The 115,343-nt window shown below is 66.7% G+C and carries 89 protein-coding genes, 1 pseudogene, 1 riboswitch and 1 other annotated feature (1 of these 92 running past the window's edge); of the genes and pseudogenes, 52 read left to right on the forward strand and 38 right to left on the reverse strand.

The genetic code is table 11. The features are described from left to right. Positions 1-220: 220 nt before the first annotated feature. From B4A39_RS03605 to B4A39_RS03615, 3 genes and pseudogenes are all read right to left on the reverse strand, one after another. A pseudogene (locus B4A39_RS03605) lies at positions 221-442 on the reverse strand (LysR family transcriptional regulator); the annotation flags it as partial. Between the two features lie 101 nt (positions 443-543). Further along, a complete protein-coding gene (locus tag B4A39_RS03610) occupies positions 544-921 on the reverse strand; it encodes a MerC domain-containing protein (RefSeq protein WP_292033349.1) in 378 nt (125 codons plus the stop codon). Positions 922-1,179: 258 nt separating this feature from the next. Continuing rightward, complete coding sequence (locus B4A39_RS03615) at positions 1,180-3,246, reverse strand: TonB-dependent receptor domain-containing protein (protein ID WP_292033351.1); 2,067 nt, start codon at positions 3,244-3,246, stop codon at positions 1,180-1,182. A 79-nt stretch (positions 3,247-3,325) separates the two neighbouring features. Here B4A39_RS03615 and B4A39_RS16425 point away from each other — a divergent pair, with 79 nt between their 5' ends. The 6 genes from B4A39_RS16425 to B4A39_RS03640 all read left to right on the forward strand — a co-directional run bounded on the left by B4A39_RS16425 (position 3,326) and on the right by B4A39_RS03640 (position 8,425). Continuing rightward, on the forward strand, positions 3,326-3,607 hold the full coding sequence (locus B4A39_RS16425) for a helix-turn-helix transcriptional regulator (protein ID WP_409449559.1): 282 nt from the start codon (positions 3,326-3,328) through the stop codon (positions 3,605-3,607). Beyond that, positions 3,604-4,353: a hypothetical protein gene (locus B4A39_RS03620; RefSeq protein WP_292033352.1), complete on the forward strand. Its 750-nt coding sequence runs from the start codon at positions 3,604-3,606 to the stop codon at positions 4,351-4,353. Before B4A39_RS16425 ends, B4A39_RS03620 begins: the two co-directional genes overlap by 4 nt. Before the next feature lie 348 nt (positions 4,354-4,701). After that, positions 4,702-4,917: riboswitch (cobalamin riboswitch) on the forward strand. A gap of 108 nt (positions 4,918-5,025) precedes the next feature. Beyond that, positions 5,026-6,012: a DUF1852 domain-containing protein gene (locus tag B4A39_RS03625; protein ID WP_292033355.1), complete on the forward strand. Its 987-nt coding sequence runs from the start codon at positions 5,026-5,028 to the stop codon at positions 6,010-6,012. 28 nt (positions 6,013-6,040) lie between these two features. Beyond that, on the forward strand, positions 6,041-7,069 hold the full coding sequence (locus B4A39_RS03630) for a methionine synthase (RefSeq protein WP_292033358.1): 1,029 nt from the start codon (positions 6,041-6,043) through the stop codon (positions 7,067-7,069). A 4-nt stretch (positions 7,070-7,073) separates the two neighbouring features. Further along, positions 7,074-7,892 (forward strand): bile acid:sodium symporter family protein, encoded by an 819-nt coding sequence (locus tag B4A39_RS03635; protein ID WP_292033361.1) that lies wholly within the window; start codon positions 7,074-7,076, stop codon positions 7,890-7,892. A 26-nt stretch (positions 7,893-7,918) separates the two neighbouring features. Further along, positions 7,919-8,425 (forward strand): flavin reductase family protein, encoded by a 507-nt coding sequence (locus B4A39_RS03640; RefSeq protein WP_292033363.1) that lies wholly within the window; start codon positions 7,919-7,921, stop codon positions 8,423-8,425. A gap of 203 nt (positions 8,426-8,628) precedes the next feature. Here the strand turns inward: B4A39_RS03640 and B4A39_RS03645 are convergent, their stop codons facing one another. Beyond that, complete coding sequence (locus B4A39_RS03645; RefSeq protein ID WP_292033366.1) at positions 8,629-10,704, reverse strand: TonB-dependent siderophore receptor; 2,076 nt, start codon at positions 10,702-10,704, stop codon at positions 8,629-8,631. Between the two features lie 280 nt (positions 10,705-10,984). On the opposite strand from B4A39_RS03645, the gene B4A39_RS03650 reads away from it, so the two are divergent. From B4A39_RS03650 to B4A39_RS03695, 10 genes are all read left to right on the forward strand, one after another. Further along, positions 10,985-11,071: a potassium-transporting ATPase subunit F gene (locus tag B4A39_RS03650; RefSeq protein WP_225910496.1), complete on the forward strand. Its 87-nt coding sequence runs from the start codon at positions 10,985-10,987 to the stop codon at positions 11,069-11,071. Positions 11,072-11,087: 16 nt separating this feature from the next. After that, on the forward strand, positions 11,088-12,800 hold the full coding sequence (kdpA, locus tag B4A39_RS03655; protein WP_292033369.1) for a potassium-transporting ATPase subunit KdpA: 1,713 nt from the start codon (positions 11,088-11,090) through the stop codon (positions 12,798-12,800). Between the two features lie 12 nt (positions 12,801-12,812). Then, positions 12,813-14,876, forward strand: a complete 2,064-nt coding sequence (gene kdpB / locus B4A39_RS03660) for a potassium-transporting ATPase subunit KdpB (RefSeq protein WP_292033371.1) — start codon at positions 12,813-12,815, stop codon at positions 14,874-14,876. A 31-nt stretch (positions 14,877-14,907) separates the two neighbouring features. Continuing rightward, positions 14,908-15,663, forward strand: a complete 756-nt coding sequence (locus B4A39_RS03665; RefSeq protein WP_292033373.1) for a TorF family putative porin — start codon at positions 14,908-14,910, stop codon at positions 15,661-15,663. Then, positions 15,663-16,247, forward strand: a complete 585-nt coding sequence (gene kdpC / locus B4A39_RS03670; protein WP_292033375.1) for a potassium-transporting ATPase subunit KdpC — start codon at positions 15,663-15,665, stop codon at positions 16,245-16,247. The genes B4A39_RS03665 and kdpC overlap by 1 nt, the downstream gene beginning before the upstream one ends. After that, positions 16,247-18,916, forward strand: coding sequence for a sensor histidine kinase (locus tag B4A39_RS03675; RefSeq protein ID WP_292033377.1), 2,670 nt, complete (start codon positions 16,247-16,249; stop codon positions 18,914-18,916). The genes kdpC and B4A39_RS03675 overlap by 1 nt, the downstream gene beginning before the upstream one ends. A gap of 9 nt (positions 18,917-18,925) precedes the next feature. Next, positions 18,926-19,615 (forward strand): response regulator, encoded by a 690-nt coding sequence (locus B4A39_RS03680; RefSeq protein ID WP_292033379.1) that lies wholly within the window; start codon positions 18,926-18,928, stop codon positions 19,613-19,615. Positions 19,616-19,757: 142 nt separating this feature from the next. After that, the gene (locus B4A39_RS03685) at positions 19,758-20,006 is read left to right on the forward strand and encodes a hypothetical protein (protein ID WP_292033380.1); all 249 of its coding nucleotides are present in this window, start codon (positions 19,758-19,760) and stop codon (positions 20,004-20,006) included. 346 nt (positions 20,007-20,352) lie between these two features. After that, the gene (locus B4A39_RS03690; protein WP_292033382.1) at positions 20,353-21,750 is read left to right on the forward strand and encodes a glycoside hydrolase family 3 N-terminal domain-containing protein; all 1,398 of its coding nucleotides are present in this window, start codon (positions 20,353-20,355) and stop codon (positions 21,748-21,750) included. Beyond that, positions 21,707-22,882 (forward strand): glycoside hydrolase family 3 C-terminal domain-containing protein, encoded by a 1,176-nt coding sequence (locus B4A39_RS03695; protein WP_292033384.1) that lies wholly within the window; start codon positions 21,707-21,709, stop codon positions 22,880-22,882. Before B4A39_RS03690 ends, B4A39_RS03695 begins: the two co-directional genes overlap by 44 nt. Positions 22,883-22,922: 40 nt before the next feature. Here B4A39_RS03695 and B4A39_RS03700 read toward each other — a convergent pair whose 3' ends face one another. Beyond that, on the reverse strand, positions 22,923-24,401 hold the full coding sequence (locus B4A39_RS03700; protein WP_312217481.1) for a SulP family inorganic anion transporter: 1,479 nt from the start codon (positions 24,399-24,401) through the stop codon (positions 22,923-22,925). Positions 24,402-24,443: 42 nt separating this feature from the next. After that, positions 24,444-24,508 (reverse strand) — a sequence feature (sul1 is cis-regulatory element that is thought to sense ions involved in sulfur or methionine metabolism; They are found in Alphaproteobacteria). Positions 24,509-24,594: 86 nt separating this feature from the next. Continuing rightward, positions 24,595-25,707: a winged helix-turn-helix domain-containing protein gene (locus tag B4A39_RS03705; protein ID WP_292033388.1), complete on the reverse strand. Its 1,113-nt coding sequence runs from the start codon at positions 25,705-25,707 to the stop codon at positions 24,595-24,597. 88 nt (positions 25,708-25,795) lie between these two features. Between B4A39_RS03705 and B4A39_RS03710 the strand changes: the two genes are divergently transcribed. Next, on the forward strand, positions 25,796-26,365 hold the full coding sequence (locus tag B4A39_RS03710) for a hypothetical protein (RefSeq protein ID WP_292033390.1): 570 nt from the start codon (positions 25,796-25,798) through the stop codon (positions 26,363-26,365). Here the strand turns inward: B4A39_RS03710 and B4A39_RS03715 are convergent. Both B4A39_RS03715 and B4A39_RS03720 read right to left on the reverse strand, forming a co-directional pair. Next, complete coding sequence (locus tag B4A39_RS03715; protein WP_292033392.1) at positions 26,362-26,667, reverse strand: energy transducer TonB family protein; 306 nt, start codon at positions 26,665-26,667, stop codon at positions 26,362-26,364. The genes B4A39_RS03710 and B4A39_RS03715 overlap by 4 nt on opposite strands. Before the next feature lie 57 nt (positions 26,668-26,724). After that, positions 26,725-28,785 carry an AsmA family protein gene (locus B4A39_RS03720; protein WP_292033394.1) on the reverse strand — a complete coding sequence of 687 codons (2,061 nt, stop codon included), beginning with the start codon at positions 28,783-28,785 and terminating at the stop codon, positions 26,725-26,727. A gap of 317 nt (positions 28,786-29,102) precedes the next feature. On the opposite strand from B4A39_RS03720, the gene B4A39_RS03725 reads away from it, so the two are divergent. Further along, the gene (locus B4A39_RS03725) at positions 29,103-29,693 is read left to right on the forward strand and encodes a biliverdin-producing heme oxygenase (RefSeq protein WP_292033396.1); all 591 of its coding nucleotides are present in this window, start codon (positions 29,103-29,105) and stop codon (positions 29,691-29,693) included. Between the two features lie 18 nt (positions 29,694-29,711). On the opposite strand, the gene B4A39_RS16405 is transcribed toward B4A39_RS03725, so the two are convergent. From B4A39_RS16405 to B4A39_RS03745, 3 genes are all read right to left on the reverse strand, one after another. Next, the gene (locus B4A39_RS16405) at positions 29,712-33,164 is read right to left on the reverse strand and encodes a GAF domain-containing protein (protein ID WP_312217477.1); all 3,453 of its coding nucleotides are present in this window, start codon (positions 33,162-33,164) and stop codon (positions 29,712-29,714) included. 135 nt (positions 33,165-33,299) lie between these two features. Beyond that, positions 33,300-35,882 (reverse strand): HWE histidine kinase domain-containing protein, encoded by a 2,583-nt coding sequence (locus B4A39_RS03740; RefSeq protein ID WP_292033399.1) that lies wholly within the window; start codon positions 35,880-35,882, stop codon positions 33,300-33,302. A gap of 204 nt (positions 35,883-36,086) precedes the next feature. Beyond that, complete coding sequence (locus tag B4A39_RS03745; protein ID WP_292033400.1) at positions 36,087-37,286, reverse strand: DUF6880 family protein; 1,200 nt, start codon at positions 37,284-37,286, stop codon at positions 36,087-36,089. Between the two features lie 129 nt (positions 37,287-37,415). Here B4A39_RS03745 and B4A39_RS03750 point away from each other — a divergent pair, with 129 nt between their 5' ends. Next, entirely contained in the window at positions 37,416-37,652 is a 237-nt protein-coding gene (locus tag B4A39_RS03750; protein ID WP_292033402.1) for a hypothetical protein, read from the forward strand. Positions 37,653-37,712: 60 nt separating this feature from the next. On the opposite strand, the gene B4A39_RS03755 is transcribed toward B4A39_RS03750, so the two are convergent. After that, entirely contained in the window at positions 37,713-39,317 is a 1,605-nt protein-coding gene (locus tag B4A39_RS03755; protein WP_292033404.1) for a M20/M25/M40 family metallo-hydrolase, read from the reverse strand. 145 nt (positions 39,318-39,462) lie between these two features. On the opposite strand from B4A39_RS03755, the gene B4A39_RS03760 reads away from it, so the two are divergent. Further along, entirely contained in the window at positions 39,463-40,938 is a 1,476-nt protein-coding gene (locus tag B4A39_RS03760; RefSeq protein ID WP_292033407.1) for a cobyric acid synthase, read from the forward strand. 90 nt (positions 40,939-41,028) lie between these two features. Here B4A39_RS03760 and B4A39_RS03765 read toward each other — a convergent pair whose 3' ends face one another. Then, positions 41,029-43,887: a TonB-dependent receptor gene (locus tag B4A39_RS03765; RefSeq protein ID WP_292033409.1), complete on the reverse strand. Its 2,859-nt coding sequence runs from the start codon at positions 43,885-43,887 to the stop codon at positions 41,029-41,031. A gap of 347 nt (positions 43,888-44,234) precedes the next feature. Here B4A39_RS03765 and uxaC point away from each other — a divergent pair, with 347 nt between their 5' ends. Genes uxaC through B4A39_RS03780 form a run of 3 tightly spaced genes read left to right on the forward strand, consistent with a single transcriptional unit; the run spans position 44,235 to position 48,619 of the window. Then, positions 44,235-45,650, forward strand: a complete 1,416-nt coding sequence (uxaC, locus tag B4A39_RS03770; RefSeq protein ID WP_292033411.1) for a glucuronate isomerase — start codon at positions 44,235-44,237, stop codon at positions 45,648-45,650. Further along, positions 45,647-47,116 (forward strand): mannitol dehydrogenase family protein, encoded by a 1,470-nt coding sequence (locus B4A39_RS03775; RefSeq protein ID WP_292033414.1) that lies wholly within the window; start codon positions 45,647-45,649, stop codon positions 47,114-47,116. Before uxaC ends, B4A39_RS03775 begins: the two co-directional genes overlap by 4 nt. Positions 47,117-47,119: 3 nt before the next feature. Further along, on the forward strand, positions 47,120-48,619 hold the full coding sequence (locus tag B4A39_RS03780) for a UxaA family hydrolase (protein WP_292033416.1): 1,500 nt from the start codon (positions 47,120-47,122) through the stop codon (positions 48,617-48,619). A 428-nt stretch (positions 48,620-49,047) separates the two neighbouring features. Here the strand turns inward: B4A39_RS03780 and B4A39_RS03785 are convergent, their stop codons facing one another. The 4 genes from B4A39_RS03785 to kduI form a co-directional block, all read right to left on the reverse strand. Continuing rightward, on the reverse strand, positions 49,048-50,697 hold the full coding sequence (locus B4A39_RS03785) for a pectate lyase (RefSeq protein WP_292033418.1): 1,650 nt from the start codon (positions 50,695-50,697) through the stop codon (positions 49,048-49,050). 127 nt (positions 50,698-50,824) lie between these two features. Next, positions 50,825-51,871 carry a sugar kinase gene (locus B4A39_RS03790; RefSeq protein ID WP_292033419.1) on the reverse strand — a complete coding sequence of 349 codons (1,047 nt, stop codon included), beginning with the start codon at positions 51,869-51,871 and terminating at the stop codon, positions 50,825-50,827. 21 nt (positions 51,872-51,892) lie between these two features. Beyond that, complete coding sequence (gene kduD / locus B4A39_RS03795) at positions 51,893-52,651, reverse strand: 2-dehydro-3-deoxy-D-gluconate 5-dehydrogenase KduD (protein ID WP_292033420.1); 759 nt, start codon at positions 52,649-52,651, stop codon at positions 51,893-51,895. A gap of 12 nt (positions 52,652-52,663) precedes the next feature. After that, positions 52,664-53,509 (reverse strand): 5-dehydro-4-deoxy-D-glucuronate isomerase, encoded by an 846-nt coding sequence (kduI, locus tag B4A39_RS03800; protein ID WP_292033594.1) that lies wholly within the window; start codon positions 53,507-53,509, stop codon positions 52,664-52,666. Between the two features lie 177 nt (positions 53,510-53,686). On the opposite strand from kduI, the gene B4A39_RS03805 reads away from it, so the two are divergent. Then, positions 53,687-54,328 (forward strand): RpiB/LacA/LacB family sugar-phosphate isomerase, encoded by a 642-nt coding sequence (locus tag B4A39_RS03805; protein ID WP_292033422.1) that lies wholly within the window; start codon positions 53,687-53,689, stop codon positions 54,326-54,328. A 78-nt stretch (positions 54,329-54,406) separates the two neighbouring features. On the opposite strand, the gene B4A39_RS03810 is transcribed toward B4A39_RS03805, so the two are convergent. Then, entirely contained in the window at positions 54,407-55,456 is a 1,050-nt protein-coding gene (locus B4A39_RS03810) for a LacI family DNA-binding transcriptional regulator (RefSeq protein WP_292033423.1), read from the reverse strand. A gap of 174 nt (positions 55,457-55,630) precedes the next feature. Between B4A39_RS03810 and B4A39_RS03815 the strand changes: the two genes are divergently transcribed. The 3 genes from B4A39_RS03815 (at position 55,631) to B4A39_RS03825 (ending at position 58,902) form a co-directional block, all read left to right on the forward strand. Further along, on the forward strand, positions 55,631-56,458 hold the full coding sequence (locus B4A39_RS03815; protein ID WP_292033424.1) for a 2-keto-4-pentenoate hydratase: 828 nt from the start codon (positions 55,631-55,633) through the stop codon (positions 56,456-56,458). Between the two features lie 140 nt (positions 56,459-56,598). Then, positions 56,599-57,849, forward strand: a complete 1,251-nt coding sequence (locus B4A39_RS03820; protein WP_292033597.1) for an MFS transporter — start codon at positions 56,599-56,601, stop codon at positions 57,847-57,849. Between the two features lie 66 nt (positions 57,850-57,915). Then, entirely contained in the window at positions 57,916-58,902 is a 987-nt protein-coding gene (locus B4A39_RS03825; RefSeq protein ID WP_292033425.1) for an alpha/beta hydrolase, read from the forward strand. Here the strand turns inward: B4A39_RS03825 and B4A39_RS03830 are convergent. After that, positions 58,899-60,452, reverse strand: coding sequence for a carboxylesterase/lipase family protein (locus B4A39_RS03830; RefSeq protein ID WP_292033427.1), 1,554 nt, complete (start codon positions 60,450-60,452; stop codon positions 58,899-58,901). The two genes, B4A39_RS03825 and B4A39_RS03830, sit on opposite strands and share 4 nt — an antisense overlap. A 168-nt stretch (positions 60,453-60,620) precedes the next feature. On the opposite strand from B4A39_RS03830, the gene B4A39_RS03835 reads away from it, so the two are divergent. The 4 genes from B4A39_RS03835 to B4A39_RS03850 all read left to right on the forward strand — a co-directional run bounded on the left by B4A39_RS03835 (position 60,621) and on the right by B4A39_RS03850 (position 67,313). Further along, a complete protein-coding gene (locus B4A39_RS03835) occupies positions 60,621-61,511 on the forward strand; it encodes an ABC transporter ATP-binding protein (protein WP_292033428.1) in 891 nt (296 codons plus the stop codon). Positions 61,512-61,521: 10 nt separating this feature from the next. After that, on the forward strand, positions 61,522-65,097 hold the full coding sequence (locus B4A39_RS03840; RefSeq protein ID WP_292033430.1) for an ABC transporter permease/M1 family aminopeptidase: 3,576 nt from the start codon (positions 61,522-61,524) through the stop codon (positions 65,095-65,097). A 135-nt stretch (positions 65,098-65,232) separates the two neighbouring features. Further along, the gene (locus B4A39_RS03845) at positions 65,233-65,607 is read left to right on the forward strand and encodes a BlaI/MecI/CopY family transcriptional regulator (protein WP_292033432.1); all 375 of its coding nucleotides are present in this window, start codon (positions 65,233-65,235) and stop codon (positions 65,605-65,607) included. Further along, positions 65,604-67,313 carry a M56 family metallopeptidase gene (locus tag B4A39_RS03850; protein ID WP_292033433.1) on the forward strand — a complete coding sequence of 570 codons (1,710 nt, stop codon included), beginning with the start codon at positions 65,604-65,606 and terminating at the stop codon, positions 67,311-67,313. Before B4A39_RS03845 ends, B4A39_RS03850 begins: the two co-directional genes overlap by 4 nt. Here the strand turns inward: B4A39_RS03850 and B4A39_RS03855 are convergent. Next, entirely contained in the window at positions 67,310-68,194 is an 885-nt protein-coding gene (locus tag B4A39_RS03855) for a LysR family transcriptional regulator (RefSeq protein ID WP_292033435.1), read from the reverse strand. The genes B4A39_RS03850 and B4A39_RS03855 overlap by 4 nt on opposite strands. 103 nt (positions 68,195-68,297) lie before the next feature. Here B4A39_RS03855 and B4A39_RS03860 point away from each other — a divergent pair, with 103 nt between their 5' ends. After that, positions 68,298-69,800 carry a CoA-acylating methylmalonate-semialdehyde dehydrogenase gene (locus B4A39_RS03860; protein WP_292033438.1) on the forward strand — a complete coding sequence of 501 codons (1,503 nt, stop codon included), beginning with the start codon at positions 68,298-68,300 and terminating at the stop codon, positions 69,798-69,800. Positions 69,801-69,857: 57 nt separating this feature from the next. Here B4A39_RS03860 and B4A39_RS03865 read toward each other — a convergent pair whose 3' ends face one another. Both B4A39_RS03865 and B4A39_RS03870 read right to left on the reverse strand, forming a co-directional pair. Next, positions 69,858-70,238 carry a hypothetical protein gene (locus B4A39_RS03865; RefSeq protein ID WP_292033441.1) on the reverse strand — a complete coding sequence of 127 codons (381 nt, stop codon included), beginning with the start codon at positions 70,236-70,238 and terminating at the stop codon, positions 69,858-69,860. A gap of 40 nt (positions 70,239-70,278) precedes the next feature. Continuing rightward, complete coding sequence (locus tag B4A39_RS03870) at positions 70,279-71,712, reverse strand: short-chain fatty acyl-CoA regulator family protein (protein WP_292033444.1); 1,434 nt, start codon at positions 71,710-71,712, stop codon at positions 70,279-70,281. 126 nt (positions 71,713-71,838) lie between these two features. Here B4A39_RS03870 and B4A39_RS03875 point away from each other — a divergent pair, with 126 nt between their 5' ends. The 5 genes from B4A39_RS03875 to mce are packed head-to-tail and all read left to right on the forward strand — an operon-like array spanning position 71,839 to position 79,321. Next, on the forward strand, positions 71,839-73,374 hold the full coding sequence (locus B4A39_RS03875; RefSeq protein ID WP_292033446.1) for an acyl-CoA carboxylase subunit beta: 1,536 nt from the start codon (positions 71,839-71,841) through the stop codon (positions 73,372-73,374). 9 nt (positions 73,375-73,383) lie between these two features. Further along, complete coding sequence (locus B4A39_RS03880; protein ID WP_292033448.1) at positions 73,384-75,360, forward strand: acetyl-CoA carboxylase biotin carboxylase subunit; 1,977 nt, start codon at positions 73,384-73,386, stop codon at positions 75,358-75,360. Further along, a complete protein-coding gene (locus B4A39_RS03885) occupies positions 75,361-76,743 on the forward strand; it encodes a methylmalonyl-CoA mutase family protein (protein ID WP_292033450.1) in 1,383 nt (460 codons plus the stop codon). Then, entirely contained in the window at positions 76,740-78,899 is a 2,160-nt protein-coding gene (scpA, locus tag B4A39_RS03890; protein WP_292033453.1) for a methylmalonyl-CoA mutase, read from the forward strand. The genes B4A39_RS03885 and scpA overlap by 4 nt, the downstream gene beginning before the upstream one ends. Continuing rightward, positions 78,899-79,321: a methylmalonyl-CoA epimerase gene (gene mce, locus B4A39_RS03895; protein ID WP_292033455.1), complete on the forward strand. Its 423-nt coding sequence runs from the start codon at positions 78,899-78,901 to the stop codon at positions 79,319-79,321. Before scpA ends, mce begins: the two co-directional genes overlap by 1 nt. A gap of 36 nt (positions 79,322-79,357) precedes the next feature. On the opposite strand, the gene B4A39_RS03900 is transcribed toward mce, so the two are convergent. Both B4A39_RS03900 and B4A39_RS03905 read right to left on the reverse strand, forming a co-directional pair. After that, positions 79,358-81,883, reverse strand: a complete 2,526-nt coding sequence (locus B4A39_RS03900; protein ID WP_292033457.1) for a TonB-dependent receptor — start codon at positions 81,881-81,883, stop codon at positions 79,358-79,360. A 220-nt stretch (positions 81,884-82,103) separates the two neighbouring features. Continuing rightward, positions 82,104-84,185 carry a TonB-dependent receptor domain-containing protein gene (locus tag B4A39_RS03905; RefSeq protein ID WP_292033460.1) on the reverse strand — a complete coding sequence of 694 codons (2,082 nt, stop codon included), beginning with the start codon at positions 84,183-84,185 and terminating at the stop codon, positions 82,104-82,106. 138 nt (positions 84,186-84,323) lie between these two features. Here B4A39_RS03905 and B4A39_RS03910 point away from each other — a divergent pair, with 138 nt between their 5' ends. Genes B4A39_RS03910 through tdh form a run of 3 tightly spaced genes read left to right on the forward strand, consistent with a single transcriptional unit; the run spans position 84,324 to position 87,475 of the window. Next, positions 84,324-85,181, forward strand: a complete 858-nt coding sequence (locus tag B4A39_RS03910; RefSeq protein WP_292033462.1) for a DUF4232 domain-containing protein — start codon at positions 84,324-84,326, stop codon at positions 85,179-85,181. 45 nt (positions 85,182-85,226) lie between these two features. Continuing rightward, on the forward strand, positions 85,227-86,429 hold the full coding sequence (locus B4A39_RS03915) for a glycine C-acetyltransferase (protein WP_292033465.1): 1,203 nt from the start codon (positions 85,227-85,229) through the stop codon (positions 86,427-86,429). Between the two features lie 11 nt (positions 86,430-86,440). Further along, positions 86,441-87,475, forward strand: coding sequence for an L-threonine 3-dehydrogenase (tdh, locus tag B4A39_RS03920; protein WP_349679243.1), 1,035 nt, complete (start codon positions 86,441-86,443; stop codon positions 87,473-87,475). Positions 87,476-87,545: 70 nt separating this feature from the next. On the opposite strand, the gene B4A39_RS03925 is transcribed toward tdh, so the two are convergent. Next, positions 87,546-87,941: a hypothetical protein gene (locus B4A39_RS03925; protein WP_292033471.1), complete on the reverse strand. Its 396-nt coding sequence runs from the start codon at positions 87,939-87,941 to the stop codon at positions 87,546-87,548. Between the two features lie 173 nt (positions 87,942-88,114). Between B4A39_RS03925 and rlmJ the strand changes: the two genes are divergently transcribed. Next, positions 88,115-88,936: a 23S rRNA (adenine(2030)-N(6))-methyltransferase RlmJ gene (rlmJ, locus tag B4A39_RS03930; protein WP_292033474.1), complete on the forward strand. Its 822-nt coding sequence runs from the start codon at positions 88,115-88,117 to the stop codon at positions 88,934-88,936. Here rlmJ and B4A39_RS03935 read toward each other — a convergent pair. Next, positions 88,933-89,250, reverse strand: a complete 318-nt coding sequence (locus tag B4A39_RS03935; RefSeq protein WP_292033476.1) for an antibiotic biosynthesis monooxygenase family protein — start codon at positions 89,248-89,250, stop codon at positions 88,933-88,935. The two genes, rlmJ and B4A39_RS03935, sit on opposite strands and share 4 nt — an antisense overlap. Positions 89,251-89,333: 83 nt before the next feature. Here B4A39_RS03935 and B4A39_RS03940 point away from each other — a divergent pair, with 83 nt between their 5' ends. Together B4A39_RS03940 and B4A39_RS03945 are read left to right on the forward strand one after the other, a co-directional pair. Continuing rightward, positions 89,334-90,065 carry a type 1 glutamine amidotransferase gene (locus tag B4A39_RS03940; protein WP_292033479.1) on the forward strand — a complete coding sequence of 244 codons (732 nt, stop codon included), beginning with the start codon at positions 89,334-89,336 and terminating at the stop codon, positions 90,063-90,065. Between the two features lie 81 nt (positions 90,066-90,146). Continuing rightward, a complete protein-coding gene (locus B4A39_RS03945; protein ID WP_292033483.1) occupies positions 90,147-92,642 on the forward strand; it encodes a hybrid sensor histidine kinase/response regulator in 2,496 nt (831 codons plus the stop codon). A gap of 12 nt (positions 92,643-92,654) precedes the next feature. Here the strand turns inward: B4A39_RS03945 and hemF are convergent, their stop codons facing one another. After that, on the reverse strand, positions 92,655-93,509 hold the full coding sequence (gene hemF / locus B4A39_RS03950) for an oxygen-dependent coproporphyrinogen oxidase (protein WP_292033599.1): 855 nt from the start codon (positions 93,507-93,509) through the stop codon (positions 92,655-92,657). Positions 93,510-93,685: 176 nt separating this feature from the next. Here hemF and B4A39_RS03955 point away from each other — a divergent pair, with 176 nt between their 5' ends. Then, positions 93,686-94,963 (forward strand): dipeptidase, encoded by a 1,278-nt coding sequence (locus B4A39_RS03955; RefSeq protein ID WP_292033486.1) that lies wholly within the window; start codon positions 93,686-93,688, stop codon positions 94,961-94,963. A 7-nt stretch (positions 94,964-94,970) separates the two neighbouring features. Here the strand turns inward: B4A39_RS03955 and B4A39_RS03960 are convergent, their stop codons facing one another. Continuing rightward, positions 94,971-95,807, reverse strand: a complete 837-nt coding sequence (locus tag B4A39_RS03960; protein WP_292033488.1) for an outer membrane beta-barrel protein — start codon at positions 95,805-95,807, stop codon at positions 94,971-94,973. A 59-nt stretch (positions 95,808-95,866) separates the two neighbouring features. Beyond that, entirely contained in the window at positions 95,867-96,328 is a 462-nt protein-coding gene (locus tag B4A39_RS03965) for a tRNA (cytidine(34)-2'-O)-methyltransferase (protein ID WP_292033490.1), read from the reverse strand. A gap of 194 nt (positions 96,329-96,522) precedes the next feature. Here B4A39_RS03965 and petA point away from each other — a divergent pair, with 194 nt between their 5' ends. The 6 genes from petA to B4A39_RS03995 all read left to right on the forward strand — a co-directional run bounded on the left by petA (position 96,523) and on the right by B4A39_RS03995 (position 103,294). Beyond that, positions 96,523-97,077 (forward strand): ubiquinol-cytochrome c reductase iron-sulfur subunit, encoded by a 555-nt coding sequence (petA, locus tag B4A39_RS03970; protein ID WP_292033492.1) that lies wholly within the window; start codon positions 96,523-96,525, stop codon positions 97,075-97,077. Positions 97,078-97,094: 17 nt separating this feature from the next. Continuing rightward, on the forward strand, positions 97,095-98,390 hold the full coding sequence (locus B4A39_RS03975) for a cytochrome b (RefSeq protein ID WP_292033493.1): 1,296 nt from the start codon (positions 97,095-97,097) through the stop codon (positions 98,388-98,390). Between the two features lie 5 nt (positions 98,391-98,395). Next, the gene (locus B4A39_RS03980; RefSeq protein WP_292033494.1) at positions 98,396-99,271 is read left to right on the forward strand and encodes a cytochrome c1; all 876 of its coding nucleotides are present in this window, start codon (positions 98,396-98,398) and stop codon (positions 99,269-99,271) included. Between the two features lie 146 nt (positions 99,272-99,417). Next, entirely contained in the window at positions 99,418-101,058 is a 1,641-nt protein-coding gene (locus B4A39_RS03985; protein WP_292033496.1) for a M28 family metallopeptidase, read from the forward strand. Between the two features lie 111 nt (positions 101,059-101,169). Beyond that, on the forward strand, positions 101,170-102,780 hold the full coding sequence (locus B4A39_RS03990; protein ID WP_292033498.1) for a M28 family peptidase: 1,611 nt from the start codon (positions 101,170-101,172) through the stop codon (positions 102,778-102,780). Positions 102,781-102,817: 37 nt separating this feature from the next. Continuing rightward, the gene (locus B4A39_RS03995; RefSeq protein ID WP_292033503.1) at positions 102,818-103,294 is read left to right on the forward strand and encodes a hypothetical protein; all 477 of its coding nucleotides are present in this window, start codon (positions 102,818-102,820) and stop codon (positions 103,292-103,294) included. A gap of 3 nt (positions 103,295-103,297) precedes the next feature. Here the strand turns inward: B4A39_RS03995 and B4A39_RS04000 are convergent, their stop codons facing one another. The 6 genes from B4A39_RS04000 to B4A39_RS04025 all read right to left on the reverse strand — a co-directional run bounded on the left by B4A39_RS04000 (position 103,298) and on the right by B4A39_RS04025 (position 110,248). Continuing rightward, entirely contained in the window at positions 103,298-104,569 is a 1,272-nt protein-coding gene (locus B4A39_RS04000; RefSeq protein WP_292033506.1) for an O-acetylhomoserine aminocarboxypropyltransferase/cysteine synthase family protein, read from the reverse strand. A gap of 89 nt (positions 104,570-104,658) precedes the next feature. Further along, complete coding sequence (gene ychF, locus B4A39_RS04005) at positions 104,659-105,756, reverse strand: redox-regulated ATPase YchF (protein WP_292033508.1); 1,098 nt, start codon at positions 105,754-105,756, stop codon at positions 104,659-104,661. 109 nt (positions 105,757-105,865) lie between these two features. Continuing rightward, positions 105,866-106,336 carry a copper chaperone PCu(A)C gene (locus B4A39_RS04010; RefSeq protein WP_292033511.1) on the reverse strand — a complete coding sequence of 157 codons (471 nt, stop codon included), beginning with the start codon at positions 106,334-106,336 and terminating at the stop codon, positions 105,866-105,868. A 17-nt stretch (positions 106,337-106,353) separates the two neighbouring features. Beyond that, on the reverse strand, positions 106,354-107,724 hold the full coding sequence (locus B4A39_RS04015) for a PepSY-associated TM helix domain-containing protein (protein WP_292033514.1): 1,371 nt from the start codon (positions 107,722-107,724) through the stop codon (positions 106,354-106,356). Further along, a complete protein-coding gene (locus B4A39_RS04020; protein ID WP_292033518.1) occupies positions 107,724-109,787 on the reverse strand; it encodes a TonB-dependent receptor family protein in 2,064 nt (687 codons plus the stop codon). Before B4A39_RS04020 ends, B4A39_RS04015 begins: the two co-directional genes overlap by 1 nt. A 74-nt stretch (positions 109,788-109,861) precedes the next feature. Next, complete coding sequence (locus tag B4A39_RS04025; protein WP_292033519.1) at positions 109,862-110,248, reverse strand: hypothetical protein; 387 nt, start codon at positions 110,246-110,248, stop codon at positions 109,862-109,864. Between the two features lie 118 nt (positions 110,249-110,366). Between B4A39_RS04025 and B4A39_RS04030 the strand changes: the two genes are divergently transcribed. Together B4A39_RS04030 and B4A39_RS04035 are read left to right on the forward strand one after the other, a co-directional pair. After that, positions 110,367-111,782, forward strand: a complete 1,416-nt coding sequence (locus B4A39_RS04030) for a DUF4139 domain-containing protein (protein ID WP_292033522.1) — start codon at positions 110,367-110,369, stop codon at positions 111,780-111,782. A gap of 4 nt (positions 111,783-111,786) precedes the next feature. Beyond that, positions 111,787-113,394 (forward strand): DUF4139 domain-containing protein, encoded by a 1,608-nt coding sequence (locus B4A39_RS04035; protein ID WP_292033525.1) that lies wholly within the window; start codon positions 111,787-111,789, stop codon positions 113,392-113,394. Between the two features lie 39 nt (positions 113,395-113,433). Here the strand turns inward: B4A39_RS04035 and pth are convergent, their stop codons facing one another. The 3 genes from pth to B4A39_RS04050 all read right to left on the reverse strand — a co-directional run. Continuing rightward, the gene (pth, locus tag B4A39_RS04040) at positions 113,434-114,051 is read right to left on the reverse strand and encodes an aminoacyl-tRNA hydrolase (protein WP_292033529.1); all 618 of its coding nucleotides are present in this window, start codon (positions 114,049-114,051) and stop codon (positions 113,434-113,436) included. Positions 114,052-114,138: 87 nt separating this feature from the next. After that, positions 114,139-114,747 carry a 50S ribosomal protein L25/general stress protein Ctc gene (locus B4A39_RS04045; RefSeq protein ID WP_292033531.1) on the reverse strand — a complete coding sequence of 203 codons (609 nt, stop codon included), beginning with the start codon at positions 114,745-114,747 and terminating at the stop codon, positions 114,139-114,141. A gap of 144 nt (positions 114,748-114,891) precedes the next feature. Next, positions 114,892-115,343 carry the final stretch of a hypothetical protein gene (locus B4A39_RS04050; RefSeq protein WP_292033533.1) on the reverse strand. 583 nt of this gene lie beyond the right edge of the window, so the window shows 452 of its 1,035 coding nt (coding positions 584-1,035); its start codon lies beyond the right edge, outside the window — the gene reads right to left on this strand; its stop codon occupies positions 114,892-114,894.

Genomic DNA, 115,343 nt, shown 5'->3' on the forward strand with positions numbered 1-115,343 from the left:
CAAATCCTGCTCCCGCACCCACAAATACCTCACAGGTCTCGCCTGTGAGGTTTTTTGCTTTTTGGGCCTGACCCAGCGCCAAAAGTGCGGCCAGGCTGCCGTGCACCTTCAGCTGGAAACGACCCAGGCCCTCCGCCCGGGTGAAGTCGACGCGCTCGATCAGAAGGCCCATGGGCTGCTTCGAAACGTGGCCTTTAAAAAGGGCTCGCCAAACTCACGTTTCCGGTCTTCTCTGACGGGATAACAATAATCGTTGAAGTCTCGCTTTACCCGAGGAGCCACGATGGAAGAGCGGCGCTCCGAGCCATTGCTCGAGTGTCCTCATAAGCTGCCCGACGGCTGCGGGAGTAACATTGAGTTCGGCCGCCGCTAGCGAGAAACTGCCGTGTCGGGCGCTGGCTTCGAAGGCGCGCAAAGCGTTGAGGTGGACCGGCGATCGCATGGGCGCGCAGCATATACAGCCTGCCGACCCCGTCGAGGTGATCCACGCGAACGTCTGGAAAGTGCATCGGCCTCGGTGACCGCTTATGGCGCATCACAGACTCAATGATCGTGTGAGCGTTTTCTCCAGTTGAGGCCGTGGGCGGTCGCAAGCACCAGGCCGCCAACTGTGGTGACGAGCGTCTCCAACTCATGGCTGGGCCATTCCGCCGCAGCGAGGAACAGAAGCAGGACGCCGAACGCCGCCAAGCTGAGCAGACGCCAGTTTCGGCGGCCGTCGATCATCGGGCGCGACAGGCTCCAGGCCGCGAGGGGCGCCGCTGTGGCGGCGAACACCCAGTGCACCCAAGGCGCATCGGTTAACAGGCCCAGGAAGGGCAGGGCGGCGGCGAGAAGGGGCAACGCCAGGCAGTGGATCATGCAGAGCGCCGATAAGCCTATGGCGGCGGCGTCGCCCCAAGTCTGGATACGAGTGGTCAAGGCGTTCCTTTCGGGAAAGTGGCCGCGACGCGGGGAGAGGCGCGGCCGGGAGGGATCGGAAGCTCAGTCGAGCGCCGGCGCGAACCGTGCGCCTGCTCAGGGGGGGGCGGTAACGCGGGAAGGAGGTACGACATCGGACCGTCTCGTCGGTCAGCTTGGAGGCGATGAGATGCTGGGAAGATGACTTTGCCGCGGAGGAAGGGGCCTTGCAGGGCGGGGAGGCTGTCCCCGCCCTGTTTCGACGGCAGGCGGTGCGGATCAGAATCGTGCGCGGAAGCCGAGAACAATGTTGCGGCCGCGCAAGGGCGCCAGGTTGCTGATGAAGGAGGCGTGGTTCAGCGCCTTTTCGTCCAGCAGATTGGTTCCGCGCAGGAAGATCTGGCCATCGATGTCGCCCAGACCAACTCCGTCCAGCCCCACGTCGTAGGCGAGGGTGGCGTTGACCATCTCATAGCCGGGGGTCTTGGTTTCGAAGGCGGCGATGCGGTCCTGCTCGAAGACGTGGACGTATTCGAGATTGCCGGACCAGACGCCCTGATAGAAGTCGCCGCGCGCGCCGAGGCGGCCCGCCGGAATGCGCGGCAGGTCGCCGCCGTCGCCCTTGAGATCGGCCCGGACATAGTCGCCGAAGACCGTGGCCGACAGGCCGGGCCGGAAGTCGTGCGTGATCTGGCCTTCGATACCGGTGAAGCGAGCGTCGGCCTGGGTGTAGCGGATCAGGCGGAAGTCCTCGAACTGGTCGAGGGTGTCGGCGAAGATGTAGCCGTCGTAGTCGTAGTGATAGAGGCTGGCGGCGAAGGTGGTGGCGCCTTCGGTCTTCTTCAGCGCCAGCTCGATCGAGTTGGCCGTCTCGACGTCGAGGCTGGCTGTGCCGATCTCATAGGTGTTGGTCGCCAGGTGGACGCCGCGCGCATAGAGCTCCTGGGCGGTCGGGGCGCGCTGCGATCGCGCGACCGACAGGGTGGCGACATAGCCGGGCGTGAAGGTCCAGCTTGCGGCGGCCGAGGCCGAGAAGGGCGAGTGGCTCGTGTCGGCCCGTCCCAGGGCGCGGGCGTCCTGCCATTCCTGACGCAGGGCGCCTTCGAAACGCCAGTCGCCGGTCGCATACTCTTCCATGAGGAAGAGGGCGTGGTTCTCGGTCCGGCTCTCGGGGATGAAGGATTCCGCGCCGACGGCGGCGAAGTCGCTGCGCGAGGTCTGGGCGCCGATCACGCCGCGCACCCCGCCGATGGCGGCGTGCTGCACCTCGACACGGGCGTCATAGCCCTCGTTGGTGAAGGTGGTGGCGATCTCGCCGTCGTCGATCTCGTCGTGGCGATAGTCGGTGAAGCCCCCGCGGAAGCGGATGCGCTCGACCCCGGCGAACGGATCCTCGATCTCGCCCCGCACGTCCACGCGCTTGCTGATCAGGTCGACGATCGGGACATGGTCATGATCGTGGTCGTGATCATGATCGTGGTCATGGTCGTCTTCGCCGTGGTCGTGACCGCCGCAGTGCAGGCTGGAGCCGTGCGGATGGCAGGACTCGTATTCGTGGCTGTGGCCGGGCAGGCCGTATTCGCTGCGCTGTTCCGTATAGGCGGCCCCCAGATAGCCGCGCGAACCGATCCACGACAGGCCGAGCGTCGCGGTCGAACTGCGGTTAAAGGACCCGTCCAGGGTCGCCTCGTCGAAGTCGGGAACCTCATAGTCGTCGGTGCGGCGTCCGGCCGCCTCGACGCGGATGGCGAAGGACCCGGTGCCGGCGGTCAGGCCGACCACGCCGGCTTCTTCATTGTCGGCCGTGCCCAGACGGAACTCGGCGACGCCCTCGCCTCCGTTCTCGGGAACGCGCGTCGGGATCTTCTTGTCGATCAGGTTGACCGCGCCGCCGATGGCGCCCCCGCCATAGAGCAGGGCGGAGGGGCCGCGCAGGATCTCGACGCCTTCCAGCAGCAGGGGCTCGCCTGAAACTGCGTGGTCCGGCGAGACCTCGGAGGCGTCCATCAGGGCCGAGCCGTCGGTCAGCACTTTTACGCGCGGCGCCGTCTGGCCGCGGATGACCGGGCGGCTGGCCCCGCCGCCGAAGGTGTCGGAGTTGACTCCCGGCAGACCGTTCAGGGTTTCGCCCAGGGTGGATTGCCGACGCTGGACCAGTTCGTCGCCGCGCAGCACCGCCACGCTGGAGACCACCTCCTTGCTGGATCGGCCGAGGGCGTCGGCAGTGACGATCACATCATCGACGCGGGTCGTGGCGGGGCCGGATTGAGGCAGGGCGTCCGCCCAGGCGGCGCTCGAAAGGGCGGAAAAACTCGCGGCTGCGAGCAGGATTGATCTTGAGTGCATGACGCTCCCCGTTCATTAAGAGAGTCGCTATTATGTTATACCGTAACATCTATCAAGCGAGCTTGAGCGGAGATTGAGAATGAGGGGTGAGGGGGCTGTTGAAAGGGCGGAGCAGGTGCAAGTCGCGGTTTGGCGACTGATCGGTCAGGCTTATCGGACGCGCAGAGCGAACGGTCTCAACCAGTCGGAACTGGCGAGAAGGCTTGGCGTCCCGCGCGGGCAGGTCTGCTTGTGGTTGCGGGACCGGGAGCGGATGACGCTGAAGGCGGCGGCCCGCTTGGCGGACGCCATGGGTTTCGATCTCGACGTGAGGCTGGTTCGTCGCTCGGCGCCGGGGCCTGAACAGGCGGAGAGGCAATGAGCCTGTTCGAACACGTCGTGGCCTTGCAGGGAGGTCTGCCCTGGGGGCGGTTTCTGGACGCCGGCACTGGCGTTAATTCAAGCCTCTGGAGCACGAAGTTGGACACCGAGGCGTGGACGGGCGTGACCGCCGCGGCCGGACATGCAGACCAGGTGCGCGCCTCGGTCGGCGCGCGTTTTCGCTCGCAGGACAGGCTGCTGCTCGGCAACTGGACGGACGAGAGCCTGTTGGCGGGTGAGGTCCATGACACGGTTCTGGCCGATTATCTGATCGGCGCCGTGGAAGGGTTCGCGCCCTATTTCCAGCAGTCGTTGCTGGGCCGATTGAGGCCTCTCACGGGACGGCGGCTCTATGTCGTTGGGCTTGACCCCTATGTCGTCGGCCCCGCCGATACGGACGAAGCTCGGATGGTGCGTGAGATCGGCAGGCTTCGCGACGCGGTTCTGATGCTTGCCGATGAGACGCCCTATCGCGAGTATCCTGCGGAGTGGACGTTGAACGCCCTCGCAAACGCCGGCTTCAGGGTGCTGTCGGCCAGACGTTTTCCCAATCGCTACAAGGCGAAATGGGTGAATGGCCAACTGGACATGGCAGTGCGACGACTGCCGCGGATCGCGGATCGCGGCCTGGCGCGAAGCCTTGCCTTGATGATCGAACGGGTTCGCGATGAAGGGCTCGCGCTTTGTGCTGAGCGCAACGGTTTGAGACATGGCGCTGATTACATTGTGGCGTGCGAGCCGATCTAATGTCGCCTTCGGGCTCTGGCTCCAATGACCGCATGTGGCGCATCCGCGCGATGGCCCGAGGTCCGACGCGGCGCGCTAAAGCTTGGCGCGCGAGCGCGGGACGTTCAGTCCTTCGACGACCTGGTCGTCCATTTGGATCCCGGCCCTGGGAGCGCGACGCCCACGGCGCTCGCATCCATGATGGCGCGTATCGCGGCGCCCCCCTGTCCGGGCGAATATGACCCCGATCGCGTTCAGGCGCTGACCCAGGCGGTTATTCAGTCGCGGCGAGAAGCGCATGCGGCCGAGGCAATCGCATAATCATATAAGGATATCTTTATATCGCGATTGACTTTGACGGCAGGCGTGTCATGTTCACGCCGTCGTGGTTCTGCGCGCGGTCCTCGGACTGCGCGGAGCTAAGAGGGAAGCCGGTGAGACCTCGGTCGATGCCGGCGCTGCCCCCGCAACTGTGAGCGGCGAGTTGAAGGTCCATTTCGTGTCACTGGGGGTTCGCCTCCGGGAAGGCCGGACCGGAGACGATGACCCGTGAGCCAGGAGACCTGCCTCGACAGATAACGTCCTCCGGCGGGGTGTCCGGTCAGGTCGCATGAGCGCCGCGACGGGACGATTCCGCGCGAGCGGTCGCGCGTCCCTGTCCGCTGTCTCGCCACAGCATCAACGGCAGAGACCATGGCGAGCAGCGAATTCACCTTCAGCATCAAGCGCACCCCGCTCGACGAGAATTACGTTCCCGCCGAGAACACGCGGATCACGACCAACTTCGCCAACCTGGCCAGGGGCGAGAGCCGTCAGGAGAACCTGCGCAACACGCTGAGGATGATCGACAACCGGTTCAACTCGCTGGCGCACACGGACAATCCGAAAGGCGATCGCTACGCGGTCGAACTCCAGATCGTCTCCGTCGAGATGAGCCTGGCTCCCGGTGAAGGGACGGACAGCTTTCCGCTGATCGAAATCCTTCAGACGACGATTGTCGATCAGCAGACCGGCGAGCGGATCGACGGGATCGTCGGGAACAACTTCTCCTCCTATGTCCGCGACTACGACTTCAGCGTGGTCCTGCCGGCGCACATGAAGGCCAATCCTGGCGCCTTTGCACCGGCGGATTTCGGCGACCTGCACGGCAAGCTGTTCAGGCATTTCCTGAATTCGAGCGCCTATCGCGACAATTTCGGCAAGCCGCCGGTCATCTGTCTGAGCGTGTCGAGCAACAAGACCTATCACCGCACCGGCGATGAGCACGTCGTCATGGGCCTGGAATATGGGAACGACGCCTTCTCGCCGACCGACGAGTATTTCGCGAAGATGGGCATGAAGGTCCGCTACTTCATGCCCAAGGGTAGCGTGGCGCCCTTCGCCTTCTACCACGTCGGCGATCTGACGGCGGACTACACCGACTTGGAGCTGGTCAGCACGATCAGCACCATGGAGACCTTCCAGAAAATCTACCGTCCCGAGATCTACAACGCCAACTCCCCGGCTTCGGAAGAGTATCAGCCCAGTCTGAAGCGCCAGGACTATTCGCTGACCCGCATCGTCTACGACCGCGAGGAACGCAGTCGACTGGCCGTCGAACAGGGCCAGTTCGTCGAGGAGCGCTTCATCAAGCCGCACCGTGCCCTGCTGGACCAGTGGTCCGCCAACTTCGCCGCCTGATCAGTCCAGAATTGCAAAGTCATTGATTATGAAAACCCTGTTGCCCACCGCGACCGCCGGCAGTCTGCCCAAACCCGTGTGGCTGGCCGAACCCGAAACCCTCTGGTCGGCCTGGAAGCTGGAAGGCGACGCCTTGCTTGAGGCCAAGCGTGACGCCCTGCGCCTGTCACTGGACGATCAGCGCCGCGCCGGTATCGATATCGTCAGCGACGGCGAGCAGACCCGCCAGCATTTCGTCACCACCTTCATCGAGCATCTGGACGGCGTCGATTTCGAGCAGCGCAAGACCATGCGCATCCGCAATCGCTATGACGCCAGCGTGCCGGTGGTCGTGGGCGCGGTCAGCCGACCGAAGTCGGTCTTCGTCGAGGACGCGAAATTCCTGCGCGCCCAGACTGACCAGCCGATCAAATGGGCCCTGCCGGGGCCGATGACGATGATCGACACCCTCTATGACGACCACTACGGCAGCCGCGAGAAACTGGCCTGGGAGTTCGCCAAGATCCTCAATGAGGAGGCCAGGGAGCTGGAAGCCGCCGGCGTCGACATCATCCAGTTCGACGAGCCCGCCTTCAACGTCTTCTTCGACGAGGTCAACGACTGGGGCGTGGCGACGCTGGAGAAGGCGGCCGAGGGGCTGAAATGCGAGACGGCCGTCCACATCTGCTACGGCTACGGCATCAAGGCCAACACCGACTGGAAGAAGACCCTGGGATCGGAGTGGCGGCAATATGGGGAGGCCTTCCCTAAGCTGCGGACCTCCAGCATCGACATCATTTCGCTCGAGGCCCAGAATTCTCGCGTGCCGATGGACCTGATCGAACTGATCCGCGGCAAGAAGGTCATGGTTGGAGCCATCGACGTGGCGACCGACGTCATTGAGACGCCGGAGGAGGTCGCCGACACCCTGCGCAAGGCGCTTCAGTTCGTGGACGCCGACAAGCTCTATCCCGCCACCAACTGCGGCATGGCCCCCCTGTCGCGCCGGGTCGCCAACGGCAAGCTGAAGGCGCTGAGCGCGGGCGCGGAGATCATCCGGAAAGAACTGTCGGCCTGATCTCATGAACGCTCTTCTGCGCCGGTTGCGGCTGGACCCCTACATCGTCGCGATCATGGCCATGGTGGCGGTGGCTGCGGTCATGCCCGCGCGGGGAGCGGGCAAGGACGTGCTCGACCTCGTGGTGCACGCCGCCATCGCGCTTCTGTTCTTCATCTACGGCGCCAAGATATCACCGCAGGCGATCTGGGCGGGCGTCACCCATTGGCGGCTTCAGGGCCTAGTCTTCGCCACGACCTTCATCGTCTTTCCGATCATCGGGTTCTGGGTCGTGACGCTGGCCGGCGGACACCTGGACAGCGGCCTGGCCACCGGGCTGATGTTCGTCTGCCTGTTGCCGTCGACGGTGCGATCGTCGATCGCCTTCACCTCGATCGCGCGAGGGAATGTCCCGGCTGCGCTTTGCGCCGCCTCAGTCTCCAACCTAGCCGACCGGGGCTCGATCCTGCTGGTCGTCTATTCGGCCTTCAGCGCTGGTGTCGTCGCGGGTATCTGGAGCCAGGTGACGCCACCGATGCTCGCTCTCGTCCTCTTGCTGAACATGGTCATCTTGGCGTCGGTCTTGATTATCACCACGGTGGCCGCCCGGGTCTTGGGTTTCTCCGTCGCGGACGAGATCGCCATCGTCTTCTGCGGCTCCAAGAAGAGCATGGCCAGCGGTCTGCCGATGGCCAATATCCTTTTCCCGGCCGCGACAGTGGGCCTGATCGTCCTGCCGCTCATGCTGTTCCACCAGATGCAGCTAATGGCCTGCGCCGCCCTCGCGCGGCGCTACAGCCGGCGACCGGAGCAAACCGTTCCGACGGTCACGGTGACCGCATGACGCATGCCGCATCAAGATCCGACGCAATGACCCTTCTGAGCGACATCGGCGAAGAGAGCGACCTGCGCCGACTCTTCGGTAGGTTCCCAACCGGGGTCACCACCCTGTGCGCCATGAATGGGGGTCAGCCCATCGGCATGACCGCCAGTGCCTTCGTCGCGGTCTCGCTGGCGCCTGCGCTTGTGTCTGTCTGCATTAAGCGCGGCTCGTGGACCTGGCGGCAGCTCCGAACCCGTGGGCGCCTCGGAATTTCATTCCTCGGCCATGGTCATGCGGCGACGGCCCGCCAGTTGGCGCAGGCGACGGGGGATCGCTTTCTGGAGCTGCACTACGAAAAGGCGCCAAGCGGAGCCGTTTTCCTAGCGAACGCGACGGCTTGGCTAGAGTGCTCGGTCGAAAATGAAATACCCGCCGGCGATCACGACATCGTCCTGTTCCGCCTTCACCGGGCCGCCGCCACCGACGGGATCATGCCGTTGGTCTTCCACTCCAGTGATTTTCACACGATCGCGCCCCTCGCAGTTAAGCCATGAAGCGGACCGTAGGTGTGAGGTATCGTCCACCGCACCCAAACATCCCAGAGCCCCGCCGCACGCCGCCGCGGGGCTTTCTGCTGGCCAGGATACAACACGCGCAGAACCCGCGTCTGGCTCGATCTGATGAAACTTAAGTCGGAAGAGAGGTCGGACCTTGCCCTTCCGACCTCGTCTGACGAGGTGCCAGCGACGATTGATGCTCACAACGTCAGCCTGATCGACGCCTTCAGACTTCTGGGCGCGCCAGGGAAGATCCAGAGGGGGCTGTAGGAACTCTGGGCGTAGCGTTCGTCGAAGAGGTTATCGATTTCCAGACGTGTGCTGACCCGATCCGTCAGGCCATATTCGACCGCCGCCTTGGCCTTCCAATAGGCGGGCAGGCGAACGCCGCTGCCGTCGATGGCCGCCGCCCGATCGCCGGCGTAGGCGGCCCCGGCGGTGAAGGACCAATCCGTCCCATGGGAGGTGTTGAACCGGCCCATGACGAACAGGGAGCCGGAATGCTTGGGCACGTTTAGCACGTCTTCACTGGCGAAGGCGGCGTCGTCAGTTCGCGCGTCCGTCCAGGCGTAGTTGGCCACGACCTGCCAAGCCTCGCCAATGCGCAGGGATCCGTCCAGTTCGACGCCTCGCGTGGTCAATCGGCCGACCGGGGCGAGGTAGTTCGGGTCCACCGGGTCATTGGTCAGGATGTTGTTCTTCTCGATGTCGAAGAAGGTCGCCGCAAGATCCAGGCCCTCCCAAGCGCCGGATAGCCCGATCTCGTAGCCCTGACCTTCCTCGGGGGCGAAGCCGGAGCCGTCGCGACCTGTACCGGAGTTAAGGACAAAGGAGCGCCCATAGCTGCCGTGCGCCGTGATGGCTTCGGTGAGGCGATAGCGGGCGGCGATGCGGTAATCGATCGGGGCGTCGGTGTTCTCGCCCACCGCGCCGGTGCGATTGTTGCGAATGGTCTGGCGATAGTCGTCGTAGCGCAGGCCGGCCAGCAAGCTGAGGCGGTCATTCACCTCCCATAGGTCCTGGGCGTAGAGGGTGACGACCTCGCGAGTCTCCAGATTGTCGGTGAAGGGCAGGGGCGTTGGGGCCACGCCGCCATAGACCGGATCATTGACGTTGATCGGATAGGGGTTGGCCTGGGTCGGGTTGATGCGCAGCCAGCGCTCGCCATAGGTCAGACTGTAGGCCTTGGCGCCGAGTTCGAGGTTGTGCACGCCCTTGGGGGCGCGGATCTGGCCGTTCAGCGCCAATCGGGCGGACAGATCCTCGACCGAGAAATCCCGGCCTCGGCGCTGGCGCCAAAGCGTGTCGCCGACCAGGCGGGAGTGGTCACTGGAGAGGCCGCGTAGCGAGCCGCCGCGCCAGGCCAAGCCACCTTTCAGCGTCCAGTCGTCGTTCAGGCGATAGTCGCCCGTGATCTGGTGGCGCTCATTGCGAAAGCGCGTCGGGCCGTCGCCGGGCTCGCCGAAGTAGCGCGACGGGGGCAGGGCGAGGGCGTCGCCGTTGATGGCTGGCTGTCCGCGGTCGAACAGGGTGGTGAAGGTGGTGAACTCGCCGACATAGGTCAGCCGCAGGTCGTCGTTCGGCCGCCAGGTCAGGGACGGCGCGACGACGGTTCTGTCGAGCCCGACGTAATCGCGCCAGCCGCTGCTGGTTTCGCCGGCGACCACCAGGCGACCGGCAAGCGTCTCGGACAACGGCCCCGTCAGATCCAGTTCGCCGCGTCGCAACCCGAACGAACCCACGGTGGCGATGAAGGCGGCGTCCGGGACAAAGCGCGGGGTGCGGGAGACGATGTTGACCCGACCAGCAGGATCGATGTCGCCGAACAGGGCGCCGGCCGGGCCCTTGAGGACTTCGACCCTTTCCGCCGTCGCCGGATCGCGCGGCGGCGCCATGCCCCGATTGGCCAGGAAGCCGTCGACATAGTATTCGGCGCCGCCATCCGGCGTGCCCAGGAAGCCGCGAATGGCGAAGTTGTCCATGACGCCGCCGCGATTGTTCTGCTGACTGACGCCGCTGACCAGTTCGAGCGCGTCGGCGAGGCGAACCGCGCCGACGGCGTGCAGGAGGTCGCTTTCAATGGAGCGGCTGGATGGCGACATCCGCTCGGTCGCCGGGCCGGCGCCCAGAGTCAGGTCGCGCTGTTTGCGGCGACCCAGAACCACAATCTCGCCGACAGTCGTGGCGTCGTTCGCTTGAACCGGCGCCTGATCGGGCAGGGGAACGTCTGTCGCCGCCAGAAGACACAGGCTGGCGCAACTCCAAAGCAGGGACACGGAAACTCCATATGTAATGTTATTACATATCGACTAAGCGTGCGGCCATGGTGGTGTCAACCGGCTACCGTCGGTGACGATCCGACGCGAAGGCTGTCTTTATGCCGGCCTTATGTCCGGCTCCGGTTTTCGCATGGCCCGCTTACGGCCTTAGGGCGTCTTTTCCGGCTCTTACTGAGCTGGAGGCTTTCGGCATGGCCGATGTGATCTTTCTGGCGATTGGCGGTGGGGCCTTCCTGGCTTTCGCCGCCCTCGCTGTTGCGTTGAAGAGGTTGTGACGATGTGGCTGAACGTCCTGTGGGGCGTCGGCGCCCTGGTCATCGCCGGCTATATGGTCGCGGCCCTGCTGCGCCCCGAGCGGTTCTGAGCGGAGCCGCCTTCTCATGAATATTCAAGGATGGGCGGAAATCGCCCTGACCCTGGGTCTGGCTGTCGTGCTCGGCTGGCCGCTCGGGGTCTATATGTCGCGTGTCTGGAACGGCGAGCGCACCTGGCTAGACCCGGTGCTGAAGCCGGTGGAGGGCCTGTTCTATCGCGCCGCCGGGGTGGACCCGACGCGCAGCCAGGGCTGGCTGGGCTACGCTGGCGCCCTGCTGGCCTTCAACCTAGCTGGGTTCCTGTTGCTGTACGCCATGCTGCGTCTGCAGGGCGTCCTGCCGATGAATCCACAAGGATTTGACGGCGTCAGCCCGCATCTGGCGTTCAACACCGCCGTCAGCTTCGTCACCAACACCAACTGGCAGAGCTATGGCGGCGAGACCACCATGTCGACCTTTACCCAGATGGTCGGCTTGACGGTTCAGAACTTCGTCTCGGCTGCGACCGGCGCGACGATCGCGGCGGCGCTGGCTCGCGCCTTTATCGCCAATCGCGGCGAGGGCGTCGGCAACTTCTGGGCTGACCTGACGCGCACCAGCCTCTATGTCCTGCTGCCCATCGCCTTCATCGTGGCCGTGGCTTTGGCAGGGCTGGGCGTGGTTCAGTCGCTGGCGGCCTCGGCTCAGGCGACCACGCTGGAGGGCGGCCAACAGACGATCAGCCTGTTCCCGACCGCCAGCCAGCTGGCCATCAAGCAACTGGGCATCAACGGCGGCGGCGTTTTCAACGTCAACTCGGCCCACCCGCTGGAAAACCCGACGCCGCTGACCAATCTGATCACGGCGATCAGCATCAACGTCCTGGGCTGGGCGGCCTTCTTCGCCTTTGGCCGCAGCGTTCTGGCCAAGCGGGACGTGCGCGCCCTGGTGGCCGCGGCGGTCATCCTGCTGGGGGCTGCGGCCTCGGCGCTCTACGTCATTGAAACCCAGCCGGCCCCGGCCGCCATCGCCGCTAGCGTCGATATCTCGGTCGGCAATATGGAGGGCAAGGAGGTCCGGTTCGGCGTGCCGTCCTCGGTCGCCTGGGCGGCCCAGACGACGGGCGCCTCCAACGGCTCGGTCAACTCCATGCACGCCAGCTACATGCCGCTGGGCGGGGCTGTGACCATGTTCCTGATGCAACTGGGCGAGATTCTGCCCGGCGGGATAGGCTCGGGCGTCGCCGTTATGGTCCTGATGGCCATGCTGTCGGTCTTTGTCGCGGGCCTGATGGTCGGTCGGACGCCCGAGTATCTGGGCAAGAAGATCGAGGCGCGCGAGATCCAGTTCGCCATGTTGGCGGTCCTGGTCGTGCCCCTGTCGGTGCTGGGCTTCTCGGCCATCGCCGCCGTCCTGCCCGAAGCCCTGGCTGGACTGCTGAACAAGGGGCCGCACGGCCTGTCCGAGGTCCTCTACGCCTATACCTCGGCGACCGGGAACAACGGCTCGGCCTTCGCCGGTCTGACCGCCAACGCGCCCTGGTGGAACACCACCCTGGGTCTGGCTATGCTGCTGGGCCGGTTCGTCCCAGCCGTCGCGGTGCTGGCTGTCGCCGGGGCCCTGGTCGCCAAGCCCAAGCTGGCGCCCTCGACCGGGACCCTGCCGACCCATGGCCCGCTGTTCATCGGCCTGCTGATCGGGGTGATCCTGATCCTCGGCGGTCTGCAGTTCTTCCCCGCCCTCTCGCTGGGTCCGATCGTGGAGCATTTCGACATGCTCCAGGTCGTGGCCCGGTTCTGATCGGATAATCTTATGACCCAAATTACGCTCGATCCGTCGAGCCCTCGGTCGACCCCCATTGCGGGCGGTCTGACCGGGGCCATGCTCGGCCGGGCGCTCGGCGACGCCGTCGTCAAGCTGAACCCGACCAAACTGCTCAAGAACCCGGTGATCTTCGCCACCTGGATCGTCGCCCTGCTGGCGACCGCTTCGGCGGTCGTGGCGGTGGTCAGCGGCCAGGCGGCGGGCTTCGCCATCCAGCTGGCGCTGTGGCTGTGGGCCACGGTCCTGTTCGCCAACGTCGCCGAAAGCATCGCCGAAGGGCGTGGCAAGGCGGCGGCGGACAGCCTTCGGGCCACTCGCGTCACCACCAAGGCCAAGCTGATCGTCGATCCGAAGACCGGCACGGTCGTTCCGACCCCGGCGGGGGAGCTGGAGATCGGCTCCATCGTCCTGGTCGAGGCCGGCGATGTGATCCCCTCGGACGGCGAGATCATCGAAGGCGTCGCCTCGGTCAACGAGGCCGCCATCACCGGCGAAAGCGCCCCCGTCATCCGGGAAAGCGGCGGCGACCGCTCGGCCGTCACCGGCGGCACCACGGTCGTCTCGGACTGGATCAAGGTGCGCATCACCTCGGCCCCCGGCGCGACCTTCCTGGACCGCATGATCGCCATGGTCGAGGGCGCGGACCGTCGCAAGACGCCGAACGAGTTGGCGCTGTCGGTGCTGCTGGCCGGACTGACCCTGGTCTTCCTGATCGCGGTCGCCAGCCTGCTGGGGCTCGGCGCCTATTCCGGGATCAAGCTGGACCCCATCGTCCTGGGCGCCCTTTTCATCACCCTGATCCCGACGACGATCGGGGGGCTGCTGTCCGCGGTCGGCATCGCCGGCATGGACCGGTTGCTGAAGGTGAACGTGCTGGCCACCTCGGGCCGCGCGGTTGAGGCGGCAGGCGACGTCGACACCCTGCTGCTCGATAAGACCGGCACCATCACCTTCGGCAACCGCATGGCTGTCGAGGTCATCACCGTGCCAGGCGTGCGTCCAGACGTAGCGATGAGGGCGGCGGTCATGGCCTCGCTGGCCGACGAGACGCCCGAGGGCCGCTCCATCATCGAACTAGGCCGCAACGCCGGGGTGACGGGCGATCTGCCCGCCGGCGCGAAAACCATCCCGTTCAGCGCCGTGACCCGCCAGTCGGGTCTGGAGGCCGACGGCCAGTCGTGGCGCAAGGGCGCGGTTGACGCCGTGCTGAAATCCCTGGGCGTGGACGAAAACGCCGCGCCCGCCGAGTTCCGCGCGGCGGTGGACCGTATCGCCCGCTCGGGCGGCACGCCTCTGGCGGTGGTCGAGAACGACGCCCTGGTCGGCGTCATCCACCTGAAGGACGTGGTCAAGCCGGGGGTTAAGGCGCGCTTCGCCGACCTGCGCCGCATGGGCCTGCGCACCGTCATGATCACCGGGGACAACCCGGTGACGGCGGCGGCCATCGCGTCCGAGGCCGGGGTCGACGACTTCCTGGCCGAGGCCACGCCCGAGGACAAGATGCGCCTGATCAAGGCCGAACAGGCCAAGGGACGCATGGTCGCCATGTGCGGCGACGGGGCCAACGACGCGCCCGCCCTCGCACAGGCCGACGTCGGCGTGGCCATGCAGACCGGCGCCCAGGCTGCTCGCGAGGCCGGCAACATGGTCGATCTCGACAGCGACCCGACCAAGGTCATCGAGATCGTCGAGGTCGGCAAGCAACTGCTGATCACGCGTGGCGCTCTGACCACCTTCTCGATCGCCAACGACGTGGCCAAGTATTTCGCCATCATCCCGGCGATGTTCGTGGTCGGCCTGCCATCGCTGGCGGCGCTGAACGTGATGAAGCTATCCAGCCCGGAGAGCGCCATCCTGTCGGCTGTCATCTTCAACGCCCTGATCATCATCGCCCTGATCCCGCTGGCGCTGCGCGGGGTGAAGTACCGCGCCGTGGGGGCCGGCAAGCTGCTGGGCCGCAACCTGCTGATCTACGGCCTGGGCGGCCTGATCGCGCCCTTCGTCGGCATCAAGCTCATCGACATCGTCATTTCCGCCCTCGGCCTGGCTTGAAGCCGGCCCAGAGCGATCAAGGAAAACTCTTATGCGTAAACGCAACTCTTCCAAGGCTTCTGGCTCCAACGACGCCCTGTTCGGCGGGGCCTGTCTGGTGGCCATCATCGCGCTTGGCCTGTGCAGCAGTCCGGCAAAGGCCGAGGGGGCGGCGGCCGAAAAGAACGGCCCTGACTTCGCCTTTAACGCCGCCGCGGCCACCGACTACGTCTTCCGAGGCGTCAGCCAGACCGAGAGCGATCCGGCGATTTCGGCCGGGGTCGATATGAGTCAGGGGCTGTTCTACGCCGGGGCCTGGGCTGGCAACGTCGCCTTCGCCGGAGACACCGATACCGACGCCGAGATCGACCTCTACGCCGGCGTCCGGCCCGAGTTCGCCGGCAATAACTGGGACTTCGGCGTGGTCAGCTACTTCTACGTCGGCCAGCCGGACGGCGCCGACTATGACTATGTCGAGCTGAAGGCTGCGACCTCGCGCGCCGTCGGCCCTGCCACCCTGGGCGCGGCGGTCTACTGGTCGCCCGACTTCTTCGGCGCGGCAGAAGACGAGGCGACCTATGCCGAGATCAACGGCGCGATCAGCCCGGCCGACAGGTGGACCATCTCAGCGGCGTTGGGCCGTCAGTGGGTGTCCTCCGACTTCGACTACACCACCTGGAACCTGGGCGCGGCCTGGCAGATGACGGACCATCTGGCGCTGGACGTCCGCTATTTCGACACCGACGAACACGACTTCGGCGCCGCCTATGACGGTCGCGCCGTGGCCAGCGTGAAGGCGACATTCTGATGCTGAACCATATCCGCCCGGCGGTCGTGATGATCGCCCTGTTCACCGGTGTTCTGGGCGTCGCCTATCCGTTCGCGGTGACGGGCGTGGCTCAGGCCGCTTTCCATGACCAGGCTGACGGCAGCCTGGTCCGCGACAAGGCGGGTAAGGTTGTCGGCTCGGCCTTGGTGGGCCAGTCGTTCGCCGAGCCGGGCTACCTGCATCCGCGCCCCTCGGCGGCGGGCGATGGCTATGACGCTTCGGTGTCGTCGGGCTCGAACCTCGGCCCGCTGAACCCGGACCTGATCGCCCGGATCAAGACGGACGCCGATGCTTTCCGCGCCGAAACAGGCGTGAAGGTTATCCCCGCCGACGCCGTGACGACCTCGGCGTCGGGCCTCGACCCGCATATCTCTCCGGCCTACGCTGAGCTGCAAGTCGCCCGCATCGCCAGCGCGCGCGGGGTAGGGGAGGCGCAGGTGCGCGAGGTGATCCGAGAGCATGAGGAGGGGCGCACGTTCGGTGTGCTGGGCCAGCCGCGCGTCAATGTGCTGCTGACCAATATGGCGCTGGACGCCCGCTTCCCGCGTCCGGCGGAGGGCTGATGGCGCCGCCCATCGTCCCGACGATCAAGACCCCGGCCGCCCCGCGAAAGCGTGGGCGGCTGAAGGTTTTTCTGGGCATGTCGCCCGGCGTCGGCAAGACCTATGAGATGCTGCGCGCTGCCCGCAGACGCAAAGCGGAAGGCGACGATGTGGTGGTCGGGGTGGTCGAGACCCACGGTCGCAAGGAGACCATGAGCCTGCTGCGCGGGCTGGAGGTCATGGCCCGCAACCCTATCGCCTATCGCGACCGGACCTTGCTGGAGTTCGATCTTGACGGGGCTATCGCACGCCGGCCCGAATTGCTGCTGGTCGACGAGTACGCCCACTCCAACGCTCCCGGTTCGCGTCATCCCAAGCGCTGGCAGGATGTGGAGGAGATCCTCGGCGCCGGGATCGACGTCTGGACCACGCTGAACGTCCAGCATCTCGAAAGCCTGTCGGACGTGGTGCTGCGCATCACCGGCGTCAGACAACGTGAAAGCGTGCCCGACAGCGTCCTGACCCGGGCCGACGACATCGAGGTGGTGGACATCACCCCCGAGGAGCTGCGCAAGCGTCTGGCCGAAGGCAAGGTCTATGTGCCCGAGACGGCGCGGCTGGCCTCGGACAACTTCTTCAAGGTCGAGAACTTGACGGCCCTGCGCGAACTGGCCCTGCGCCGCGCGGCCCAGACGGTGGACGATCAGTTGACCGCCCGCCTGCGGGAGCAGGGCATGACAGGGCCGTGGGCGGCGGGCGAGCGGATTCTGGTCCTGATCGCGGGCGACGGCCTGGCCGGGCCTCTGGTGCGCGCCGGGCGTCGCCTGTCCGACATGATGATGGACGCGCCCTGGACCGTGGCCCACGTTGACCGACCCTCTGGCGCGCGGCACGGGGTCGGCTCTGCGGGCAAGCTGTCGGACGCGCTGAAGCTGGCCGAGCAACTGGGCGGGCGCACAGTGGTCCTGTCCGGCGACGACGTGGTGCGCGCTGTCATGGATCACGCCCATCAGAACAACGTCACCCAGATCGTTCTGGCCAAGGGGCGCGACAGCCGCCTGTCCGAATGGCTGGGCCGATCGCTGGCGGCCGAACTGCTGCGTCAGGCGCGCGGCGTGGCGATCCACGTCATTACCGACGGGGCCGATCTGGAAGAGAAGACGCTGCGCGAACCGCGCCTGCCCCTGATGGGTGGCTGGCGTGGTTACGCTGTCGGCGCGGCCTGCGTGGTGGCGGCGACGGGTCTGGCCCTGCTGCTGGACCGGACGTTCGAGCGCGTCGATCTGGGCGTCATCTATCTGTCGGCGGTGCTGGCGGCGGGGGTTCTCTATGGTCTGCGCCCGGCGCTGGCGGCGGCGACGGTCGCCTTCCTGACCTACAACTTCCTGTTCCTGCAACCGAAGTTCAGCTTCGCCATCGGATCGCCGACCGACCTCCTGACCCTGATCGTCTTCTGGGCCGTAGCTCTGACGACGGGCGTGCTGGCCGGGCGGGTGCGCGAACAGGCGCGGGCGGCGCAGCGGCGCGCCTCGGCGGTCTCGGCCCTGCTAGCCGCCAGCCAGCGTCTGACCGGCGTGGGCGACCGCGCGACGGCGGCGCGAATTCTGGCCGAACAGACGGCGGCGGCGGCCGGAGCGGGGGCTGTGGTCCTGCTGCCGGTCGAGGACGAACTGACCCTGATCGCCGGAGCGCCGGGCAGGCCCGAGTTGGGCGCCGAGGCCATGGCCGCCGCCCGCTGGGCCTGGGAGAAGGGCGAGCCGGCCGGCCACGGCACCGGCACCTTGCCGCAGGCGCGCTGGACCTTTCGCCCCTTGCAGGGCGTGCGTGATCGGGCGGGCGTGGCGGGGATCGAGGCGGCGGCCCTGTCGCCCGGCTCGGACGAGGAGAAACTGGCGCTCGCCCTGCTGGACCAGGGCGCCGTGGCGGTCGAGCGCGCCGATCTGGCCGGGCAGGCGGTCGAGACCGAGACCCTCCGCCGCACCGACCGTTTCCGCGGCGCGCTGATGAACTCTGTCAGCCATGATCTGAGGACGCCGCTGTCCACGGTGCTGGGCGCCTCGACCACCCTGATCGACCTGGGCGACAAGCTGAAGCCCGCCGTTCGCGCCGACCTGTTGCTGTCGATCCGCGAGGAGGCCGAGCGCCTCAGCCGTTATGTCGGCGACCTGCTCGACATGACCCGGCTGGAAGGCGGCGGCCTGAACATCCGCGCCGACTGGGTCGATGTGCGCGACGTGTTGAACGCAGCGGGCAAACGGGTGGCGCGGCGGCTGGGCGAGCGCAAGATGACCCGCGACTTCCCGGCCCAGCTTAGTCTGGTGACGGTCGATCAGGGGCTGCTGGAGCAGGCGCTGGTCAACATCCTTGAAAACGCCATCGCCTACAGCCCCGATGGCTCGACCGTCGAACTGGCCGCCTATGAGGACCGGGGCTCGGTGGTCATCTCCATCGAGGACGAGGGCGTGGGTATCCCGACCGCCGAACTGGAACGGGTGTTCGACAAGTTCCGCCGCATGGAAGAGCCATCGGACCGCACCAAGGGCGCCGGTTTGGGCCTGGCCATCGCCAAGGGCTTCGTCGAGGCCATGAACGGCCGCATCGCCGCCGCCAGCCCGATCATGGATGGCAAAGGCACCCGTATCCTGATCAGCCTGCCCAAGGCCGTCGTCACACACCCGAGCCTGCTTTAAGGTCCGCCGATGGTCGCCGTCCGTCCCCAGATTCTCGTCATCGACGATGAGCCCCAGATCCACCGCTTCCTGTCCCCGGCGCTGGACGCCGCCGGCTATGAGCCGCGCCGCGCCGACAGCGGGCAGGAGGGCCTTCGCGGCATCGCCCTGTGGAGCCCCGACGCCGTGGTACTGGACCTCGGCCTGCCCGACATGGACGGCAAGGACGTGCTGGCCCGCGCCCGTGAGTTCTACGCCGGACCCATCATCATCCTGTCTGCGCGCGACAAGGAGGCCGAGAAGATCGCGGCCCTGGACCTGGGCGCCAACGACTATGTCGAAAAGCCCTTCGGCGTCGGCGAACTCCTGGCCCGGGTCCGCGCCAATCTGCGCCAGGCGGCGCCGCGCGCCGAGGCGACCGGACCGCTGACGGCGGGCGATGTGGTCATCGATCTGGAGCGCCGCCTGATCACCCGCGCGGGCGACGCCATGCGCGTCACGCCCAAGGAGTACGACGTCCTGGCCCATCTGGCGCGCAACGCCGGCAAGGTTGTCGGCCACCGCGACCTGCTGACCGCCGTCTGGGGCAAGGCCCACGTCGACGACACGCAATATCTGCGCGTCGTTGTCGGCCAGCTGCGTCAGAAGTTAGAAGACGACCCCGCCCAACCAAGGCTGATAGTCACGGAGCCGGGCGTGGGCTACCGTCTGGTGGATTGAAACGGTTACCGATCAGTTCGTCCCGAACAGCGCCGGTGTTCTGACGATCAAGGGCGCCGGCTCCACGGGACTCTATGCGGTCAAGAAGGATGATGACCGGCTCTGGCGTCTGGACGCTGGGGGTGTCGCCTTGGTCTCGCCCTTGATCCGCATCGACCCGGAAGCGGCATGGACGCCGACAGCCGCCGGTATCTACCACCTGACGGGCGCGCCCGGCGGCGAGGCGGTTCTGCGCCTGACAGCATGGTCCGGCGCGAGCCGTGATGTTCAGTCGCTGGGGACCTTCGGCCTGAAGCAAAGTCTGGCCGTCTCTCCGTCGCAGGACATCGTCTCCGCCCGCGTAGTGCGCAATGAAGCCGACCTGCGGGCCATTCGGCTGACGCGTCAGTAGCGCCGTCTGCTGTGGGTGAGCGTCTGCTTTCGGGCTCGGTAAATTATCCGGAGCGTCCGAACCCTCTCTTGAGAAAACCTAAAACATAAAGCCTCGCAAGAAGGCGCGGGTCGGCCGGTGCGGACCGACTACGGTCGCGTCGCATGGCAATGCTGTTGCAACGAGGATCGTTTGCGACGAAAAGAAATATAATAATACTATTTATCGTCCAGCACGTGAGGCTAGTATGATTGCGCGAACCCTGGTTTCCGCCTTGGCGTTGATCATGAGCTTGGGTGGGGCAGCCTCAGCACGGGCCGGAGAGGCGCCTGCAACGGTTTCGAAGCGTGCGGCGGAGAGTGCTGAGGTGCACGCGGCCGATCTGGTGTCTCGCATGACGCTGGAGGAGAAGGCCGCGCAAATTCAGCACGGCGCGCCAGCGATTCCGCGTCTGGGCGTGCCGGCCTACAATTGGTGGAACGAAGGCCTGCATGGCGTAGCCCGCGCGGACATCGCCACGGTCTTCCCCCAGGTGATCGGCATGGCGGCGACTTGGGATCCAGAACTGGTGCAGCGCGTCGCCGATACGGTCGCCACAGAGTTCCGCGCCAAGTACGTCAGCACGCGCGGTGCGGATGGAAGCTCGGTCCAGTATCGGGGTCTGACGGTGTGGTCGCCCAACATCAACATTTTCCGCGATCCGCGGTGGGGGCGAGGTCAGGAGACCTGGGGCGAAGACCCTTACCTCACAGGGCGGTTCGGCGTCGCCTACATACGAGGCCTGCAAGGCGATGATCCGGCCCAACCGAAGACCATCGCGGCGGTCAAGCACTACGCGGTTCACAGCGGGCCCGAGGCGACGCGGCATAGCGATGACATCCACCCGTCAGCTCACGATGTGACCGACACCTATCTGCCCGCCTTCTACGCGGCGGTGACAGAGGCCAGGCCTCAAGCCTTGATGTGCGCCTATAACGCCATCGACGGCGTGCCCGCCTGCGCCAGCGAAGACTATCTGCAGCGGCGGCTGCGGACGGACTGGGGTTTCGAAGGCCATGTGGTGTCGGATTGCGCCGCCGTGGCCGACATCTATCTGCCGACGTCGCATGCCACGGTGAAAACTCCAGAGGAGGCGGTGGCGCTGGCCATCAAGGCAGGGACCGACCTGATCTGCGATTTCCGCTTCAACGCCACCTTCCGGCCCGAAACCACGGTGTGGGCCGTCGAGCAGGGGTTGTTGACAGAGGCCGAACTGGACCGAGCCCTCGTGCGGTTGTTCACGGCCCGCTATCGGCTGGGGACGATGGATCTGGCGGCGTCCGGCCCCCACGCCAGGATTGGCTCTGGCGATTTCGACACGCCCGAGCACCGCGCCTTGGCGCTCGAAACGGCGCGCAAGTCTCTGGTCCTGCTGAAGAACGACGGCCTGTTGCCCCTGGCCCAGGCGCCGCGTCGGATCGCCGTGATCGGGCCCAACGCCGACACGGTCGACGCCCTCGTCGGCAATTACAACGGCACGCCGTCGAGCCCCTCGACGATCCTTGACGGTCTGCGCGCGCGTTTTCCGCAGGCCGAGGTGATCCACGTCGAGGGCACAGGCTGGGTCGCCCCGCCGCTGGAAGACATTCCCGACGCCGCCTTTTGTCGCGACGCGGCCTGTGTCGAGTCAGGCCTGTCGGCGGAGGCGTTCGAGACCGGCCGAACTGGGCGGGGCCTCGACCATGCGCGCCGACGCCAATGTCATGGTCCGCTGGGGCTGGCCTGACCGGGAGCAGCGCAACGCCTCGACGCGCTGGACGGGCTTCGTCAAGGCGCCGGAGGCGGGGGAATACCGGTTCCGTTACACCGGTGACGCCGGCTACCGTGTCTATATCGATGAGGTGCTGATCGCGGACATGTGGGACGGCGCATGGCCGACCTCGGATCGTTCGGTACGGCTGTCCGACGACAAGGTTCACGCTATTCGTGTCGAGGCTCAGCAGATCGGCGCGCGCGCAACGCACCGGCTGCAGTGGAGCCGGCCCAGCGTCGGCGACGAACCGGCCTTGGCCGCCGCGCGCGACGCGGATCTCGTGGTGTTCGCCGCCGGTCTGACGTCGAAATTCGAGGGGGAGGAGATGTCGGTCCAGGCGCCCGGTTTCGCGGGCGGCGACCGCACCAGCCTAGATCTGCCCGCGCCTCAGCAGAAGCTGATCGAAGCTTTGCACGCCACGGGCAAGCCCGTCGTCCTTGTTCTGATCAACGGCTCGGCCATGAGCGTGAATTGGGCGGACCAGAACCTGCCGGCCATCATCGAGGCCTGGTATCCCGGCGGCGACGGCGGACAGGCGGTGGCCGAACTGATCGCTGGCGATTTCAGTCCTTCGGGACGTCTACCCCTGACCTTCTATCGCAGCGCCGACGATCTGCCGGCCTTTACCGACTATGGCATGACGGGACGAACCTATCGCTACTTCCATGGAGAGCCCCTTTATCCGTTCGGCTACGGGCTTAGCTACACCCGCTTCCGATACGATCAGGCGCGCCTGGACCACAACAGCATCGCGGCTGGAGAGACTACCCGCGTGAGCGTTCAGGTCGCCAACACAGGGGAGCGCGACGGCGAAGAGGTGGTTCAACTCTATGTATCGCGCCCGGACGTGGACGGCGCGCCTCGCCACAGTCTGGCTGGTTTTCAGAGGGTGATGCTGAAAGCGGGAGAAAGCCGGGAGGTTGCTTTCGAAATCCCCGCGCGCGCCCTGAGCGTGGTCGGAGAGGACGGAGGTCGCTCCGTCCCCGCCGGACATGCGCGAATATGGGTAGGTGGTGGGCAGCCCGATGTGGCGGTGGATCGAGAGAGCTCTGGGGTCGAGCTAGACCTCACCATCATCGGCGCCCGGAGCATCCCGGCCTTCTGACATGCTGACTGTGTCCCTGAGGGCGAGCGCTGGAGCGCGGTCAGTGGGCCCCTTCGCCCGCTGGCAAATGGACTTTTTCAAACTGTCCCACCCGCGCGATCAGGCTGTTCGCCGCAGCGTTCAGCCCCAGGACGCGAACGAAGGCGCCTTGGCGACGATAGCGGAACACCACCTTGTCGAGCGCCGCCGCGCCGGTCAGGTCCCACAGATGAGCGCCGGTCATATCGATCTCGACCTCAACAGGATGACCGTGATGTTCGAAGCTGGCGGTGAACAGATCAGCCGAAGCGAAGAATAGTTGACCGGCGACCCGGTAGCGCAGGACGCCCGCTACCGGTGTCTCGATCTCGGTCACAACCAGGGTCTTGCCGACCTTCCGCATAAAGAAGACGGCGGACAGAACCACGCCAAGCATCACGCCCTTGGACAGATCATGGGTCAGGACCACGGTCACGGTCGTCGCCAGCATGACCACAGTGGACTGCAGTGGAATCGACCGAATCTGAGTGACCGATTTCCAGTCGAACGTGCCGAGTGAGACCACGATCATGACCGCCACCAGCGCCGCCATTGGAATTCGCGCCACCCATGGCTGCAGCACGAGAATGAGGAACAGCAGAAACAGGCCGGCCCATAGGGTCGATAGCCTTCCTCGCGCGCCAGAAGTGACATTGATCATGGACTGGCCAATCATGGCGCACCCCGCCATGCCGCCGAACAGGGGGGACAGGATGTTGGCGATCCCCTGGCCCCGGGTCTCGCGATCCTTGTCGGACGGGGTGTCTGTGATGTCGTCGATCAGATTGGCCGTCAGCAGACTTTCCAGAAGACCTACAAAGGCCAGGGTGGCGGCGATGGGGCCGATGATCGTCAGGGTTTCCCACGTCAGGGGAACGACCGGCAGGTGGAACATCGGCAGACTGGTCGGCATCTGGCCCATGTCGCCGACCGTGCGCACATCCACGCCGGTCAGCATGGCGAAGGCGCTGACGGCCACAATGGCCACAAGTGACGCCGGGACCGCCTTCGTCAGGCGAGGCAGGCCGTAGATGATGGCAAGGGCCACGCCCACCAGGGCGAACGTCTGCCAGTTGGCGCCGATCAGTTGTGGCAGCTGGGCCATGAAGACCAGGATGGCCAGGGAGTTGACGAAGCCGGTCATCACGCTCCGGCTGACGAACCGCACGTAGCGCCCCAGCTGCAGCAACCCGATAATGATCTGGAAGACGCCGCACAGGATGGAGGCGGCGAACAGGTATTCCAGTCCGTGGTCGCGAACCAGGCCGACCATGAGCAGGGCCATGGCGCCCGTCGCTGCCGAAATCATCGCCGGTCGCCCGCCAACGAAGGCGATCGTCACGGCGATGATGACGCTGGCGTAGAGCCCGACCGCCGGATCGACGCCGGCGATGATGGAGAAGGCGATGGCTTCCGGTATCAGGGCCAGGGCCACGACCGTTCCAGCCAGGAGGTCGCGTCGGGGGGAGGCGAGCCATTGCTGGCGCGCGGAGGCGATCACGGACATGGGGCGGTTTCAGCTGATTGGAGCGCTCGGCGCTCCGGTTTCCCGGCGGATCGGCGGCCGGGGTAGCCACCCGTCGCCCCGCGAGGAGCAACAGGTCCATGGTGGAGACCCACTCATGCCTGCGTCACGGGGCAATCGCAAGCCGCACGGTTCCGGTCTCAGAGGAGAGGATTGGTAGGTCGGCGCCCTAGGCTCGGGGCGGCGTGGCGGCAGTGAGGCTACGTGCCCGTTCCAGGCTGAGCGCCAAAACCATGGCTGCGCCGAAGAGGGCGCCTTCCAAACCGGCCGTGGCAATCTGGCTAAGGGGGCCAAAGGTCGTCTCGCCGAAGAGATGGGCCAGATGATCCATGCTCAGCTGCGCGTCTGGAAACTGGGCCGCCAAGGCCGCAAGGCTTCCGCCCATCAACCGCCCGCCCATCAGGGCGGCGATGACGCCGGCTGCACCGGTAAAGGCCGCGCCGGTCAGCGCAGCGATCCTCCGCCTGCGCCCCTGCGCGACCCAGACGCCCGCGCCGATGGCGGCGCCCAGCAGCGCCCCTTCGCCCGCGCCGGTCATCGCCTCGGGCGCAGCGCCAAACAAGAGCGTGAAAGCGTCCATTCCTGCGAGCCGCGTTACGGCGCCCACGATCAGGCCGCCACAGGCGCCGCCCAGGATGGACCAGGGACCGGGCTGTCGCCCTAGCCAGGCCGTCGCGCCGACGCCCAATCCCACAGCGGCGCCGCCGATCATGCCGATTACGGCTGTGAGCGCGGCCAGCACCAGCAGGCCGGATGCCGCGCCGCCGGCGGCGTCCGCCACGCCCGCGAACCCATAGGCGATCCCGCCAACCAGACCGGCAGCTCCTCCCCCTATGAGACCCGCACGGCCCATGGCGACAGTTTGCTCCACGGCCGACGATTGCACGGCCTGCCGGGCGGAGGGCGCATCGTTGGAACCTCGGCCGTGTGAGACCGGGACCAAAGACGCGAAGGGATAGTCGGCTTCTATGCGGGTCACGGGCGCTATGAAACGATAGCCATGCCGGGGCGCGGTCTCGATGAACATGGGGCGGCTGGCCTGGTCGCCCAACGTCATGCGCAGGCTGCGAACGCACTGGGTCAGCGCCTCATCCGTCACGGGCACGCCCTTCCAGACCTCATCCAGAAAACGCGCCTTTGTGACCAAGCGGCCCTGCTCGGAAACCAGCAGGACAAGCGCGTCCAGATAGCGCCCAGACAGATCTAACGCCCGGCCGTCTTCCGTCAGGCGGCGGTTCTCGGGGTCCAGCAGGAAACGATCGAAGCGATAGGCCGCGCGCACGATTTCAGGGCTTCCTCATCTCGAGCTCAGGACTCTCATGGCTCATGGCGCCACGGCTAGAGCCTCACCCAAGCTGGAATCCAAGGCAATGACCAAACCCAAACTCCCCGCCCGAAACGACCGCCTCACACAGATTCTGCGCCTGATCGGCTGGACCTTGGTTGCGGCGCTTCTGATCACACCCGCTATCGCCATGCGTTTCACGGATGAAGTGCAGTGGACCGCGTCCGATTTCGTGTTCGCCGCCGTCATCCTGGTCGGCGCGGGCGGCATCGCCGAGTTGGCTGTGCGGGCGTCGGGCGACTGGTCCTATCGCCTGGGGTCGGGCCTGGCTGTTCTCGCCGCCGTATTGCTGATCTGGATCAACGGCGCAGTGGGCATCATCGGTTCGGAAGAGAATCCGGCGAACCTGCTCTATCTGGCTGTCGTCGCCGCAGCCTTCATCGGCGGAGTTGCAAGCCGGTTCCGTCCGGAAGGTCTTTCACTGGCCATGGTCTGCGCCGCCGTTCTTCAGCTATTGATCGGGGCCTGTGCAGTCCTGCGAGGCTGGGGCGAGGGGTCCGAGAACTGGCCGCGCCCGGTAATCGTGCTCAGCGTTCTGTTCGCCCTGATCTGGCTGGCGGCTGCGGGTCTGTTTCGTCGAGCGGCGCGGCTCTAGGGCGTGAACTGGATCGTCCGCGCAAACTGAAAATCCTTGGCTCCCGGTTCGACGGTCGCATCCCGCATGAGGGCGACGGCGGCCTGGCCAAAGCCCATCCCAGGATGGGTCTCGCCCAGGACGCGGCAGTTCTCCACTCGACCGCTCGCGCGCGCCGTGCACTCCAGAGTGACGGCGACGCTCATAAGCGGTGGCGGCAGCGTCTCCTGGGCGGCGATTTCGCGCGCGGTCGACTTGGCCGTCGTGTCCGGCTTCGTCGGTGCGTCCAGCAGCAGTGCGGCGGCCAAAGCGATGATGATCATTCTGATACCCTCCGCCCTTGTTAACATTTTCCGACGGTCGACGTTCCCGGCGGGGGTTCAACGGGCGTTCGCGATCAGGGCGCCGCAGTCGGCGTCCTCCGCCAGGCCCGGATCGACGAAGCCCAACAGCGCCGCCACCGGGGCGACCAGAGTGGCCAGGGCGCCGACGATTCCGCCCTGCGTCGCCACGGCTGAAACATCCACGCCCAGGCGCGGGGAAGTGAGGGGCCCGTTCACCGTGATCGGAGCCCAGACCCGCAACAGGCGGGGCTTCTTGGTTTCGCCGTCGATCCTGAGGTTCAGGGTTTCGGCGCCCAGGTCGATTGTCCCGGATCCCTGGGCCAGGACCACATCCGTGTCGATCACGAAGGTTCGTGACGTGGCCACCCCTCGGGCGACTGTGAAATCCGCCACCGCGCAGCGGATGTCCGCAGTCGACTGATCGCCGGACAGGAGCTTGCCCACGCCTGCGCCGACATTGATGCCCAGAAGCTCGGCGAAGGCCGCCCGCATCCGTCCCTGAGGCACCACCAGGCTGATGGTTCCTTTCGAGTTGGCCGCCAGGTCATGAACGGAAACGCCAGGGCCTTCCAGTCTCGCCCGGCCCAGAGCGCGGCCCGTCACCGTCGGCGCACCGCCTCGCGCAGGAATGATGGATTCCAGCGGATAGCCGCTCAGACGGAAATCGACGGCGCTATAGGGCGTGCTCTTGGTGGCGTCGATCCGCGCCGTGCCGTTGAGTTCCCCGCGATTGAAGGCGAAGGACACCGGGTTGAGCTTAAGAACGCCGTCTTTCAGGTCGGCGCCGAGGCGGACCTGCCGGATGTCCAGGGCGTTGGCCTTTACCGAACCTGCTCGGTAGGACAGCGATCCATCCATGGTGCGAAGCCGATCGGTCTGCAGCGGCGCATCGGGTAGGAGCTTGCCGGGTGTGCCGGAACTGGCGACCGTGCCGCCGCTGGTGACGCGCGGGCGCGCGCCGAGCACGGCCGAGAGATCGTCGATGTCCAGCGAACGCGAGCTCAACTCAGCGTCCACGCGACGGCGCTGACCCACTCTGTTCACCTCCACGGTCCCCGAGAGATCCGAGGACCCGACCCGTCCGCTGAAATCGGCGAAGCGGAATAGCGAACCCTCTCGGCTCAGGCTCCCGCTCAATTGATAGGGCGGGGTGTTGGGCGTGGTGATCCCGGTCAGAAGATAGAGGTCGGCCAGATCACGACCCTCAAGCGTCAGCACGGCGTTGAACCGTCCCAGATCGAACGGTCGGGTGATGGAGCCTTTCGCCTGTAGCCTTGAGCCCGCGCCCGCCAGGTCCGCGGTAAACGCATAGGGCCGGTCGCGTCGAATGTTCACGAAAGGTCCGCCTGTGACCTGCAGCGTCAGCGGCGCCCCGTTCATTGTCCCCCGGCCGTCGAGCAGGAAGCCGCTGTCGCCGTCGCGAGGATCGCGCGCTTCGCGCGCACTGATCATGGCGTCGAGCTTCATGCCTCGCCGCTGTTCGTCCAGCGTCAGACGGCCCTCATGAATCACCAGACGATGGATGACCGGCAGCTTGGCCCCGCGGCCGTCATCAGGCCTGTCCGGGCGCAGGTCCCAACTGCGCCGCCCTTGCTCATCCACGATCAGGCGGACTGTTGGACGTGTCATGGTCAGCGAGGTCACTTCCACCTGGCCTATGAACAGGCGCCGCAGCCGGACCGAAACGTCCAGGCGTTCGACCTCGGCCGTGTTGCGATCGCTCGCCCATGCGGGACCGCCCACATGAAGATCACGCACCGTGGCCGACGGGGTCCAACTCAGCAGCCTGACATCCAAGTCGCCCCGAAGCACGACCTCTCGGCCAGTCGAGGCGGACGCCGCCCGGCCAATGGGCCCGCGCAGCCAGTTCCCGTCGAAGAAGATCAGGAGCAGCAGAAGGCCGACGGCCACGGCCGCTGTGACGCCGACCGCGACAGCCTCCGGCCTGCCGGGGCGGCGAACGGCCAGCCATACCGGATCGCGCGTCACGACATGGGCTTTCAGCGCCTCCGCCTTGCTTCTGAGACCACGCCAGGCGGAACCTGTTGTCGCTTTCAGGGTCTGACGCACGGATTTCAGGCTTGGTCTGTCGATCAAGGTCGCCTCCGGTGAAGCCGTTCAACGCCTGAAGCGGCAAAGGGCGCCATCGGCAGGTAAAGGCGGCCCCCGCCAACTACGGCGTCAGTCTGGGCGTCGTCGGTCTGGCCCCGGTCTGGCGGGCTGGGGAGCTTAGGTGGGCGTCGAGCGCGCTATCGGTGAGCGGTGGTCGCTACCGAATGCCTCGGCAAGGGCGAGTTCATCTTTCGACGACGACGGCTGGTTCGTTGGCGAATGGGTCACCGCCGTCGAGATGCACATCTTGCGCATCGGCCTCAAATGCCGCTTCTGAACCATACTTGCGTAGGAGTTTGATGATGGCCGACACGATGGATATGCCCCGATCCAAACGGTTGAAGGCGCTGACGCACGAAATTCATGACCGCCTGGACAAGTCGATCATGGAGGCGTCGTCGTTCGACAGCCTGGAGGGCTATGGTCGGTTCGCCGGGGTGCAGTGGACCTTCCATCGCGATATCGACGCCCTCTATGACGACGCGGGCATGATCACCCTGCTGCCCGGCCTGGCTGAGCGTCGGCGTATGGACCTGATCGCGATGGATCTGGCGGACATGGGCCTGGCGACGCCCTTGATCGAGACGCCGCCGGTCTTTCTTCCTGATCAGCCGACGGATACGGCGACGGCTCTGGGCTGGCTCTATGTGGCTGAGGGCTCGAACCTGGGCGCCGCCCTGTTGCGCAAGGAGGCGGCCAAGCTGGGCCTGTCGGACATTCACGGGGCGCGGCATCTGGCGCCTTCCGGCGGTGGGCCTGCCGCCCACTGGCGCGTCTTCACCGCCGCGCTCGACGCGGCGGTCCTGACATCCGCGGAAGAAGATCGCGCTGTCGCCGGCGCCAAGGCCGCCTTCGCGCGCGTCCAGGCTCTGGCCAACGCCGCCCTTTGCTGAGCCGACGACGTTCGCGCTTCAGCCTTGAGGTGCGGCCTCGATCATCTGGGTGACCTTGGCCGCGAGGTCGGCCATGACGAACGGCTTGGTCATCACCTCCATGCCGGGGGCTAGCAGCCCGTTTCCAACGGCGGCGTTTTCGGCGTAGCCGGTGATGAACAGCACCTTGAGATCGGGGCGATGAACCCGTGCGGCGTCCGCCACCTGTCGGCCGTTGAAGCCGCCGGGCAGGCCGACATCCGTGATCAGCAGGTCAATGCGGGCGTCGCCTTCCAGGATGCGCAGCCCTGAGGGACCGTCGCCGGCTTCGATGGAAGAATAGCCCTGTTCGCGCAGCACTTCCGCCACCAGCATTCGCACCGACGGCTCGTCGTCGATAATGAGGACGGTCTCGCCATGGCCGCAACCCGAAGCCGAGCTGGATGCTGCGTGGTCCAGGTCCTCTACGCTCCCGTGGTGACGGGGTAGGTAGAGACACATGGTGGTGCCTACTCCCAACTCGGAATAGACGCGAACCTGCCCCCGGGACTGACGCACGAAGCCGTGGATCATCGAGAGGCCCAGGCCGGTGCCCTGTCCGATGGGCTTGGTCGTGAAGAAGGGCTCGAAGATCCGATCAATCATCTCGGGGCTCATGCCGGAGCCGGTATCGGTGACGCAGAGCGAGACATACTGGCCGGGAGCGAGATCTCGCTCGCGAGCGCTGCGGTCGTCCAGCCACTTGTTGGCCGTCTCCACCGTCAGCCGTCCGCCGTTCGGCAACATGGCGTCACGGGCGTTGATGCACAGGTTGAGCAAGGCGTTTTCCAGCTGGGACTGGTCGATCTCGACCGCCCAAAGGCCCCCGGCTCCCACCACTTCGACATCGACGTTTGGCCCCACGGTGCGACGGATCAATTCCTCCATGCCTCCGATCAGCCGGTTCACGTCGGTCGGCCGGGGATCAAGCGTCTGTCGGCGGGAGAAGGCGAGCAGGCGCTGGGTCAGCGCGGCGGCGCGTTGCGCAGCCCCCTGAGCGGCCTCGACGTAGCGGCCGATGTCCGACGTTCGCCCCTGCGCCATCCGTTTGGCGATCAACTCGAGACTGCCGGAAATCCCCGCCAGGAGGTTGTTGAAGTCGTGGGCGATGCCGCCGGTAAGCTGGCCGACGGCTTCCATCTTCTGGCTCTGCCGCAGAGCCTCGTGGGCGATCTTCAGTTCGTCGGTGCGCGCGTCGATTCTGGCTTCCAGCGAGGCGTTCAGGTCCGCCAGCGCGGTTTCCGCCTGCTTGCGGGCGGTCAGATCCTTGAACAGGACGGCGACCTGATTGCGGTGCGACGGTTCAAGTCTGAAGGCGGCCAGCTCCAGCCAGCGGCCGGTCGCTTCCAGTTCCTTCTCGAAGCGGATGGGCTTGCCTGTTTCCAGAACGCCCTTGTACAGCGCCACCCACGCGCCTGCCTCGTCCGGCACCATGTCCCTGACACGTTGACGGACGACACCGCCTATGCCCGCATTCGCCTCGTAGGCGGCGTTGGCCTCTAGGTGGATATAATCGCTGAGCGGACCGTCCGGGCCGTCGATGAACTCGATGACGCAGAAACCCTCGTCCATGGTGTCGAACAGGGTGCGGTAGCGATTTTCGCTTGTCTGCCGGTCCACCTCTGCTCGTACCCGCTCGACGTGCGCCCATGAACGTTCGGTGACCTCGTGGACGAGCGCCAGTTCTTCCTGCGTCCAGTGGCGGGCCGCCTTGTCATGTACAGCCATCAGGGCGATCAGGCGTCCTTCCTTCACCAGAGGCATGCAGATGGTCGCGGTGATGCCGATGGCCTGGAAGGTCGCCGCTTCCTCCGGGAGAAGCTCCACGAGATTGTCGTGGATGATCAGCGGCCGACCGGCACCCAGGTCCTCGACCGCCTTCCTTCCGAAATCAGCCAGGCTGTAGTGGCCGACGATTGCCGACGAACCCGGCGCCGACCAGTCAGCGCGTATGGTGAAACCGTCCTGATCTTCGTCCATGTCGGCATAGGCGCAGATGGACACGCCCAGGTGCTCCCCCAGGCGGCGATTGGTGACGGCGAGAATCTGGTCCGCATCGGTCAGCCGAGCGACGTCCGTCGCAAGAATATCCAGGAAACGAAGGCGTGCCTCGCTCGCACGCAGAGCCTGACCGGCGCGCGCCCGTTCCACCCCGGTCCGCGTCCGCTCAGCGACATCACGCAGGAAGGCGATGTCCTCGGGGGACCAGTTTCGGGGCCTTGGGCCGCTTACGGAGAGAACCGCCACCAGTTGCTGACGTTCTAGGACCGGGACCGCGACGAAGGCGGCGACCTTTCGCGCCCCAAACACGGGTCCAGCGGCGCGGATGCGGGAGTCTTGGCCAGCGTCGGAGATCGACACGACGCAACCCGTCTTCAGGTCAGCCACGAAGGGCGCATAGTTGGTCATCGAGAGGACCGGCGCCGTGGTTGGCGTATCCTCTCCCGTCCATGCCTGTTCTTCGAACGCTAGACCGTTCTGCGGGTCGAAGGAGGTGTAGGCGGCCTGTGAGCAGTCAAAGGTTTCACTGACCACGCGGGCAGCGGCGGCAGATATAGCTGCTGGACTGTCGAGATCGCGCAAGGCGTCATGCAACCGGAGCAGGGCGGCTTGCCGGACCTCAACCTGTTTGCGATCGCTGATATCGAAGCTGACGCCGGGGAGGCGGCGCGGGCGGCCGTCGGCGTCGGAGACGCAACGACCCTCGGCCACGACCCACTGTATCGTGCCGTCCGCCTGGATCAGGCGGTATTCCGCGCTGAACACCCCGCCCGTTTCGAGCGTTCGGAATATCCGGTCCCGCACTTCCGGGAGATCGTCCGGGTGGATGGCGCCAAAGAAAACTTCCAGCGGCGCGCCTTGTTTCGCCTGCACGGGGTCCACGCCGTACAGGCGCGCGAAACGCTCGTCCGCCCTGACCAGATTTGCAGGGATGTCCCAGTCCCAGGCGCCGACGCCGCGTCCGGCCGACAGGGCGAGTTCAAGGCGCTCGACGGCCTCCGTCTGCTCCTCGGCGAGACGGACACGGTCCGTGATCTCGGTAACGAACACCATGACGCCGGCGGGTTCGCCGCTTTCGTCGGGGACAGGAGCGTAGTGCAGGTCGAGCCAGGCGGATTCCGGTCCTAGGCCACGACGATCAAGCACCAGTTCCTGACCTTCCAGCGACCAGGCCTCGCCCGCCAGCCCGCGGCGGATGTTCTGGTCGTTGAAGTCAGCGATCTCGGGCCATCCCTCCCGAGCACCGACGCCGAGAAGCTCCGGATGCCTGGCCCCTGCGAAGCGTGCGTAGCCGTCGTTATAGAGAAGAACGCCTTCCTGACCCCACAACAGGACCATGGGGTTTGGCGCAGCGACCATCATTCCCACGGTCGTGGCCAAGCTCTGAGGCCAGTCGGCGATCGGCCCGAGCGGGGTCTGCGACCAATCGAACGCGCGTATGCGTCGGGCCATTTCGCCCGTTCCGCTCGTCGGCGCCGTCTCTGCAATCTGGTCCAGAACCAATTCCCCAGTGCCGCGCTTGCGCGCCGCCTCATATGACCCAACGCATGGCGTCGTCCGGTGATCCAGACGGGCTGCGGCTTCCGGTTAGTTCGTTGTTTCAGCGACGGGTTCGACAAGGTTGTCGAACGCCCTGGCCACGTTCTCGAGCGTATAGGGCTTCTGGACGATCAGACGGCCCCGATGGTCCACAGGCGGCTGGGCCTGCTCTCCGTAGCCCGTCGCGAAGATGAAGGGGATGTCCAGTTCCGCCAGCCGGTCGGCGATCGGATAGCTGTTCCGGTCGCCCAGATTGATGTCCAGCATGGCGACGGTCGGCCGATTGCTGTCGATGAACTCCAGCGCTCCCTCGACAGTGGCGGCCGTTGTGACAGAGGCCGCGCCCAGGCGCTGTGCGATGTCTTCGGCGTCCAGGGCGATGATCAGGCTGTCCTCGACCAGCAGGATGTCGTGCCCGGCGAGAACCGCGTCGGGGACCGCCTGGGGGTGTCCGACCGCAGGCCTCGGATACTTGATCGGCTTTCCTTCAGGGACGCCTCGTGGCTCCGAAAGATGCCGGGCGGGGATGCGGAACACGGCGTGCAGCCCCTTGGGATCATAGTCGATCTGGGCCGAACCACCGAGGTCATAGGGAACCGAACGGCCGATGATGGTGGTGCCGAACCCCTTGCGTTTGGGCGGCGTGACGGGAGGGCCGCCGGTCTCACGCCATTCGATCACCAGATCGCCGGCCGCGTTGCGGTGCCAGCCCATGACCACGCGCCCGCCGTCAGCCGAAAGGCTGCCGTACTTGTTGGAGTTGGTGACCAACTCGTGCACCACCAGAGCCATGGTCGAGTAGGCGTTGGGGTTCAGGTGAACCGGTTCGCCCTGAACGACAATGCGATCATGGTCGTCGACGAATGCAGCGGCCTCGGCGTCAATCAGCGCCTGCAAGGGAGCCGGCCCCCAGTGATCGTCCGTGATCTGGTTGTGGGCGCGGGCCAAAGCGTGAATCCGACCGTCGATCACGCTGACGAAGTCGGTGATGTCTCCGCCGGACGGTTGGGATTGGCGGATCAGCCCGCGTATCAGCCCCAGGATGTTGCGAACCCGGTGGTTCAATTCCGCAATCAACAGCTCCTGTCGTGCGCTGGATTGCTGCCGCTCGGCGGACGCTTCGTCCGCCAGCCTCAGAACGACTTCGATAAGGGTGGCGCGCAGGGTTTCGGCCACGCGGATTTCTGATGCCGTGAAGGGACGCGAGTGCCCCTCGACCAACTCCTTCCATTCCGCAAAGCTCTCGCGGGGCGTCAGGCGTGGGCCGTTGGGACCGTATTCGACCGGCTTGTGCGGGTCGCCGGCCCAGCGCACAGAATGGATCAGCTCCTTGCGGAAAAGGACGACATAGTCGCGCGGCGACCGTGAGATCGGGATCGCCAGCAAGCCGGCCGCGCCTGAGGCGAAGGCATCGGCCTCCGGCAGGATCGACCCGATATGGTCGGTGGCGAACACGCGACCCGCCGCCGTGCCATTCAGCGCGCGCACTATGCGCCGAAAATTCTCATGCGAAGGCGTCGCGCCGGAGAAGGCGTGATTGCCGCCCAGCCAGACGCCGACGCCGTCTGCCGGGATGGCGTGCGTGAGGATGTCGCCCAGCCAGTCTGGGTCCTTCAACAGGGTTTCGTCCGAAGCGACGGCGCCGAGCAACTGGTCTGAAATGTCGCGCGCTCGGCGCTCGTATTCGACGGTTTCCTTACGCTCGCGGCTTTCCAGTCTCATGGAGAACATCTGGGCGAACAGCTCGCTGACGGACCGTCGCTCGAAAGTCGGCCGTCGGGCGGAATAGTGGTGGCAGGCGAACAACCCCCACAGCTTCCCATCGACGATGATCGAGATCGACAGCGAGGCGCCGACGCCCATGTTCCTGAGGTACTCGATGTGGATCGGCGACACCGACCTCAGCAAGGATAGCGACAGGTCCAGCGGCTGGCCGCTTTCATCCCGCTCCGGAAGGATCCGCACGGGCACGGCGTTGACGTCGGTGATCAGCCTCAGCAGGTTGCGGCGATAGAGCTCGCGGGCCTGGGCTGGGATGTCGCTCGCAGGATAGCGCAAGCCCATGAATGTGCCGATGCCGGAGCGCGCGGCTTCTGCGACCACCTCGCCCGAGCCGTCCGCCGCGAACCGGTAGACCATGACGCGGTCAAACCCGAGCAGCGCGCGGACCTGTCGTGCGCCTTCCTTGTAGAAGCTGGCGAAATCGGCGGTCTGATCAAGGCGCGAAATCATGGACCGGACCATTCCGGTGGCGTCCCCATGCTCGCCTGAGGCGGGCTCGGCTTCGATGATCACCTGGCCGCCCGAGAAATGGATAGCCGCATCGAAGGCTTGTCCGCCTTCGATGAACACGCAGTCAAAGATGCGCTCGACGGCGTCTCGACCTCTCAGGAGAGTGGCGCGATTTCGCAGGTCGTGCACCGCCTTGGGCGTGAAGATATCCTGCAACGGTCGGCCGAACAGGTCGGACGGCGCCAGACCAATGAAGTCCTTGGTGTTGGCGGAAGCGCGGGTGATCAGCCAATCCGCCGTCAAGGCGATCAGGAATCCAATGGGCTGAATGGCCCCTAGGATGTGGATGGGTTCGCGATCGCAGTTGCTCAGATCGACAGGGGCGGCAGGGGACGTCACTATCAATCGACTCCGAACAGAACGAGCGGCGGGGCTCAACCAGATTGGCGCCGCGCAGACCGCGCTGCGCTCCGCCAGGCGATCCGGCGAACCAGTCCACTGATCAAGAATAGCGACAAATGCTTTTCTGGCGACGGGGTTCCTCACTGATAGCTGAGGAATTCTGGCCCGCGTTGGTTAGCCATGAGGATCGGCGCGAAGCGATCAGTCCGCCAACACCGAGGCGGCCTCGGGAAAGCGCTGGGCCAGCCGAGAGGCCCAGTCACGCGCCATGAGACCGGCCTTTCGCGCCTCGCGCGGGCGCGCCAGCACCAGGTTCGCCGCCTCCCTGTGCGCGGGCCAATCCATGAACAGACGCATGGCGGCGTCGAAATCGGCGGCGGCTGCGGCATGAGCGAATGCTCGATCCAGAGCTTCCACGTCATCAAAGTCAGGCAACCGGGACAGATAGTCCCGCAACACCGGGCCCGAGAGGTCGCGTTCGAACAGACTCCACCGCAGAGCCTGAGCCTCCTCGCCGCGCCCTTCGGCGTCCAGTAAGGCGATGGCGGCCGTTTCCCAGGCCGGCGTCAGTCGGGGCGCATCGAGGTCCTGATGTCGCCCGCCGAACGCCCAGCGGCGGTTTGAGCGGGGAGACGTCAGTGCGGCCTCCAGCGCGGCCCGCGCCTCGGTCGTCCGATCGGCCGCGAGCAGCCGGCGGGCGATGTCTGCGGCGACGTCGGGCGAGCGGGCTTGCTCGGGCGGGATCAGACTGAGCCATAGATCAAGCGCCTGCGCCCTGTCGGCCAGGCTGCGCACCAGAAAGCGGCCAGCGGGCGTTTTCCTGACCCCAGCGTCCAAGCCGTCAAGAAGAGAGCTCGCCAGGCTCGCGTCAACGGCATCGCCAGCTGCGGCGATCCACCGGCCGTAGTCGTGGGGGCGCCGCCGCATGGCGTCCAGCAACTCTCTCAAGGCTTCTTGTTCGGCGCTTCCGGCGATCCGAAACAGCTCGGGCGCGCCGGCCTCGAACGTCGCAAGCAACTCGCCCTTAGTGTCCTTCACACGAGCGACAAGGCCCGAGTAGAGGTCGAACCAGCGCACGAGGGCCACCAGGGCTTCACCCGGCGCGTCTGGCGCCAGGCGTTCGACAGTCATGCGGCGGTGTGTCTCGAGATCGGCGATCAACTCGCCCCGCTTACGCCACGACACGCGAGTGCGGGCTGCTTCGAGGGCGACCAGTCGCTTGTTGATCTCCATCGCCAGAGCGGCAGGCCCCAGCTCGGCCGCGAGCTCCAGCCGAAGCCTGCGTTTCAGGTTGGCGTTCCCGGCGCCGGCCTCGATCAGGATATCCGCCAGACGCGGCGCGCCGAGGTGAACTAGGCTGGCGGGAGACAGTCGTACCGAGGCTCGTGATGCGCGCGCCATGAAGTCCTTCAACGGTGGGGCGAAATGCGGTCGCGGACACCGCCGACGGGGGCGACTTGACCCGCATGCGTCATTTCGTGCGTGGAACCGCCACCGTCAACCGCCGCTCTCCTTGGCCGAGGAGGCAGTATGAACCAGACCCACGTTATTGAACGCGCTTTTCAGATCGCTGACGAAAATCGCGCGTGCCTCAAGATCAGCGACCTGCACGAAGCCCTGGGCCGTGAGGGCTACACCACCACCGACATGATGCATCTGCAGGGCTGGAGCATTCGCGAGCAGCTGCGGGCCCGCATGAAGGCCAGGATCAAGCTGGACGAACAGATCATCCCGGCCGTCGGAGTCGGGGGGGCGACCTTCAGATAAGCAGCGGAACCGAAGTCCGCAGGCCATCGCGCAAGGGCGATGACCTGCGGCTTTCCAGGGCTAGTCGGCCGCAGGATAGGCGAACGGATCGGTCGGTGTCGGTTCGGTCGGCATCGGCATGCGCGGCAGGGGAGCGTCGCGATTGGCCGCGTTCAGCAGGAAGCTGGCCAAAATCACTGCGGCCTGGCGCAGGTCTTCGGGCTTCAGGTGATCGTAGCTGTCGATGCTAGTGTGGTGGATGCGGCTCGAATAGTCGAGCGGGTCCTGGATGAACTGATAGCCGGGCACCCCCACCGTCTGCATGTAGACGTGGTCCGTGCCGCCGGACGGACGCAGGGAGACGGTGGTTGCGCCCATGCTGGCGAAGGGGGCCAGCCATTCCTGGAAGATGGGGGCGGCGGCGACATTGCCCTCGGCGTTGATGCCGCGAATCTTGCCTGAGCCGTTGTCGAGATTGAAGTAGGCGACCAGATCGCGATAGCCGGGGCGCGGCTCGACCGGCCAGCGGTTGCGCCAGGTGCGGTTGCTGGGCAAGGCGGCCAGGGCCGGATCCGAGGCCGGCGCGCGCGTGGCCAGATAGCGGTCGACATAGGCCAGCGAGCCCAGGATGCCCTGTTCCTCGCCGTTCCACAGGGCGAAGCGGATGGTGCGCTTGGGCTTGACCTTCATCTGCGACAGGATGCGGGCGGCCTCCATCACCACCGCGCTGCCGGCGGCGTTGTCTTGGGCCCCGTCCGAGGCGACCCAGCTGTCGAGGTGCGCGCCAGCCATGACGTACTCGCCCGAGCGGTCCGAGCCGGGAATGTCGGCCAGGATGTTGTAGGCATTGACGTCCTCGTCGTGGAACTGGACTTCGCTGAGCAGCGACAGCATCGGCGGGGTGTCGGTCAGGGCCAGGCGGGCCAGACGGCGATAGTCCTCGGCGGCGATCTCCATGCCGGGCAACTTGGGCGTGGCACCGACCTGATAGGTATAGCCCGTGCCGTGCAGGAGGCCTCCGTCACGCTGGGACATCCGCACCCAGGCCAGGGCGCCTTCCTCGGCCAGGAAGGCGTCGAGACGAGCGCTGAATTCCGCCGTCTTCAATTGGCGTTCAGCGGGGACGTGGCTGTGCTGCGGCTGGACGTAGGTGTTGCGGTCGCGCAGCTCAGCGTCGGTCCAGCGACGGAATGCGGGTTCGGTCGGCTCCGATCCGGTATCGGGACGGGACAGCATGACGATCTTGCCGGACAGCTTGCCGCGCCACTTGTCGAAGTCTTCGACCTTGGTGATCGGGGCGACGACGACGCCCGCGCTGATGGTTCCATTGGTCGAGGGCGTCCAGGCCACCGGAATGGCCCGCAACTCAATCGGGCGTGGCGCCGTCATGCGGGCGCTGGAGCGGACGATCGACCAGCCGCGGCCAAACTCAAAGCCTTCGGCGCGAACGTTCGACAGGCCCCAGTCGCGGAAACGCTGCTGGCTCCACTGTTCGGCCTGGCGCATCTGCGGCGAGTTGGTCATCCGGCCGCCGATCCGGTCGGTCAGGTAGGCGGCGGTCTGCATGACCTCGCTATGGTTCAGGCCCTGGTCGATGATGCCGTTAATGGCGACGCGGTCGACCGACTGGGCCAAGGCAGGCGTGGCGATGCACAAGGCCGACAGGCCGACGAGCAGACGTTTCATGTTTGGAACCCCCGAGAATCAAAACTGCGGGGATTTGACGTCATGCGGGCCGGCTCTGCAAACTGCAGCGGGGCGGATCGCGTCGTAGGTTGACCCGGGCGAGGCGGGGGTCCTACTGGCGTCACTGGACGTGAGGAGAGGGCCGATGGCGGCGCTGATGATTCAGGGCTGCGGCTCGGACGTGGGCAAGTCTGTGCTGGTCGCGGGCCTGTGTCGGCTGTTCGCCAATCGTGGGCTGGTTGTGCGCCCGTTCAAGCCGCAGAACATGTCCAACAACGCCGCTGTAACGGCGCCCGACGCCGAGGGGCGCTCGGGCGAAATCGGCCGCGCGCAGGCGTTGCAGGCGTTCGCTTGCCGCACCGCGCCTACGGTCGATATGAACCCCGTCCTGTTGAAACCCCAAAGCGATACGGGCGCCCAGCTTGTCGTGCGCGGCCGCGTAGAGGGTGTGTGGCAGGCGGCGGGCTATCAGGAACGCAAGGCCGCCTTGCTGGATGTCGTTCTGGACAGCTTTCATCGCCTGCAGACCGAAGCCGATCTGGTCATTGTCGAGGGGGCGGGCAGTCCGGCGGAAACCAATCTCCGTGTCGGCGACATCGCCAACATGGGGTTCGCCCGCGCCGCCAACGTGCCCGTGGTTCTGGTCGGCGACATTGATCGAGGTCATGTCATCGCCAGTCTGGTCGGCGCCCACGCCGTTCTGGACGAAGCCGACCGCGCCATGATCCGCGGCTTTCTGATCAACAAGTTCAGGGGCGATCCCGCATTGTTCGACGCGGGCCGCGCGGAGATTTCCGCTCGCACGGGCTGGGCCGATCTCGGCATGGCGCCCTGGCTGAGCGATGCGCGAGCGCTTCCGGCCGAGGACGCCGTAGTGCTGGATCACGCCAATGGTGAACAGGCGGCGCGGCGTGTCCGGATCGCCGTGCCCATGCTGTCGCGCATCGCCAATTTCGACGACTTCGATCCCTTGCGGCATGAGCCGGGCGTGGACTTCGGCTTCGTCCCGCCGGGTACGGCTTTGCCGGGCGACGCCGACCTGATCATCCTGCCGGGGACCAAGGCGACCCTGGCGGACCTGGCCTTCCTCCGCGCCCAGGGCTGGGACGTGGACATCGCCGCCCACGTTAGACGCGGCGGGCGGTTGCTGGGCATATGCGGCGGCTATCAGATGCTGGGTTGCATCGTCAGTGACCCGGACGGTGTCGAGGGCGTGTCGGGATCGGCGCCCGGCTTGGGACTTCTCGATGTCGAGACGGTCCTGGCGGGCGAAAAGACGCTGCGCCAGACGGTGGGGCGACTGACAGCTTCCGGGGCCGCGTTTGCGGGCTATGAAATCCACATCGGCCAGACGGACGGCCCCGACGCAGCGCGGCCCTTCGCACTTGTCGAGGGGCGCGCGCACGGCGCGATCTCGGCAGACGGTCGGATCGCCGGCCTCTACGTCCACGGCCTGTTCGATCAGGCCGAAGCGCGAGCAGCGATCCTGGCCGAACTGGGCGCTCCATCAGATGGCGTGGACCAGTCGCAGCGTGTCGACGGGGCTCTGGACCGGATTGCGCAGGTGCTTGAGGCCCGGTTTGATATTGCAGCATTGAGCCGGATCAGCGGCCTGACCTAGCTGTCAGCCCTCCCTGGAGACAAAGAAAGGGCGCCGACGATCAGATCGCCGGCGCCCAGGTCACCGCTCAGGAGTGCGGTGGAAGTCTGATCAGAACTTGTAGCGTGCGCCCACGAAGACCTGACGGCCCGTGTGGTGATAGACGTAGGTGCTGTCACGCACGCCATCGAGTTCGCTGTGGTTCTGGCGGTTGAACTCGTCGGTCAGGTTGATGCCTTCGATCGACAGGGCCAGCTTGTCGTTGACGTCGAAGGAGGCCGAGGCGTCGATGCTGAGCGTCTCGGTCTTGCCGGTGACGGCGATGCCGCGCGTCCCGCCGTTGGCTGCCGGGACTTGCTGATAGTAGGTGTCGCGATAGGCGGCCGAGACGCGGGCGTTGAAGCGGCCGTCGTCGTAATACAGCGTGGCGTTCCAGGCGTCCGGCGACAGGTTGACCAGGTTGGCCGTCACGTAGGCGGTGCAGGCGGCGGTGGTGCAGTAGTCGATCTCCGACTCCACGTGCGTGAAGTTGGCCTGCACGCCCAGGTTCGAGAAAGCGCCCGGCAGGAAGGTGAAGGGCTGCTGGTAGCTGACTTCGAAGCCTTTCAGCGGGCCGCCCGGCGTGTTGGTCGGGCGGCTGAAGACGTACTGGTCGGACGGCGGCCGGTCAGACGCGGCGGGGAAGGCCGCCGGGTTCATCGCCGTCAGCTCGGCATAGGTCATCGTCTGCTGCGTCGTCTGCACATAGGTGGAGATGTCCTTGTAGAACAAGGCGAACGACAGCAGGGACTCTGGGGCGAAGTACCACTCCAGCGACAGATCGAAGGTGTCTGCGCGGTAAGGATCCAGGTCCACGTTGCCCAGCGACGCGGTTCGGTTTGCGGCGTTGGGTGCGCTCAGTGCAAAGACCGGCACTAGGTTGGTCACCGGCGGACGCGACATGACGCGTGCGGCGCCGAAGCGGACCATGAAGTTCTCGATCGGCTCGACCGAGACGTTCAGCGACGGCAGGATGTCGTCATAGTTGTTGGCGCCGGTGACGCGGGTCGTCACGCCGTTGAGGGCGGAATAGCCAGCGGCCTCGACCTCGGTGTTGACCCAGCGCGCGCCGAAGTTACCGCGAACCGGCATGCCGGCCCATTCGGTGTTCCAGTCCAGCTGGGCCCACAGACCCGTGTCCTTCTCGGTCACGTCACGCCAGTTGCCCAGCGCCGTGGAGCCGTTCTCGAGACCGAGCAGGCGGAAATCGCCGCCCGGGACGCCGGTGTTGCAGAGGCAGTCGGCGCCATAGGCTTTCACGATCGCGTCGAGGTTGGGTGAAATCCAGGCGGTCGCCGAGCCTGCGGGCAGGTCCAAATTCTTGCCGAAGCCTTCCAAGAGATAGGTGAGGCTGCCGATCGTGGAACCGGCGGGCATGGCGGGCGCGGCGTTGGTCTGACGCGCATAACCCGAGCCGTCGGACTGGTATTCTTTGTAGCTTGCGCCGACCTTCAACGTCATCCGGTCATCGATATCAAACTCGAATGCGCCCTCGACGGTGGTGTAGGTATTGCTCTGTTCGCTCGACAGGATACGCAGTTCCGAAACCGGCTGGGCGCCGGCGGGACCGGTGATTTTCCACTGGTTCGCGTCGGTGACGTCGAAGCCATAGACGATCTTGGGCAGGTTACGGTTGTCGCGGAAATCGATCGACCAGCCGTCGCCGTCCTGGTGGTCGATGATGGCGTTGACCTGCATCGGATTGCCGAACTCGGACTTGGAGCGGCCGGCCACGCCCTTGAAGCGCACGGTGTCAGAGAAGTCATGTTCGACTTCCAAGGTGTATTGTGTGAACTCGCTCTTCAGGACGTCGAAACGCTCTTCGGTGCGCATGTCCATGTCGTCGAGGCGCAGGTAGACCAGTTCGCCCGTGTTGGGATCGGCGATGGCTTCGACGATGTCGACTTGCGGCTTGCCGCCCTGGGAGGCGTTGCGGCTCAGCGACCAGGCTTCGAGGAAGTTCTCTCTCCGGGTCGAGTCGAGCTTGGAGTAGAGGGCGTCGAGGCTGACCGTGGTCGCGTCCGACGGGCGCCATTGCAGCGACATGGTCGCGCCCAGGCGCTCCTGGTCGTGGGTCAACCGGCCGTAGCGCGGGATGCGGGGATGGTACAGGCCGCCAGCCGCCGCCGTTCCGCCGGGCAGGGCCGCGGGGTTCTGGAAGCCGTTGTCACCGTTCGCCGGGCCCCAGCGGACCGAGCTGAAGCCTTCTTCGATGGAGCTCTTGTCACTGTAGGCCAGCGACAGCAGGGCGCCGAACTTGCCGTCCATCCAGGTGTTGGAGATCAGGCCAGCGAAGCGCGGGCTCCATTGCTCGGACAGGTCGTTGTAGCCGCCCTGCGCCGAGGCCACCGCTGTAAAGCCGGGGTAGTCGAAAGGACGGGCCGTGCGCAGGTCGACCGTTGCGCCCAGCGAGCCTTCCTCGACTTCAGCCGAGGCGGTCTTGCGGACGGTGATGTTGTTGAAGAGTTCCGAGGCGAAGACGTTGAAGTCAAAACCGCGTCCACGGTTCACGCCGCCCGACGAATCGGTCGCGCCGGTCGTGGCCTGGGCCTCGATGCCGTTGATGCGGGTGCGGGTGAACTCCGAGCTGAGGCCGCGCACGGTGATCGAGCGGCCTTCGCCGGCGTCACGATCGATCGACACGCCCGGAATGCGCTGGATGGATTCCGCCAGGTTGGTGTCGGGGAAGTCGGCGATATCCTCAGCCGAGATGGCGTCGACCACGCCCGCCTCGCGGCGTTTGATGTTCAGCGAGTTCTGCAGGCTGGCGCGGAAGCCGGTGACGACGATTTCGTCAACGGTGGTGGCGTCCTGCTCGGCGGGCGGGCTGGCCTCCTGCGCCTGAGCAGCGCCGGCGAGCGCCAGAGTCAAGGCGCCGAGCGAGGCGCCGAGGGTCAGCGCGTAGCGCGCACGGGTAGCGTGGTGGGTCATCTATGTCCTCCTCCCAGTTGGGCCTTTCGAGGATCGTGCGTCCTCGTTCAGACCTCCGCGATCGCGGGAACCGGTGTCATTTGGCGTTTGTCAGCCTGTGCCACCGGTGTCATATAAAGCTACGCACAGTTTTTGGTGTGTGGCAAGACGATGACGAACGTCGTTTCCGTCAATGTCGCAGTCTAGGGCTGTAGCGTTGTAAAACACATCGATCGACCGCAGCAGACGGTCGGCGCAAAGGGAGACGACCATGCCGCTGCTGACCGCTGCGACCGCTGCCCCGGTCGAATCGCCGCGCGCCCGACCGTCGTTTCCGACCGCCTGATTCCTTGCTCCGAGTTCCTTGCATGACCCAGCCGCTTCGCCTGAACCCTGATCGCCTGTTCCCGGCGGACGCTGACACCCGAGCGGTGGCGCGTCGCCTCTACGCCGAGGTGAAGGGGCTGCCGATCATCAGCCCGCATGGACACACCGACCCGAGCTGGTTTGCAGGTAACGAGAACTTCGCCAACCCCGCAGAGTTGCTGATCACGCCCGATCACTACGTCTTCCGCATGCTGCATTCGCAGGGCATGGAGATGGAAGACTTGGGGGTGCCCCGCGCCGACGGGGGACCCGTCGAGACCGATCCGCGCAAGATCTGGCGCCGGTTCGCCGAAAACTATCACCTGTTCCGGGGCACGCCGTCGCGCATGTGGCACGACTGGGTCTATGCCGAGGCCTTCGGCATCGACGTGCGCCTGTCGGCCGAGACGGCGGACCACTATTACGACGTCATCGACGCCGCGCTGAAGACCGACGCCTTCAAGCCGCGCGCGCTGTTCGACCGCTACAACATCGAGGTCCTGACCACGACCGAGAGCCCGCTCGACACGCTGGAGCACCACAAGACGATCAACGCCTCGGGCTGGAAAGGACGCGTCCTGACCGCCTATCGCCCCGATCCGGTGCTGGACCCCGACTACGAGGGCTTCCGCGACAATCTGAAGATCCTGGCCGAGCAGACCGGTCGCGATACGATGAGCTGGGAGGGCTATCTGGCCGCCCTGCGCGACCGCCGCGCCTTCTTCATCGAGATGGGGGCCACCTCGACCGACCACGGTCACCCGACCGCTTTCACCGCCGACCTGTCAAAGGCGGACGCCGAGGCCCTGTTCAAGCGGGTCTCGACCGCCCCGGCCAGCGCGGCCGACGCCGAGCTGTTCCGCGGCCAGATGCTGACCGAGATGGCCGCCATGTCGGTCGAGGACGGTCTGGTGATGCAGCTTCACCCCGGCAGCTTCCGCAATCACTCGGCGACGGTCTTCAACCGCTTCGGCCGCGACAAGGGCTGCGATATCCCGACCCAGACGGACTATGTGCGGGCGCTGAAGCCGCTGCTGGACAGGTTCGGTTCGGACACCCGACTGACCCTGATCCTGTTCACGCTGGACGAGACCTCCTACAGCCGCGAACTGGCCCCTCTGGCCGGCCACTATCCGGCGCTGAAGCTGGGACCGAGCTGGTGGTTCCACGACAGCCCCGAGGGCATGCGCCGGTTCCGCGAGCAGGTCACCGAGACAGCGGGCTTCTACAATACCGTCGGCTTCAACGACGACACGCGCGCCTTCCTGTCGATCCCGGCGCGTCACGACGTGGCCCGGCGCATGGACTGCGGCTTCCTGGCCAAGCTGGTGGTCGAGCACCGCATGGAGGAGGACGAGGCCCACGAATTGGCCCACGCCCTGACCTATGGTCTGGTCAAGGCGGCTTACAAGCTGTGACCCGTCTGAATGATGCGGGCCTGACGGGCCTGCCTGCTGACGTCGCCCGTCCGGCCTACGAACGCGCCTCGGTGAAGACCGGCGTGGTCCATTTGGGCATCGGCGCCTTCCACCGCGCGCATCAGGCCGTGGTGTTCGACGACGCCTTGACCAGCGGCGATCTGCGCTGGGGCGTGCTGGGCGCCTCGCTGCGGTCGCCTGGCGTGAGGGACCAACTGAACCCCCAGGACGGCCTCTACGCCCTGGTCGTGCGCGACGGGGCGGAGGAGGCGCTGCGAGTGATCGGCGCCGGTCGCGGCGTGCTGGTCGGGCCGGAAGATCCTGCGGCTCTGGTGGCGGCCATGGCTGACGCCGAGGTCCACATCGTCACCCTGACCGTGACGGAAAAGGGCTATCGCCTCGACCCGGCGACGGGCGATCTGTTGCTGGACGACCCGGAGGTCGCCGCCGATCTGGCCGACATCGCCGCGCCCCGCACCGCGCCGGGCTTCATCGTCGCGGCCTTGCGGGCGCGACGGGCGGAGGGGCTCAAGCCCTTCACCGTCATCAGTTGCGACAACATCCCCCACAACGGCAAGCGCATCCGGGCCGGCGTTCTGGCCATGGCCCGCCGCATCGACCCGGCTCTGGCCGACTGGATCGAGGCCGAGGGGGCCTTCCCCCAGACCATGATCGACCGGATCGTGCCAGCGACGACGCCGGACGATGTGGCTCGCCTGACCGCGCGGCTGGGCGTCGAGGACCGGGGCATGGTCAAGGCCGAGCCCTTCACCCAGTGGGTGATAGAGGACTGGTTCGCGGGCGAACGGCCTGACTTTGCGGCCTTCGGGGTTCAGCTGACGAACGCGGTCGAGCCCTGGGAAGACGCCAAGCTGCGCCTGCTGAACGGGGCCCATTCGGCGGTGGCCTATCTGGGCGCCCTGTCAGGTTACGAGCATGTGCATGAGGCTGTCGCGGTTCCGGCCTTCCGCGCCTTCATCGAGGCCCTGTGGAACGAGGCCCAGACGACGCTGAGCCCGCCGCCGGGGCTGGATCTGGCCGCCTACCGCGCCGAGCTGATGGCCCGCTTTTCCAACTCGGCCCTGATGCACCGGACACGGCAGATCGCCATGGACGGGTCGCAGAAGCTGCCGCAGCGCCTGCTGGCCGGCATGGCCGAGCGACTGGCGGCGGGGCAGGGGGTCGAGGCGCTGGCTCTGGGCGTCGCCGCGTGGATGCGCTGGCAGGAGGGCGTGACCGAGAGCGGCGAAGCCGTGGTGGTGGACGACCCGCTGGCCGTGCGCACGGCCGAGCTGATCGCGGCCTCCGAGAATGACGAGGCCGAGGTCCGGGCGTTGCTGACCCTATCGGCGGTCTTCCCTGAGGTCCTGGCCAACGATCGGCGCTTCGTCGAGGCCGTGACGGGCGCCTTCCTGTCGTTGAGAGAACACGGCGCGGTCGAGGCCGCCCGCCGGGTGACGGAGTAAAGCATGAGCCGCGTCCTGGTCCTGAACCCCGCCGACGATGTCGCCATCGCCCTGGACGACATCGCCGTCGGCGAGACGCCCGAAGGCCTGGGAGCGCCTGCGCGCGCTGGGGTCGCCACCGGGCACAAGATCGCCCGGCGCGCGGTGGAGGAGGGCGGTCTGGTTCGCCGCTATGGGCAGGTGATCGGCCGGGCCAGGGCCGCCATCGCGGTCGGGGACCACGTCCACGTCCACAACCTGGCCATGGCCGAGGACGGGCGTGAGGCCGAGGTAGGGGCGGACGTCCGTCCGCCGGAGTCCCTTTCCGGCGCGACCTTCAACGGCATCGTCCGCGCCGACGGTCGGGTGGGGACGCGCAACTACATCGGGGTCCTGACCAGCGTGAACTGCTCGGCCACGGTGGCGCGGCGGATCGCCGACGCCTTCCCCGACGCCAGCCTGCCGAAGGGCGTCGACGGGGTTGTGGCCTTCACCCATCAGGGCGGCTGCGGCGGGTCTTCGCTGTCGAGCGACACGACCCTGCTGCAGCGGACGCTGGCGGGCTATGCGCAGCATCCGAACTTCCATTCCATCCTGATCGTCGGCCTGGGCTGCGAGGCCAATCAGATCCCGGCCTGGCTGGCCAATGAGGGTCTGGAGGCTGGACCGCACCTGCGCGCCCTGACCATTCAGGAAGCTGGCGGCACGGCCCGCGCCATCGAGGCGGGGATCGAAGTCGTCCGTGAACTGGTGGCCGAGGCCGCCAAGGTCGAGCGCCAGCCGGTGTCGGCGTCGCACCTGACGGTCGGTCTGCAATGCGGCGGGTCGGACGGCTGGTCCGGCGTCACCGCCAATCCGGCCCTGGGCGCGGCGGTCGACCTGCTGGTCGCGCATGGCGGCTCGGCCATGCTGTCGGAGACGCCCGAGATCTGGGGCGCGGAGCACCTGTTGCTGCGTCGCGCCGCGTCGCAGGGCGTGGCGGATCGGCTGAACGCCCGGCTGGAATGGTGGCGGGCCTATGCCGACAAGCATGGCATGGAACTGAACAACAATCCGTCGCCCGGCAATCTTAAGGGCGGGCTGACCACCATTCTGGAGAAGTCGCTGGGGGCGGTGGCCAAGTCGGGTTCGACCCCGCTGAACGACGTGATCGGCTATGCCGAGCCGCTGGCGGCCAAGGGGCTAAGCTTCATGGACAGCCCCGGTTACGACCCCTGCTCGGCGACGGGTCAGATCGCCTCGGGCGCCAATCTGATCGTCTTCACCACGGGACGGGGATCGGTCTTCGGAGCCAAGCCCGCGCCGTCGATCAAGGTCGCCTCCAACGCGAAGCTGGCGAGCTGGATGGATGAGGACATGGACATCGACGCCTCGCCAGTGCTGACCGGGACGGCGATGGAGGACGTCGGCCGCGCCATCTTCGAGCGGATGCTGGCCGTGGCCTCGGGCGAGCCGTCGAAGTCCGAGGCGCTGGGGATCGGGGACAACGAGTTCGTGCCCTGGCAGGTGGGGGCCTATCTCTAGGTCCTGACAGCCACGCCTCCGATTGCACGGCACCACGAAAAAAACAGTGCAATTGGTGCAATGGGCTCCGGGACGTCGGAGGGGCCTTGGCGATCCGGGAGGGGAGCCGGGGTCCTGACGGGGCGGACTGAGGCGGGCGGTGATGTCAAAGAACGCGCGCAGTTTGCCAGCCTTGAGAGGTATGGCGAGCAAACAGCGTCGAGAATGACGCGACCGGTTTGATTTCAGGGACTTGTGACGCGCAGCTAGGATAGCTGGGCGCGGATGACGCGCACCCTTCTCCCTGCCGTCATCCCGGACGAAGGCTCGCTGGCGAGCCGTCGATCCGGGACCCAGGCGGCGGAGCTCCGTTGGGCGATGGCGTGGGAAGGGCTGACGTCTGGGTCCCGGATAGCCCTGCGGGCTTCCGGGATGACAGAAGGGAAGGCTTACCCGGCCAGGGTCTCGATCAGTTCGCCCATGTTCCTGATGAAGACCTGGGTCGAGACGCATTCGACCGGATAGTCGGTGTTGTAGGGCGAGGTGTCCCACAGGTCGCCGACGCGGGTGGTCTGATATTCGCCGCCCGTCACCGCGGCGGGCGCCTCGCCGATATAGGGGTTCGACGTCGTGGTCAGAGGCGAGGGCCAGTAGCCGCGCGCGTTGAGCCCCGCCACGAGTTCGGCGGCGCGGCCCGCTGCGGGCCTGGCCAGGCGGCGCGCGTCCGACGACATGTCCCAGACATCCACGTCCTGAAGCGTGAAGTATTTGGGCAGTTTCAGCGAACCGGCGCGGGCCTTCAGCGGAGAGTTGCGGCTGGCGTCCTCGGGCGACAGCGCGGCCAGTTCCTCATACTCGCGGCGCAGGGCGGCGGTGTCGACGTTGCGGAACGAGCCGTAGTGGACGATCAGATTGTTGGGGTTGGTATCGGCGTAATACTGGCCGTTGGTGATGTTTGACCCCTTGCGGTGGATATAGACCGGGGTGTTCGAACCCTCGAGGATGAAGGTCGGATGGGTGCGGCCCGGCGCGATCAGGTTCTGGGGCGTCTTGACCTGATCCAGCCAGTCGAGGGCCTCGGGCAGGCGGGCCAGGTATTTGCGGTCGCCGGTCAGGCGGTAGAAGCCCAGCATCGACTTGATGTTGGCGCCCGTGGTGTGGGTGGCGAAGGCCTGCGGTTCGATGGTCCGCGCGCCGGCGGGCTTCAGCGTGTCGGGGAAGTGCTGCAGGCCCCAGGCCGGTTGCGGCATGGGCTGCTGGGTCTTCACATAGATGTCCATGCCGCGATGGATGGCGTCCAGCAGGCGCGCGTCGCCGCGACCGTTCACCGCCAGGCCCTGATAGGCGTAGAGCAGGAACTCGAGGTTCTCGCCCGCCACGTCGTCGTTGAAGGTGATGTAGGGGGTGTAGTCTTCGTGGCCATGGACGCCGCCGCCCTGAACGAAGGGATAGCGCTGGGGCCAGCCGCCATTGGCGTACTGGGCGTCGAGAACGAACTGGATCGCCTTGTCCAGCGGGGCGCGATACTGGCGCTCGCGCTTCTCCAGATAGACCCGTAGCAGAAGCTGCGAAGCCTCGGCCGTGCCCGCGTCGTCGAAGGTGGCGTTGCCGTAATAGCGGTGGAATTCCTCCATCCGCCAGGCGTTCTTGCCGTAGGTGGCGTACCAGCGCTTCAGGGATTCCTCGCCCGCGGTGTCGATGACGTAGTTCCACCCGCCCGCCGGATGCTGGCCGCGCACGAGGGCGTCGGTCGCGGACTTGGCGGCCTCGTAGAACTGCTCGTCGCCGGTGGCGTGATAGGCGTCCAGATAGAGGTGACCGACGGTGGCCGTGCCGGGCGGCTGGACCCAGATCATGGTCGGGGAGGCCTCCAACTCGCCCCAGCGGCGCGAGAAGTCGGGCAGGACGTTCCAGACATAGCCGCCCTCGACGGCGGCCTCGTCGGTCATGAACCGGGTGGCGCGTTTCATCGCAGCGATGACGGCGGCGCGGTCGGGCGCGGCCTGCATGACTGTCTTGGCCAAGGCGGGAGCGGAGGCGGCCGTGAAGGTCGCGGCGGCGCCGGCGGCCAGCAGGGCGCGGCGGTTCATGGTGGTCATGGTGTCTTCCTCGGATGCGTCGCCTCGCAGCTCTGACGGCTGCTTGTGATGGTGAAGCTAATCACGATTGACACCGGTTTCCTAGTGCCGGAGCGTCCGTGAAAACGCCCCGGTTTTCACGAAACCGTCAGCGACGAATGTCGAAGCCGCCGTCGCCCATGGCCGCGCGCACCTCGGCGGCGGTGAACAGGTTGAAGTCGCCTGGAACCGAGTGCTTCAGGCCCGCGGCCGCCAGGCCGAAGTCGAGCGCTTCCTGGTCAGACCAGCCGCTCCACAGGCCGAACAGCACCCCGGAGGCGAAGGCGTCGCCGCCGCCGACCCGGTCCACGACGCCGGTCATGTGGATGGCCTCGGCGCAGGTTTCGATCACTTCGCCGTTCGGGCCGCGCGTCAGCATGACCGCCGACAGGGCCTGATCGGCGACGCTTTCCTGCACGCGCAGGGTGCAGGCGATGCGCTGCAGGCGAGGGAAGGCGTCGAAGGCGGCGGCGGCGGCCAGGCGGCGGCGCGCATTGGGGTCGGCGTCCTCGAACCTGGTCTTCAGCACCAGGGCGAAGTCGCGGTCGTCGGCGAAGGCGATTTCGGCGCCGGCCAGCATCTTGCCGAGGGTGGCGGGCGGATCGCCGGCCCATTGCTCCCACAGCTTGCCGCGGAAATTGCCGTCGTAGCTGACGCGAACGCCGTTGCGCACGGCGGCCTCGACCAGTTCGACAGCGGCGCGCGAACCGTTCGGCCCGGTGGCGGGGGTGACGCCCGAGACGTGCAGCCACTCATAGCCGTCGAGCAGGGCGTCCCAGTCGAAGGCGTCGGCGACGCGCTCGACAAAGGCCGAACCGGCGCGGTCGTAGAGGACTTCGGACGGGCGGCGCACCGCGCCGGGCGTCAGGAAATAGAGGCCCATGCGGCCGGGCGAGAAGACGATCGGCGTGGTGTCCACGCCGTAGCGTCGCACCTCGTCGCGCGCGGCCTGGCCCAGGGCGTTGTCGGGCAGGACGGTGGCCATCGCCGCCGGCGCGCCGAAGCGGGCCAGGGCGACGGCGACGTTGGCCTCGGCCCCGCCCGGACGCGCGGTCAGGGCCGGGGACTGCAGCAGCAGTTCGTTCTGGTTCGGGCTGAACCGCAGCAGCATCTCGCCGAAGCAGAGAATCTTGGAGTTCGGGCGAGGATTGCTCATGGTCTGGACGCTAGCGCGGGATCAGCGCGCCAGCCAGCCGCCGTCGACCGGCAGGGTGATGCCCTGCACATAGTCGCTGGCGCGGCTGGCCAGGAAGACGGCGGCGCCGCCCAGGTCGGTCGGGTCGCCCCAGCGGCCGGCCGGGATGCGGCCCAGGATTTCCTTGGAGCGCACCGGGTCGTCCTGCAACGCCTGGGTGTTGTCGGTGGCGAAGTAGCCAGGAGCGATGGCGTTGGCGTTGATCCCGTGCTTGGCCCACTCGTTGGCCATCAGCTTGGTCAGGCCGGCCACACCGGACTTCGACGCGGTGTAGGACGGCACGCGGATGCCGCCCTGATAGGACAGCATGGAGGCGGTGTTGATGATCTTGCCGCCGCGATCGCCGGCGATCATGCGCTTCACCGCCGCCTGGCTGAGGAAGAAGAGGACCTTGAGGTTGACGTTCATCACGTCGTCCCAGTCCTGCTCGGTGAAGTCCACGGCGTCGGCGCGGCGGATGATGCCGGCGTTGTTCACCAGGATGTCGACGGGGCCGAGCGCGGCCTCTGTTTCGTCCAGGATCCGTTCGACCGGTTCGATCGAGGTCAGGTCCGCCTGGATCGAAAGGCCCTTGCGGCCCTTGGCCAGGACCTTGCCGACCGTGTCGTCCGAGGCGCGGCGCGCGACCGAGGCGACGTCGGCCCCGGCGGCGGCCAGAGCCAGGGCGATGCCCTGACCCAGGCCCGTGTTGCCGCCGGTGACCAGCGCGACCTTGCCGGTCAGATCAAAAGGATTGGCCATGCCCATAGGTCCTTATTTCAGCTGACAGATGTCGAGCTTGTCCATGTCGGTGTAGTCGAGGTTCTCGCCGCCCATGCCCCAGATGAAGGTATAGTTCGACGTGCCCGCGCCCATGTGGATCGACCACGGCGGGCAGATCACCGCCTCGCCGTCGGCGACGACGATGTTTCGGGACTTGTCCGGCTCGCCCATGAAGTGGAAGACGCGGTCGGCCTCGCCCAGGCCGAAGTAGAGGTAGGCCTCCGAGCGGCGATCATGAATGTGCGGCGGCATGGTGTTCCACACCGATCCGGGTTTCAGGACGGTCACGCCCAGCAGCAGCTGGCAGGACTTCACCTTGGCCGGAACGATGTACTGATAGATCGTCCGTTCGTTGGACGTCTCCAGCGCGCCCATCTCCAGCGGCACGGCGTCGGCGATCGAGATCTTGGTCAGGTCGTACCGGGCGTGGGCCAGGGTGGCGACCAGATAGAATTTGGCCGGCTCGGCCGCGTCCTTCGAGGTGAAGGTGACATCGACAGAGCCCATCGGCACATAGGCGCCGTCGCGGAAGCCCAGGTCGAGCACCTCGCCGTCGACGGTGACCGTTCCGGCGCCGCCGACATTGACGATGCCCAGTTCACGGCCCTGCAGGAGCGGGGCGCCAGCCAGCGATTCCGGCACGGAATGGGTCGGCAGGGTGAGGGGATCCGTCGTCGGGGTCGCGCCGCCCATGATCATCCGCTCATGGTGGGTATAGTTCAGGCTGATCTTGCCCGGAACGAACAAGCCCTGAATCAGGTAGCGATCCCGCAGCTGCTGGTTCGAGGCGCCGTCCATCATATCCGGATGGGTGGCCTGATAGACCTTGTCGTACATGGGGTCGTAGTACATTCAGGGCTCCCTGGCCTCTCGCTGCGCGAGCCACCTGGACGGATCTTGCGTCCATCCTTCAGTGGACTAGGTAACCGGTGTCATATTATGATGCAATCAGTTAGACCATAATCGCCGGCATCAGATCGGCATCGCTTCGCCACCGTCTTGAGGATCGCCTCCATGAAAATCGCTCTCATCATCGAAAACAGCCAGGCCGCGAAGAGCGAAACGGTGCACGGCGCCCTGACCGCCGTGGCGGAACCGCTGGGCCATCAGGTTTTCCACTACGGCATGTACACGCCCGAGGATAAGGCCTCGCTGACCTATGTGATGAACGGTCTGCTGGCCGGCATCCTGCTGAACTCGGGCGCCGCCGACTTCGTGGTCACGGGCTGCGGCACGGGCATGGGCTCGATGCTGGCCGCCAACTCGATGCCGGGCGTCTTCTGCGGTCTGGTCATCGACCCGACCGACGCCTTCCTGTTCGGTCAGATCAACGACGGCAACGCCATCTCCATGCCCTACGCCAAGGGCTTCGGCTGGGCCGCTGAACTGAACCTGCAGGACGTCTATCGCAAGCTGTTCGAGGGCGAACGCGGTCTGGGCTATCCCAAGGAACGCGCCGAGATCATGGCCAAGAACCGCGGCATCCTGAAGAGCCTGAAGGCCGTCACCTGCAACGACATGCTGACCGTCCTGAAGTCCATCGACCAGGACCTGCTCAAGGCGACCGTGGCCGGTGAGAAGTTCCAGGAATACTTCTTCGCCAACGCCACCGACGAAGGCATTCGCGAATACCTGAAGGGCGTCGTCAGCGCCTGATCGCGCTGATCAGGTCCAGAAAAAAGGCGGCCGGCGCTCTGCGCGCCGGCCGCCTTTGTCGTTTCAGCCCAGCGCGCTCTACGCCAGGGGCGCGGCGGAGTGGCGCACCACGAGGGCCGGTCGGACCTCAGGCTGTTGCAGCTTGGCCGGGTCGACGCCGCGGGTGGGCGCCAGCAGTTTCTCGGCCGCCATTCGCCCCATGTCCCGGATCGGCAGCCGCACCGAGGTCAGATTAGGCCAGACGCGGGCCGCCATCGGCAGATCGTCGAAACCCACCACAGACAGGTCGCGCGGCAACTCCATGCCGCGTTCGCGCGCCGCCTGCATGACGCCGAGCGCCATGTCGTCGTTCAGCGTGAAGATGGCCGTGGGCGGTTCGGGCAAGGACAGCAGGGCATGGCCCGCTTCCACGCCGGATTCGTAGGTATAGGCGCCCTGCAGATCATATTCCGGCGGCAGGATGATGCCGCGTTCGGCCAAGGCGTCGATGAAGCCCTGACCCCGCACGGCGGATGAGCGGAACGAGGCCAGGCCGCGCACCAGGGCGATGCGGCGATGCCCCAGGTCGGCCAGGTGGCGCGCGGCCTCGGCCGCGCCGATCCAGTCATTGGTCACGACCATGTTCTGCGGCTCGTCCAGCGTCAGCGAGGCGATGCGGACATAGGGGCAGTCCAGTTCCCGCAGCAGCTCGATGACCGAATCGTCTTCGGAGACCGACGGCGGCATGATGACCCCGAACAGGCGCTGGCGTTCGACGAAGCCGCGAATGTCCTTGAGCAGGGTGGGGGAGTTCCGGCTGCAGGGGTGAACCACCAGTTCCAGACCCGAGCCCTTCAGCGCGTCCAGAATGCCCTGCTGCATGTTGACGACGTAGGTGGGGCTGGGCTGATCGTAGATCATCCCGACGAGGAACGACCGGCGGAAGGCCAGGCCGCGCGCCTGCGGATCGGGGATGAAACCCAGCTCGTCGATGGCCGCCTGAACGCGTTCGCGCGTGTCCTCACGCACGAAGGGCGACTGGTTGATGACGCGTGACACTGTCTTCTTGGAGACCTCGGCGACGCGAGCGACATCATTGATGGTGGCGCGCTTGCCCGTCTTCGTCTGCCGCGAATCGTCTTCCGACAACGGCGTTCCCCCTCGTGTTCTTATTTTGACTATAAGGCATAGCCTCGCCGGGCGCTGTGCGCCATGGCCTGTTTTCAAGGCGGATTGACACCGGTTTCCTAAGCCGCCCATTATCCGGCGTTTTCCAATGGGGCGTCATTTGACCGACCAGATCATTCTTTCGGAGCGCTGCGCATGACGGCTGCTCCCGTGCAGGCGCCGATCTCGGATCAGGCGGTCGCAGAGACCTTTGTCAGCGCGCGCCTCGCCGCGCGGGCGGTGCCGGGCTATCCGGGCGATACGCCCGAGCACATGGCGCGGTCCTACGCCATCCAGGACGCCGCGATCGCCCTCTACCCGGATCGGCTCGTGGGCTGGAAGGTCGGCGGCGTGCCCCCGGCGCAGCAGCCGGCGCTGGGCGTGCATCGCCTGGCCGGCGCCATTTTCGCCGGCAACGTCTGGACCACGGGTGAGGCCCCGACGCCCTTGCCCGCTATCGAAGGCGGTTTCGCCGCAGTCGAGGCCGAGTTCATCGCCCGCATCGGCGCCGATACCGACCCGGCCAAGACCGACTGGACGATCGAGGACGCCGCCGATCAGATCGACGCCGTCTTCATCGGGGTCGAACTGGCCGGCAGCCCGCTGTCGGCGATCAACGACCTGGGCTCGGCCGTGGTGGCCTCGGACTTTGGCAACAACGGCGGCCTGCTGATCGGCCCGGAACTGACCGACTGGCGCGCCCGCATGGACGAGATTCAGGTCGAAACCATCATCGACGGCGTCAGCGTCGGCAAGGGCGGCTCGCTGTCCCTGGCGGGCGGCGCGCTGGAATCGGTGCGCTTTCTGCTGGAACACTGTGCGCGCTGGGGGCGCCCGCTGACGGCGGGGACGCTGATCTCGACCGGCGCCGTGACCGGGGTTCACCGGGTTTACGCCGGCAGTGAATCGACGTGCGTATTCGAAGGCGTGGGAGAAGTCCGCTGCACGGTCGTGAAGGCCGCGCCGCATCCGACGCAAGGCTAGTAATCAACATCAGCGCGAACTCGTCCGCCGTTCAGGGCGGTCAAGAAGACGGGGCGCGCCGAGGAAACCAAGGGAATGGGTCTGGTATCATGAGTGACGCTTCGAGCGCGGCCCCCGCAGAGAGGGGGCCCATCAAGGTGATGGCGCCGCCGGCGGGCAAGTACCGCTGGATCGTGATGTGGCTGCTGTTTGCAGCCATGGTCATCAACTATGTCGATCGTCAGATGATCGGCTTCCTGAAGCCGACGCTGTCGGCCGAGTTCGGCTGGTCCGAGACGGACTATGCGGACATCGTCTTCTGGTTCCAGGCGTCCTACGCCGTCTTCTACCTGATCTTCGGACGGATCATGGACCGGGTTGGCGCGCGCTGGGGTCTGGGGGTCGCCTTCCTGATCTGGCAGATCGGCCACATGATGCACGGGGCCGCGCGCGACCTTTCGCACTTCATCATGGCCCGCATGCTGCTGGGCGTTGGCGAGGCCGGCGGCTTCCCCGGCGGGATCAAGGCCGTGGCCGAGTGGTTCCCGAAGAAGGAACGCGCCTTCGCCACCGGCCTGTTCAACGCCGGGACCAATATCGGCGCCATCGTGACGCCGCTGGTCGTGCCGATCCTGGTGCTCAGCTTCGGCTGGCAGATGGCCTTCGTGGTCACCGGTCTGCTGGGCCTGATCTGGTTGCCGATCTGGCTGATCGTCTATCGTCGTCCACGTGAAGTGAAGAACCTGACGCAGGGCGAGCTGGAGTGGATCGAGCAGGACCCGGCCGACACCGTCGAGAAGATCGGCTGGAAGAAGCTGCTGACCGTCAAGGAAACCTGGGCCTATGCCGCGGGCAAGTTCCTGATCGACCCGATCTGGTGGATGTTCCTGTTCTGGCTGCCGGACTTCCTGGGCAAAAACTATGGCCTGGACCTGAAGACCTTCGGCCCGCCGATCGTGGCCATCTACCTGCTGTCGGACGTCGGTTCGGTCGGTGGCGGCTGGATGTCCGGGCGCTTCATGAAGAGCGGCATGAGCCTGAACAAGGCGCGCAAGCTGACCATGCTGATCTGCGCCCTGTGCGCCGTGCCGGTCGCCTTCGCCGCCTTTGCGTCGAACCTGTGGGTGGCGGTGCTGATCATCGGTCTGGCGACCGCGGCGCACCAGGGCTTCTCGGCCAACCTCTACGCCTTCCCCGGCGACGTCTTCCCGCGCTCTGCGGTGGGCTCGGTCGTCGGCATCGGCGGCATGCTGGGCGGCATCGGCGGCATGATCATGGCCAAGTACGCCGGCTTCGTGCTGGACCAGATCGGCACCTATACCCCGATCTTCGTGGTGGCGGCCTCGGCCTATCTGGTGGCCCTGCTGGTGGTTCACCTGATCTCGCCGAGATACGAACCGGCCAAGGTCTGATGACCTGAGGCCTTTGAAGGGCGCTCGTCTGAGGGGGCGAGCGCCCTTCTTCAATTCTGGAGGGAGATGCACGTGGACCTGCATCGACGTGGTTTACTGATCATGGGGGCGGCGGCCCCGGCCCTGGCGGCGGCCCTGCCTGCAAGCGCCAGAACCCAGACCGTCGCGCCGCCCGATCCGACCGAGGTGGTCCGCCTGTGGCCGAACGGGGCGCCGGGCGGGGAGGGGGTGACGGTGGTTCCCGTCGTGCCCGAGCGTTCGACCGACCCCGCCTATCGCGACCGCTACGCCCAATACACCACCGACCCGATCATGACGGTGATGCGGCCCGAACGCCCCAACGGCTCGGCCATGCTGCTGATCCCCGGCGGAGGCTACCGCTGGTCCGTGCTGGACAAGGAGGGCTTCGACGTCGCCCGTGTCTTCGCCGCCAGCGGCACGACCTGTTTCATCCTGCGCTACCGCCTGCCCGCCGACGGCTGGACGGCGGGCGCTGACGCGCCCTTACAGGACGTGCAGCGGGCTATTCGCCTGATCCGCAGCGGCGCGGCCGGGTTCGGCGTGCGGCCGGATCGGATCGCCGTCCTCGGCGCCTCGGCGGGCGGACATCTGGCCGGGCTGGCCAGCGCGCGGACGGACCCGACCTATGCGCCGGTCGATGCGGCGGACGCCGTATCGCTGCGGCCGGACCTGACCGTGCTGATGTATCCGGTGGCCACAATGGCGGACCCGCACGTCCACGCGGGGTCACGGACCCATCTGCTGGGCGAGGCGCCGAGCCAGGCGCGCATCGCCGCCTATTCGCTGGAGCAGATGAACTGGACGGGCGGGGCGCCGGTCTTCCTGGTGCACGCCATGGACGACGCCTCGGTGCCAGTCGAGAACAGCCTGATGCTCCTGACGACGCTGAAGGCGGCGGGGGTCAAGGCCGAGGCTCACCTGTTCCAGGAGGGCGGGCATGGCTTTGGTATTCGGTTGATCCAGGGGCGGCCCGCTCAGGTCTGGCCTGAACTGGCGCGCGCCTGGGCCGCGCGGTTGGACTTCCCGCTCTAGGTTCCCGGCTGGACGTAGGGGATGGCCGAGAAGAAGGTCCGCTCGTCGCCGCGCGGGTCATTGGCCATCCGGGGCGCGACGTCGAACAGCAGGGTCTGGCGGGTCGGCAGATCGTAGCGGTCCCAGCGGGGCAGGCCCGCGTGATTGGGATCGCCGTGACGGGCCAGGGCGATGAAGGCGTCGCTCATCCGATCCGCCACGCCTTGCGCGCCCGGTCCCCTGGTGCGCGATCCGGAGGCCTGCACGTTGTCGAACACCAGGGGGATGTCGGCGGTGTGAAAGGCGCCCTTGCGGCCCGAGGCGGTCTCGCCGGGGAAGTCCAGTTGATAGACCCAAGCGGGGGCTCCGGCCCTGGCACGCTCCTCGGCCTCGATCACCGCGCCGCGCCATGAACGACCGGCGGTGGTGGCGGCGATCAGGACCTGATCCGGCGACCAGTCGGGATGCATCCGGCGGTAGCCCGCGATCACCGCTTCGGGCGTGATGTCGATGCGCATGACGCCGGGCGACAGCCGCGCGGGCAGCGTGTCCCAGGTGAGGCCGAGGTTCTTCGGATCATTGCCCATGAAGCCGAGGGTTTCCTCGCGCGTATTGCCGATGATCATGGGGATGGTCAGGCCCTGCGGTGCAGCGTCGGGATAGAAGGGGTGACGCGGCAGGCTGCGGAAATCCAGCACCGGCCCGAAGTAGAGGCCGCCGTATCCGAGAATGGGGTCCTCCACGCCCTGAGCCTCCAGCAGGCGCTCGAGGGGCAGGCTGGCCGCCTCGTGGGCGCGATCGGGCGTCAGGCCGAGGGCTTTGAGCCACGTGGTCGCGCGCGTGGTGGCGTTGATGGGCCCGGAGGCCGTGACCTGCTGGCCGCTCATGGTCGCGGCGCGATGGAACAGGCCCGCGGCGGCGGGGGTGGCCATCAGGGTGGCGATCTTGGCCCCGCCGCCTGACTGGCCGAAGACCATGACGCGCGCGGGATCGCCGCCGAAGGTCGCGATGTTGTCGCGCACCCAGCGCAGGGCCAGGATCAGGTCCAGTTGGCCGAGGTTGCCGGAGTCGTCGAACCCGGGCGCCAGCCGCGCCAGGTAGGCGTAGCCGAGGGCGTTCAGGCGGTGGTTCAGCGTCACCACCACCACGTCGCCGCGTGTCGCCAACCGGGCGCCGTCATAGAGCGGATCCGAGCCTGACCCGCTCGAATAGGCCCCGCCGTGGATATAGACCATGACCGGCCGGCGACCGTTGTCGACACCTGGCGTCCACACATTGAGGAACAGGCAGTCTTCGCTCTGTTTCGGTTCTCCGCCACGCTGCGGGCTGGCGGCGCCATAGTCGAAAGCCGGAACTGGATCGCGCCAGGGCGTCGGCGGCTCGGGCGGCTGAAACCGGCGAGGCGGCGCGCCGTAGCGCAGGCCCTTGAAGACGTTGATTCCGTCCTGACGACGCCCCACCACCGGCCCCGCCGTGGTGACGGCGCGCGGGTCGTTCGGGCGGGCGTGGCTGGCGCCTGCGGTCGCCGTAGCGGCGAGACCGGCGAGCAAGGCGGCTCGTCTCGACATCATCATGATCACCCCGCCAAAGAAACCGGTGTCATGACTGTATCAGCCCTTTTGGCCGGGGCTACAGGCTTGGTGGAAGGACGGCGTTCGCAAACCTGTCCAATCTGTAACTTGTCGAGGGGGCAAGTCAGCCGTCAGTGTGAAGTGTCTTTTACACATGCGGGGCGCGCCATGCTGACGATCAACAATCTGGTCCATGTTTACGGCAACGGAACACGGGCGCTGGACGACGTCAGCCTGACGATCCCGACCGGGATGTTCGGCCTGCTGGGCCCGAACGGGGCGGGCAAGTCGACGCTGATGCGGACGATCGCCACTCTGCAGACCCCGACCTCGGGCGAGATCTGCTTCGGCGACATCGACGTGATCCGCCAGCCTGAGCTGCTGCGGCGCACCCTAGGCTATCTGCCGCAGGACTTCGGCGTCTATCCGCGCGTTTCGGCCTACGACATGCTGGATCACATGGCGGTGCTGAAGGGCGTCGCCGACGGCAAGGAGCGCAAGCAGACGGTCGAGGCCCTGCTGAACCAGGTCAATCTGTGGAACGTGCGCAAGAAGGCCCTGGCCGGGTTCTCGGGCGGGATGCGCCAGCGCTTCGGCATCGCCCAGGCCCTGATCGGCAATCCGCGCCTGATCATCGTCGATGAGCCCACCGCCGGTCTGGACCCGGAAGAACGCAACCGCTTCCTCAACCTGCTGGCCGAGATCGGCGAGAACGTGGTGGTCATCCTGTCGACCCACATCGTCGAGGACGTGGCCGACCTGTGCCCGCGCATGGCGGTGCTGGCGGGCGGCAAGATCCAGCTGGAAGGCGCGCCGCTGGAGCTGATGAAGCAGATGTCGGGGCGTGTGTGGAAGAAGGCCATCGCCAAGGAGGCGCTGCCGGAACACCGTGCGCGTTTCGAGGTGATCTCGACGCGCCTGTTCGCGGGACAGACGGTGATCCACGTCCTGGCCGACGCCAAGCCGGGCGAGGGTTTCGAGCCCGCTTCGGGGGGCCTGGAGGACGTCTACTTCTCGACGCTGGCCGCCTCGCGCCGTCCCGCCGCTCAAGCCGCCTGAGGCCCGGATCATGTTCGGGAAAGTCGCGGCCTTCGAGTTCCGCTATCAGCTTCGCCAGCCCGCCTTCTGGGTCATCTCCATCCTGTTCTTCCTGCTGAGCTTCGGCCTGATCGCCCAGCCGAACGTCAGCTTCAACGCCGGCGGGAACGTCTACAAGAACGCGCCCTATGCGATCGCGCAGGCGCATCTGGCCTTCAATCTGTTCTTCATGCTGGCGACGACGGCCATTGTCGCCAATGTCGTCGTTCGCGACGTGTCGACCGGCTTCGGACCCATGGTCCAGGCCAGCCGGCTGTCGAAATTCGACTATCTTTACGGACGCTTCCTCGGCGCCTTCGCCGTGGTGGCCCTGGCTTTCCTGTCGGTGGCGCTGGGCATCCTGATCGGCTCGCTGATGCCGTGGGTGGACAAGGAGACGGTCGGGCCGTTCCGTCCGCTGGACTACCTCTACAGCTTCGTCGTCATGGGGCTGCCCGGGCTGCTGTTCACCTCGGCGATCTTCTTCACCCTGGCGACGGTCACGCGCTCCATGATGGCGACCTATGTCGGCGTGGTGGGGGTATTCATCCTCTACATGACCACAACCACGGTGTTCGGCTCCAAGCCGGAACTGGAGACGGTGGTGGCCTGGCTGGAGCCCTTCGGCGCCGGCGCCTATGGTCTGGTGACCCGATACTGGACGGCGACCGAGCGCAACACCATCAACGCGCCGCTGGTGGGCATCCTGCTGGGCAACAAGCTGCTGTGGCTGGGCGTCAGCCTGGCCTTCCTGGCCGCGGCCTTCCCGTTGTACCGGCCGTCGCCACGCGGGTCGAAGCTGCGCAAGCAGGAGAAGCTGAAGGCCCTGGCCGAGACCGCGCCCGACGCCAGCGCACCGGTCGCCCCCCTGGCCGCGCCGTCCTACGGCTTCAAGGCCGGCTGGACGCAACTGATCTCGCGCACCGTCTTCGAGATGAAGACGGTGTTCAAGAGCCCGGCCTATTTCGTCATGCTGGCTCTGGGCTTCGCCTTCGGCATCGCCGTCCTGCTGTTCGCGGGCGAGATGTACGGGGCGCCAGTGCTGCCGGTGACGCGCGTGGTGATCGAGACCCTGGGCGGCTCGTTCGGCCTGATCGTCATGATCATCTCGATCTACTACTCTGGCGAGCTGGTCTGGCGTGACCGCGAGCGCCGCACGCACGAGATCATCGATTCCACCGCCACGCCGGACTGGACCTTCCTGCTGCCCAAGACGCTGGCGCTGATCCTGGTGCTGGTTTCCACCCTGATGGCGGCCTCGGTGGCCGGAATGATCGTGCAGACGATCAAGGGCTACACCGACTTCGAGATCGGCAAATACCTGTTCTGGTACGTCGTGCCCCAGTCGATCAGCTTCGCGCTGATCGCCGTGCTGGCCATCTTCGTGCAGTCGCTGTCGCCGAACAAGTTCGTCGGCTGGGCCATCATGGTGGTCTATCTGATCTCGACCATTGTCTTGTCGGGCATGGGCTTCGACCACGTCCTCTACCGCTATGGTTCGGGGACCGGGATGCCGCTGTCGGACATGAACGGTCTGGGCAAGTTCGCCGGCTACGCCGCCTGGATGCAGGCCTATTGGTCGGCCTTCGCCGTTGTCCTGCTGGTCCTGTCCTATGGACTGTGGCGTCGGGGGGCGGAGACGCGTTTCCTGCCGCGCCTGAAGCGCCTGCCGCGTCGTCTGATGGGGCCGGCCGGCGTGATCGGCGGTGTCGCCCTGACCGCCTTCGTCGCCCTGGGGGTCTACGCCTTCATCAACACCAACGTCTGGAACGAATACCGCACCCGCGATCAGCGCGAGCAACTGATGGCGGACTATGAGAAGACCCTGCTGAAGTACGAGAAGACGCCGCAGCCCTCGATCACCGACGTCAAGCTGGACCTGGACCTCTATCCGCACCAGCCGCGTCTGACGACCAAGGGAACCTACGTCATCGAGAACCGCACAGGGGCGCCGCTGAGCGAGGTGCACCTGCGCTGGAGCGATGACCTGAAGATCGCTCGCCTGGACGTTCAGGGCGCGACGGTGGCGCGTGAGTGGCCCGAGTTCGAGTATCGCATCTATCGTTTCGCGACGCCGATGCAGCCGGGCGAGAAGCGCGCCATCGCCTTTGAAACCGTGCTGGAGCAGCGCGGCTTCAAGAACAGCGGCGACACGACGCGGATCGTCGACAACGGCACCTTCGTCAACAACGGCGAGTTCGGCCTGACCATCGGCATGGGCCGCGACGGCCTGCTGTCCGACCGGGCCAAGCGCCGCAAGTATGGCCTGCCGGCCGAGTTGCGCATGGCCAAGCTGGAGGATGAAGGCGCGCGGGGGCAGAACTATATCGGGGCTGACTGGGTCAACGCCGACATCACCGTGACCACGGTGGCCGATCAGACGCCGATCGCGCCGGGCTACAAGGTGTCGGACGTGACGAAGGACGGCCGCCGCACGGCCCGGTTCGTCACCGAAGCGCCGGTGCTGAACTTCTTCTCGGTCCAGTCCGCCGATTATCGGGTGGCCAAGGAGCAGCACGGCCCCATCGAACTGGCCGTCTACTACCACCAGGGGCACGAGCGGAACGTGGCGCGGATGCTGACGGCGATGAAAGCGTCGCTGGACTACTACGGCACGGCCTTCAGCCCGTATCAGTTCCGGCAGGCCCGGATCATCGAGTTCCCGGCCTACGCCAGCTTCGCCCAGGCCTTCGCCAACACCATGCCCTATTCGGAAGGGCTTGGCTTCATCGCCGACCTGACCGACGAGGAGAAGATCGACTACGTCACCTACATCACCGCCCACGAGGTCGGCCACCAGTGGTGGGCGCACCAGGTGGTCGGCTCGGACCAGCAGGGCTCGACCCTGCTGTCGGAATCCCTGGCGCAATATTCGGCGCTGATGGTGATGGAGAAGCTGTACGGTCCCGACAAGATCCGTCGCTTCCTCAAGTATGAGCTGGACCGCTACCTGCGCTCGCGCGGCATGGAGCGGCTGGAGGAGATGCCGCTGCTGCGCATCGAGAACCAGCAGTACATCCACTATCAGAAGGGCGGACTGGTCATGTACCTGCTGCGCGACCAGATCGGCGAGGAGGCGGTGAACCGCGCCCTGCGTCGTGTGCTGGCGCAGTACGCCTTCAAGTCCGCGCCGTATCCGCGCTCGCTGGACCTGGTCGCGGCGCTGCGCGCCGAGGCCCCGGCGGACAAGCAGGCCCTGATCACCGACCTGTTCGAGAAGATCACCCTGTATGACGTGAAGACGCAATCGGTCACGGCGACCAAGCGCGCCGACGGCAAGTGGGATGTCGCCCTGACGGTCGAGGCCCGCAAGCTGTACGCCGACGGCAAGGGCGAAGAGACGGAGTCGCCGTTGAATGAGACCTTCGACGTCGGCCTGTTCTCGAGCGAGCCGGGCAAGGGGGCGTTCGACCAGAAGTCGGTCATCGTGATGGAGCGCCGTCCGCTGCGCAGCGGAACCCAGGTGTTCCGGTTCGTTACGGACAAGAAGCCGGCGTTTGCGGGGATCGATCCCTATAATCGCTGGATCGACCGTAACTCGGACGACAACGTCAAGCCGGTCGGCTGACGCCAGAGCCTTCTCCTCCCGCCGCAGGGCGGGAGGAGGGGCCTACGGCGAGTTAATCTCGCCGCCTCATTTTAGACTCGATCCGCTACAAACGTAGCGCTACAAATGTAGCGTCAACCGATGCGGAGAGTCCCGGTGATCGAATCCCTGCCCCGACGCGAACGCGAAGTGTTCGAGACCCTGTGCCGGCTCGAGACGGGGACCGCTGCGGGGGTGCGCCAGGCGTTGACGGACACGCTCAGCGATTCCGCCATACGCACCCTGCTGGCGCGACTGGAGACCAAGGGTCTGGTCGAGCGGGAAGCGGGCTCCGAGGGTTTCGTCTATCGCCCCGTGCCGCGCACCGAGACCGTCGCCGCCGGCGCCCTGCAACGGATGATCGACACCTTTTTCGCCGGGTCCGCAGCCAGCGCCGCCACGGCCCTGCTGGGCATGGGGCAGCGCCTGACGGCCGATGAGGCCGCCGCTCTGGAGCGCGCCATCGACGAAGCGGTGGAGCGCCAGCCATGAGCCTGGCCCTGTTCTTGTCCCTGCTGGTCAAGTCCAGCCTGATCGCGGCGGCGGGCCTGATCGTCGCGCGCTTCGTGGCGCGCCGCGCCGCCGACCGGGTGGACATCCTGCGCGCGACGGTCTGCCTGCTGCTGGCCTTGCCGGTGTTGGCGGCTGTCCTGCCCGCCGTCGAGTTGACCCTGTTGCCGGCCTCGTCCGTCGCAGCGGTCGCCGCGCCGATGACGCCGCTGTGGTCAGGCGAGGTCGGCCCTGTCGCAGGGGTCGCGGTCTCGGCCAGCCTGCCGTGGCCGTCGCTGACCACCGTGGCCGTCGGCCTGTGGCTGCTCGGCGCGACGATCGTCGTGGCGCGACTGCTGCTGGGCCTGAACACCCTGAGCCGCTGGACCGAGCAGGGGCGGGCGGTCAAATGCGCCGCCTGGCGTTCGCCGCTCGAGCTGCTGGCCCCTGCCGCGCGCCCGCGCCTGATCAGCAGCGAGCGCGTGTCCAGCCCGCTGAGCTGGGGCGTGGCGCCAGGCGTCATCGTCCTCGACCCCGGCAGCCTGGCCGCGCCGCAAACCGCCGCGGCCGTCCTGGCGCACGAAATGGCCCACCTGAGGCGCAAGGACTGGGTCTTCCTGATCCTGTCACGCGTGGCGCTGGCTCTGTTCTGGTTCAATCCCCTGGTCTGGCGGCTGTCTGTCGTCCTGGCCGAAACCTCCGAAGAAGCGGCCGACGCCGAAGCCGTGCGCACCGTGGACCGTCGCGACTACGCCCGTGTGCTGGTTCGACTGGCCTCTCATCCCGCCTCCCATTCCGCCGCCTGGCCCGCCACGGCCATGGCCGCCGACACCCACACGCTTGAGAAAAGGATCGCCTGCATCATGACGAACACCTCTGCTCGCCGCCGCCCGCTGGCGGTCGCCCTGACCGTCGCCGCCCTGGCCGTCGTTGCCACGCCGCTGGCGGCGCTGGAACTGCGGGAACAGGCGTCCGCCTATGCACCGGCGCCTCCGCCGCCCGCACCGCCCGCACCCCCGGCGGCTCCCGCTGCGCCGGCGCCGCTGACGTACCAGGCTCCTCCCGCTCCTCCCGCTCCTCCCGCGCCGCCGGCCCCGCCCGCTCCTCCGTCGGCGCCGATCAGCGGAACGAGCTACACCTATTTCTCCAACGGCTATTACTTCGAGAACGGCACGCCGGAGCAGCGGGCCGAAGCGGAGGCGGCGCGCGAAGCCGCCCGCGTGGCTCGCGCCCAGGCCGCCGAGGCCCGTCAGCAAGGCGTCGAGGCTCGCCGGCAGGCGGCGGAGGCCCGGGCCCAGGCCGTCATCGCTCGCCAGCAAGGCGAGGAGGCGCGTCGTCAGGCCGTCCAGGTTCGCGCCGAGGCTGCGGTCGCTCGTCAGCAGGCCGAGCAGGCGAGGGCGGAGGCGGCCGTGGCTCGCCGTCAGGGCGAGCAGGCTCGTGTCATCGCTGCGCGCGCCCAGGTCCAGGCGCGCGAACAGATGGGCCGCGGGGCCGAGCAGATGCGTCGTGGCGCGGACAACATGCGCGAAGAGGCCGTTCGCCTGCGTGATCCGGCCTATCGCGCTGAACAGATCGCTCGCAACCGCGAGCGGGGCAACACCGTCACTGACGCCGAGTTGATCGCCCTGAGCCCGAAACTGGTCGAGCGCGCCGCCGAGATGGATGTCCGCGCCGATGAAATGGCCAACCGGGCCAAACGCCCGACCTAAAGGGCGAAGGGCGACAGCCGGTCGGCGGCGTGGCGGCACAGGGTCTTGATCCAGCGCCGCGCCGCCTTCAGGCGCGCCGTGCCGTGGACTTCGCGGTGGGTGCTGAGCCAGAAACGACGCTCGATCAGGACGGCGTCTGGCAGGACCCGCGTCAGCCCCTCGGCCAGAAAACAGGGCAGGACGCCGATGCCCCCGCCCGCCGCGATCATGTCTCGCTGCGCCCGGATCGAGGAGGAGGCCAGGCGCGGTCGCAGGTTTGGACGGATCTCGTCCAGATAGTGCAGTTCCGGCGCGTAGATCAGGTCATCGACATAGCCGACGATGTCGAAGTTCGGCAGGTCGTCGACGCGCTCCGGCGCACCATGCCGTACCAGGTGGTCGGGCGACGCATAGAGCGCCAGCTGATAGGGCGTCAGCGGCTCGACGATCAGGCGCGGACTGGCGGCGGGGCTGAGGGTGATGGCCATGTCCACTTCGCGGCGACTGGCCGAGAGGAAGCCGGAACTGGCGGCCAGTTCGATGTTCAGCCCCGGATGAGCCGCCAGCAGGCCGGGCAGGGCGGGGGCCAGGACGGCGCCGCCGAAACCCTCTGAGGCGCTGATCCGCACCGTGCCGGCGATCAGGTCGGGTCGCGTCACCCGTTCGGCCGCCTCCATGGCGCTTTCGGCGTCGAGCGCGGTCTCCAGCAGTTGCGCCCCCGCCGCCGTCAGCAACAGGCCCGACGCCGAGCGCACCATCAGGGTCGATTTCAGCGCGGTCTCCAGCCGCGCCACGCGCCGCCCGACGGTGGCTGCATCTATGCCCAGTCTCTGCGCCGCTGTGGCCAGCGAGCCCGCCCGCGCGGCGGCGATGAAGATGCGAACGTCGTCCCAGTCGAACATTGCAGGAATGCACAGCATTAGATGCAAGATTGCAATGGGTGGCTCGGCGTCAGTCTGCTAGGCCATGATGAAACGAACAACGACATCACAGGGAAACGCCTCCATGCGCGACATTCGCCACTTCATCGATGGTGCGGCCTTCGACGGCGCATCGGGCCGTTTCGGCGACGTGTTCAACCCCAACACCGGCGAGGTTCAGGCCCGCGTCCAGCTGGCGACCGTCAGCGAGATGGACCGCGCGGTCCAGTCGGCCCAGGCCGCGTTCGAGGGCTGGTCCAGCACCAATCCCCAACGCCGCGCCCGCGTCATGTTCGAGTTCAAGCGCCTGGTCGAGGCCAACATGAACGAGCTGGCCGAGCTGCTGTCCTCGGAACACGGCAAGGTCATCGCCGACTCCAAGGGCGACATCCAGCGCGGTCTGGAAGTCATCGAGTTCGCCTGCGGCATCCCGCACGCCCTGAAGGGCGAATACACCCAGGGCGCCGGCCCAGGCATCGACGTCTATTCCATGCGTCAGCCGCTCGGCGTCGTGGCGGGCATCACCCCGTTCAACTTCCCCGGCATGATCCCGATGTGGATGTTCGGCATGGCGATCGCCGCCGGCAACACCTTCATCCTGAAACCGTCGGAGCGCGATCCGTCGCTGCCGGTGCGTCTGGGCGAACTGATGATGGAGGCGGGCGCGCCTGCTGGCGTGCTGAACGTCGTCCACGGCGACAAGGTGGCGGTCGACGCCATCCTGACCCACCCCGACATCCACGCCGTCAGCTTCGTCGGTTCGTCCGACATCGCCCACTACGTCTATCAGATGGGCGCCCAGCACGGGAAACGCGTCCAGGCCATGGGCGGCGCCAAGAACCACGGCATCGTCCTGCCCGACGCTGACATGGATCAGGTGATCAAGGACCTGACCGGCGCGGCCTATGGCTCGGCCGGCGAGCGTTGCATGGCCCTGCCGGTGGTGGTGCCGGTCGGTCAGCGCACCGCCGACGAACTGCGCGAGCGTCTGGTCTCGGAAATCCCCAACCTGCGCGTCGGTGTCTCGACCGACGCCGAGGCCCACTACGGCCCGGTCGTCACCCAGACCCACAAGGACAAGGTCCTGGGCTGGATCAACAAGGGCGTGGAAGAAGGCGCCGAACTGGTCGTCGATGGTCGCGAGTTCAGCCTGCAGGGCCACGAGAAGGGCTTCTTCATCGGCCCGTCGCTGTTCGACCACGTCAAGCCCGAGATGGAATCCTACAAGGAAGAGATCTTCGGCCCGGTGCTGCAGATCATGCGCGCCGCCAGCTTCGAGGAGGCCCTGAGCCTGCCGTCCAAGCACCAGTACGGCAACGGCGTCGCCATCTTCACCCAGAACGGCCGCGCGGCCCGCGACTTCGCCGCCCGCGTCAACGTCGGCATGGTCGGCATCAACGTGCCGATCCCGGTGCCGGTGGCCTATCACTCGTTCGGCGGCTGGAAGCGTTCGGCCTTCGGCGACATCAACCAGCACGGCATGGAAGGCCTGCGCTTCTGGACCAAGACCAAGACGGTCACGGCCCGGTGGCCCGACAGCGAGCTGGAGCACGCGGACAGCTCCTTCGTCATCCCGACGATGGGCTGACGGCGGAAGCGTCGAGTTCTGGGCCGGCGTCGGATGCTTCCGGCGCCGGCCTTTTCCTTAGAGGGCGCCGATCGCGACCTGCAGGCCAGCGGCGGTCTTGGCGACGTCGGCGGCCCCTTCGATGACGAAGTGATCCGTGGTGTCGCTCGTCAGGGCCGTGTGCCTGAACACGGCCCTCTCCGCCGGGCGGACGGCGCGGGAATTCAGTTCCGTCACCGACGCCTTGTCCATGCCGGGACCGCTCAGGGTCAGGGCGTGAGGGGTGTTGCAGGTTCGTCTGACGGCGACTTCGACCCGGTCGCCCACGGGGACCGCCTCGATCAGGCGAGCGCCGCAGGACAGGGGAATGTGGAGCTTGACCGTCACCTGAACGGTTTCGGCCGTCGCTGGCCCTGAAACGGCGAGGACGGCGGCGACGGCGAGGAGGATGTGGCGCATCCGGCAGTCTCCATCATGCAACCGACAGGCTTGCAGCATTCTACAACGCTTCAAGTCGCGGATTGGCTTCCAGGGAATAGGGTATCACGCCTCGGCTGTTTTCCGGAACGCGCAGAACGCGGTCGATCGGCGGGAAGGCGCGCTGGGTGCAGTCCGTCCGCTCGCAGATGCGGCAGCTGACGCCCATGCGGGTCGGCGGGCCGTTCAGATCCAGCCCTTCGGCGTAGACCAGCGAGCGGGCGTGTTCGATCTCGCAGCCGAGGCCAAGCGCATAGCGACGGTCGGGTTCAAGATAGGAACCGCCCGGTTTGGACACGCTCTTGGCGATGCAGATGTAGCGTGAGCCGTCCGGCATTTCCGACAGATTGACCAGGATGCGGTCCGGCGCGCCGAAGGCCTCGTGCACATTCCACAGGGGGCAGGCGCCGCCGAAGCGGGCGAACTGGAACCGGGTGGCGCTGTGGCGTTTGGTGATGTTGCCGGCCATGTCCACGCGCGCGAAATAGAAGGGCACGCCGCGCCAGCCGGGGCGTTGCAGGGTCGAGAGCCGGTGGCAGGCCTGCTCGAAGCTGACGTGGAAACGATTGCGCAGCCGGTCCACGTCGTGGCGCAGGTCGCGCGCCGCGTCGAGGAAGCGGCGATAGGGCAGCAGCAGGGCCCCGGCCGCATAGTTGGCCAGCCCCACCCGGCAGACGTCGCGCGCGGCGGGAAGGTCGAAGGCGGCCCGGTCCAGCTCATGCTCGATCAGGTCGTGGAAGCGCAGAAGCACCAGCTGGTGCGCCATGAGGAAGGAGCGCGTGGCGCCGGGCAGGCTGGCGTCGACGTAGAGGATGCGCGCTGTCGGATCGAAGCGTCGCATGATCCCGCGCCCCTCGCCGGTGGCCAGTCGCACGCCGCACAGGTCGTTCAGCGCCGCCTCCAGATCGCGCTCGGGGTGGCCGCCAGCGCCCAGACCCAACTGCTCCGCCAGCGCCTCCGCCGCCTGATCCAGAACGTCGATGTAGTTGTCGCGATAGTGGAAGAAGTCGCGCACCGCCTCATAGGGGAGGGCCGGAGCGGCGTGTGCGCGCTCGTCCCGGCCCAGGGTCTCGTTCAGCGTCTTCAGCCGCTCGTCCAGACGGCGATAGTCCTGATGCAGGGCCAGAAACTGACGCGCCAGGCGGGGGGTGTTGGTCACCGCCTGCTTCAGCTCAACGGGGGAGGGGGCGTCGGCGTGGCCGGCGACGTCGGTGACGGCCTCGCGCAGGTCGGCGATCAGCCGGGCGTCGCCGTCCAGATCGAACAGGCTGGCGTCGACGTCGAAGGCGCGGGTCAGGGCGATCAGAACCCGGGCCGTCGCCGGACGTTGATTGGTCTCGATCTGCGACAGGTAGCTGGGCGACAGGGCCAGCCGTCCCGCGCAGGCCTCCAGCGTCCAGCCGCGCGCCTCGCGCAGCTTGCGCACCTTGGCCCCGAGGTAGAGTTTTTCCGCCATTGCAACTTTGCAAAACCGCCCGTCGATCTTGGCAGGACTACGCACTTACGCCCCTTTTGCAAAGTTGCGATTGCCTTTTTGCGAGGGAGGCGGTTGGTGATCACGAACGATTTCAGGAGCCCCAACATGAGCCAGGCCATCCTCGAGGAACTCGAGCGTCGTCGCGCCGCCGCCAGGCTGGGCGGCGGCGAAAAGCGCATCGCCTCACAGCACGCCAAGGGCAAGCTGACCGCGCGCGAGCGGATCGAGGTCCTGCTGGACGAAGGCAGCTTCGAAGAGACCGACATGTTCGTGGAGCACCGCAGCCACGACTTCGGCATGGACCAGCAACGGATCCCCGGCGACGGCGTCGTCACCGGCCGCGGCACCATCGGCGGTCGTCTGGTCTATGTCTTCTCGAAGGATTTCACCGTCTTCGGCGGCTCGCTGTCGGGCGCCCACGCGGCCAAGATCGTCAAGATCCAGACCATGGCCCTGACGGCCGGCGCGCCGATCATCGGCCTGTTCGATGCGGGCGGCGCACGTATTCAGGAAGGCGTCGAGAGCCTTGCCGGTTACGCCGACATCTTCCTGCAGAACACGCTGGCCTCGGGCGTCATCCCGCAGATCTCGGTCATCATGGGCCCGTGCGCGGGCGGCGACGTCTATTCGCCCGCCATCACCGACTTCATCTTCATGGTGAAGGACACGTCCTACATGTACGTGACCGGCCCGGACGTGGTGAAGACCGTCACCAACGAGGTCGTCAGCCACGAGGACCTGGGCGGCGCCCGCGTTCACGCCGGCAAGTCGGGGGTCGCCGACGGCGCCTTCGAGAACGATCTGGAGGCCCTGTCCGAGGTTCGCCGCCTGATCGGCTTCCTGCCCCTGTCGAACCGCGAAAAGCCGCCGGTCCGCGACAGCTATGACGAGCCGGATCGCGACGAGGCCAGCCTCGACACCCTGGTTCCGACCAATCCGAACCAGCCCTATGACATGAAGGAGCTGATCCTGAAGACGGTCGACGAGGCCGACTTCTTCGAGATCGGCGCCGACTTCGCCAGGAACATCATCTGCGGCTTCGGTCGCCTGGACGGCCAGAGCGTCGGCATCGTCGCCAACCAGCCTCAGGTTCTGGCGGGCGTGCTGGATATCGACAGCAGCCGCAAGGCCGCGCGCTTCGTCCGCTTCTGCGACGCCTTCCACATTCCGCTGGTGACCCTGGTGGACGTGCCGGGCTTCATGCCGGGCACCAAGCAGGAGTACGGCGCCCTGATCAAACACGGCGCCAAGCTGCTGTTCGCCTATGCCGAGGCCACCGTGCCCAAGCTGACGGTCATCACGCGCAAGGCTTATGGCGGCGCCTATGACGTCATGAGCTCCAAGCACCTGCGCGGCGACGTCAACTACGCCTGGCCCACCGCCGAGATCGCGGTCATGGGCGCCAAGGGCGCGGTCGAGATCATCTTCCGCAAGGAGGCTGGCGACCCCGAGGCCCTGGCCGCGCGCGAGGCCGAATACAAGGAACGCTTCGCCAACCCCTTCGTGGCGGCCGGTCTGGGCTACATCGACGACGTCATCATGCCCCACGGCACGCGCCGCCGCCTGATCAAGGCCCTGCGCACGCTGAAGAACAAGACCCAGGAAAATCCCTGGAAAAAGCACGACAACATTCCCCTGTAAGGCCCAGAAATGTTCAAGAAAATTCTGATCGCCAATCGGGGCGAGATCGCGGTTCGCATCATCAAGACCTGCCGCAAGATGGGCATCAAGACGGTGCTCGTTTACTCGGACGCCGACGCTGGGTCGCTGGCCTGCGAGATGGCCGACGAGACTATCCACATCGGGCCGTCGCCCGCCGCCCAGTCCTATCTGATCCAGGACAAGATCGTGGACGCGGTGCGTCAGTCGGGCGCCGAGGCGGTCCACCCCGGTTTCGGCTTCCTGTCGGAAAACCCGGTCTTCGCGCGTCGTCTGGAGGCCGAGGGCATCACCTTCATCGGCCCCAACCCGCACGCCATCGAAGCCATGGGCGACAAGATCACGTCCAAGAAGTTCGCGGCTGAAGCGGGCGTCTCGACCGTGCCGGGCCACATGGGCCTGATTGAATCGACCGAGGAGGCGGTGAAGATCGCCAATGAGATCGGCTATCCGGTCATGATCAAGGCCAGCGCCGGCGGCGGCGGCAAGGGCATCCGCGTCGCCCATTCCGACGCCGACATGGCCGAAGGCTTTGCCGCGGTGAAGGCCGAGGCCCTGACGGCCTTCGGCGACGACCGGGTCTTCCTCGAGAAGTTCATCGTCAATCCGCGCCACATCGAGATTCAGGTTCTGGGCGACAAGCACGGCAATATCGTCTCGCTGTTTGACCGCGAATGCTCGATCCAGCGCCGCAACCAGAAGGTCATCGAAGAGGCGCCGTCGCCCCTGCTGGACGACGCGACGCGCAAGGCCATGGGCGATCAGGCCGTGGCTCTGGCCCGCGCCGTCAACTACGACTCGGCCGGTACGGTCGAGTTCGTGGCGGGGCAGGACCGCAGCTTCTACTTCCTGGAAATGAACACCCGTCTGCAGGTCGAGCACCCGGTGACGGAGCTGATCACCGGCGTCGATCTGGTCGAACAGATGATCCGTTCGGCGGCGGGCGAGACCATGGCCTTCAAGCAGGAAGACCTGTCGATCAACGGCTGGGCCATCGAAAGCCGCATCTATGCCGAGGACCCCTATCGCGGCTTCCTGCCGTCGATCGGTCGTCTGGTGCGCTATGAGCAGCCGGAAGAGGGCGATCAGGGAGGCTACACCGTCCGCAACGATTCCGGCGTCCGCGAGGGCGACGAGATCAGCATGTTCTATGATCCCATGATCGCCAAGCTGTGCGCCTGGGGCGAGACGCGCGACGCCGCCGTCGAGGGCATGGCCCGCGCGCTGGAGGACACCCACCTGTCGGGTCTGGGCCACAACGTGCCCTTCTTGTCGGCGGTGATGGATCAGGACCGTTTCAAGTCCGGCCAGTTGTCGACCAGCTATATCAAGGACGAGTTCCCCGACGGCTTCCGCGGTCTGGAGCCCAGCGAGGCGCAGAAGGACATCTTCATCACCGTGGCCGCGGCGATGAACGAGGTCCTGGCCGAACAGGCGGGCGATCCGTCGGAACGCACCGACTGGACCGTCCTGATCAACCGCGAGGCCCACGCGGTGTCGCTGTCCTATGACGAGGCCGAGGATCTGGTCATCTCGCTGGACGAGCGCGACCTGACCCTGTCGGAAATCGACTGGCGTCCGGGCATGGCCCAGTTCCGGGCCGTTCTGGATGAGGAGCCCTTCACCGCCGAGGTCAAGCGCGCGCCGGACGGCTTCGACATCCGCCACCGGGCGGCCAGGGCCCGCGTCCGCGTCCTGACGCCACGCGCTGCCGAGATGTATCAGCGCCTGCCTGAAAAGGTCGCCGCCGACACGTCGAAGCTGGTGCTGTCGCCCATGCCGGGTCTGGTCGTCGACATCCCCGTGACGGTCGGTCAGGAGGTCAAGTCGGGCGAGACCGTCGCCATCATCGAAGCCATGAAGATGCAGAACATCCTCAAGGCCGAACATGACGGCCTGGTGAAAGCGGTCGGCGCCAAGGCGGGCGATCCGGTCGCCGCCGACGACGTGCTGGTGGAGTTTGCGTAAATGACGACCTTTCCCACGCCGAGCCCGCTGCAATGGCGGGAACAGGCCGAGAAGGCGCTGAAGGGGCGGGCGATCGAAAGCCTGCTGCACCTCGACGCCGACGGCCTGATCATCCGGCCGCTCTATGCCGAGGCGACCGGGGTGCAGGCGCTTCGCGCGCCGCGCACCACGGACGCCGAGGGGCGGGCGTGGGACCTGCGCACCCTGGTCGAGGGCGATGAGACGACTGCGATCAACGCCGCCGTCCTGACCGACCTTGAAAACGGCGCCGCCTCGGTGGTGCTGAAGGGCGCGTTCACGACGGACGAGACGGCGCTGGCCGCCGCCCTGGACGGCGTGGCTCTGGAACTGGCGCCGGTGGCGCTGGATGCGGGCTTCGATGGCGTGAAGGCCGCCGAGGCTCTGGCGGCCGTGGCCAAGGGTTCGCCCCGCGCCCAGCTGCAGTTCCACCTCGACCCGTTCTCGGCCTATGCCGAGGCCGGGGAGGGCGAGATCGACGCCGCCGTGACCGAGGCGGCCGAGGCCGCCGTCCGTCTCGCCGGGACCTATCCCGACGCCAAACTCTACCTCGCCTCGGGCCGAGTGGTGCATGAGGCGGGCGGTTCGGCGGGGCAGGAACTGGCCTTCGCCGCCGCCAGCGCCGTGGCCTACGTCAAGGCTGCCGTGCTGGCGGGACTGACCGTCGAACAGGCGCTGAAGGGCGTGGTTCTGGGCGTGTCTGTCGACGCCGAATATTTCGACGCCCTGGCCAAGGTGCGGGCCATGCGCCTGATCTGGGCCAGCGTCAGCAAGGCCTTTGGCCATGAGACGCCCGCCGTCATCGAGGCCCGCTCGTCGCGGCGGATGCTGGCGGCGCGCGATCCCTGGCCCAACCTGCTGCGCCTGACCGCCGCCGGTTTCGCGGGCGCGGTCGGCGGCGCCGATGTGGTGGTGCTGGACGCCTTTACACGCGCCGAGGGCCGTCCCGACGCCTTCGCCCGCCGTCAGGCCCGCAACACCCAGTTGGTGCTGATGGAGGAAGCCAATCTGGGCCGGGTCGATGATCCCGCCGCCGGCTCCTGGTTCCTGGACAGCCGCACTCGCGATCTGGCTGAGGCGGGCTGGAAGGAGTTCCAGTCGATCGAAGCCGAAGGCGGCGTGGTCGACGCCCTGAAGCACCACCTGATCCAGCCGCGCGTCGAACGCGCGCGCGGCCAGATGGAAGCGGCGCTGAAGGACGGCGCCCGCCACATGGTCGGCGTCACCAAATACGTCGATCCCGATCCGCGTCCGGCGCCGATCGAGGTCGCCGACCCGGCCTTCGTCCCGGTGCGCCACGGCGCCCTGACCCCGGTGCGCTTCGCCGCGCCGTTTGAGATCGCGTCTGAGGAGGCGAACCAATGAGCTTCCCCGACTTCTCCAAAACTGATCTGGACCTGACCACGACGGGCACCGGCCCCGCGCGCGATCCCTGGCTGACGCCCGAGGGGCTGACGGTCGAAACATCCTATGGTCCCGAGGCGCTGGACGGCCTCGATGCCATCCACGGCCTGCCGGGCTTTGCCCCCTATATGCGCGGCCCCTATCCGACCATGTATGCGGGCAACCCGTGGACCATCCGTCAGTACGCGGGCTTCTCGACCGCCGAGGAGTCCAACGCCTTCTATCGTCGCAACCTGGCGGCGGGTCAGAAGGGCCTGTCGATCGCCTTCGATCTGGCCACCCACCGGGGCTATGACAGCGATCACCCGCGGGTGAAGGGCGACGTCGGCATGGCCGGCGTCGCCATCGACAGCATTCTGGACATGCGGACCCTGTTCGACGGCATTCCGCTGGATCAGATGTCGGTGTCCATGACCATGAACGGCGCCGTCCTGCCGATCCTGGCTCTCTATGTCGTCGCCGCCGAAGAACAGGGCGTGCCGCATGCGGCCCTGACCGGGACCATTCAGAACGACATTCTGAAGGAGTTCATGGTCCGCAACACCTACATCTATCCGCCCGAGCCCTCGATGCGGATCATCTCGGACATCTTCGCCTGGACCGCGCAGGAGACGCCGAAGTTCAACTCCATCTCCATCTCCGGCTACCACATGCAGGAGGCGGGGGCCTCGGCTGAGATCGAGCTGGCCTATACGCTGTCGGACGGGCTGGAATACATCAAGGCGGGCGTTGATGCGGGCATGGACGTGGACCGGTTCGCGCCGCGCCTGTCCTTCTTCTGGGCCATCGGCATGAACTACTTCATGGAGGTGGCCAAGATGCGGGCCGGCCGCCTGCTGTGGGCCGAAAAGGTCGCCGAGAAGTTCTCGCCCAAGGACCAGCGGTCGCTGTCGCTGCGCACCCACTGCCAGACCTCGGGTTGGAGCCTCGCCGCGCAGGACGTGTTCAACAACGTGTCGCGCACCATGGTCGAGGCCATGGCGGCGGCAGGCGGTCAGACGCAGAGCCTGCACACCAACGCCCTGGACGAAGCTCTGGCCCTGCCGACCGACTTCTCGGCCCGGATCGCGCGCAACACCCAGATTCTGCTGCAGATGGAGACGGGCCTGACCCGCACCATCGACCCCTGGGGCGGCAGCTTCTACGTCGAGCGTCTGACCCATGATCTGGCGAACCGCGCCCGCGCCCTGATGGCCGAGGTCGAGGCGGCTGGGGGCATGGCCAAGGCCATCGAGGCCGGCATTCCCAAGCTGCGCATCGAAGAGGCGGCGGCCAAGACCCAGGCCCGCATCGACACGGGCCAGCAGACCGTCGTCGGGGTGAACCGCTACCTGAACGACACGCCCGACGACATTCCGATGCTGAAGGTCGACAACGCCGCCGTTCTGGCCGCCCAGATCGACAAGCTGAAGCGCCTGCGCGCCGAACGCGATCAGGCCGCGACGGACGCCGCGCTGGAGGCCCTGACCGTTGGCGCGCGCGGAAACGCCAACCTGCTGGAACTGGCGGTTCAGGCCGCCCGCGCCAAGGCTACGGTGGGTGAGATTTCCGACGCGCTGGAGGCCGCCTTCGGTCGCCATGTCGCCACGGTGAAGACCGTCTCGGGCGTCTATGGCAAGGAGGCGGGCAATGATCCCAAGGTCGCCCGCGCCCGCGACATGGTCGCGACCTTCGTCGAGAACGACGGCGGTCCGCCGCGCATCCTGATCGCCAAACTGGGGCAGGACGGCCACGACCGGGGCCAGAAGGTCGTCGCCACCGGCTATGGCGACATCGGTTTTGACGTCACCGCCGGGTCGCTGTTCCAGACGCCCGCCGAGGCCGCCAGGGATGCGGTGGAGAAGAACGTCCACGCGGTCGGCGCCTCGTCGCTGGCGGCCGGGCACCTGACGCTGGTCCCGGAGCTGCGCGCCGAACTGGCCAAGCTGGGTCGTGAGGACATCATGATCGTTGTCGGCGGCGTCATTCCGCCCTCGGACGTCCAGCCCCTGCTCGATATGGGCGCGGCGGCGGTCTATCCGCCCGGCTCGGTCATCGCCGACACGGCGGCGGACCTGATTGAAAAGCTGAACCTGCGTCTGGGCTATGCCCAACCCGCGCCGGCGGAGAAGAAGTGATGATCGGTAATCTGAACCACGTCGGCGTCGCCACGCCTTCGATCGCGGACTCGATCAGGCTGTATCGTGACATCCTGGGCGCGACCAAGATCGGCGAACCGTTCGATCTGCCGGCCCAGGGGGTGAAGGTCTGCTTCGTCGACACGCCCACAGCTCAGATCGAACTGATCGAGCCCTATGACGAGACCAGCCCCATCACCGGATTCCTTGCCAAGAACCCCAAGGGCGGCCAGCACCACGTCTGCTTCGAGGTGGCCGACATCCACGACGCCATCGCCCAGATGCGCGCCAAGGGCGTGACCATTCTCGGGACGGGCGAGCCCCGTATCGGCGCCCACGGCACACCGGTTGTCTTTCTGCACCCCAAGGAGATGGGCGGGGTCCTGATCGAGCTGATGGAAACGCCGAAAGGCGACCACTGACAGTCAAAAGGCCCGGTCGATGAGCGGGCCTTTTCTCTAGAACAGGATTTTGCGCAGGCTGATGCGGAAGGTGCGGCCCAGAGGGTCGATGTAGTCGGGTTGATAGGCGAGGGGCGTCTCTCCGAGACCGTTGCGCACGTCCAGCCGCTGATCGAACAGGTTGTCGACGCCGACGCTGACGCGCGCACCCCTCAGCCACGGGTATTTGGCCACCCAGGTTTGGCGCGAAGACAGGTCCGCGAACAGGTTCAGGTTGACGGTGGTCAGGTCCGAGAAGCTCAGGTCGTCGTCGGGCGAGGTCCCGCCGCTGACGCGCGTCGACTGCTTCCAGTTGGCGTTCAGGAAGCCGCCCATGCCGCTCTTGAAGACGCCCATCTGGAACTGGACCTCGTTACGCGGCTGGCCGCCTCGCGCGCCCGTGGCCGCACCGTCCAGCAGGTCCAGCACCGGCACGCCGTCGCGGATCGTGATCTCATCCTGAATGCGATAGGTGTGATAGAGTGAGAGGTTGAAGCGGCCCTGGCCGGGCTGCATCGTCGGGCCGCGCGAACCGCGCCCGCCGCCGCCTGGACCCATGCGCATACCGCCGCCCGGGGGAGGGCCGCCGGCCCCGCCGCCGGGAGGCGGGCCGCCTTCGACACGCATCGTGACCGGGCCGCCGCCGCCGGGACCCCGCTGGCCCATGCGCGCGGCCGCGGCGGGGTCAGGCTTGCCGAACGGAGTGGAGAAGTTGAGGCCCCAGCGCACTTCCTGCTGGATCGCGCTCTGGAAGTTCAGCGGACGGGCGTCGACGGACAGGAGGTTGCCGTCCAGGTCGCGGATGAAGCGTTCAGGCAGAGCCGCCTCCAGCTCCGTCGTGATGGTCGGGAAGGCGGCGATGGAATCCGAGGTCTCGGTGCGGGTGTAGTTGGCCGTCAGCCTGAAATCCTTGTCCTTCAACGGGGTCAGGTTGAAGCCCAGCTTCAGCACCTGCTTGGTTTCTTCGGACAGGTTGGGGTTGCCGCCCGTGACGCGGACGATATCGACCGATTGCCCGGTGGCGAAGTCATAGACGGGGACGTTGGGGGTGGAGATGATCGGGTCGTTCAACTGAGACATCGACGGGGCGTTCTGCTCGTCGGCCCAGCTGATGTTGAAATTGACCGGGGTCCACGGCGACCAGTTCAGGCCGAGGGTGTAGGCGCTGAGCCCGCCGAAGTCGGACAGGTCCTGATAGGCCAGGTTCAGATTGGCGGACAGGTCGCCCAGCACGCCCAGAACTTCACGGTCGCGGCTGGCGATCGGCAGGCTGAAGTTGCCTGAGGCGCTGGTCCGGTCGCGCGACAACGAGCGCTCGGCGAAGATGTTGGAGCGCTGGCTTTCGGAATCCAGCGACTGGGTGTCGAAGCCGACCTTGAAGGTCGAGGTGAGGGCGCCGGCCGGGCCCTCCCAGGCCGTGCCGTTGATGACGCCCTCGATATTGGCGCTGCTGGAAACCGAGCGGGCGGTGTCGACAGGCGCCAAGGGCAGCTGGCTCGCATCACCGAAGGGATCGATCGTGCCAGCCGTCACGCCGGCTTGCAGCGCGTCCTGGTCAAGGCCGCGTCCTGTGCGGGTCTTGGTCTCGGTCCGGTTGTAGCCGCCGGTCACGGTCCAGCGCCAGTCGCCGAGATAGCCGTCAACCAGTGCCCCCACCTTGCCAGCCCGCGTGTCGGTCGTGCGCGACAGGGAGTCAGGCGCGTCGAGATACAGGCCTTCGGGAACGGTAGAGGGCGGTATGATCAGATCGACGCCGGGCAAACCGAAGTAGCTCAGGCTGGAGGTGTCATCCAGGCTGGCGCTCAGCGTCAGGGCGGTGGTGTCGTTCAGGTCTCGCACCAGCGATCCGGCGACCGATCCCTGCTCGCTCTTGGGCAGGATGGTGCGGTAGTCGGTCGGCTCTCCATCTTCGCGCTGAATGTCGCGTTCCGTCTCGAACAGGGGCGTGTCGTTCTCGTATTCGAGGTCCAGCGTGGCGCGCTGCTTGCCGGCGATGCGAAGGACGTTGCTTTCCAGGTCCGTGACCGTGCGGCCGCCCTGACCCGGGCGACGAACGCTGGCCTGCATGGTCACGGAGCGGAAGTCGGCCTTGAGGACAAAGTTCACCACCCGCTGGTCGGCGGTATAGCCATAGGAGAGGGCGGTCTCTTCCGGCAGGATTTCGGTGCGTTCGATGGCTTCGGGCGGGATGCCGCGGATTTCCTGGAAGCCCGAGATGCGACGCCCGTTGACCAGGAAGACAGGTGAGCCGCCGCGCGAGCTGCGCGTCACGGGCTCCAGCAGGGTCATCAGCTCCTGGATGCTGCTGGCGCCATAGGCCTTCAGCTGTTCCTCATCCAGCACCAGTTCGGGCTCGTAGTCGCCCAGGGCCGCGCCCCGGCGTCGGGTCGAAACGGCCTGGATCTCGCCCAGGTCATAGGCTTCCTGCTCTTCCACGGCGGGCGAAGGCGTCGTCTGGGTCTGGGGCGCGCCTGCCGCCACCGGGGCGGTGTCGGCGGTGGGGCTCATGGAGGAGAGAGCGAGAAGCAGAACGACGGGCGACATGGACTGTCCTGAATAGACCGAAAGCTTGGGGCGAGTTCGCCCGCGCGAATATGTCGACCTGCTTGAAGACCGATGTGCGCCGAATAATGGCGACAGGCATCCTTCAGATTAACAGCCTGTAATGACGCGGAAATGTCACGGCAGGCTCGACAGTGGTCTAACGAACGAAGGGGCGGCGTCCGTCGGACGCCGCCCCTTCTTTTTTCAGTCCTGACAAAAATCAGAAGCGGGCGCGAACGCCCAGCACCAGGTTTCGACCGCGCTGCGGCGCGGTTTCGGCTAGGAAGGAGGCGTGGTTCAGAGCCAGTTCGTCGAGCAGGTTGGTCCCGCGCAGGAAGACCTGCGACTTCACCCCCGCCAGATCGACATCATAGGCCACGGTGGCGTTGACCATGTTGTAGCCCGGCGTCTCGCTTTCGAAGGCGGCGATGTCGTTCTGCTTGAAGGTGCGGCTGTATTCCACGTCGCCCGACCAGGGGCCAGCGAAGGCTTCGGCGCGAACGCCGAGGCGGGCGGCCGGGATGCGGGGCAGGTTGCCGCCATCGCCCTTCAACTCGCCGCGCACGTAGTCGCCGAAGACTGTGGCCGACAGCCAGGGCGTCAGTTGCTGGCGCACCTCGCCTTCCAGACCGGTAAAGGTGGCGTCGGCCTGGCTGTACTGAATCAGCCGGAAGTCCTCGAACTGATCCAGGGTCCGGGCGAAGATGTAGTCGTCGTAGATGTAGTGGTAGGCGCTGACCGAAGCCGTGGTGGAGCCAGCGGTCTTGCGCAGGGTCAGTTCCAGCGCATTGGCCGTTTCGACGTCGAGGCTGCTGTCGCCGAACTCATAGGTGTTGGTCGCCATGTGGACGCCGTCGGCATAGAGCTCCTGGGCCGAGGGGGCGCGTTGCGAACGCGACAGCGACACCGCGCCGGTCCAGCCGGGCATGAAGTGCCAGACCGCCGAACCCGAGATCGAGAAGGGTTTGTGCTCGGTGTCGGGCAGACCGATGGCTGAGGCCTCCTGCCATTCCTGGCGCAGGGCGCCCTCGAAATGCCAGTCGCCCAGCTCGTATTCCTCCATCACGAACAGGCCGGTGTTCTTGGTCGTGCTGGGCGCCAGGAAGCTTTCCTCGCCGACGGCGGCGAAGTCGCTCTTGCTCAGTTGCAGGCCGACCACGCCCTTGAAGCCCGCGATCTCGCGGTGCTGGGCCTCGATGCGGCCGTCGTAGCCCTCGTTGGTGAAGGTGGTCGAGACCACGCCTTCTTCCAGCTCCTGATGCTGATAGTCGGTGTAGCCGGCGCGAAGGCGGACGTTTTCGATACCGGGCAGGGGATCGCGCAGCTCGCCGCGCAGGTCGATGCGGCGGCTCTTCAGGCGGACCTCGGGCACGCCGTGGTCGTGATCGTGCTCCTCGCCTTCCTCGTGGTCGTGGTCGTGGCCGTCATGGTCATGATCGTCGTGACCGCCGCAGTGCAGGTGGTCGCCGTGCGGGTGGCAGCCCTCATATTCGTGGGTGTGACCCGGCAGGCCGTAACGGCTGGTCTGTTCGGTATAGGCCGCGCCGAGATAGCCGCGCGATCCGATGTAGGAGGCGCCGAGGGTGGCGGTCGAGGTCTCGTTGTAGGACCCGTCCAGGCGCGGTTCGTCCCAGTCGGGCACCTTGTAGTCGTCGGCCTTGCGGGCGGCGGCCTCGACGCGAACGGCGAAGTTTCCTGCGCCGACGGTCAGGCCGACCACGCCGGCCTCCTCGTTGTCGACCGAGCCGCGACGGTACTCGACCACGCCTTCGCCGCCGTTGGCGGGGACGCGGGTGGGGATCTTCTTGTCCAGCAGATTGACAGCCCCGCCGATGGCACCGCCGCCATAGAGAAGCGCCGACGGGCCGCGCAGGATCTCGATGCCTTCCAGAAGCAGGGGTTCACCGGTGATGGCGTGGTCGGGGGAAACCTCCGAGGCGTCCATCAGGCCGGCGCCCTCGCTCAGTACCTTGACGCGCGGGGCGGCCTGACCACGCACCACCGGGCGGCTGGCGCCGCCGCCGAAGGTGTCGGAGTTGACGCCGGGAATCCCGCTCAGGGTGTCGCCCAGGGTCGACTGGCGGCGGTGCACCAGTTCGTCGCCGCTCAGCAGGGCGACGTGCGAGCCGACGTCGTCGCCGGCGCGGCCCAGGGGCAGGGCGCGAACCACGACGTCGGCGATCTCGGTCGGCTCGTCCTGTTGTGCTGTCTGGACGACGTCGTCAGCGGCGAAGGCCGAGGTCGAGAGGGCGGCGGCCCCGGCGGCGGTCAGCAGAAAGGTTTGAAGTCGCAAGGCACGCATCCCCGTTACAATGTCACGAGCTTGATATGTTATAGTGTATCATCGCGCAACCGCTCTGCTCGATTTCTCTGCAAGCGGAGCCTTTGGCCGGGCGCGGCGTTGGGACGGGACCGATCAAGAGGCCCCCAGGAGGCGTCCGTGAGCCGTTCCGCCGTTGTGTTGATGTCCTGTCTCGGCCTGTGCGCGGCCGCCTGCTCCCAGGAGCCGCCGCCGGCGCCCGCCGCGCCGATCGAAGCCCCGGTCAGCCAGCCGGCCGCCGCCGTCGGCTATGCCTGCGAGACCGGCAAGACCATCGCCGTGACCTATCCCGACACGGAAACGGCGCGCTTGTCCTACGACGGCCGCGACTACGTCCTGACCAGCGCGGTTTCGGCCAGCGGAGCCCGCTACGCCGGTCAGGGACTGGAGTGGTGGACCGCCAGCCGCAACGGTCAGGAAAGCGCCACGCTCAGCCGTCTGGGGCCGAACGATCAGGCCGGGGGCGCGGTCATCGAGCGCTGCAGCCGTCCGGTGGCGGCTCTGGCGCCCGCGCCGGTCGGCCCTTGCCTGGGTTCGGACCTCAGGCTGTCGGTCGAGGGCGGCGACGCGGGCATGGGCAATCGCGTCACCACCCTGGCGTTGCAGAACGTCGGCGCCCAGGCGTGCAGCCTGACTGGCTATCCCACCGTGACCCTGGCGGACGGCGGCGGTCGCGTTCTGGCCGCGGTCAAGGCGGTGCAGGAGCCCGGCAACTATTTCGCGCAAGGCACGGCGCCGAAACCGGTCCCGCTGGCGTCTCAGGCCAAGGCCTATTTCGACTTGGCATGGAACGTGGTCCCGCACGAGGACGAGGGTGAAAAGACCTGCCCCGAAGCCAAGGCGTTGCGTCTGACGACGCCGGGGGATACCGCCCTGGTCAGCCTTCCGCTGGCGCTGACGCCCTGCGGTGGGCAAATTCGTGTCAGTCCTTTCCGGCCGGTTTCCAGCGATGCAGCCGGTCCTGCCCCGACAGCCTGAAATCGGGGGTTCAAACCTGCCTGAATTCAGCGTAGCGGAGCAATCATGACCCAGAACACCGCATCGGTCTTCTACGACCGCATCTCCGCCGAACTGGCTGACATCGACGCCCAGGGCCTGACCAAGCCCGAGCGCGTCATCGCCTCGCGTCAGGGGCCGGTGATTTCGGTGAACGGCCGCGAGGTCCTGAACTTCTGCGCCAACAACTACCTCGGTCTGGCGGGCGACGAGCGCGTCACGCAAGCCGGCATCAAGGCGATGGAGAAGTGGGGCGCGGGCACGGCCTCGGTCCGCTTCATCTGCGGCACGCTGGAAATCCACAAGGAGCTGGAGCGCGCCATCGCCGACTATCTCGGCTTTGAGGCTGCCATTCTGTTCGCCGCCGCCTTCGACGCCAACGGCGGCATCTTCGAGCCCCTGTTCACCGAGGCCGACGCCATCGTCTCGGACAGCCTGAACCACGCCTCGATCATCGACGGCGTGCGCCTGTGCAAGGCCAAGCGCTATCGCTTCGCCACCTCGGACATGGCGGACCTTGAGGCCCAGCTGAAGCAGGCCCGCGCTGATGGCGCGCGCGAGATCATCATCGCCACCGACGGCGCCTTCTCGATGGACGGCTATATAGCCAGGCTGAAGGACATCCGTGCCCTGGCCGACCAGTACGGCGCCCTGATCATGGTCGACGACTGCCACGCCACCGGCTTCATGGGCGAAAAGGGGCGCGGCTCCTACGCCTGGAACGGCGTCGAGGTTGACTTCGTCACCGGCACCTTCGGCAAGGCCCTGGGCGGCGCCATGGGCGGCTTCATCTGCGCCAAGGCCGACGTCGTGGCCCTGCTGAAGCAGCGCGCGCGGCCCTACCTCTTCTCCAACGCCCTGGCGCCCGCCGTCTGCGGCTCGTCGCTGGAAGCCATCCGCATTGCCGCGGGCGAGGAGGGCGACGCCCTGCGCGCCCAGCTGTTCGCCAACGCCGCGCGCTTCCGCTCGGCCATGACTGACGCGGGCTTCACCCTGCAGCCGGGCGAGCACCCCATCATCCCGGTCATGCTGGGCGACGCCAAGCTGGCGCAGGACATGGCGGCGCGGATGCTGGAGCTGGGCGTCTACGTCATCGGGTTCAGCTTCCCGGTGGTGCCGCGCGGTCAGGCCCGCATCCGCACCCAGATGTCGGCGGCGCACACCTTTGAACAGATTGATGCTGCGGTCGCGGCGTTCACGACGGCCGGTAAAGAACTGGGAGTGATTTGATGACGGACATGATGAAGGCCCTGGCCAAGACGAAGCCCGGCGTCGGCCTTGAGCTGATCGAGGCCCCGATCCCCGTGGCGGGCGACGAGGACGTGCTGATCCGCGTCCATCGCACGGCCGTCTGCGGCACCGACATCCACATCTGGAACTGGGACGAGTGGTCCCAGAAGAACGTGCCGGTCCCGATGATCACCGGTCACGAGTTCGCCGGCGAGATCGTCGCCATCGGCAAGGACGTGGATCGCCGCCTCAAGGTCGGCCAGCGCGTTTCGGCCGAGGGGCACGTCATCGATCTGAACTCCGAAGCGGCCCGCGCCGGTCACTTCCACCTGGACCCCGACACGCGCGGCATCGGCGTGAACCGCCAGGGCGCCTTCGCCGAGTTCGTGGTGGCGCCGGCCTTCAACGTCATCGAGTTGCCCGAGGATGTGCCCTATGAAATCGGCTCGATCCTCGACCCCTTCGGCAACGCCGTGCATACGGCGCAGCAGTTCGACCTGCTGGGCGAGGACGTGCTGGTCACCGGCGCTGGTCCCATCGGCATGATGGCCGCCGCCGTGGCGCGTCACGCGGGCGCGCGCACGGTGGTCCTGACCGATATCAATGACTTCCGCCTGGAACTTGCGCAGAAGGTTGCGCCGGGCGTGCGGACGGTGAACACGACCAAGGAAGACCTGCGCGACGTCATGCATGAGCTGGGTCTGAAGGTCGGCTTCGACGTGGCGCTGGAGATGTCGGGCTCGCCGATCGCCTTCAAGCAGTGCGTCGACACCCTGATCATGGGCGGCGGCATGGCCCTGCTGGGCATTCCGTCCAAGCCGATGGAGACCGACTGGGGCACGATCATCCTCAAGGCCCTGACCATCAAGGGCGTCTATGGGCGCGAGATGTTCACGACCTGGCGCAAGATGCTGGGGCTGCTGAAGGCCGGTCTGGATCTGACGCCGCTGATCACCCACCAGATGCCCTATCAGGACTTCCAGCAGGGCTTCGAGGCCATGAAGTCCGGCCAGTCGGGCAAGGTTGTGCTGAACTGGGCCGACTGACCCCTTTCTGACTGCGAACCGAAGGCCCCCTGACCGCAAGGCAGGGGGCCTTTTCCGTTCCGCCGTGGGCTCAGGTCGCTACGCGCTCGCTGCCTCGGGCCGTAGCCAGGAAGACGATGAGCGTGAACAGCAGCATCGACGTCACCAGCATGATCTCCGAGGCGATCAGGGCGGGCAGCAAGAAGGGCTTCTGAAGAAACATCAGAGTCAGGGTCGGCATCAGGATCAGGAAGCCCAGGACCGACAGGGTGAAGTGGGCCAGGGGCAACCATCCTCGCGCCGCTGAGGGAAAGACCCGATAGAACAGGCCGAACAGCATCATCGACGCGAAGCCCAGCAGGTTGATGTGGGCGTGCACCGTGCGAAGCGTGAAGTCCTCATTGGCGCCCATCCAGACGCCAAGGCTCATGCCAGCCAGCGCCGAAAGCACGCCCAGGCGAAGAAAATTATTCGATACTGAGAGCATTTGCGTCGTCCCTCGTTGTCGATGTTCTCCTTGAACACGCCTACTTGCAGCGCAATTTTACAACATTGTTATCCGAAAGTCGTGGCCGGTGTTTTCGCGCCCACGATGTGCAATGGCCGTGCGCATCGAGGCTTCCTCTTGACCCGAAGGGCGGAGCGGGGGACGGAACGCTCATGAACTATCGCCACAGCTTTCACGCCGGAAACTTTGCGGACCTGGTCAAGCACGCCCTGGTGCTGTGGCTGCTGAAGGAACGGCAGGAGAGGGGGGCGGTCACCGTCATCGACACCCACGCGGGGGCGGGTCTGTATGACCTGTCAGGCGACGGCGCGCGGTCCCGTGAGGCCGAGGCCGGCGTGGCGCGGCTGATGACCGCCGACGAGCGGCCGCCGCTGATCGAGGCCCTGGCGGCCGAGGTCGCAGCGCTGAATCCAGAGGGCGGCGCGCGCTTCTATCCGGGGTCGCCCCTGCTGATCGCGCGGGCTCTGCGAGAGGGCGACCGCTATCTGGGCTTCGAATTTCATCCGCCGGTTCAGGAGATGTTGGCAGAGGCCCTGGCCGACTGGCCGGCCGCCGAGGGCCGTCAGGGCGACGGCTATGTCGAGGCGCTGAAGGCGGCCAGGGCGACCAAGGGTCCGCTGGTGCTGATCGATCCGCCGTTCGAGCGGCCGGACGACTATGTGCGCTCGGCGGAGACAGCCGCCGCCATAGTGAGGCATGACCGCACGGCGACGGTGGCGATCTGGACCCCGCTGAAGGACATGGAAACCTTCGACGGATTCATCCGCCGGCTGGAGGAGGCGCAGGTCGGCCGCGTCCTGGTGGCGGAAGCCCGCCTGCGCCCGCTGAACAATCCGATGAAGATGAACGGCTGCACGATGACGGTGGTCAATCCGCCATCGGGTGCAGAGGCGGCGGCGGCCGAAATCTGCGGCTGGGTGGCGGCGAACCTCGGCGAAGCCGGCGCGCGCGCCGAGGTCTGGCGCGCGGGCTAGGCTTCCAGCAGGACGCCCGGCTCGTAAAGATGCGGCTCGAAGGTGGCGATGGCCAGAATGGGCTCCATGGCCGCGACGACCTGGGGGTGTCGGGTCATCACCTTCCAATCGGTGGCGCTGGCCCAGACGGCGTGATTGGCGACGACGCGCCCGTTGAGGCCCCGGTGCAGGGTGGCGGAGACAAAGCCGGGCAGGGTGCGCTGCACCTGGGCCAGGGCGGCCAGATGTTCGACCAGATCCTCCTGCCGTCGTGCGTCGCACTTGAAAATATTGATCAGGACGACGGCGGAATCGTCGTGCGCGTGGGCGGTCATGAAGGGCGGCCTCGTTGCAATCGCCCGACTTCTACCCCAATCCAGAGAGAGACGCTTCCTTCTCCCCGCTGGAAAACGCCGAAATGACCCGTATCGCCATTCTGGAAACCGGCCATCCGCCCGAACATCTGCGGGACGCCTTCGACGACTACCCGGCGCGCTTTCGCGCCCTGCTGGGCGAAAACGTGCCGACGGTGCGGTTCGACGTGCAGTCGGGCCATCTGCCGGATGACCCGTCGATCTATACCGGGGCCATCGTCACGGGGTCGGCCGCCGGCGTCTACGACGACCTGCCGTGGATATCGCCCCTGGTGCAGTGGCTGCGCGCGGCGCGTGGTCGGACGCGGCTTCTGGGCATCTGCTTCGGGCATCAAGTTCTGGCCCATGCGTTCGGCGGCAAGGTCGAGAAGTCGCACAAGGGCTGGGGCGTGGGATTGCACCGCTACGACGTGGTCGGCCATGAGCCGTGGATGCACCCTCGAGCGCCCTCCATCGCCATTCCCGTGTCGCATCAGGACCAGGTGGTGGCGGTGGCGCCGGATACGCGGGTGATCGCCTCAAGTCCCTTTACGCCCTACGCCGGTCTGGCCTGGGGCGAGGACGCCGTCAGCTTCCAGTGCCACCCCGAGTTCCAGCCCGCCTACGCGGCCGCCCTGATCGAGGGACGACGCGGCGACCGCATCCCGCATGATCTGGCCGACGAGGCCCTGCTGAGCCTGGAGGGTGCGAACGACCGAGCGGTGCTGACGGCGTGGATCCGCGCCTATCTGTTGCTGACCCCGCAGCCGATCGAGGCGGACGGCAGCGGCATCTAGGGCGCGGGCGTCTTGTTTTCCCAGCGCTAAACCTTGCGCAACCTCTGGCGTGCAATGGTGGGGCTTCAGTGCGGAAGTCCTATGTCGCCCATCAAAGCTGCGGTCCTCGCGACCGCCATCCTCCTGTCGCCGGGCCTGGTTCATGCACAGGCGCAGGCCGAAGGTCCGCCGGCTGATCTGCTGCGCGCCGTGGAGCAGCGCGCCTCTCGCACCACCTTCGCGCAGCTGGAGGCGTTCGGAGAAGCGGCCTATCGCCGACGCGACCGAGAAGGGCTCAACCGCCTCTACCACGTCGTCTGGATATTCCAGAACCAGGGCGAGTTCGAACGGGCGGCTTTCTGGAACCAGAGACTTGAAGCCAAGGCGCGGGCGCAACGCGACCAGCGCTACATCCAGATCGCCCGATTGAACGAACTGACGGCTCGCTATGATCGGGGTGATCTGACCGTCGACGCCGAGATGACGCGCATGACCCGGGAGGGCGTGGACTGGTTCGTGCGCGCCCATGCTGCGCGTCTGACGGCGCTGACCCTGATGGATCAGGATCGCGTCGGCGAGGGTCTGAAGCTGCTGAATCAGGCCGAGGCCGATATCCCGGACGAAGACCTCTACGCCGACACGGCGCACGCCGGCCTGTGGGAGGTCACCGGCATGGGGTTGATGAAGCTGAACGACGTGGTGGGGGCCACCATCGCCTTTCGCCGCTTCGAGATCGACTACGCCAATCCCGCCTATCCGCGCCCGGATTTCGACAGCCTCTACAATCTGACCAAGATGGCTGTTCAGGTCGGCGATCTGACGCGCGCGCAGGCGTATTACGCGGCGCACCGGCGTCTGAGTCTGCGGACCGGCCTGGAAAACCTGCTCGTCTACGATGCAAGTCTGTGCGCTCAGGTGGCCGACGCCAAGGACGAACCGCTGGAGGTTCTGGCCTGCATCGCGCCCTATGGCGAAGACCTGGGCACCGCGGCCTTCCTGATGCTGGATATCCTGCCGGTGCGGGCCGTCGCGCGGGCGCGGACGGGCGATGTGGACGGCGCGCGCCGCGACCTGGAAAAGCTGCGCGCTCTGGATATCGAGGGCGGGGTGGATTCCCACGTCGCCCTGGTGGAGGCGGAACTGCTGTTTGCCGCCGACCGACCCGCCGAGGCCTATCAGGTCCTGCGCACCTATCAGCGTGATCGTGACGTCCAGACCGCGCAGAGGTTCAGCGCCGGAATCCGTCAGGTCACGGGCGACATTCAGGAGCAACTGGATCGTCGACGTCAGCAACTGGACATGGCGCGCGCCAACACCGAACTGCAACGGACCGTCATTCGCTGGCAGAACTGGATTGTCGGCATCGGCGTGGTCTTCATGCTGTCGGCTCTGCTCACCCTGATCTGGCAGTGGCGACAGGGGGGCGAGCTGCGCAGCGCGCGCCGCCGCGCTGAGGACGCCAACCGCGCCAAGAGCGAATTCCTGGCGAACATGAGCCATGAAATCCGGACGCCGCTGAACGGCGTCGTGGCCATGGCCGACGCGCTGGCTCAGCGCGACCTCAACGGCGACGAGCACGCCATGGTCGAGGTCATCCGCTCGTCCGGCGCCACCCTGGAGCGTCTGTTGTCCGACATCCTGGACAGCGCGCGCATCGAATCCGGGCAGGTCACGATCGAGGCTGCGCCCTTCCATCTGGGACGGGCGGTGCAGGACGTGGCCGCCCTGTGGCGCATCCCGGCCGAGGAAAAGGGGGTCAGCGTGACGGCGCACGTTGATCCGCGACTGGATCGGGTCGTCGATGGGGACGCCGTGCGGGTGCGTCAGGTCCTGACCAACCTGGTGAGCAACGCCCTGAAGTTTACGGCCCACGGCGAGGTGACGCTGACGGTCGAGCCCGGCGTTGAAGGCGACGTGCGCTTCATCGTCACCGATACCGGCGTGGGCTTCGACGACGAGCAGAAGGCGCGCATCTTCGGCCGTTTCCAGCAGGCGGACGGCTCGATCACACGCCGTTTCGGCGGCACCGGGCTGGGCCTGGCGATCTCGCGCGAACTGGTTGACCTGATGGGCGGGCGACTGGAGTGCGACAGCACCCCAGGCCAGGGCTCGCGCTTCTGGTTCGAAATCCCCTTGCCGCCGGTCGAAGGCGCGGGCGAAGCGACTTTGACGCCGGAGCCGGTCGGAGACGTTCGTCAGCAGGCGCTGCGGGTGCTTCTGGCCGATGACCATCCTGCGAACCGCAAGATCATCGAAGTGATGCTGGCCGCAACAGCGATGGAGTTGGTCGCGGTGGAGGACGGCGCCCAGGCGCTGGAGACCTTCAAGCACGAGGCGTTCGACCTGGTGCTGATGGACATGCAGATGCCGGTGATGGACGGTTTGACCGCTACGGCCGAGATCCGCGCCTTCGAGGCTCAAGCGGGACGTGATCGGACGCCGATCCTGATGCTGACCGCCAACGCCATGGCTGAGCACGTCGAGGCAGGGCGTGCGGCCGGCGCGGACGGTCACCTGACCAAGCCGCTCACCCTGGTCGCCCTGTTCGACGCCATGGCGCGCGCCATGGCGTCGAAAGAGCGATCGCAGGTCGCCTGAGTCAGGCTCTCATCAGGGCCATTTCACCAGGGGCGGCATTGAGCTGAGGATCGACTCTACGTTGCCGCCGGTCTTCAGTCCGAACATGGTGCCGCGGTCGTAGAGCAGGTTGAACTCGACGTAGCGGCCGCGGCGGATCAGTTGCTCCTCGCGCTCCTCGGACGTCCAGGCCTCGGTCATGCGACCCGAAACAATGCGGGAATAGACGTCGAGGAAAGCCTTGCCGACATCCTGGGTGAAGGCGAAGTCCCGTTCCCAGTCGCCGCTGTCGTGGTGGTCGTAGAAGATGCCGCCGGTGCCGCGCGGCTCGTTGCGGTGAGGCAGGAAGAAATACTCGTCGCACCACTGCTTGTACTTGGCGTGCCAGGTCGGGTCGTAGGCGTCGCAAGAGGCCTTCATCGCCGCGTGGAAGGCCATTGTGTCCGGGTGGTCGTCACGGCGGTCCACGTCCAGCACCGGCGTCAGGTCACCGCCGCCGCCGAACCAGGTCTTCGTCGTCGAGATCAGGCGGGTGTTCATGTGCACCGCCGGGACGCGCGGGCTGACCGGGTGGCAGATCAGGCTGATGCCGGTGGCGTAGAAGCGCGGGTCTTCCTCGGCGCCGGGCACGTTCTTGGCGTAGTCGGCGGGGAAGGTCCCGTGGACGGTCGAGCAGTGGACGCCGACCTTCTCGAACAGGCGGCCGTGCATCATACCCATGACGCCGCCGCCGCCCTCCTTGCGGTCCCAGGGGGTGCGTACGAAGCGGCCGGGCTCCCCGGGGAAGAGGTCGGCGGGGGCAGCGTCCTCCAAGGCCTCGAAGCCGGCGTGGATCTGATCACGCAGCGTCTCGAACCAGACACGGGCGCGCTCGCGGTGCTCGACCATCAAGGTGGGGGTCTCTTGGATCATCAGGGCTTCAACCATGACGGACGGCCTTTGTGAACAGGGGGTGCAGGCTTCATGCGCTTCTGCGGGTTGGCGAGCCTTGATCCAGATCAGACGTGGTTCCCATGCCGCGCCGCCTGTGCCAGCGTGGCCGCACCAAACCTGAGGGGACCCCCATGATCCGCACCGCCTTGCTCGCCGCCGCCTCGCTCGCCGTTCTGGCCGGACCCGTCCTGGCCCAAACCCAGGCGGGAAGCGACGCTGCCGGACAGGAGCGGGTGATGCAGATCCTGCGGCGAACGCCCCTGATCGACGGGCACAACGACCTGCCCTGGGCCCTGAGGCAGGGCTTTGGAAACGACCCCTATCGCGTTGATCTGGCGACCAATCTGGCGGCGACGACGCGGCTTCATACCGATATTCCGCGTCTGCGTGCGGGCGGTGTCGGGGCTCAGTTCTGGTCCGTCTATGTCCCCGCCAGCCTGGAGCCGGTCGAGGCGGCCAAGGCCACTTTCGAGCAGATCGACACGGTCAAGCGCATCGCCGCCGCTTATCCTTCGGTGTTCGAGATCGCCGTCACCGCCGACGACATCGCCCGCATCCACAAGACCGGAAAGATCGCCAGCCTGATCGGCATGGAGGGCGGCTATTCCATCGACGATTCCCTGGGCCTGCTGCGTGAGTTCTATGATTCCGGCGCGCGGTACATGACGCTGACCCACTCCAAGACCACGACCTGGGCCGACAGCGCCACGGACGCGCCCAAGTGGACCGGCCTGTCGCCTTTCGGCGAGCAGGTGGTCAAGGAGATGAACCGCATCGGCATGATGGTGGACCTGAGCCACGTCTCGGAAGAGACCATGTACGACGCCATCCGCGTTTCGACGGCCCCGGTGATTTTCTCGCACTCGTCGGCGCGCGCGGTGACGGGCCATCCGCGCAATGTGCCCGACTCTGTGCTGCGGATGATGCCGGCCAATGGCGGCATCGTCATGGTCACCTTCGTGCCCGGTTTCATCAGCGAGCCTGTGCGCCAGTGGGGCGCCCTGCGCTCCGCCGAGCTTTCGCGGCTCTCGGCCCTGAACCAAGGCGATCCTGAAGCGGTGAAGACGGGCATGGACGCCTGGACGGCGGCCAACCCGGCGCCCAAGGCCACGCTGGACGACGTAGTGGCCCACATCCAGCACGTCCGGGACGTGGCGGGCATCGACCATGTAGGTCTGGGCGGCGATTTCGACGGCGTCGACAGCCTGCCCGAGGGTGTCGAGAGCGTGGAGGCCTATCCGCGCATTCTGGCCGAGCTGATGCGTCGTGGCTGGTCCGAGGCCGATATTCGCAAGATTTCGGGCGAGAACCTGTTGCGGACCATGCGCGCCGTCGAACGCGCCGCCACGGCCCAGCGCGGCGAACGGCCTAATCTGGCGCAACTGCCGAACGACGGCGCGCCGGAGTAGGGCGCGTCTAGAAGCTTGCGCGGATGAAGACGGCCGGACCCTGGAAATCGTAATTCAGATCGCCGGTCCAGGCGTCCTTTTCGATCGTCAGGTCATAGTCGACGAACCGATACATGACGCCGAGATCGAAGTGATCGGTCAGGGCGTAGCTGACACCCGCCTGCACATTGGTGACGCCGCCGTCGTAGTCGCCGAGCGACAGCGACATGTAGTCGACGCGGCCGTTGATGGTCAGGCGCGGGGTGGGGCTCCATGCGCCGAATAGGCCGACCGTGGGAAGCGGCGCCAGGAAGTCCCGTTGACGCACCGTCTGTGCGTTCTGGTTCTGGCCCACGCGGGCTTCGCCGGACACGAAGATATCGAAGTCCGTGGCGTGAAGGCCGATGGAGGGGCCGATTTCCAGGGTGTCGTTGCGAATGAGGGCGTAGCCGATCGTCAGGCGATAGATGTCCGAACTGAAACCGCTTTCGACGCTGGCGGCGATCGGGAAGGTGACGTCCTCGAACTGGATGTCGCGCCCGAGAGAGGCGCTGCTGGACCGGTCGAGGCGATAGTAGTCCGCGCCGATGATCACGCGGTCAAATGCGCGAAAGCCCGCGTTGATCGATCCCAGCGTCTCCTTGTCGTTGAGGCCGAGATCCGACTCGAAATCAATGGCCACGCCGTCCCGCGGCGCGTTCGGCAGGCGGAACTCGCCTTCGCTGTTGACGTCGGCCCACAGGGCTGCGCCCTCGATCCAGAACCGGTCGTTGAGCGATTGAGCGCGAGCCTCGCCGGTGGCGGTCACCAGACCGGCGGCGAGAAGGGGCGCTGCGATGGCGAGTGTCGAAAAACGGCTGTTCATGAAGACCAGCATCTTCTCAAAGAAGCGCTGCCGCTATCGGGACAACCCTTAGAGACGTCTCAGGGTTTGTATCCAGAAAACCTGTCGAGCTGGCGCAGGCCTTCCCACAGGGCGATGCCGGCGCTGACCGAGAGATTGAGAGAGCGGGTTTCCGGGCGGATGGGGATGACGACGCGGGCGTCGGCGGCGGCATGAACGTAGTCGGGCGCGCCGGCGCTTTCCTTGCCGAAGAGCAGAATATCGTCGGGACGAAATTCGAATTCATTCAAAGGCGTGGCGCCTCGTGTGGTGAACAGAACCAGGCGGCCTGACCCACGGTCGCGCTGGAAGGCGTCCCAGTCGGCATGGCGCGTCATATGGCTGAGAGGGCCGTAGTCGAGCGCTGCGCGCTTCATGGCGCGGTCGTCGAAGCGGAACCCGGTAGGCTCGATGACGTGCAATTCGACGCCGAAACAGGCGCTCTGACGGATGCAGGCGCCCACATTCTGCGGGATGTCAGGTTGAAAAAGGGCGAGACGCATTCTAAGGCCCTCATACGCGCGGGGCGGGGTCTTGTCGCGGCCTTTATTGCGACTGTTTCGCAAGTTGTGTCAGCAACTTGCGAAGAGGGTGGCAGAATCAGGGCCGCAGGCATCTTCTGCCGTTCCGCAGGGACGATCCATGCCGACGACTAACCCTTTCCGGGGCGGGCGATCGGGAGTGCAGAGGTGAGAGCGTGGCCGAATCGGTCGTGAATGCTGAAGGGCCTGATGGCCAACACGGGGGCGGCGACGCCACCCGCCGCGACTTCATCCACATCGCCGCCGGCGCCGCCGCGGTCGGTGCAGGCGTGATGGTGGCCTGGCCGCTGATCAACCAGATGAACCCCGCCGCCGACACCCTGGCCCTGGCGTCGATCGAATTCGATCTGACCAAGGTTCAGGAAGGTCAGCAGGTCGTCATCAAATGGCAGGGCAAGCCGGTCTTCGTGCGCTACCGCACGCCGGCCGAGCTTCAGAAGGTTGTCGCCGAAGGCGCTGTCGGCTCGCCGCCGCAGACCGACGTCGAGCGCACCAAGGCCGGCCATGAGAAATATCTCGTCGTCATCGGCTCGTGCACCCACCTGGGCTGCGTCCCGACCTTCGGCACGGGCGACTTCGGCGGCTGGTTCTGCCCCTGCCATGGTTCGCACTACGACGCCTCGGGCCGTATTCGTAAGGGACCGGCCCCGCTGAACCTGGTGGTGCCGAACTACGAATACATGTCCGACACCCGCGTGAAGATCGGCTGAGGACGGACAGAGGACCCATGAGCGATCACGAATCCACCTACGTCCCCAAGACCGCGATCGAGCGGTGGATGGACACGCGCCTGCCGATCATCCGTTTCGGCATGGACTACGCAAACCTGCCGACCCCCCGTAACCTGAATTACTGGTGGACCTTCGGCGGCATCCTGGCCCTGTGCCTGATGACGCAGATCATCACCGGCATCGTTCTGGCCATGCACTATACGCCGAACACCGCCCTGGCCTTCGCCTCGGTCGAGCGCATCATGCGCGACGTCAACGGCGGCTGGCTGATCCGCTACGTGCACGCCAACGGCGCCTCGATGTTCTTCATCGCCGTCTACCTGCACATGCTGCGCGGTCTCTACTACGGCTCCTACAAGGCGCCTCGCGAGATGATCTGGATTGTCGGCTGCCTGATCTTCTTCCTGATGATCGCCACCGCCTTCCTGGGCTACGTCCTGCCCTGGGGCCAGATGTCCTTCTGGGGCGCTGAGGTCATCACCAACCTGATCGGCGCCATTCCGGTCATCGGCGAGCCGATCCTGATCTGGCTGCGCGGCGGCCCGGCCATCGACAACGCCACGCTGAACCGCTTCTTCTCGCTGCACTACCTGCTGCCGTTCGTCATCGCCGGCTGCGTGGTGCTGCACCTCTGGGCCCTGCACGCCGCCGGTCAGAACAACCCGGTCGGCATCCTGATCCCGAAGGACCGCCAGAAGAAGGACATGCTGCCCTTCCACCCGTACTTCACGGTCAAGGACGGCTTTGCGATCATCCTCTTCCTGATCCTGTTCTCGGTCTTCGTCTTCTATCAGCCGAACGCCCTGGGCCACGCCGACAACTACATCCCGGCCAACCCGCTGCAGACCCCGGCCCACATCGTGCCCGAATGGTACATGCTGCCCTTCTACGCGATCCTGCGCGCCATCCCCGACAAGTTCGGCGGCGTGGTGGCCATGTTCGGCGCCATCGGCGTGCTGTTCGTCCTGCCCTGGCTGGACACGTCCAAGGTGCGCTCGATGCGCTACCGCCCGACGATGCGCACCTGCTTCATCATCTTCCTGTTCGTCTGCTTCGGTCTTGGCTGGTGCGGCGGGCAACTGCCGGACGCCCCGGTCATTCCGGGCATGCCCAGCTTCACGCTGTTCGACGGTCAGCTGAACTCCTACCTGTGGCTGACGCGCTTCCTGACGGCCTACTACTTCATCTTCTTCCTGGTGCTCATGCCGTTCCTCGGCCTGCGCGAGAAGCCGCTGCCGGTTCCGGCGACGATTTCCGAGCCGGTCCTGCCCGTCACCGAGCAGAAGGGCTGAGCGCGATGATTTCGAACGAGAAGAAAACCGTGTCCTTCCGCAAGATCCTGGTTTCCGTGACGGCCGCTGTCGGCCTGATCGCCATCGCCGCTCCGGCGATGGCCGCCGGGGGCGCCAAGCACCCGCGCGAGGGCGGCTTCAGCTTCGAGGGGCCGTTCGGCACCTACGACCAGGGCCAGCTGCAGCGCGGCTACAAGGTCTACAAGGAAGTCTGCGCTTCGTGCCACGGCATGGACCTGATGCATTTCCGCAACCTGGGCGACAAGCACGGGCCGTTCTGGAACCCCAAGTACCCGAACCCGAACGACAACCCGGTCGTGAAGGCTCTGGCCAAGGAAGCCCAGGTTCCGGACATCGACAGCGAGACCGGTGAAGCGCTGATGCGCGACGCCACGACCGCCGACCGGTTCCCGAACCCCTATCCGAACGCCACGGCGGCTGCGGCCGCGAACGGCGGCGCCGCGCCGCCCGACCTGTCGGTCATGGCCAAGGCCCGCCACGACGGCGCCAACTACATCTACTCGCTGCTGTCGGGCTACGGCACGCCGCCGGTCGGCCTGAAGATGACGTCGGCCCAGCACTACAACCCCTATATGGCGGGCGATCTGACCCCGTTCTGGGAAGGCGAGGGCCATGTTCCTCCCGGCGGCTTCATCGCCATGCCTGCGCCGCTGCGCGCTGGTCAGGTGACCTATGACGACGGCACCGAGGCCACGGTTGACCAGATGGCCAAGGACGTCGCCGCCTTCATCGCCTGGACTTCGGAGCCCAAGGCGACCGAGCGCAAGCAGATGGGCTTTGGCGTGATCATCTTCCTGCTGCTGTTCGCAGGCCTGACCTACGCCAGCTATCGCCGCATCTGGAAGGGCGTCGCCCACTAAGGGCTTCACCTCCAGACCGGAACGAGATGACCCGCCGGAGCGATCCGGCGGGTTTTTTCGTGCCCGGCGTCTTCACAGCCCGCATCGACACCGCCGATTTCGCCCACTAGGGTCCGGGTCTCTTTTTTGGTTGAGGGGCCTGTTCCATGCGTCTGATGTCGTCCGCCGCCGTCCTGTTGTTCGCCGCCGCCCTGGCCTCGGGGGCCGCAGCCCAGACGCCAGCCTTTGATGCGGCGCGCATCTCGAACGACATCAAGGTCCTGTCCGACGACAGCTTCGAGGGGCGCGGCATCGCCACGCCGGCGGAGCAAAAGGTCATCGACTATCTGAGCCAGCAGTACGCCGCGGCGGGGTTTGCGCCAGGCGGGGAGAACGGCGGCTGGACCCAGGCCGTCAGCCTGAACCGCTTCACCGTCTCCAACGTCAGCGGGCAGATCAAGGTCGGCGACTGGACCCAACCCCTGACTCAGGGGCAGCAGGCCACCATCACCACGCGTCTGCCCGGCGAGAGCGTTGATCTGCGCGGCAAGCCGCTGGTCTTTGTCGGCTATGGCACGAACGCGCCCGAGCGCCAGTGGAACGACTTCAAGACCGACGTGCGCGGCAAGGTCATCGTCGTTCTGGTCAACGACGCCGACTTCGAGGAGCCGTCGCTGAACACCTTCGGCGGTGAGGCCATGACCTATTACGGCCGCTGGACCTACAAGTACGAAGAGGCTGCGCGTCAGGGCGCGGCGGGCGTCCTGATCGTTCATGAGACCCGACCGGCCTCCTATGGCTGGACCACGGTGGCCAACTCCTGGTCGGTGCCCCAGTTCGACATCGTGCGTCAGAACCCGTCGGCAGAGCGCGTGCCGATGGAGGCCTGGATCCAGCGGGATGTGGCTGTGGACCTGTTCCGCCGCGCCGGGCTCGACTTCGAGCAGGAGAAGGTCAAGGCGCGCAGGCGTGACTTCCAGCCGGTCGAACTGAAGGGCGCGACGATCGACGCCCGGTTCGACGTCAAGACGGATCAGATCGTCACCCACAACGTGCTGGCCAAGCTGGAGGGCGCCACCCATCCGGACGAGACCATCCTCTACACCGGCCACTGGGACCACATCGGCATGGGCGAGCCGGACGCCAATGGAGATCGCATCTTCAACGGCGCCGTGGACAACGCCTCGGGCACGGCCGGCCTGCTGGAGCTGGCGCGTCAGTGGTCGGCCGGGCCGAAGCCGGAGCGCACCATCGTCATGATCAGCTTCACCGGCGAGGAAAGCGGCCTGCTGGGCTCGGAATTCTACGCTGCCAATCCGCTGTATCCGCTGGAGAAGACGGTGGCCGGCTTCAACCTGGACGCCACCAACGTGCTGGGGCGGATGAGCAAGCTGGGCGTGACCGGCTATGGTCAGTCCGAACTGGACGAGCGTGTGATCGCCCTGGCCGCCGCGCAGGGGCGGGGCTTCGAGGGCGATGCGGGCGCGGGCGCGGGCATCTACTTCCGTTCGGATCACTTCCCTCTGGCCAAGCGCGGCGTGCCGATGGGCTATCTGTCCTCGACCGGCGACTACATCGACGAACCGATCGCACCGCGTCTGGCCGCCGCTGCCGAGTACCGCGCCAACCGCTATCACCAGGCCGCCGACGAGTGGGAGCCGACCTGGGACTATCGCGGCATGATCCAGGACCTGGAGGTCGTCTTCGCGGCCGGTCAGGCCCTGGCCAACAGCCGCGACTGGCCGGAATGGAAGACCGGGTCGGAGTTCGGCCCGGCGCGCGCGGTCAGCGCCGAACAGCGCAAGTAGACGGTTTCGTCCGTCTTCGCGGAACATGACAAAAATGTAAGGGGCGGTCTCGCGAGGGGCCGCCCTATTACTTTGCGCCAAAGCCCCCGTGGGGAGGGCGAGGGAGTTTCCATGCATCGTCGGTTCATCAGCGGCGTCGCCGCAACCGCTCTTCTGCTCGTCGCCGGTTCGGCGGCAGCCCAGGACTTTTCAGCCCAGCGGCTGTCGGACGAGATCCGCACCATCAGCGCCGACGACTTTCAGGGGCGCTATCCCGGCACCGAGGGGGAGAAGAAGACGCTGGATTGGCTGCAGGCCCAGTACGAATCCATGGGTCTGGAGCCGGGCGGTCCGAACGGTCAGTGGCTGCAGGTCATCGACCTGAAACGCTACACCCCCGTCGCAGACGCCGTCCGTGCCAGTTGGACCGGCGCGGACGGCCAGGCGCACGTCCTGACGCCCGGAACCGATATCACCCTGCGGGCGGTCAGCAATGACGGCAAGGCGGCCATCGCCAACGCCGGACTGGTCTTCGCGGGGTTCGGCATCCATGCGCCCGAGCGCGGCTGGGACGACTACGGCGGCCTGGATGTCGCCGGCAAGATCGTCATGGTCGTCAGCGGCGAGCCGGACGGCGACCTGTTCAACGGGCCCTACGCCACCAACTACCAGTCCGGCGCCTACAAGGCGGACGAGGCCAAGCGTCGCGGCGCGATCGGGATCATTACGGTGAGCAAGGCCGGCGCGAGCGACCCCGCCTGGGGGCGAGCGGCGCAGGGCAACGCCCGCACGCGCACCCTGACGCCGGGTGCGGCAGACCTGGAGTTTTCCGGCGCGATCAACGCGGATACGGCCAAGGCCCTGGGTCTGGACATGGCCGAGCTGACGCCGCGCCTGGGTACGGGCGACTTCCGCGCCTTCGCGGTCCAGGGGGCGACCCTGTCGATTGACCTCACCGAGACCATCGACACCCTGCGCACGCACAACCTGCTGGCCCGTATCACGGGGACCAAGCGGCCGAATGAGACCATCGTCTATTCCGCACACTGGGATCATGTCGGCGTCAACGACCACGCCGCCGGCGACGACAAGATCTTCAACGGGGCCTGGGACAACGCCTCCGGCACCGTCGGCGTGGTGGAGATGGCCCGCCAACTGAAGGCCGCTCCAGCGCCCGACCGCACCATCGTCTTCGCCCACATGGCGGCTGAGGAGATGGGCCTGCTGGGCGCCTACGCCTATGCCGCCGATCCGGTCTATCCGCTGGAGACGACGGTGGCCGACATCAATATCGACATGCTGCCGCTGTCGGGTCCGACGCGCGACGTGCCGATCTTCGGCAAGGGTCAGAACAGCCTGGAGGACGACCTTCAGGCTCTGGCCGAGAAGGAAGGCCGTTACGTCTCTGACGACGGCCAGCCGGAGCAGGGCTTCTACTACCGGTCCGACCACTTCCCCTTCGCCCGCGCCGGCGTACCGGCCCTGATGCCCTGGCACGGCGTGGACTGGGTCGATGGGGGCAAGGAGGCCGGTCTGGCGGCCTGGAAGGCCAAGTTCGGCGCGGACTATCACAAGCCGTCCGACGAATGGTCGGCGGACTGGGATCTGCGTTCGGCGGTCGAGAACCTGACCCTGCTGTATCGCCTGGGCCTGCAACTGGCCAACAGCGAGGAATGGCCGACCTGGAAGCCGACCTCCGAGTTCGGTCAGGTTCGCGCGGCCAGCGACGCGGCGCGTCGGTAGGGGCTGAACCGCTGCGAGCCCGCGGCGTTTGTCAGGGATGCGCCATCTCCTGACAAACGCCGTGGCGGCGTCCGTATGTCTGCTCGCCGCCTGTGATCGGAACGGCGGCGTCAATCCGCCCACTGAACCGGCGCGCCCGATCGAAGGGCCGGCGGCGGCGGCGGCCCCCGCCGAGCGTCCTCCGGGCGCTGAATCCATGCTGCCGGGCGCGGGGCCGGTCAACTTCGTCGGGCGTTGGGCGGCCGAGGCGGATTGGTGCTTCAACCCGCGCGGCGACCGCGTGCCCATCGAAATCACCACCACCGAGTTCCGCGGCTACGAAAACCGCTGCGACATCCAACGCATCACCCAGATCAGCACAGGCTACGAACTGGCGCTGAAATGCGATTCCGAGGGTGAGTCGCGCTATGAGCGACTCCGTCTTGCGGCGACCAGGCAGACGCTGATCATCACCCGAATGGATCAGGCCGATCGTCCCGTCCGCCTGATCCGCTGCACCACCTTGGCCGGCTGACGGTCAGACCGCCGCCAACGCCTGTTCCAGATCCGCGATCAGGTCGTCGATGTGCTCGATGCCGACGGACAGGCGCACGGTGTCCTCGGTCACGCCCGCCTTCTTCAACTCGTCGGGCGACAACTGGCGGTGGGTGGTCGAGGCCGGGTGACAGACCAGGGACTTGGCGTCACCGATGTTGACCAGACGGGTGAACAGCTTGACGGCGTCCTGGAACCGCCCGCCGGCCTCGCGCCCGCCCTCTACGCCGAAGGTCAGCAGACCCGACGCCTTGCCGCCGAAATATTTCTGGATCAGGGCATGGCCGGGATGATCGGGCAGGCCGGCGTAGTTGACCCATTTCACCTTTGGGTGGGTCTTCAGGTAGTTGGCGACGGCCAAGGCGTTGTCGACGTGCCGGTCCATCCGCAGGGCCAAGGTCTCCAGCCCCTGCAGGATCAGGAAGCTGTTGAAGGGCGAGATGGCCGCGCCTGTGTTGCGCAGCAGCACCGTCCGCACCCGACCGATATAGGCCGCCGGACCCAGGGCCTCGGTATAGACCACGCCGTGATACGACACCTCGGGCTCGTTCAGGCGGCGAAAGCGCGCCCTGTGCTCGGCCCAAGGGAAGGCGCCGCTGTCGATGATGGCGCCGCCGATGCTGGTGCCGTGGCCGCCGATATACTTGGTCAGCGACTGCACGACGATGTCGGCGCCGTGCTCGATCGGGCGCGTCAGGTAGGGGGTCGGCACGGTGTTGTCGACGATCAGCGGCAGACCTTGCGCGTGCGCCGCCTCGGCCAGGGCGGCGAAGTCCACCACATTGCCCAGCGGGTTGCCGATGGACTCGCAGAAGACCGCCTTGGTGCGCTCATCGGTGTTGGCCGCCACCGCCGCCACGTCGTCGGCGTCGATGAAGCGCACCTCGATGCCGTACTGGGGCAGGGTGTGGGCGAACAGGTTGTAGGTGCCGCCATAGAGGGTGCTCGTGGCGATGACGTTGTCGCCGGCCTCTGCAATGGTCAGGATGGCGTAGGTGATGGCGGCCTGGCCCGAGGCCACCGTCAGGGCTGCGATCCCGCCCTCCAGCGCCGCCAGACGCTGCTCCAGCACGTCCGACGTGGGGTTCATGATGCGAGTGTAGATATTGCCCGCCACCTTCAGGTCGAACAGGTCCGCCCCGTGCTGGGTGTCGTCAAAGGCGTAGCTGGTGGTCTGATAGATGGGCACCGCCACCGACTTCGTCGTCGGGTCGGGCGAATATCCGGCGTGGACGGCGAGCGTGTCGAACTTCATGGCGGCTCCGAGCGATGGTGAGGCCCAGACGCTAGCAAGGCCGCCCGACGGGCGGCCTTGCAGAAATTCTCAACTGAAGCGGAGAAGCCCTAGTTGTTGAACAGGAAGTGCATCACGTCGCCGTCCTTGACGACATAGGCCTTGCCTTCGGCGCGCATCTTGCCGGCGTCCTTGGCCCCCGCTTCGCCTTTCAGCGCGACATAGTCGTCGTAGGCGATGGTTTCGCCGCGGATGAAGCCTTTCTCGAAGTCGGTGTGGATGACGCCGGCGGCCTGCGGGGCGGTGGCGCCGACCGGGATCGTCCAGGCGCGGGCTTCCTTGGGACCGACGGTGAAGTAGGTCTGCAGGCCCAGCAGCTTGTAGGCTTCGCGGATCAGGCGGTTCAGGCCAGGCTCTTCTAGACCCAGGGTCTCGAGGAACTCCTTCTGCTCCTCGTCGTCCAGGACGGCGATTTCCGACTCGATCTGGGCCGAGATGACCACCGAGTTGGCGTTATCCTCGGCGGCGCGCTTTGCCACCAGGTCCGACAGCTCATTGCCCTTGTCGGCCGAGGCTTCCTCGACGTTGGCGACATAGAGAGCGGGCAGGGCGGTCAGCAGCTGCAGCATGTCCCAGGCCTTCTTGTCCTCCTTGGACACCTCGGCCAGACGCGCGGGCTTGCCGTCGCGCAGCTTCTCCAGCGCGGCGTCGATCAGCTTCAGCGTCAGCTGGGATTCCTTGTCGCCGCCCTTGGCGCGCTTCTCGACCTGAACGCGACGGCGCTCCAGGCTTTCCAGGTCGGCCAGCATCAGCTCGGTCTCGATGATCTCGAGATCTGAAATGGGGTCGATGCGGTTCTCGACGTGGGTGATGTCGTCGTCGACGAAGCAGCGGGCGACGAAGGCCACGGCGTCGCAGTCGCGGATATTGGCCAGGAACTGGTTGCCCAGACCCTCGCCCTTGGAGGCCCCGCGCACCAGACCGGCCACGTCGACGAAAGTGATCCGTGCGGGGATGATTTCCTTCGACCCGGCGATCTGCGCCAGGGTGTTCAGGCGGGCTTCCGGCACGGCCACGTCGCCAGTGTTCGGCTCGATGGTGCAGAACGGATAGTTGGCGGCCTGGGCCGCCGCCGTCTTGGTCAGGGCGTTGAACAGGGTGGACTTGCCGACGTTGGGCAGGCCGACGATCGCGACTTTAAGAGCCATGGGATTCCTCGTGAGCGCGAGCCTTTAGCGGGTTCAGCCCCGTTTGTCAGGTGCGGGGACGCAACGGTCCTTCCTCCCCATGACGCGGGGAGGAAGGACGCGTGTGCGACTACTCCTCCGAATCGACCACCGGCGGCTGCTTGATCGCCGCGTGGACGCCGATGGCGGGGGCCTTCTCGAAGGTCAGGGTGAAGGAGGCGATCCCGCCGTCGACCAGAGGATCGCGCAGGCCCATCAGCATCACATGGGTCGAACCCGGCTTCAGCTCGATCTTCTGACCGGCAGGCAGGGGCAGGCCGTCCTTCAGCTCGCTCATGCTCATGACGCCGTTCTCCATCTTCATCTCATGGATCTGGGCGCTTTCGGCCAGGGCGGTCGAGACGCTGAGCAGGCGGTCGTCCGATCCGGCGGTCAGGGTGACGTAGCAGCCGCCGGCCTTGGCCCCGTTCGGCGTCGGGCGGCACCAGGCGTCGGCGACAGTGACGGTTCCGGGTCCGGCGGCGGCTTCGGCCGGCTTGTCGGCGGGCTGGCCGCAGGCGGCGAGGCCGAGGAAGGTGGACAGGGCTAGAAGACGTTTCATGGCGGGTCTCTTCAAGTTCAGGAAACGGCGGGGCGGCGCCGCATGAGGCGTCGTGCAGCGAAATCCAGCAGCAGGACGGTCACGAGGCTCAGTCCCGTCAGGGGATAGAGGATGCAGAGCGGGATGACGATCCCCAGCACGGCGAACCGCGCGCGGGGACCGGTAGGAGCGATCGGCGCGCCGAGGCGGGCGCGGGACAGGCTGGGCGGGCGGCGCTTCCACCACATCATCAGACCGCTGACGCCCAGCAGCCAGACGCCGATGCAGCCCGCCAGCATGATCAGTCGGTTGATCTGGCCGAACTGCGTGCCTTGGTGGGTGTAGACGCCCCATTCGATGGCCTTGGCGCCGGGGCCGAAGCGGTCAAAGCCGATGTCGGCCAGAACCGAGCCCTTCGCTGGGTCGACATAGAGGGAGCGGCTGTCCTGCACCCGACGGACCTGAGCGGTGACGGTATAGGCCGTGCCGGGCTGGGCCGGTATCGACACCGTATAGGGGCGCGGCAGGCGGCTGGCTTCGGCCGCTGCGACCACGGTGCTCAGGCTCTGGGCGGCTCCATTGGGTGAAGGCAGGACGACGCCCTCCATGGTCCATCCGGCGCCTGCGGGGTGATCGTGATGCTCGGCCCTCTGCCAGGCGCCGGCCACAGGCGCGGGGGGACGGCCCCAGCCGCCGGCCTTGACCGCGCCCATGACCTGATCGCCCCAGACGGCGGACCATGGCATGCCCGTCACCGCCAGAAACAGGATGATCCCGCCGACATAGAGGCCGACCAGGGCGTGCAAGTCGCGCCAGAACGGGCGACGGCGCGCGTCGGTTTCTCGTGGGACCAGCACGGCGCCCTGACGCCGCCTCGGCCACCACAGGTAAAGACCCGTGGCGCACAGGACGATGGTCCATCCGGCGACGATCTCGATCAGGATGTTCAGAACCTTGCCCGTAGCCCCGCCGAAGAGACTGAGGGAGTGCAGCTTCTTGATGACTTCCGTCAGGCCTCCAAACGGGATGACGCCGGTGACGCGGGCCGTGTGCGGATCGACGAAGACGGTCTTCTGCACCCCGTTGGGCTGATCGACGCGCACACGCACGGCCTGATCGGGCGCAGCGGGCAGCAGGACATTGGCTGCGCGCCCGCCGCCGGCGGCGGCCGCGCTGGCGACCCAGGCTTCCGGCGTAGCCTGCGTCGTCGCCGGAGCCACCTGGATCATCCGACGATTGGCGACCTGATCGATCTCGTCCTTGAACAGGTAGAGACCGCCGGTCAGCGCCAGCAGCATCAGGAAGGGCATCACCAGCACGCCGGCGTAGAAGTGCCAGCGCCAGACAGCCCGATAGGCGCCGGACATCATGTCCGGCGCCCTGGCCTGCATCGAAGGGGAGCGGCCCATCAATAGGCCAGCCGCAGGCCGACAAAGACCGAACGGCCCTCGCCGGGGAAGAAGACGGCGGTCGACGCAGAGCGGGCATCGGTCACGGCCGAGAACTCGCCGACGTAACGTTCGTCCGTCAGGTTTCGCGCATCGACGTAGACCGAGGCGTTCGGGCCGATGTTGAAGCCGCCCGTCAGACCCAGCTGGGCGTAGTCGGGCGCTTTCATCGTATTGGCGTAGTCGACGTAGGGGCTGCTGATCCGCCACTCGACCGAGGGGGTGACGAAGACGCCCGTAGGATGGCGCCAGGTCAGCTCGGCCCGATACTGGTGCTCAGGCACGACCGGCAGGCGGTTGTCGCCCCAGCGCGCGTCGCCGTCGAAGCGGAAGTCGCTCCAGTTCCAGGTCTGGCGCAGCAGCAAGGAGCCGTCGGCGATTTCGTAAGGCAGGCGCCAGTCCAGACCGGCCTCGATGCCTTGGTGAATGGTCCTGTCGGCGTTGAAGGTGGCGGCAGGAATGTCGGGCCCGGTGATGAAGTTCAGCATCTCGCCGTCGATCTGGCTGCGATAGGCCGTCAGGTCCCAGGCCAGTGACCCGCGTCGGCCGCGCGTGCCGATCTCGGCGGTCCAGGCGTCCTGAACCTGAACCGGGGTGAAGCCGGTCAGCGGGGCCTGCACCAGCGCCCCATAGGTCGGGGGCTCGACCGAACGGGTGACGTTGGCGAAGACCTGGGCGCCGTCCTCAGTTTCCCACAACAGGCCCAGACGCGGCGAGAACCAGTCGTAGTCGATGCTGTCGTCATTGGCGGGGGCTAGCAGGTCCTGATAGTCGCGCGTGGCCCGGCCCCAGGACCCGCCCGCCACGACGGCCAGGCGGTCGGTGACGAACAACCGGCCCTCGGCGAAGACGTCCAGTCCGGTCGCTTCCTGCCTGGCCTTGGCGGTCAGCGCTCCGCGATTGCCGGCGATATTGACGTAGCGTCGTCCGTCCAGATCGCCCTCTCGCCACGAAAAGCCATAGAAGGCGTCGGCGCGCAGGCCGGCGACCTGACCGTTCCAGTCGATGCGGCCAAAGGCGCCGCGCGTGGCGCTGTCCTGATCCACAACCTGGAAGATCGGATGATAGAGGGATTTCTCCCAGCCCCAGACCGCGCCCTCGAACAGGGTGGACTCGTTGAAGCGCCAGCGCGTTTGCAGGGTCAGGCGCTTCACTGTCAGGTCGCGGGCCTGATCGCCCGACAGCGCGGAGGCGGAGGCCATGCGCGGGGTCTTTAGCGCCTGATCCAGCGTCAGGGCGCCGGGGATGTCCTGCTTGATGTCCGCCGCCTGGGCGATCAGGCGCACCTCGCGGTCATCGCCGAACGAACGCCCGGCGTTGACCGTCAGGCGGCCCTGCGACTGCTGGCTGTGGTCGCGCCAGCCGTCGCTCTGCATCCCAGTGACGGCGGCGTAGACGTCCCAGTCGTTGTGCGTGCGGGCCACGGCGGCGTGGCCGCGCACGGAGCCGAAGCTGCCTCCCTCCAGTTGCAGCAAGGTCCGCTGCAGGGCCGTGCGTCCGGTCGGCGTGACCAGGTTGATCGCACCGCCCAGCTGCGCCCCGCCGAAGCGCAGGGTGTTCGAGCCCTTCCACACCTCGATGTAGCGGGCGCTCAAGGCGTCCACGCCCTGGAAGTCGGAAAAGCCGTCGGCGTCGGCGAAGGGCACGCCGTCCTGGGCCAGCAGGACGCCGCGCTGGTGGAAGCCCTGAGCGATGCCCGACCCGCGAATGGAGAGGCGGCTTTCCTCGCCATAGCGTTTCTGGGCCAGAACGCCGGGGACGTTTCTGAGCGTGTCGGCAAAGCCCTGGGCGAAGCGGTCGGCGTAGCTTTCAGCCGAGACGACGGCCACGGCGCCGGGGGTGCGGCTGAGGCGGTCGCGCGCCTCGGCCACGACGGCGGGGTCTTCGGCGTTGCGGCGACCGGTGACGATGATGCTGTCGACGACGGTCGTGGGGCCCTCAGCCTCGGAAGCATGGGCGAAGGCCGGCGCCAGGCAGGCCCCGATGAGCAGCGCGCACGGCGCCGCAGTGGTCTTGAAAGACATGGAAGATCAAATCCTGAAAGCAGATAGGCGACTGCGCGGCCCTGTGCGGGCGCGCAGCATCGATGGCTCTGGTTTCAGGCGTGCGGAGGGGCGGTGGACGGCGGGCGCGGCGGGGCGCGAGCCGGGGGCGGGGCGCTGACGCGGAAAGGCGTATAGGAGACCGGCTCGACCATGCGGACGGCCGGGGCGGGCGCCGGGGCGGGCGGTTCTGGCAGGGCGGCCAGCAGGGGCATGACGCAGGCGGCGCACTTGGCCCCCACGTGCTCGTTGATCGGGCCGTCGACGCCGCCCGACTGGATAGTCTGTGGTCCCTCGACCGAGCAGATGACAAGAGGCTGGCCGGGCACCGAGGCCGCCAGCGCCGCGAACGGGAGAAGGGTTCCGATCACGATGGCGAACGTCGCGGCCAGGAAGGCCAGCGAGCGCGCTGTCGACCAGTTTTCACTCTGGGACCGGGTCACGATCCGGGGCTTAAACCTTCCCCCATCGTGAAGCTATAGCGACGGGACGTCGCGCACCCTCGACAATGGCTGTTTCTCCGTGTCAGCGTGGCCGTCGGACAAGCTCAGGGAAGACCACATGATCCGCGCTCTCGGACCCTTCGCCGTCGCCATGCTGCTGGCTGCGCCCGCGGTCGCACAACAGGTGGAGGAGGGGCCGGGCGGTCCCGACCGTGTCTCCCTGACCGTCTATAATCAGAACATCGCCCTGGTGGAGGACGTGCGGAACCTGAACGTGCCCGCCGGGCGATCGCGTCAGGAGTTTCCGGGCGTGTCTGCCAGCATCCGGCCCGAGACGGTCGGCCTGTCGGGGCGCGGCCTGTCGGTGGTGGAGCAGAACTTCGACTATGACCTGCTGACGCCCGGCAAGCTGATGGAAAGCGCCGTCGGCGGGGACATCGGCATCGTCCGCACCAACCCCGGCTCGGGCGCGCAGGAGACCGAGCGGGCCCGCGTCCTGGCGGCGAATCAGGGCGTGGTGCTGCAGATCGGCGATCGGATCGAAGTGCTGCGCGACGACGGCGTGCCGACCCGCGTCATCTTCGACCGCGTGCCCGCCAACCTGCGCCCGCGCCCGACGCTCAGCGTCACACTGGACGCCGAGGGCGCCGGCCGTCGCGAGACGACCCTGTCCTATCTGACCGCCGGCCTGGCATGGAAGGCTGACTATGTCGCGCGGTTTGACGAGAAGGCGGGCAAGCTGGACCTGACCGGTTGGATCACCATCACCAACAACTCGGGGGCGACCTTCTCGAACGCGCAGACGCGGGTGGTGGCGGGCGACGTCAACCTGATCAACGGCAACAACGGCTACAACCCCCGCTACGGCCAGCCGCCCCGTTCGGTGCGCGGCAACGGCACGCAGACGGGCGGGCAGGGTGCGCTGGCCGACGTCTATGTCTATCCGCTGCCGGAAGCCGTCACGGTGGCCAACAACCAGACCAAGCAGGTCGGCCTGATCGATGCGGCGGGCGTGCGCGCGACCAAGCGCTACCTGAACGTCGTCGACGGCTTCAACAGCGCCGAGGAGCCGGTCGCGGCCGAGGTCGGGGTCATCTTCAGCAACGGCTCGGGCAATGCCGCTCGCGCCCTGCCGGCCGGGGTCATGCGCGTCTATGTGAAGGACGAGGCGGGCGAGCCGCGCTTCATCGGTGAGGATCAGGTCGATCACTCGCCGGCCGGGTCCGAGATCGTGGTGACGACCGGCGACGCCTTTGACGTGACGGTGCAGCCGCGTCTGGTCTCGTCCGAGCGGGTGTCGAAACGGTGGGTTGACTATTTCCGCACCCGTTATGCGATGGAATACACCGTCCGCAACGCTCGGCCCGAGCCGGTGACGGTCGAGGTGCGCCAGCGCGGTCTGGGCCGCGACACCGAACTGACGGATCAGAGCATCACGGGCGAGATGCGCGACGCCCGCACCGTGGTCTGGCGCGTGCCCGTGCCCGCCAATGGCGAGACGAAGTTGACCGCGACCATCACCACGGGCGGTTGATCTTATGCGCCGCCTTCTGGCGATCACCACGGCCCTGACCGTTCTGGCGCCCTCTGTGTGGGCGCAGACCGAAAGCGTCTCTGCGCGTCCTGACGGGGCGACGGTGGTGATCTATCGCGACCGTCCGGTCGATACAGTCGCCCTAATGGAACAGTCGCGTCAGCCCTGGAATCGGCTGGACCGCGAGGGGCTGGCCCTGATCGTTGAGACGCGCACCGTGGACCTGCCGGCGGGCGAGGGGATCATTCGCTTTCGCGGTCTGGCGACCGGCGTCGTGCCCCAGAGCGCTGTGCTGGAGGGCCTGCCCGCCCATGTGGTCGAGCGCAACGCCGACTTCGACCTGCTGTCCCCCGCCAGCCTGATGGAGAAGTCGGTGGGCGAGGTGGTCCGCGTCGTGCGCACCAATCCCGCGACCGGCGAACAGGTGGAAAAGGCCGCCGTCATCCGCGCGGGCGCGCAAGGGACCGTGCTGGAGATCGACGGCCGCTTCGAGGCCCTGGACTGCTCGGGCCAGACTGAGCGGATCATCTTCGACCGCGTGCCCGAGGGGCTGGGCGACCAGCCGGTGCTGTCCGTCCGCACCCGCGCGGAGCGAGCCGGGCGGCACACCGTCACCCTGGCCTATCTGGCGACGGGCCTGCAGTGGTCGGCCGACTATGTGGCGCGGCTGGATCCAAGCGACGGAACGCTGGACCTGACCGGCTGGCTGACCCTGGCCAATTTCGGCGGGACTGGCTTCCCCGATGCGCCGGTGCAGGTGGTAGCCGGGACGCTGAGGAAGGATGACGGCACCGTGCCGGTGGAGCCGGTGGTGCGCTATCAGCAGAACCAGTGCTGGCCTCAGGGCACGACGACCTTCGGCTCGGGCGAGGTTAGTTACGGATATGGCGCGCCTCCGCCGCCCCCGCCGCCTGCTCCAATGAGCCCTGTTTCGTTGGATTTGGCGGAAGTCGTTGTTACAGGCCGCCGTGTGGCGCGTGCACCGAAGCTGGCTGAGCAGGGCGAACTGGGCGACTACAAGATCTACACCCTGCCGGAACCGACCACGGTGGCCGCGCGGCAGACCAAGCAGGTGCGTTTCCTGGAGCGCGAGGGCGTGGCCTATGAGCGAGTTTACCGCGCCTATGTGCAGAATGCCGATGGCGAGACGCGTCCGACCGACATCGTGCTGAAGCTCAGGAACGAGGAAGCCGCCGGCCTCGGTGTGGCCCTGCCGGGCGGCTCGGTGGCGGTGATGCAGCCGGACGGGGCGGGCGGCGTCCTGCTGGCCGGCCAGGATCGGTTTGTCGACAAGGGCGTGGGTCTGCCCGTGCGGCTGTCCTTTGGCGAATCGCCTGATGTGCGGGTGCAGACGCGACTGGTGAAATCGACCAGCTCTACGCGCGGCGCGGTGGAGACGAACCGTTCCGAGATCGAGACCATCGTCACCAACGCCCGTTCAGAGCCTGTCACGGTCGAACTGGTCGCCGACGCGGCGATGGCGCGCGGCTTCCGTATCCGCAGCCAGTCGATCCGCAGCCGCATCGACGACACTGGCTATCCGGTCTGGACCCTGACCGTCCCCGCCAACGGCGCAGCGACGCTGGCGGCGGCGTGGACGACGTCGGATTGATTTAAGGGCGGACCCTCTCCCATCGGGAGGGGGAGGCCGCTACTCGCCCTTGGCCGCCTGCCTGGGGCTGAACTTCGGCGCCGGGGCCAGGCGCATGACCTCGCCCTGATAGCGTTCGTCATCGCCAGTCACGGCGAAGGGCAGGGCGTCGGCGCAGGCTTGCAGCAGGGCGTCCAGCCAGGGCTTCTCGGCCTTGTGGAAGTCGCCGAGGACGTGCGGCATGACCAGGTGGCTTTCGCCCGGATGGCCGACGCCCATGCGGCCCCTGCGGAAGTCGGCGCCCAGGTGGCTGATCAGGCTGCGGATGCCGTTCTGGCCCGCCGCGCCGCCGCCGGTCTTCATGCGAAAGCGACCCGGCGCCAGATCGATCTCGTCGTGGAAGACGATGACCTCGCTGGGCTTGATCTTGTAGAAACGCGCCGCCTCGCCGACGGCGCGGCCGCTCTCGTTCATATAGGTCTGGGGCTTCATCAGTAGGACCTTGACCGGGCCGTCTGCGCTGTCGACCTCGCCCTCGCTGACGATGGACTGGAACTTGGCTCGCTCGGGGCCGAAGCGCCAGCGGCGCGCGATCTCGTCCGCGGCCATGAAGCCGATGTTGTGGCGGTTCTTCTCGTATTTTGCGCCCGGATTGCCGAGCCCTGCGATGATGATCATGCGGTCCTCATGCCCTGTGCTCTGGGCAAAGAAAAGCCCCGCGCCGGCGAACCGGGCGGGGCTGAACTCTTCCGAAGAAGAAGCTGATTAGGCTTCGGCTTCAGCCGTCGTGTCGCCGGCTTCCGACTGACCAGCGGCCGAGTTCTTGATCGTGGCGATCACGAAGTCGCGGTCGGTGATGGTGGCCGAGGCGCCCTTGGGCAGGGTGATGTCCGACATACGGATGGTTTCGCCGACCTCGCGACCCTTCAGGTCGACGACCAGCTCTTCCGGGATCTGGTCGGCGGCGACCATGATCTCGACCGAGTGACGGACGACTTCCAGCATGCCGCCGGCGCGCGTGAAGGGCGCCTCGTCAGCGTTCTTGAAGTGAACGGCGATTTCGATCTTGACCGGAGCCTTGGCGTCGACGCGCATCAGGTCGAAGTGCAGCGGACGGTCCGACACCGGGTCGAACTGAACGGTCTTGGCGATGACCGGCTGGGTCTCTTCGCCGTACTTCAGGGTCACCAGGTGGCCCAGCAGCTTGCCGGTGTAGAGGGACTTGCGGAAGTCCTTCTCGTTCACCGAGATCGAGACGGGGGCCTTGTCGCCGCCGTACAGGATGCCGGGCACGGCGCCCGAGCGACGGACAGCACGTGCGCTGCCGGTACCCACGCCTTCACGGACGTCAACGTTCAGAATGATCTCGGCCATCGGGCTCGCCTCAACAACAACAGTAACGCCGCGCCAACCGGGGCCCGCGCAGCGGGGTCATGAACCCTCGAATTCAAGAGGGCGGGCTATTACACGGAACCGGGGGGCGACGCAACCGCCCCGGTGGTTTCAGCCCGCCGGATATCAGTTCATGCCGCTTCCCGGGGTGGGATTGGTCTCGGCGATAGTCACCGCCGGCGTCGTCTGAACGGGCACGGGGCCGGTGTACTGGGCCGTGCAGGTGGCGAGATCGCGCACGATGTGGCGGCCGGTGCAGAACATGTCCTCGTAGCTGGGGCGCGAGGCGGCCAGGCACTGGAACAGCATCAACTTGGACATGTTGAGGCAGAACTCGTTGTTCGATTCGCTCGACAAGGCGTCGGTATTGGTCCGTGCGTCGTCGCCCGCGGCGCCCAGGGCGGCCAGGGCGGCGATGGCAAGGGAGTTGACCACGGCCGGCGTGAAGGGCGCGCCGCGTTGCGCGGGCGTCAGATTCAGGCCCGAGCCGCTGTTGGCGGCGGCGAACAGGCGGGCGCTTTCCTCGGCCGACGGCAGGCGCGAGACGGACAGGGTCTTGGCTCCCTCCAGACGACCCA

It is taken from the genome of Brevundimonas sp. UBA4553 (assembly GCF_002387245.1).
In the GTDB taxonomy this organism is placed as follows: domain Bacteria; phylum Pseudomonadota; class Alphaproteobacteria; order Caulobacterales; family Caulobacteraceae; genus Brevundimonas.

Excerpts from the sequence above, each read along its gene's own strand:
- B4A39_RS03615 (WP_292033351.1), bottom strand. The coding sequence starts at position 3,246 with ATGCACTCAAGATCAATCCTGCTCGCAGCCGCGAGTTTTTCCGCCCTT.
- B4A39_RS16425 (WP_409449559.1), top strand. The coding sequence starts at position 3,326 with ATGAGGGGTGAGGGGGCTGTTGAAAGGGCGGAGCAGGTGCAAGTCGCG.
- B4A39_RS03620 (WP_292033352.1), top strand. The coding sequence starts at position 3,604 with ATGAGCCTGTTCGAACACGTCGTGGCCTTGCAGGGAGGTCTGCCCTGG.
- B4A39_RS03625 (WP_292033355.1), top strand. The coding sequence starts at position 5,026 with ATGGCGAGCAGCGAATTCACCTTCAGCATCAAGCGCACCCCGCTCGAC.
- B4A39_RS03630 (WP_292033358.1), top strand. The coding sequence starts at position 6,041 with ATGAAAACCCTGTTGCCCACCGCGACCGCCGGCAGTCTGCCCAAACCC.
- B4A39_RS03635 (WP_292033361.1), top strand. The coding sequence starts at position 7,074 with ATGAACGCTCTTCTGCGCCGGTTGCGGCTGGACCCCTACATCGTCGCG.
- B4A39_RS03640 (WP_292033363.1), top strand. The coding sequence starts at position 7,919 with ATGACCCTTCTGAGCGACATCGGCGAAGAGAGCGACCTGCGCCGACTC.
- B4A39_RS03650 (WP_225910496.1), top strand. The coding sequence starts at position 10,985 with ATGTGGCTGAACGTCCTGTGGGGCGTCGGCGCCCTGGTCATCGCCGGC.
- kdpA (WP_292033369.1), top strand. The coding sequence starts at position 11,088 with ATGAATATTCAAGGATGGGCGGAAATCGCCCTGACCCTGGGTCTGGCT.
- kdpB (WP_292033371.1), top strand. The coding sequence starts at position 12,813 with ATGACCCAAATTACGCTCGATCCGTCGAGCCCTCGGTCGACCCCCATT.
- B4A39_RS03665 (WP_292033373.1), top strand. The coding sequence starts at position 14,908 with ATGCGTAAACGCAACTCTTCCAAGGCTTCTGGCTCCAACGACGCCCTG.
- kdpC (WP_292033375.1), top strand. The coding sequence starts at position 15,663 with ATGCTGAACCATATCCGCCCGGCGGTCGTGATGATCGCCCTGTTCACC.
- B4A39_RS03675 (WP_292033377.1), top strand. The coding sequence starts at position 16,247 with ATGGCGCCGCCCATCGTCCCGACGATCAAGACCCCGGCCGCCCCGCGA.
- B4A39_RS03680 (WP_292033379.1), top strand. The coding sequence starts at position 18,926 with ATGGTCGCCGTCCGTCCCCAGATTCTCGTCATCGACGATGAGCCCCAG.
- B4A39_RS03695 (WP_292033384.1), top strand. The coding sequence starts at position 21,707 with ATGCGCGCCGACGCCAATGTCATGGTCCGCTGGGGCTGGCCTGACCGG.
- B4A39_RS03710 (WP_292033390.1), top strand. The coding sequence starts at position 25,796 with ATGACCAAACCCAAACTCCCCGCCCGAAACGACCGCCTCACACAGATT.
- B4A39_RS03715 (WP_292033392.1), bottom strand. The coding sequence starts at position 26,667 with ATGATCATCATCGCTTTGGCCGCCGCACTGCTGCTGGACGCACCGACG.
- B4A39_RS03725 (WP_292033396.1), top strand. The coding sequence starts at position 29,103 with ATGGCCGACACGATGGATATGCCCCGATCCAAACGGTTGAAGGCGCTG.
- B4A39_RS16405 (WP_312217477.1), bottom strand. The coding sequence starts at position 33,164 with ATGGCCCGACGCATACGCGCGTTCGATTGGTCGCAGACCCCGCTCGGG.
- B4A39_RS03745 (WP_292033400.1), bottom strand. The coding sequence starts at position 37,286 with ATGGCGCGCGCATCACGAGCCTCGGTACGACTGTCTCCCGCCAGCCTA.
- B4A39_RS03750 (WP_292033402.1), top strand. The coding sequence starts at position 37,416 with ATGAACCAGACCCACGTTATTGAACGCGCTTTTCAGATCGCTGACGAA.
- B4A39_RS03755 (WP_292033404.1), bottom strand. The coding sequence starts at position 39,317 with ATGAAACGTCTGCTCGTCGGCCTGTCGGCCTTGTGCATCGCCACGCCT.
- B4A39_RS03760 (WP_292033407.1), top strand. The coding sequence starts at position 39,463 with ATGGCGGCGCTGATGATTCAGGGCTGCGGCTCGGACGTGGGCAAGTCT.
- B4A39_RS03765 (WP_292033409.1), bottom strand. The coding sequence starts at position 43,887 with ATGACCCACCACGCTACCCGTGCGCGCTACGCGCTGACCCTCGGCGCC.
- uxaC (WP_292033411.1), top strand. The coding sequence starts at position 44,235 with ATGACCCAGCCGCTTCGCCTGAACCCTGATCGCCTGTTCCCGGCGGAC.
- B4A39_RS03780 (WP_292033416.1), top strand. The coding sequence starts at position 47,120 with ATGAGCCGCGTCCTGGTCCTGAACCCCGCCGACGATGTCGCCATCGCC.
- B4A39_RS03785 (WP_292033418.1), bottom strand. The coding sequence starts at position 50,697 with ATGACCACCATGAACCGCCGCGCCCTGCTGGCCGCCGGCGCCGCCGCG.
- B4A39_RS03790 (WP_292033419.1), bottom strand. The coding sequence starts at position 51,871 with ATGAGCAATCCTCGCCCGAACTCCAAGATTCTCTGCTTCGGCGAGATG.
- kduD (WP_292033420.1), bottom strand. The coding sequence starts at position 52,651 with ATGGCCAATCCTTTTGATCTGACCGGCAAGGTCGCGCTGGTCACCGGC.
- kduI (WP_292033594.1), bottom strand. The coding sequence starts at position 53,509 with ATGTACGACAAGGTCTATCAGGCCACCCATCCGGATATGATGGACGGC.
- B4A39_RS03805 (WP_292033422.1), top strand. The coding sequence starts at position 53,687 with ATGAAAATCGCTCTCATCATCGAAAACAGCCAGGCCGCGAAGAGCGAA.
- B4A39_RS03815 (WP_292033424.1), top strand. The coding sequence starts at position 55,631 with ATGACGGCTGCTCCCGTGCAGGCGCCGATCTCGGATCAGGCGGTCGCA.
- B4A39_RS03820 (WP_292033597.1), top strand. The coding sequence starts at position 56,599 with ATGGCGCCGCCGGCGGGCAAGTACCGCTGGATCGTGATGTGGCTGCTG.
- B4A39_RS03825 (WP_292033425.1), top strand. The coding sequence starts at position 57,916 with ATGCACGTGGACCTGCATCGACGTGGTTTACTGATCATGGGGGCGGCG.
- B4A39_RS03830 (WP_292033427.1), bottom strand. The coding sequence starts at position 60,452 with ATGATGTCGAGACGAGCCGCCTTGCTCGCCGGTCTCGCCGCTACGGCG.
- B4A39_RS03835 (WP_292033428.1), top strand. The coding sequence starts at position 60,621 with ATGCTGACGATCAACAATCTGGTCCATGTTTACGGCAACGGAACACGG.
- B4A39_RS03840 (WP_292033430.1), top strand. The coding sequence starts at position 61,522 with ATGTTCGGGAAAGTCGCGGCCTTCGAGTTCCGCTATCAGCTTCGCCAG.
- B4A39_RS03850 (WP_292033433.1), top strand. The coding sequence starts at position 65,604 with ATGAGCCTGGCCCTGTTCTTGTCCCTGCTGGTCAAGTCCAGCCTGATC.
- B4A39_RS03855 (WP_292033435.1), bottom strand. The coding sequence starts at position 68,194 with ATGTTCGACTGGGACGACGTTCGCATCTTCATCGCCGCCGCGCGGGCG.
- B4A39_RS03860 (WP_292033438.1), top strand. The coding sequence starts at position 68,298 with ATGCGCGACATTCGCCACTTCATCGATGGTGCGGCCTTCGACGGCGCA.
- B4A39_RS03865 (WP_292033441.1), bottom strand. The coding sequence starts at position 70,238 with ATGCGCCACATCCTCCTCGCCGTCGCCGCCGTCCTCGCCGTTTCAGGG.
- B4A39_RS03870 (WP_292033444.1), bottom strand. The coding sequence starts at position 71,712 with ATGGCGGAAAAACTCTACCTCGGGGCCAAGGTGCGCAAGCTGCGCGAG.
- B4A39_RS03875 (WP_292033446.1), top strand. The coding sequence starts at position 71,839 with ATGAGCCAGGCCATCCTCGAGGAACTCGAGCGTCGTCGCGCCGCCGCC.
- B4A39_RS03880 (WP_292033448.1), top strand. The coding sequence starts at position 73,384 with ATGTTCAAGAAAATTCTGATCGCCAATCGGGGCGAGATCGCGGTTCGC.
- B4A39_RS03885 (WP_292033450.1), top strand. The coding sequence starts at position 75,361 with ATGACGACCTTTCCCACGCCGAGCCCGCTGCAATGGCGGGAACAGGCC.
- scpA (WP_292033453.1), top strand. The coding sequence starts at position 76,740 with ATGAGCTTCCCCGACTTCTCCAAAACTGATCTGGACCTGACCACGACG.
- mce (WP_292033455.1), top strand. The coding sequence starts at position 78,899 with ATGATCGGTAATCTGAACCACGTCGGCGTCGCCACGCCTTCGATCGCG.
- B4A39_RS03900 (WP_292033457.1), bottom strand. The coding sequence starts at position 81,883 with ATGTCGCCCGTCGTTCTGCTTCTCGCTCTCTCCTCCATGAGCCCCACC.
- B4A39_RS03905 (WP_292033460.1), bottom strand. The coding sequence starts at position 84,185 with ATGCGTGCCTTGCGACTTCAAACCTTTCTGCTGACCGCCGCCGGGGCC.
- B4A39_RS03915 (WP_292033465.1), top strand. The coding sequence starts at position 85,227 with ATGACCCAGAACACCGCATCGGTCTTCTACGACCGCATCTCCGCCGAA.
- tdh (WP_349679243.1), top strand. The coding sequence starts at position 86,441 with ATGAAGGCCCTGGCCAAGACGAAGCCCGGCGTCGGCCTTGAGCTGATC.
- B4A39_RS03925 (WP_292033471.1), bottom strand. The coding sequence starts at position 87,941 with ATGCTCTCAGTATCGAATAATTTTCTTCGCCTGGGCGTGCTTTCGGCG.
- rlmJ (WP_292033474.1), top strand. The coding sequence starts at position 88,115 with ATGAACTATCGCCACAGCTTTCACGCCGGAAACTTTGCGGACCTGGTC.
- B4A39_RS03935 (WP_292033476.1), bottom strand. The coding sequence starts at position 89,250 with ATGACCGCCCACGCGCACGACGATTCCGCCGTCGTCCTGATCAATATT.
- B4A39_RS03940 (WP_292033479.1), top strand. The coding sequence starts at position 89,334 with ATGACCCGTATCGCCATTCTGGAAACCGGCCATCCGCCCGAACATCTG.
- B4A39_RS03945 (WP_292033483.1), top strand. The coding sequence starts at position 90,147 with ATGTCGCCCATCAAAGCTGCGGTCCTCGCGACCGCCATCCTCCTGTCG.
- hemF (WP_292033599.1), bottom strand. The coding sequence starts at position 93,509 with ATGGTCGAGCACCGCGAGCGCGCCCGTGTCTGGTTCGAGACGCTGCGT.
- B4A39_RS03955 (WP_292033486.1), top strand. The coding sequence starts at position 93,686 with ATGATCCGCACCGCCTTGCTCGCCGCCGCCTCGCTCGCCGTTCTGGCC.
- B4A39_RS03960 (WP_292033488.1), bottom strand. The coding sequence starts at position 95,807 with ATGAACAGCCGTTTTTCGACACTCGCCATCGCAGCGCCCCTTCTCGCC.
- B4A39_RS03965 (WP_292033490.1), bottom strand. The coding sequence starts at position 96,328 with ATGCGTCTCGCCCTTTTTCAACCTGACATCCCGCAGAATGTGGGCGCC.
- B4A39_RS03975 (WP_292033493.1), top strand. The coding sequence starts at position 97,095 with ATGAGCGATCACGAATCCACCTACGTCCCCAAGACCGCGATCGAGCGG.
- B4A39_RS03980 (WP_292033494.1), top strand. The coding sequence starts at position 98,396 with ATGATTTCGAACGAGAAGAAAACCGTGTCCTTCCGCAAGATCCTGGTT.
- B4A39_RS03985 (WP_292033496.1), top strand. The coding sequence starts at position 99,418 with ATGCGTCTGATGTCGTCCGCCGCCGTCCTGTTGTTCGCCGCCGCCCTG.
- B4A39_RS03990 (WP_292033498.1), top strand. The coding sequence starts at position 101,170 with ATGCATCGTCGGTTCATCAGCGGCGTCGCCGCAACCGCTCTTCTGCTC.
- B4A39_RS03995 (WP_292033503.1), top strand. The coding sequence starts at position 102,818 with ATGCGCCATCTCCTGACAAACGCCGTGGCGGCGTCCGTATGTCTGCTC.
- B4A39_RS04000 (WP_292033506.1), bottom strand. The coding sequence starts at position 104,569 with ATGAAGTTCGACACGCTCGCCGTCCACGCCGGATATTCGCCCGACCCG.
- ychF (WP_292033508.1), bottom strand. The coding sequence starts at position 105,756 with ATGGCTCTTAAAGTCGCGATCGTCGGCCTGCCCAACGTCGGCAAGTCC.
- B4A39_RS04010 (WP_292033511.1), bottom strand. The coding sequence starts at position 106,336 with ATGAAACGTCTTCTAGCCCTGTCCACCTTCCTCGGCCTCGCCGCCTGC.
- B4A39_RS04015 (WP_292033514.1), bottom strand. The coding sequence starts at position 107,724 with ATGGGCCGCTCCCCTTCGATGCAGGCCAGGGCGCCGGACATGATGTCC.
- B4A39_RS04020 (WP_292033518.1), bottom strand. The coding sequence starts at position 109,787 with ATGTCTTTCAAGACCACTGCGGCGCCGTGCGCGCTGCTCATCGGGGCC.
- B4A39_RS04030 (WP_292033522.1), top strand. The coding sequence starts at position 110,367 with ATGATCCGCGCTCTCGGACCCTTCGCCGTCGCCATGCTGCTGGCTGCG.
- B4A39_RS04035 (WP_292033525.1), top strand. The coding sequence starts at position 111,787 with ATGCGCCGCCTTCTGGCGATCACCACGGCCCTGACCGTTCTGGCGCCC.
- pth (WP_292033529.1), bottom strand. The coding sequence starts at position 114,051 with ATGATCATCATCGCAGGGCTCGGCAATCCGGGCGCAAAATACGAGAAG.
- B4A39_RS04045 (WP_292033531.1), bottom strand. The coding sequence starts at position 114,747 with ATGGCCGAGATCATTCTGAACGTTGACGTCCGTGAAGGCGTGGGTACC.